The following is a 115,343-nucleotide window of genomic DNA, read 5'->3' on the forward strand; positions in this document are numbered from 1 at the left end:
AGAGGAAACAGGAGAAATAAGCGAAGATCTTTGGTACACCGACCGAGACGGAATGCAAAAAGCGAAACATGCTCTTAAGCGTCCACCTCTGAAAAACATCCTGAAAGAACTACTTTGGACGCGGTTGCGCTTTTTGCATGGAGTCGGGCAGTGAATCCCTCAGCGGGTGGGACAAGAAGCTGAGCGTTTCTCCTGTTTCCTCCCCACCACCACAGCGGGACAAATTTTGCTAGCGATTTCGGTTTTTATACAGCAAGTAGATGAAAAACGGAGCGCCAATGGCAGAGGTAAATACCCCTACAGGCACCTCGATTGGTGAGAATGCCATGCGTCCAATCAAATCGGCAAGTAATACGATAATGGCACCCAAGAAAGCCGAGAGTGTCATGGCACCCCCAAAGGACGGACCAATCAGTTGCTTGGCAATGTGTGGAGCCAGCAAAGCCACAAAGCTGATATCTCCTCCAACAGAGACGGCTGTTCCCGTCAATGCCGCGCAAATCATCAGCAGGAGGAAGCGATCCAATTGCAAGGAACTGCCGAGACTCGTCGCGAGATCATCGCCGAGCTGTTGAATGTTCACACGTCTAGCAAGGAAGCCGGCTACGAGAATCAGTCCGACGACCCACGGCAAAATCATGAATACGTCGTTCCAATCAACGCCGTAGATGCTGCCAGCCAGCCATAGCAATGCCTTATTTTGCAGTAAAAACGGACTGAACATGATCAGCATGGTGACGATGGCACCCGCCGCGATTTTGATTCCAACACCGATCATGACGAGACGAAGCGGCGTGACGCCTTTTTTCCAAGAGAGGGCGTACAGCAGGAATGTCGTCAACGTTGCCCCCAAAAAAGCGCTGGGAGGAAGCCACTTGATGCTCGCTGTTTCAAATAGGATCAAGAAGCCAACTGCAAAAACAGATGCTCCACCCGATACCCCAAGAATATCCGGGGAAGCCAGCGGATTGCGGACAAGACCCTGCATGATGGCACCAGCTACCGCAAGTGCAGCACCTACCAGAATGGCAATGACGATGCGCGGCAGTCGAAATTGCTCTACAATCAAAGCATTCTCTTCTGAACCGATTCCCAACAAAACTTTTACCACATCGAGCGAGGCGATTTTCATTTCACCCATTCCGAGACTGACAACCGCTACTGCGATGACGATCAGCAAGGAGAGGAGCGAAAACAAGATCGTCTTTTTATGTAGCTGAAACGATGAAAAGCGCTTGCCGATGCGAAGAGACAGGTAGTCTTTCATTATTTATCCAGCCCCTTGCGTGCGACATAGATGAAGAACGGAATCCCGATAAGGGCTGTCATTACTCCAATAGGAACTTCAGCAGGCATTGCAATATAGCGAGCGCCGATGTCTGCTAACAGCAGTAGGATGGAACCAAGCAGACCGCTGTACAAAAGTACCCAGCGTGTATCGATTCCGACGAGATAGCGGGCCAGATGCGGAGTGACCAAACCGACAAAACCAATAGGGCCAGCAACAGCAACTGCGCAACCGGATAAGAGAACAATGACGATTCCGACACTGAATTTGATCAATAATGTGCGTTGTCCGAGACCTTTTGCTACGTCATCACCCATCAACAACGTTTGAATCGGACGTGCGAGGACAAAAGCAGCGATCCAGGCGATGATCATATAAGGAAAGACAGTGGCTAAGTATTCCAGCTTTCTGCCTCCGACTGATCCTGCCAGCCAGAAAAGCACCTCGTCTGTAGCCTTTTCATTTAGGACCATCATGCCGTGTCGGATCGAAGAAGCTAAAGCAGTGATAGCTGCCCCTGCTAGGACGAGCTTCACAGGTGAAAGTCCATCTCTGCCGAATGAACCGAGCAAGTAGACGATCAAACCTGCAACAGCGGCTCCTAAAAAGGAAATCCACGTAAATTGGGTTAAGGAGCTGATCCCGACAAAAGTAACGGCGAACACAACAAATAGAGAAGCACCTGCATTAAGACCGAACAGTTCAACGTCTGCAACAGGGTTTCTCGTCAAGGATTGGAGCAGAGTTCCGGCCAAGCCGAGGCAGAAACCGACCGTAAGCGCATTGAGCACACGCGGTACTCGCACTTCTTTAATGACGATGTGTTCATTGGAGCCGTTAAAATTCGTATAGGCATCAATCGCAGTTTGCCAACTCGTGTCAATGATACCAAAGATGAGGCTGGCATAACTCAGGTAAGTCAGGAGGAGAAGGGCGAATACCAGTCCCAGAATTTTACGAAAGTTGCTAGCTAAAAAAGTATTCATGATGACTACATCCTTATTTCTTAGATGGTTTCATAGTTAAGTGTAGAGCTACATAAAGGAAGTGTCAATGATGTTGATAGTCATTATCATTTTATGATTGACTTTTGACAAGCAGGGGAGTAGGATAGACTCTGTCATTGATATGAATTCTCATTATAGAAAAGGGAAAGGGGTCCTTTCATCATGTTTTCTCGTACATATCGGACCGCAGGCGGTAAAGCTTTCTTTGCTGTCTTAATGGCGCTCTTGCTGGTTGTTACCGGTTGTGGTGCTCCGCAAGCAAGCGAACAAAAGCCGGCAGAACAAAAGCCTGCTGATCAAGCAACAGGCAATTCCGAGGGTTCCGGCCAAAGCTACACAGTGAAACACGCGATGGGCGAAACAACCATCAAAGGTAAACCAGAACGCATCGTCATGTTGACTAACCAAGGTACTGAAACTCTGATGGCTCTCGGTGTGAAGCCAGTAGGGGCTGTAGGTGCAGCTAATGATCCAACACAATTCTACGATTTCACCAAGTCTTTCCTTGAAGGTACAAAATCCGTTGGTACAGAAGGACAACCTAACCTGGAAGCAATCGCGGCACTGAAGCCTGACCTGATTCTGGGTATGAAGTTCCGTCATGAAAAAATTTATCAACAATTGACTGCAATTGCTCCAACCGTATTCGTGGAAGAGCCACGCGGCGACTGGAAAGAAAACTTCTCCTTGTTCGCAGAAGCAGTAAACAAAAAGGCTGAGGGTGAAAAAGTCCTCGCTGATTGGAACAAGCGCGTAGAAGACTTTAAAGCAAAAGCTGGCGACAAACTGAGCACAAAGGTATCTGTTGTTCGCTTTATGCCAGGTAAAGTACGCATCTACTACAAAAACACCTTCACTGGCGCGATCTTCAAAGACCTTGGTCTGGCTCGTCCAGCTTCCCAAGACAAAGACGATTTCGCAGCAGAAGTAACCAAAGAGCGCATTCCAGAAATGGACGGCGACATCATGTTCTACTTCACGTACGAAACAGGCAAAGGCGAGGCTTCCAAGCTGGAGCAAGAGTGGACAAACGATCCACTTTGGAAAAACCTGAACGTCGTGAAAGCAGGCAAAGCATTCAAAGTAGATGACACCATCTGGAATACTTCCGGTGGCGTAATTGCAGCGAATAAAGTACTGGATGAGCTGGAAGGCTACATCATCGGTAAATAATGAGAAAAGACGGGACTGATGCTCCCGTCTTTTTTTGTGTGGTTATCCCGCCATATTGTTGAATGTTCCTCGCGGGTAGTAAATGTTTACGTGATCGATGTAGAGGCTGTTCGGATCATCGGTCATGATGCCGGAGAAAATGAATTTTAATTCATAATCAGGGGTTACCTTGTAGGTGTAGATAGTTTGCCCGCCCGTTGTGGTTTTGCTGGCTGGCTCCCCAAGTGTTTCACGCACCTCGGCAAGTGTGATTGCTTGCAGGCGAGGGTCATAGGAACGAATATCAACGATCTGCATTCCTTTGTTAAAGGCGAAGACTAGATTGAGATCTCGGTACGTATTGTACGTGATGCCATTGACGAAGGAGACGACATCCGGTTTGCCCAGCTGTTTTTCTGCGTCATCAAATACATCCTTTTCTAAACGATACTGACTGCCGAAGGCCTGGCCATTTTTGGAAAGGTCTCGCACGCTCTGCAAAATCTCGGCATTGTTCGCGTACAACATTAGATTTTTGTTTCCTTGCGGGTAATACAATTGGCATTCAACCAACGCCAAGTCATCTTGCTTTTGTGTTCCTTTAAAAATCAATTTCACCTGATAGTTGCTTGTTACATCGTACGTGTAAATAACCAGATTGCCAAACTCGCTGATCCGTGCTGGCCTTCCCCAGCTCTTTTCAACAGCAGACATACTGACTTGCATCAAGCGGGGATCTCTCTTGCGAATGTCTACGAGCTGCATCCCTTTGTTGTAACCGAACACGACCTTATGTTTCGGATAGGCGGAGTAGGTCAGACCATTTGCTTCGTAGGTTTTTTCAGGCTTGCCCCACTCCTTTTCTACTTCCTCCAGCATTGTTTTCTCCAGTAAGAAGGGGAGAGAAAGTACTTTGCCTTTTTCAGCATCTGAGCGAATTTGCGCCAACAGCCCATCTGACTGCGGAATAGGCTGTGTCGTTACGCTGTTGTTTGGAACCGGTCCCGGAGAAGCGGTAGGAGAGCCAGGAGCAATAGGCGCAACAGTGTCTGGCAATGTACTCTGTTGTTGGTTCGTAAGGAGTGAGGCTCCCAGCCAGACGGTCGCAGCGAGTACGGAGCAGAGGGCCAACCCCTTGCCAATCATCGCGAAACCACGATAAGAAGCAGTCCCCCCAGATTTGCTCACATTTGTTTGGCGAATAGCAGAAACGATCTCGTGCTTTTTTTCTCCGCTCATTTTCATATCCGGCATCCCTTTCAATTTCTCTAGTAAATCATGGTCTGAATTAGATCGCATCGCCAATCATCTCCTTTTTCTCACGCTCAAGTATTTCTCTGACGGCTTTCATGGCACGGTGCAATGTTACGTTTACTTTGTTTTCGGACCACCCCAGTATTTCAGCGGTCTCCTTGGAGGACAGTCCCTTGACTCCACGCAAAATGAGCACCTCGCGAAAAGCGGGCTTTACGTCACGGATTGCATGGTAAAGTGTTTGCTGCTCCTCATGTACGTGTACAATTTCTTCAGGTGTTTTTTCTTCAGTCTCTACATTCGCCAGCCATTTATCTGGCAGCCAATTACGAAAACGTTGCTTTCGTTTATGATCGATGGCGGTATTCCTCGCGATCGTCAACAGCCATGTTTTCGGTTGAGATCTGCCTTCGAATGCATCCAGAGACCGAAGCGCTTTTAAAAAGACATCCTGAACGAGGTCTTCTACATCGCGGGTTCCTGTATAGTAAATAAGAAATTTGTAAATATCATCGCCATAGCGTAGGAACCATTGCTCCATTAAACCGTTTTTGTCCATAGCTGAACCACCTTTTGTACGTTCTACTTGTAATTTGACGACTCATGGTGCATTTCATTACAAAAACAAAAAAACTGCCGGAAACAAAGGTCCGACAGTGTGTGTATTTAAGAGTGGAGCATGGAATCCCGCGTAAACCATAGCTGATAGCTGAGCATGCTGATCAGAACCGCCGAAATGGCAGCAGAGGAGCTGAAGCTGAGCATAATGAGGATTTGGTAGCGCACGGCCTCGATGGGACTGGCACCCGCGACGATCATTCCGGTCATCATCCCTGGCAATTGGACGAGTCCGATTGTTTTCATCGTGTCAAAGGTAGGAATCATGCTTGCTTTGACGGCCCGCTTCAATACCACATGCACGGCTTGGCGTGTAGTCGCTCCGAGACAAAGCAGTGTCTCGATTTCCCCACGGGAGGCTTCTACTTCTCTGTTCATATGCGTGAGAAAAAGGCTCGTGACAATCATAGAGCTGCCAATAATCATGCCGCTCATCGGGATGAGGTACTGCGGCGTAGGAGAGACAAGCCCGAGTACAACCAACAGTCCCATAGTGATGATCTCTGTTATCGCAAGTGAAAGGGAGATCCGCCAAAAGATCCCTGATAAATGCTTCGCTCTGCTGGCAGCGTTCCACGAAGCGACCAAGATCATCATGAGAATGATCAATAAAATAAACCAGACACTGTCGGCAGCAAAGACAAAATTTAGGACGTAGCCGATCGCGAGCAATTGAACGGTAGAGCGGATAGTGCCTATCAAAATATCTTTTTCCAAACCGAGCTTCTGCCAAACGGAGAGCAGAAGGGCAATGAAAACAAAGGCATAAGCAAAGAATAGCCACATGTATGAACCCGTAAACGTATGCGTCATCGCTGCACCTCACTCAGGGCAGCATGGACATTTCCATCTTGCAAAAATTCACGAGCTTCCACGGATTGGGGTGAGTGGAAAAACGCTTCACATTCAGTGTCTTCTGCGAGCTGGTGGTTGGCCATAAACCAAATGCGCTTGCAAGCGACCCGTGCTTCTTCTAAATCATGTGTGACCCAAATTAAGGTCGTGCCCGTTTGATGGTGCAAATCGACGAGGAGCCGCTCAGCAGCCTGCTTGCTTTTCGTATCGAGTGAAGCGGTGACCTCATCCAGCAGCAGGACAGGTGGCTGAAGTAACAGGCTGCGAACGAGAGCGAGCCGTTGCTTTTCGCCGCCGGAGAGTTGAGCGGCAGGTTTTGACCAATCGATCTCTTCCATATATAACTGCTCCATCAAGTCAGAGGCGAGCTTCTTATCAAAAGGACGCTGATGCAGGGTACTAACTGTCTGCAGGTTGTCTTCCACACTGCCTGGCAGCATAACAGCCTGCTGTGCCACATAACTGATTTTCATTCGCCAAGCTCTCGCGTCCCACAGTGACATTTCCTTTTTCTCCAAGAAAACTGTACCGGCATCAGGCGGCAGAAGACGACCCAAAATACGAAGCAAGGTGCTTTTTCCCTGGCCTGATTTTCCCAGAATTCCAATAATCGTAGGCTCCATAATGCTAGTGTTTACGTCACGGAACAACCATGTACTCGTAGAGGAGTCGATTTGTTTCCCCAAAGCTTCAATCTTGATGGTCATATGTAAAAGCCTCCCCGTTAACGCGGAAAACACCGAAGAGGACAAGTCTTCGGTGTTTCTTTCCTACAGGCTATCTATGTACTTATTTCTTCTCCGACAGCCACTGTGAAACCGCTTGAATTTCTGGTTGTTTCTTCAGCATTCCAGGGGGCATGCCGCCTTTACCTTCTTTGATGATTTTAGCAATGTCGTCAGCGCTAAGCGTTGCTCCAATTTTTGTCAGGTTTGGACCTGCAATGCCTTCGAGATTTTGACCATGACAGGAAGCGCAATTTTGTTTGAATACAGCAGCAGCGTCAATTTGTGCAGTTGGTGCGCCGCCACCATTTGCTTCTTCGCCATGTTTTGGTGGGAAAATAATTGATCCTACAAGTGCAATGAGAAAAACAAGAAACAAGATACCAAACGAAGTAAAAAAGGCCTTCGCGGAATCAATTACATCGTTTTGATTCATGTCTTTTTTGTTGGACCCAGCCATCTGACAAAGACCTCCCAAAGCAAATTATAAAGTTTCATTGTAATTTTACGGCAAAAGTTTGACAATATCAAGGCGACTACCAAACAAGACAAAGAAAGTACACAATTTGCCATTTTTTCGTAAAAACACGGTGTCCTTATTCTACCTTATAAGGGTCAATATTATTTGAGAGAATTTCTCTTATAATGGAAGGGTTAGCGGGTTGCTGTTACCAGACAAGTGTGATAAAGTTGTTGTATTGGTTTTTTCCGCCTTGGAAATACGTTTTGAGGTGAATGAAGATGGCATTGGCTGCGAAAATTTTACTTGTGATCGCAAGTATTGGCTTAATTATCGTCGTGTTGCTGCAATCGGGAAAAAGTGCCGGCCTTTCCGGAGCGATTGGTGGCGGCGCAGAGCAACTGATGGGCAAACAAAAAGCCCGCGGGATTGACGCACTTTTAGGGAAACTGACCGTTGTATTTGCGGTTGGCTTCATGATTTTTGCGATTTTGCTCGGGTATTTCTTGAAAACAGGAGCGTAATAGACGAACGGCCGAAAGACAGCGAGTGCAACTTGCTGTCTTTTTCTCTATTCCGATTGCGATATGCGGGAACGGTGAATACTACATAATAGGATGGTCATGGAGAAACGCGGGAATGCCACGCGAAAAAGGAGGTTTGTGAATGGAAGACCAAGAAAAAATACTCGCGTTTATGCGAGAGCAAGCATACCACCCGATGACGGTGCGGGAACTGGAAGAAGCGTTTGGGATCAAGGATTCTGCCACGTTCAAGGAGCTTGTGAAAACGCTGAATGCACTGGAAGCGAGCGGAGAGGTGATCCGCACCAGAGCGAATCGGTATGGTGTGCCTGAAAAAATGAATCTGGTACGTGGACGTCTGCAAAGTCATCCGAAGGGCTTCGGATTTGTGATCCCGGAAACACAGGGCGCGGAGGACGTATACGTTCATGCGAATGATATGAACGGTGCGTTGCATGGGGATACCGTATTGGTCCGCGTCGAAAAGGAAGCGGGCGGCAATCGTCTGGAAGGGCAAATTATTCGGATCGTCGAGCGGGGAATGAAGCAGGTCGTAGGGACGTTCAAGGACGAGACGTATTACGCGTTTGTCATTCCCGACGAAAAGCGGCTCGGCAAGGATATTTTTATTCCAAAAGAAGCCTATAACGGTGCTGTGGATGGTCACAAGGTAGTCGTGAACATCGTTCGCTACCCAGAGGGGCGAGTGAATCCTGAGGGTGAGGTCGTCGAGATTCTCGGCCATAAGAACGATCCGGGCGTCGATATCCTGTCGATCATCCGCAAGTTCAACTTGCCAGAAGCTTTTCCAGAAGACGTGTTAGCAGAGGCTGAGGCAGCACCAGATGAGATTTCCGAGGAGGAGATCAGCGGTCGTCGTGACTTGCGTGACCGGATGATGGTTACGATCGACGGTGCAGATGCCAAAGACTTGGACGATGCCGTTTCCCTGGAGAGGCTGCCAAATGGAAACCTAAGACTCGGCGTGCATATCGCTGACGTCAGCTACTATGTTCGTGAAAAGTCTCAGCTGGACAATGAGGCGTATCGTCGCGGTACCAGTGTCTACTTAGTTGACCGCGTTATCCCGATGCTGCCACATCGCTTGTCCAACGGCATATGCAGTCTCAATCCGCAGGTAGATCGATTGACGATTTCCTGCGATATGGAGATGGATGCGAACGGAAACACCGTTAAGTACGATATCTTTTTGAGCGTGATTCGTACAGATGAGCGCATGACGTATGCAGATGTACGCAGTATTTTGGAAGACAAGGACGAAGCCTTGACCCAAAAGTACAGCAGACTCGTCCCGATGTTCGAGGATATGAAAGAGCTGGCCTTGAAGCTGCGTAAAAAACGGATGCAGCGCGGCGCTATTGACTTCGACTTCCGTGAAGCGAAAATTTACGTCGATGAAGAGGGGACTCCTACGGAAATCGGCTTCCGTACCAGATCGATTGCAGAGCAGATCATCGAGGAGTTCATGTTGGCTGCCAATGAAACGGTGGCGGAGCATTTCCACTGGATGAAGCAACCGTTCATGTACCGGATTCACGAAGACCCGAACGCTGAAAAGCTCATGGCCTTCATGGAGTTCATCACGAATTTTGGCTACTCAATTCGCGGGAAGGGCAATTCTGTCCATCCACGTGCGTTGCAGCAGTTGCTGGAAGAGGTAAAAGGAACGCCGGAAGAAATTATTATCAGCACCGTCATGCTGCGTTCGATGAAGCAAGCGCGCTACGACGCGGAAAGTCTGGGGCATTACGGCTTGTCTACCGAGTTTTATACCCATTTTACTTCACCGATTCGCCGTTATCCCGACTTAATCGTCCATCGCCGCATTCGCGAATGGATCGAGCTAGGGAATCAAATATCAGAAAAACGTCTGGAGTACTGGGCAGAGCAAATGCCAGTAATCGCGGAGCATGCGTCACAGCGTGAGCGGTTGGCTGTCGATGCCGAGCGTGAAACAGACGATCTGAAAAAAGCAGAGTTCATGCTTGAGCGAGTGGGAGAAGAATTCGAAGGCGTCATCTCCAGCGTCACTTCGTTTGGGATTTTCGTCGAGCTGCCTAATACCATTGAAGGCTTGGTGCACGTCAGCTTTTTAACCGACGACTACTATCATTACCATGAGAAAATGTTTGCGCTGGTCGGTGAGCGTACAGGCAAGCAGTATCGGATCGGGGACGTCGTCGAGGTACGTGTAGCGAATGTCAACGTGGATGAACGCACCATCGACTTCGAAATCGTCGGGATGCCAAAGGCTGGCTTCCGCGGCAGCCGTGAGCGTACGCCTCGCGTAATAGATGGTCGCGGTGGAGATCGTAAGCCGACACGTGGCAAACAAGATCGTTCACGCGCAGGCCGTGCAGATCGTCCTGGCAAACCAGATCGCCAAAAGGATAAAAAGCATCCGGCGGAAATCCGTCAGAAATACAAGGATCGCCGCAAAGCGGAGGGGAACAAACCTCCTCGCCGTGCTGGATCGGGCAAACCATCGAGTGGTGAAGAAGTGCTGCCAATTGGTGCAGGAGAAGGAGATACCTCAGCGAAACGTCAGAAGGGATTCTGGGAGGATCTCGTTAAGTCCAAGAAAAAGAACCGCAAAAATGTAGCCAGTCAGGCGAAACGGAAACGCCGTTAAACAGTTGTTTAAACCCCGAAAAGTACGCGGAACGATCCGTTTCCCTTTTCGGGGTTGGCTATTTACCGGGTAAATGACTTGCCACAATGATCAAAATTTGCTAGACTAACTGGTACGAAACGCAGTACGTACAAGTGAGGTGATCTCCATGTCAAAAGATAAGGCCGGAACCAAGACAATCGCCCAAAACCGAAAAGCGCGCCACGATTACCACATCGAGCAAGTATACGAGGCAGGCATTGAGCTGACCGGTACGGAGATCAAGTCCGTGCGTGCGGCGCGTGTCCAGCTCAAGGACAGCTTCGCTCGTGTGCAGAATGGCGAATTGCTTCTGTACAATGTGCACATCAGTCCGTACGAGCAGGGAAATCGCTTTAACCATGAGCCAGAGCGGACTCGCAAGCTGTTGATGCGCCGCTTGGAAATCCTCAAGCTCAATGGTTTGATTCGCGAAAGAGGGTACTCGCTGATCCCGCTCAGCATTTATTTGAAGGGCGGCTGGGCCAAGGTCGAGCTCGCACTTGTCAAAGGGAAAAAGAACTACGACAAGCGTGAAGACCTCAAGAAAAAAGAGTCTGCGCGAGATATCGAGCGTGCTCTGCGCGAACGCCAAAAAGGTTGATTGGATTGCACTGGCAGGCTTGGCAGCAATCAACGTTGAGTTTTAGTTGTCGCCTGTGCTATATTTAATAAGCACCAACAAGCCAATACACTGTTTAATATAGTCTAGGTGTGGATTTAATGGCTCTTCACCTAGACTTTTTCTCACCTACCTGGGGGCGTTCTGGATTCGACGGGGATGGTAGAGCATGAGAAGCGAGCCGGGGGGCTGCGGACCTCGTCAACAACGCGGAACGCCATTAACTGGCAACAAACAACTTTCTCTCGCTGCTTAATAACCAGTGAGGCGCTACCATTCCATCGCCCATGTGGCATGACTAGCGCTCAACTTTAGTGGGATACGCCGGAGGCTTCCGCCTGGAGCCGAAGGAAGAAGATCAATCAGGCTAGGTAACGGGTCAGCGCGTCACTCCGCGAATCCGGTACCGAAATTTAAATGAGTGACTGCGCTCGGAGATGCTCATGTATCGCTGTTTTCGGACGGGGGTTCGAATCCCCCCGCCTCCACCAAAATACATAAAGTGAAGCCACCTGATGAGGGTGGCTTTTTTACTTTGAAATTAAAACTGCGGTGTTGTGAATGGTCACGGATTAATATTCAATTGCGTAAACTTATTGTAATTAATGACATTTACCGTTGATATCGAAGGATTTTAGAATTTCTTGCGGAAATTTTAAAGTAATTTGGATTAGAATATAAAAATGATAGGTAATTTATAATTTTTACATATATTTAAAATGGATTAAAGGGGGAATTGGAATGGAGAAGACTATAAGGAATACACCAATTGACAATTTGATTAAATTCCTAAATTCGGTAAAATCCTTCAACGATAGAGGAGATGTGAGAAAAAATTTAATTGAGCAGGGGATTAGCGTAGGGGATTCATTTTGTATTGTTCTAAAAATAGAGAAAAAGGAACTTTTCAATACGTTAAGTGGATATTTACAGTTGATCACCTTAATCAAGAGCCAAGTTGAAATGAATTTTAAAAATAACGATAGATATCTTGCTCAACTAGAAGATGTAGAAAAAGCTCTTATCAGTGTAGGATTAGATAATGATATTACAGTGTTTAAAAAATATTTAACAGAAAAAGTAATAACTACACTCGAATTATGTGCTGACGGTCTCGCAGAAAAAGAGGATATAAATATTGTACCAAACGATGTCTTGGATAATATTGAAGATGATATTATTGACATGAAAAAGATTTTAGAACATTCAAAACTACCTAAGTCCGTTATTCTGGTGTTATTACAAAAGTTAGACGAGGTAGAAAATGCTATTAGACAGTACAAACGCTGGGGTATTAACGATTTTGATAGAGTTTATGACTCATTATTAGGTGGACTTTATAAGAATAGAAAGGAAATTAATCTAGAAGAAAACAAGAGCCTAATTGAAAAAATGAATTCTTTCATGCTGTCATTACTAACAACTACTAAAACAAGTAAAGAAATATTAGATACAACAAAACAATTAAGAGATACTGTAATTAGATTTTTGGAATAATATATACGAATCGAAGAGAATTAAGGTGAATTTTGATTGTACTAAATGGCATACGCTGGAGACTTCCACTTGGTGCCAAAGGAAAAAGCCAAAGCGGATTAGGTACTAGGTTAGCGGGTATTATGTCAATCAGATCCAAAATTAAATGAGTGACTGTTGCTCAAATATGGTCATATATCTCTGTGTTACCCCTGTGGGGCTCTTCGGTAGGACGAGGGTGCGAATCCCTGCCTTTACAAAATACATAACATTATACACCACTCGGTAAGAGTGGTATTTTTGCTTGTAAATCATCATGAGTTTTTAGGATTATGGAAAAATAATAATGGTATCCTAGCTTAACTAAATAACCCTTTTTATCCCATTAGTGGTTTTTGTTATAATGTAAATAAAGTATTTACTGGGAGAAGGAGACAAACTTATATGGGAGATACATATAGCAAGTTGGCGCAAAAAAGTGCTTACCAGAAGGAAAAAAGTGATTGTCCTGAAAAGAAACTCACATCAACAGCTTAGAAGTGCTTTATTAAATGCGAAAGCATCTTTAGAGATTGAGAGGCCTTTTTTACTCCCGAGGAATATCGTTTATTGTTATAACGTACGGATGGCAAAATGCATTTGAACGGATAGTAACTGTCAAGCGGTTAAATGTTTTGTATCTGAGAACCTTAAAAGGGAAGTTTGGTAAAAAGTACTTATGTGATATCCATGTGTTAATACTTGGATATATTTACCACTCCGCTATAAAGATGTGGGACGAAGATATCTCCAAAGAGAATTTTCACTTTACTACAGCAAGATTTTACATGGGTAAACCCGATGAGTTGTTAAATAAATTGAAGCAAAAGCGTTTTCTGAAAGAATTATCTTTTGATCATTTTGTCGACAGGCTAACTTACTATCTCATGGAGCTAAACGTCCTTCCATTTCGGGAAAGGAACGGTCGAGTTCCAGAGTGAATTTATTCGGTGCTTGGCTTTACAAGCAGGATATCAGATCAAATGGACAAAAGTTGAAGGTCCAAGATCATTAAAGCAATTATTCTTTCAAATCTGTAAGAAAAGATATTGCGATGTAATTTTTGGAATAGATAACCAATATATTTGTTTGAACATTAAGTCTACAATATTTGACTAACAGAAATATATGTTTTGTTAGATAAGGGAGACTAAGTTATATAGGTCAAACTAATATTAAATAAGTTTGAAAATCAAAACTAAATATTTCCACATAAGGTAAATTCACATGATGAATATATCAGGTACTGATAATAAGATTAGTGTGGAGGTATAATTAATTTGAGAGAAACATTAATAAAAAATGTTAAGACTCTAGGAATATTCTCAGTAATACTTATTCACAATACATGCAGGACTCTTTTAGGAGACGAAGAAGATGAGAACTCGTTATTAGATACTGTAATGAAGGCAGGTGATGGAATACGGATAATATCTGTTTCAATTGGAATAAAGGTAGAATTACGAGATTTTTTAGTTGGGGAATATCAGTTTGATTATAAGAAACCAATTACAACCTTAATTAGTTGTTGCATTTTTAATGACCCGATATCTTCTAAAATTAAAGATATACATGGTTCGTTCATGGCTAATGTCTATACGATTACACAACATGCAGTACTTGCGAATATAGTTCTTCAATTTTTATTAAAAATAAGTGATTCACGAGAAGTTTCTGAGAAACGAAAAGATAAAATTAAATTAGAACGAGAAAATGCTGAGGAATTTATAAACCATTTTATTTTGTTGTTTATTGACCTAAAAGAGCAATTTAAAGTGAATTATCCAGACATGTACAATAACCTTGTGAATTTAGAAGAGTATGTAGAACAAGATAAGGTTTCTAAGTTGGACTATAAAAATATCTATGGAATACTGAATGGATTTATGGAAGGAGTTTATGTTGATCTATCTGAAATATATGAGAGAAAAAAGAGAGCCCAAGCCTTATTAGTAGAATTAAAGAGGTGTAAACCAGGAAAACAGGAATGGATGGATTACGAACGAATTGGGATTCAAATTTTAGAATTTTTATTTTTACCCCGTTTCAAAATTATTATAAAGCAATCAAGAACAGAGAATGGGGATACAAGAAGAGATGCGGTTATTTCTAATAACCAGTCAATGGGATTTTGGGGTATGATAAATTCAGAATTCGATAGTAAGCATATCATATGTGAATTTAAGAACTATGCTACTAATGTTAATGGTGATCAGTTGAATCAACTTAGAATGTATTTATTAAAGCCTACTATAGGAAGATTTGGATTATTATTTTTACGAAACAAACCTACTAAAAGGCTACTACAGGCAAGAAAAAGAATATATGAAGAGTCTAAAATACTTATACTAATTATTGATGATGAACTAGTAGAAAAAATGATAAATTATCGAGTATACACTGAGTATCCAGAGGAAATTTTAGAAGAATTAAAAAATGACTTTGAGTTATCATATTAGTATTGATTTGCCTAAGTACAATTGATTCCTATATATTGCTGAATTATTAAAAATTCGATCTATAAGGGAGTCTTACCAGGTTTCTTACTAGTGTGTCACAGATCGAAAATGGAAATTGTTTAAATGATGGCACTCGGATTTGTGCATATATCGCTGGTTTTGGACGGGGGCTTAATCCCCCGTCTCCACCAAATATATAAAGATGCCACCTTATGAGGGTAGTTTTTTTCGTTTATGGGGGAAGGCTCGCTATACATTGAGGTGTAGGAAGAGCGATATTACAAGCTTTTGCTATCTTACATCAGAAAATATAAGACGATGACTGTGGAGCGAGAAACTGGTTAACGACTTGAATATACAACAGACTCACTAAGTAGAAACCCCATAAATCACAGCGACGACCCTTTCCCCAATTTCTGGATGCATGTTCTTTCCCTTATGCTAAACTAAAAGAATACTCCCAAAACCAAAGGAGCACCACCATGTCTTCCACTCTACGTAACCTACTAACCATGATCCTCCTCGGAGCCGCAGGTGGCATAACGATCTTCTTCCTAGACATAGAACCTACGCCTATGGTATGGATCACCTTTTTCCTGATCGCTTTCGTCATTCTCATCGGCAAAGACCTGTACATTTTTAAATTCAGCAGCAACATGAATACAGTTGAACGCTACGTCAAAAATTCAAAACAACCTTACTATCGTTTCTTGTACGCCTATCTACACGACAACGAAGCGGAAGCCGAGAAGGAACTAGTAAAACTCACATCCGATAAACTTCGCGCCTATATCACCGTAGTGGTAGAACTCCATCGCGACAACTACGATCTGGTAGAAAATGCACTCGGCAAAATTGATTCATCAGAGCATCGACACTATTACTCCGCACATTTAGCACTCCTAAAAAACAACCAAGATGACTACAACCAACACCGCTCCGCGATCAAAAACCGTATCTACCAGTTGTTACTAGATGCTGAAGTGGCCTATCACCAAGGAAACATGGCAGAAGCAGAACAATACGGTCAACTAGCCATTGCTAAATCCAAGGGCGTACAAAAATATTTGCTGATCAAGACACTTGAAAAAAGCAAACGCAGTCAGCATAGGAACTCATACTTCTAGGTTACTTCCTCGTTCTTTTTTTGATTCGGGGAGGGAAAGCTGTGTCTCACGAATATAAAAAGGACTGTCCCGATTCAACGATCGAGACAGTCCTTCTTTGCGCTACCACTCCATCACTCATGTGGCTTGATTAAGCAAGCCTATTTCTTCAATATAGCCGACTCGACAATAACAAAATTAAGAATAAGCCCAGCCCAAATGTTTACATTCAATACCTCTCCAATAACGGTTTCCATACCATGCGGAAGAGAAAAATTGTGAAGAATAAGGTACAAAAGTAGTAATACTGGCACCAACAGACGCGCACTCACAGCAACCAATGTCATTCCAAGGATCATCCATTTTCGGTGTTCCTCATATTGCCTGTTGATGGCGGTACGATACCCTTTCCAGCAAATAAACAGCCAAGCCAAAGATAGGATAAGGAAGCTTGTTGCCTTCATGAAATCTTCTGCATAAAAGATAGTCCCTAAAGAGAGGAGTCCACTAATAAACACACTGTACACATAAACTCTCCCAAGAAAACGATGGATTCTTGGTTTCTTCAGGCGAATTCGGTCGACAAACTGGAAAAAGCCAGTGAGAAGAGCAATGAAAGCAGAAACGATATGAGCAACTAATAAAGGATATTGAAGAGAACCGGAAATAATCGTGATTCGACTGTTTGCAGGATCAAATGTTAAATAGGGAGCCATAAATGGAACGATAACCACTAGGGATACAAGAAATAACGCCCACCAAATTTTAGGAAGTTTCATGCTTTCTTCCCCCTAAATGATGAGCATGTTTTACGGTGGTAAGAGATCCCCAGAAGAGAAACAAGGCAATGACCGGGTGAAGCGCGGAGAGGATTCCTAAGTGAGAGGAATAAATAACGGTAAGGAACTGCGCAACGATCATGAGGTATAATCCGAGACAAATCCAACGAAGATGTACAGTCAGCTTTCCAAGGAAAGAGAATACCAAAGGAGGGGGAAGGGGAACCCTCTCATTCATCACAAGCATGCAACAACCGCTCCCATCTGAATCATTTGTCTTACCCCCATCCTAAACACAAGTTCAAAACAAACCATAAACGATTTCTAAAAAAAGGATAAAATTTGAATGTCATAGCGGCATATGTATGCGTGACATAAAAAAACAAAGACCAACATAGAAAATATCGCCGGTCTTTGACTCATAATCAGTTATTAATTGGGCTCTAACACAAAGTAATACGGTTTGGAGAGAAGATTGTGCAAATGATCACGTACTTCCACGTTAGGCAATCGGTTTAATGTTTCGCTAATTTCTCGTTTCATGTCGGCGTACTGGCTCTCATATTGCTCTTCCGGGTGTTTCTCCTCTTGAATGACTCTGGCTAAACGCTTTGCTATCTCAAATAGCTTTTGATTGGTCTCATCGTAACCAGATTCATTAGCGTTTGCCAAATATCCGCGCATTTCTGCCAAGCGCGACAGGGTATCACGCCAGTTCCATGCTTGTATATTCTTTTCTCTTGTTTGAGAGCATATCTCAACAAACGGATTTTTCGATAACAAATCCTCTAATGTACCCCATGCATCTGGTCGCAAAGATTCTTCGAGTTTTTGCAGACAGTACGCATCAGGGGAGAGTAACTCTACCACTTCGCGAAACGCTGGAATCGAGTTTCGTCGATAGCTTTTGATTCCCCACAAGCTATGTACCTGCAACGCCGTAGCAAATGACTTGCAGTGAGTATCGAGCTCTGCTAATCGTTCCTCATCTAGCTTATGACTAGCAAGAATCCTCGCCTTTACCCCATTATCGGGGATGTTTTCATTAGCTTCGCCTAATTGCATACTTCTTTTGATGTAAGTGCGAACCGTGTCTTTTGGTATGGAGTTATCCTCTTGAGCACCAAGAATTCCGAAGCGATAAGAGATAAATTCCTCGAAACCTTTGCTACTTCCAAATCCATCATCGATGGCATGCAAATCTGGTTGGACTTCCATCATTTCAGCGAGCACCTGCTCCTCAAGTCCGTAAATGCATGCCTCGATATGTGTCCAGTAGCTTCTGCATTCGTCTTCGCTCCCCAGCACACGTTGATAGACGTCATGGAAGAAGAGGATGTGAGCAATTTCGTGGAAGTAATTTTGAAAAGGAAACTTGATGTGAGTTCCCTCCAAATACGTTCCTGCATTTTGATAGATCCGTCCATGCTCTGGTCGGAATAACGTGGGTAGCGTCGAGTGCAAATCTAAGTATAGTCCAATCCCTTCATTGTAACTATGTGCCCAAACAGCTAAATAGGTTGGGCTTAACAACAAAGCGATGGAGTGATTGGTAATTTGAACAGGCAAGTTGAAATAGCCGCCGTTTATTTGAGGCTGTAAGCTTAGCCAGGTCATCCCAACTGCTAGAGCCTGATATAAAGAGAATTCACCTTCCGCAGATGCATCTCTACAATAACGTTGAAATTGACGAGTAGTGCTTACAATTCCATGGTTCTTAAAACCGTAATTACCCTCGAACCGCTCAAGTCCCTCAATGAAATCCTCTGTTGATACCGTTAAAAATACGTTAATTCCATCCACCCAAAGATCGGAACCGATTTCTGATTCTAGCCATGCGTCTGCGTCCTCGGCAAGCTCTCTCAACTGATGATATCTTTCCAACAAATGCGCTTGATTCATAATATGGCACCATCCTGTCATGTTTGCTTACTGCCTCGAAAGCGAGAACTTTATACAAAAAATTCAAGAGCACACGAGGTGCTCTTGAACAATCAATTACATTTTACACACAAGTGTCAAAATTGGATGGAGGAGCAATTTCATTTCTTGAACGTTTTGATTGTTAGAAAGTTGTGCTTTCACTACCTTTTTCATGGGCAATCCCGTCCTTCCTAACTTTTATCATTTTATGGAAATCATGCATGCTTTTTGACTCACTTACAAGCAAACATCAACAACTACGCGCCATTTCAACGATTTCATTTCTTGCACTTGTTTGTTCTTGTTTACTGCTACTTTTACGACTTTTTTCATGAGTTTACACCTCCTTTCCAAAAGAAGATGGAACTTTATGTGGATTCTCTCAACAATAGGTTGTATTGTAATTATAAGGAAAATTGTTAATTGATTTCAAGTTAAGAAAAATAAATATTTTCTGAAATGTTATATAAGTGATGCGAGATTCCCAGGGAAGGTACTTCCAGATGCGATAATAGGGTGCTTGTAGTAAACTGTATCAGGGATGTAAGTTTGGTTTCCGACAACTTGGAGTGTCTTTCTCTTCAGAGAGGTATATTGAACTATCGTGTGTTTGAAAAGAATGTTTATTTGGAGTATAGTATCAGAATGAATAAATGAGAGTTGGATAAGCAGCCGTCTGAATGAACAGTTATGATTGAGAGATAGAGAACAATTAGGAGGATTATTGTGTCACAGAAAGCACCAGTTTCTTTTGTAGTTACTATCGGTTTCATGTTATTTGCTTTGTTTTTTGGAGCGGGTAATTTAATTTTTCCGCCAATGCTTGGCCAATTAGCAGGAACAAATGTATGGATAGCCAATGCAGGTTTTTTGGTTACAGGGGTTGGGTTGCCATTGCTAGCGATCACAGCCTTTGTTTATTCGGGAAAAGACGACTTGCGCTCCTTAGCCAGTCGCGTGCATCCCGTATTCGGAATGGTATTCACGATTGTTCTGTATCTAGCAATTGGCCCGTTTTTTGCGATACCCAGATCCGGCAATGTATCGTTTGATATAGGGGTAAAGCCTTTCCTATCAGAACAGGCAGGTTCGGTACCGCTGATTCTATTTACCATCCTGTTTTTTGCAATTGCCTGCTTCTTATCGCTCAATCCTATGAAAATTATCCATGTAGTCGGAAAAATCTTAACTCCAATTAAATTAACATTTATCGGAATTATTGCGATAACGGCTATTATTTATCCAATTGGAGCCCTTCAAGCCCCGCAAGCAGATTACACATCCCATGTATTTTTCAAGGGTTTTCAAGAAGGGTATTTAACATTGGATGCGCTTGTAGCTTTTGTTTTTGGAATGATCATCGTGAATGCAATTAAAGAAAAAGGAGTTACTGCCAGAAAACAAGTTTTGGCTACATGCGCAAAAGCAACAATGATAGCCGGTTTACTCCTTGCGCTTTTCTATACCGCACTTTCCTTTATGGGTGCCTCTAGCGTAGAAAAGTTGGGCCACTTAGAAAATGGCGCTGAGGTTTTGGCGAAAGTCTCCAATTACTACTTTGGTTCTTATGGTGCCATATTATTGGGATTAATGATTACAGTGGCATGTTTGACTACTAGTGTAGGGCTGATTACAGCCTGCTCTTCCTTTTTTCATGCATTGGTTCCGAAGATCTCTTACAAAAAATTTGCGGTTATTTTGTCTGTTTTCAGTACACTCGTTGCCAATATTGGATTAACGCAACTTATTAAGGTCTCTGTTCCGATCTTAATGACCATGTACCCGATTGCAATCTCGTTACTCTTCTTGACGTTTCTGCACGAAGCATTCAACGGCAGACCAGAAGTGTATCAAGGAAGTTTACTTTTCACTTTTCTGATTAGTCTGTTTGATGGCTTGAAGGCTGCTGGAGTCGAAATTAGTTTTGTCCAGCACTATTTTGCTCAGTACCTTCCACTGTATGACGTAGGCTTGGGCTGGCTCCTGCCTTCTCTAATAGGTGGGGTATGCGGATACACGATCAGTGTATTCCGGAAGAGTATGTACCACGTTCAAAAACAAAAGGAGGCATGAAAATAACTTTCCATATAGACACATGCCACTTAGAAGATGCTTTACGAACCCGTCCCTTGACATGTAGGAGACGGGTTTTGTTTATAATCCAATCTGCATCAAGTAACGGTTGAAAAAAGGTGGCCTTTTATGGCCCCAAGCTAAGGTCGGCTGCTTAAACTTTCTTGTATACTTGAAATGAATATTATCAAGTGTTAGACTATTTTTTATTTATTGCATAATATTTATCATGCAAAATAAAAGGGGGCATCCAATGCCTGTCTTACAAAAAAGAGCAAACCGCCCGAAAAGGATTAGCCTGGTGACACTTTTAACAGGACTAGTCTCTCTATCCGTTATCCTGACTGGCACCATTCTCCTCATCTCATTCTATCAATCCAAAAAACAGGCACTGATTAACACGACTTTGACCTTAAATCACACGAGTGCAATCAAAATGAGTCATACCCTAGATGCTTTGATTAAATCCATGCGCAGTAGCTTACAGTATTCGGCGAGCATCTTTTCCAATCGGAACGAGATGAATGCGGATGAGGTATATTCCAAGCTTGAGTTGATCCGTCGTACAAACAACTATTTTAATTCGCTTACCGTGGTAGATGAAACCGGGCTTGTTCGAAGTGTGTCTCCCGGATCGATTGGTACAGTAGGAAGCTATGTTAAAACGAAAACGGGGAAAATGGCATTGGCTTTAAAAAAGCCGTACATTTCCAAACCTTACGTAACATCAAGTACGAAGCGACTCATTGTATTGATGAGCGAACCCATATTTGATAAAGACGGGATCTACCGGGGGGTTATTGGGGGAACGATTTATCTTCATGAAGATAACATTTTGAATACGATCTTTGGAAGTAATCCAACAGACGAACTAGGTTCCTCTTTTTACATCGTAGGATCTGATGGTCATTTGTTGTTCCACCGTGATACAAACCGGATCGGAGAGGATATCAGTGCCAATCCAGCCGTACGCCAGCTGATCCAAGGGAAAAGTGGCTATGAACAGATTGTCAACTTGAGGGGACAGACGGTATTAGCCGCGTACGTAAAGGTTCCAGCGAATGACTGGGGTGTCGTTGTCGTGTCACCTATCAGTGTTGTGCAAGAACAATTAAATCGTGATATTCAATCCGTTTTGTTGTATATGTTGCCTCCCTTTCTATTATTAATGCTAGTTGTGATCGGGCTTGCGCGCCAAGTAGCAAAGCCTTTCGTATCCCTGGCCAATCTTGTGAGTAAGGCCGGGAGAGAAGAGGTGGAACTCTTAGAGGGTAGCCAGCATTGGAATCGGGAGGCGGAGCTGTTATCCCGTGCTATTCGCTTCGCATTAAGTAATATTAAAAAGCAGACGGAGCAATTGGCACATGATGCTCGAACAGATCCTTTGACAGGGCTAACGAACCGAAGAACGCTCGAGGAAACCATGCAAAAATGGATGGCGGAGCAAATCCCCTTTTCTATGATTATGATGGATCTTGATCGATTTAAAGCCATTAATGACACATATGGCCATCAGGCTGGGGATGAAGTGTTGAGGCATTTTGCGAAAATCATTTCTTCCTCACTTAGGCCCGATGATATCAGCTGTCGCTTTGGCGGTGAGGAATTTGTTGTCCTCGTTTCTCATGCTGGTTTGGAGGAGGCCTATCAGGTGGCCGAACGAATACGTTGTGCCTTAGAAACAAGTATCAACCCAATCGGGCAACCGCTAACCGTGTCACAAGGCATTGCGCACTATCCTACTCATGCTGTTTCACCTGAAGATCTGCTGCATGCAGCTGACGAGGCCATGTACAAGGCGAAGAGAGCAGGTAGGAACCAAACTATGATAGCGGAAGCGGAGTAATCTATGTTAGGAGCTAAGAGGCGAGAGAAAGAGGCGAGAGATCGCCTCTTTCTTCTTGGAAAAAATTCGCGGGTCAGGTGCTAAAAAAGTAAATTTGGAGATATATTATCTCGCTGTTTACATATGCATGTAACAAATGGATAATTAAGGAAATTTTGTTATTCAAAAATGTGGAGCACATGATTCTTGTATCTCACTTTGAAAGAGGGGGATTGACATGGAGAATGTTGTCACATGGGAACAGTATGAGAGGGCACGACGCTTGCATCCCGCGAATTATTACGACGCAGTATTCAATGCTTTTGTCAGGCCGCGGTGGATTAGCGGGAGTCAGTTCTGGTACATCCGTGAAATACGTCTGGAAAAGGGTACTGGGAGGCAATATGTGATCGTGGATGCTGAACAGAATACAAGTCAGCCAGCATTCGATCACGAACGACTAGCTGTCTGTTTGTCAGGGAGTGTAGGCAAAAGGTATGATGCAGAAACATTGCCGCTTGGGGAACTTATGTTTACCGGGGGTGGATCGGCATTCCAGTTTGAGGTTGGCGGTACTGTTTGGAGCTGTGATTTACAGGAATACAACTGCAAGCCCTTACATCATTTTAAAAAGCCGTCGATAGATGAACTGCCGTCTCCAGATGGAAAATGGGTGGCGTTCGTATATGATCACAACTTGTATGTTCGATCACTCGAAACCGGAAGGCGTATCAGGCTAACCCATGACGGCAAGGCTTACTATGATTACGGAACCCAACCTGAATGTAGGCTCTCGACCGTGGCGGAGCGATTGAATGATCGTAAGCTTCCTCCAGTGGCGATTTGGTCACCCGATTCGAAGATGCTGCTGACCCATCGGCTTGACCAAAGAAAGGTGCGCGAAATGCATCTGATCCAATCAGTTCCTAAAGGGGAAGAAGTCAGACCGGTACTGCACTCGTACCGTTATCCACTGGTTGGCGATCAACACGTACCGTTGGCAGAGCTGGTCATCTGTGATCTGGAAAGGCGAACCACAGTCTGGATTGAAAGCGAGCCTTTACTGGCATGTCCTGTCTCACCCCTCACTCCGGGGATGCAAATGGCCGGATGGTCATCCGACAGTAAACAGATCTATATCGCCCGGATGTCCCGTGATGCCCGTTCTGTCGATTTTTCCGTAGCAGATGCTTGCTCCGGTGAGGTTTGCACGCTACTGCGCGAGCAAAGTGATACGTTTTTGAACCAAGATCTGCATAACCTCGGAGCATCGAATCCGAATATTCGATTAATGGCCGATGGTTCGTTCATCTGGCACTCAGAGCGTGATGGATGGAGCCACCTCTACTATTGCGATGGCAAAACGGGTGAGATTCGCAATCCGATCACATCGGGTCCCTGGACAGTACGCAGGCTGATGGCAGTGGACGAGCAGCAGGGATGGGTGTATATCACTGGAGGGGGGCTTGAGGAAGGGCGCGATCCTTATTATCAACACCTGTATCGCGTTCGCCTGGATGGAACCGGTTTGTCGTTGTTGACGCCAGAAGATGCTGAGCATAATGTTGTGTTTTCTCCCAATATGAAGTATTTCGTCGATACGTTTTCGCGCGTTGATTTGCCGCCTGTTTCTGTTCTCCGCTCAGTAGATGGCAGCCTGATTCGCGAATTGGAGTACGCTGATGTGGAAATGCTGCTCGAGATGGGGTACCAATTTCCAGAAAGGATTACTGTCAAAGCACGAGACGGTGTGACCGATCTTTATGGGGTGATGCTGCGTCCATTCCCGTTTGACCCTTCCAGCAAGTATCCGGTCATCGATTACATTTACGGGGGACCACAGATCATCAATACACCGAAAGCTTTCGCGCTCGATCCAGGCCGAAGCCATGACCCGCTGGGTGGTGGACAGTCATTGGCGCAGTTAGGGTTTATCGTATTGATCCTAGATGGAATGGGAACACCTTATCGTTCTAAAGCGTTCCATGACATCTCAAACGGAAAATTGGAGGAAGCAGGAGGTTTGATTGACCATGTGATTGCAATAAAGCAATTGGCAGAGCGCTACCCGTATGTGGATGTTGATCGGGTAGGCATTTGGGGATCGTCAGGGGGAGGCTACGCTTCGACAAGGGCCCTGCTTTCATATCCTGAGTTTTACAAGGCTGCTGTTTCCGCGTCTGGGAATCATGACCAACGGCTGTATATAGCAGCATGGGCAGAACGCTATCAAGGTTTGTATGATCCTGATTTATACAGGGATCAAGACAATGCCCGTCTGGCAGCCAATCTGGCAGGAAAACTCTTACTGGTGAGTGGCGATATGGATGATAATGTGCATCCTTCCCAAACGATTCGGATGGCGAATGCATTGATTAAAGCGGATAAAGATTTTGACATGTTGATTTTGCCCAACCGACATCACGGATTTTCTTTGGAACCGTACTTTATCCGCAGAAAATGGGATTATTTTGTACGGCACTTGATGAGAGCAGAACCTCCATGGGGGAATCAAACAGCCTATAAAAATGCCAGTGATAAAGAGCCGATAGAGAAGTAGCGCGAGAGGAATGAAAACGGAGAAATGCGAAGAGGAGCCCTAAGAAGAGCTCCTCTTTTCATCTACCAGCCTCTTTGAGGAGGGTTCTGGATTTGATTCGTTTCTTGATCGATGGTGCGGGCCATTTCTTTGATTTTAGCCAATCCATCATCAATTTGGCGCTTATTCGCTGCAATGCGATTCGCTAACGCAATTAATTGGGTAGATTGTGGTGGGTAGGGTGCATTTGCCAGTGTAAGCAGCTCTTGTTGAGCGCCGTCCAAGTTAATCGCTGCATTGGCTACCATATCCACTGCAAAGGAAATTTTGTCAGCAAGATGGTCAACCTTATTTGCCACATGATTCGTATGCTGATTGCCCCAACCGTTCGAATTGTTTATGTACGACATTCGATCACCTACTTTTGAACTTTGTCAGTGATGCTATCGATTTCTTTTACTTTTTGTGCAATTTTATCCGTATGTCCGTCGATGGCGTCTGTCAGCTTGTCAACGTCCTTCACGTTCTTTTGAACCTCTGCCAGGTTGTTCAACGTATTTTTCACTTTACCCGTAATACCATCTGCAATGGTACCAACAAGCACCTTGATGTGATCAGGAGCATTTTGACCAACCTGAGCAACGAGACTTTCGATCAGTGGCTGAATTTCACCCAGCGTTGTTTGTGCATTGATCAGCTCACGAGAGCAAGAATTCAATTCGTTGTCAATTTTATCGGAGTCGCGGTCAATTTCTGCCTGGATATCTTTAATATCTCCAAGCACCTTGTCGATTTGATTTCCGAGCTCGCGGACTGTTCCTTTCCCCATAAACATGTACATGCACCCCTCAAGAAATATTATTAGTAACTCTTAAGAAATAAGAGCGATACCCGTAGTGGTGGAGACAGAAAACCTAGTGGAATTCTATACTGAAAATTAACACTTGTCGGAAAAATCCCTCAGAAAAAATGGTTCCCTGTATTACTTTAACATTATATGAAAAGGAGGACTACCCTTCAATTATACATATAAACCACTTTTTTCAATCGTTATTTGGTCCTGTCTACAACTAGGAGTAGAGTCCCTACTTTTTCCATGGAAAAAGCCACCCGATGAAGGTGGCTTCTGTGTTCTGTCGCTATTTTACCTCGCGAAAACTTGCACTGACCTTTTGCAGTTCTTGCTTGAGGGACTCAAACCTTTTCTCTTCTGTCCAAGCCATGATTTGATGAAAATGGGTAGGCGTTTCGACCAATGTCACAATATAAGCGACCTTAATGCCGTCTATTTCGCCTTTAGCATTGAATTGGATGGCCACCTGGTTGTCGACTACAGTGCGAATCTGTTTATCGACGGATACATTCTCTACTGCATCTTGAAGGTTTGCTTCAATCGCTTGCGTATAATCTTGAAGCGTGAATGAACTGTCTAGATCCTCTTTCGATTCTGACAGTACCAATACATACTTTTCGCTAAAACGATTGGAGATTTCTATATCTGCTTCATCGTGAAGGGATGAATCCTTGCCCCAATCGGAAGGGGCTGTTATTTGAATCTTTTTATCCTTGCTATAGAAGGTTTCTTCGGTAGGCGTTCTTGATGCGATATCGATTATCCCAAAAATCATGCCGATGATGGATAAAACGGCTACGATGGAGAAGACAACAGCGAGTACGGTTGTTTGCTTTTTGCTGACGTTGTGCAGATCCTTCACTTTCACGACGTATGTATTCGCAGCCAGATCGCCTAACCGTTGTCTTTTGTCGGAAGCCAACACACTGATACCGGCTGGCAACCCGCCCAGAAGAAATACATTTGCTTCGAATAGACGAATGAGGGAACGGATAAATGATTTCCATAACCCCGGTGGCCGTCCTTCCGCATTGACAGCAATGATGCGGAAGGTAAATTTTCCGATCGTATATCCGGTAAGTCCTTCTAACAGTACATAATAAGAACATAGGATAATTGCGGCTAGGATGAAGAAATAGAGACCGTTGGCGTCTTTATCAATGGAAACCCCAAATGAGAGCAATCCGGTTAGAAAACAAGCGAGCAGAATATGATCAAGAACATGGGCTCCCCATCTCGTAAAAAAAATCGTCGCCCTGTCGTACGATTTCGATAAATCTCCCATGTTTTTTGGTGGCTCCTGCTGGGCAAGAGGAGAAAACTCTGCCGGTACTGTTGATGATGGTGGTTGTTGCTCCAATTTTGTGCACCTCCTGAAGAAATGTAAACATGTTACATTTAACCATTTTGAAAATTGTATTGTCAATTGTAGACGATTAGAATGGAAAAAGATGAGTAAGGCGCGGCTATCCCATTCAGGGGAGAGGAGAATACCATATGGAAATCCACCAAATACCCGAGCAATTGCCATTGATCAAACATTCCAAAGACCTTTGGAGCTCTTTTGCATACAGCAAATGTAAGGATGCATACGGTTATGACAAAAACGGGCTGAAAAGATACGCGCTGATCGTTCAGCTTCAATACGATCAGACTGTGACAGAAGCAGACAAGGAGCTCCTGTACTATTTGATGAGCCAAGAGATTGAGATGCATAAGTCCCATCCGTATCAGGGATTTTATGAATCGATGGACATCGTGGCTTATTTGTTGGCGAAGTGTAAGGATGTTACCCATATTCCACTGTTTGAGCGGGCAAAATTAAGCAATTTTGATACCTACTTTGGCTTTGACACCGAGTATATCGTGTCGGCGGGGATTGAAGAGGCGATCACGTATATCGAAGAGAACGATCTGTGTCGAGTCAGCTCTTTCTTTCAGGATAAGAAAGAGGAGCTGGAAACGATGTATACGGCTGAACATATGGAGCGATGGTTTCAATCCAAGGCTAGGAATTACCCTGCCAATATTGAGGACGAGTCCCTGATAACGTTAATGGACAGAGCAAGCGATTTCGGTAACATGGCAGAAGCCAGAAAAATACTGGAGAAGCTAGAGGAGCAGCTGGGCTCTGACAAAAAGAATTATTCTCTGCTGTATCATCAGGCAAAACAATTGGAAGAGTACGACAAGGCACTTCACTATCTCACGCAAGATCTCCCGGAACAGGAAGACTCGTTTGACAAAGTATTCCTTTGGTTAAAAATGGCCGAAATCCATTTGCTCAAGCAGGATTGGGTCCAGGCTTTTGCGAGCGTCAAGCAGTGCGAACCAGAGCTAAAACTCTTTTCTTCCTGGAGAAGTGCCGGTTTGGGCAGAAGCTTAAGCGAGACTTTGTTGGATATCTGCTTGAAGGCAAAAGATAGTAACGAGGTTTTGGCTAGAGAAGCGTACCTCTGGGCTGATCAGATGTTGAAATCGACAAACAACTACAGCAGTAATGTTTTGAGAAAGGCGCACCAGTGTGCCAAGGTGCTGCAACGCAAACAGGATAAAAGGCTGTACAGTAAAAAAGTCGCGATAGAAGCCAGACGAATCAACAGAATGGTTAGATGACTCAAAGTAAACCCGACATTTGAATGGTCGGGTTTTTCTCTGTTTGGATGCAACGTTCATAAAAAAAATACCCACGCAGGGACCACTTTGCTGTATCTTTAATCTGAGCATTATTTCCTATCTTTATATGAATTTTTTCCCCCGTTAGCCAACCTCATTGGGCTTCAGGTCATCGATAGCAAGGCTACTTTCCATGTTTCCTTCATGAATGTCACTTTACTTCTAGGCAGGAGATGCGTATGGATTTATTAACGTACAGTCCACTTATCGCAACCAAGCTTCATGTTCCGAAGTATGGTTCGGACTTGTTGCTTCGGCATCAAATATTGAAAGAAATCGATGACGCGGGCGCTGCAAGATTGATTCTCGTGTGTGCGCCAGCAGGTTTCGGCAAAACGACAGCAGTCAGTCAATGGACGCAAAATTCCGGCAAGCCGACCGGTTGGATTTCCCTGGATGAATCAGATAATGATCCCGTGCGCTTTTGGAGATATTTTGCCAGAGCAATTGATATGGCACAGGAAGGCTTGGGCAAAGAATCTTCCTCGGTGCTTCACCCACAGTACACGGCTTCTGCTGAGCAGTTGATGTCTGTGCTGCTCGAAGAAATTGCAGGGTTTGAACGTGATTTTTATCTCGTATTGGACGATTATCATCTCATAAAGGAGCCTTCTATTCATGAAGGACTTCAGACGCTGATCCAGCATGCTTCCTTCTATATGCATGTCGTCCTGATTACGCGGGAGGAGCCTCCTTTTGCCCTACACCGTCTACGCGTTCGGAAACAGTTGAAGCAACTGGGCTCAGACACTCTTCGGTTCAATGAGGAGGAGTGCCGGCGCTTATTTCGGGAGCAACTGGGTCTGAGTCTGTCAGAACAAGCCATTGGCTTGCTAAGCAAGCGAACGGAGGGATGGGTGGCCGGCTTGCAATTAGCAGCGTTGTCTATGCAAGGAAAGCCCGAAGCGTCTAAGGTCATACATCAATTTTCCGGTAACGACAAGTATGTCGGGGAATATTTGACGGAAGAAGTATTGAAACGACTTCCAGATAAGGTACAGATGTTTTTGCTGAAAACGTCCATACTGCCGCGTCTGACAGGCGATCTATGCGCAGCTGTTACCGGAGAGCCGGACGCTCACGACATCCTTCGCATGCTGGAGCGAACGAATTCATTTGTCATCGCGCTGGATGGCGTAAATGAGTGGTATCGTTATCACCATTTGTTCGCAGAACTTCTGCTTTCCCATGTAAGGAAAACATATAACGAACTGCTTCCTGCCCTACATATCTCTGCAAGCTGTTGGTTTGAAAGTCATGGGTGGATCATGGAGGCTACTGAGCATGCGTTTCTCGGAAAAGATTGGAACCGGGCGAGCCGTTTGATCGTCGCACATGCGCCGTGGATGTTGAAACAGTACGAAAATATTACGCTGCGCAGATGGATGAGGTACTTTGATAAGTCTTGGTTGGAAAGCAACCCCGAGCTGTGCATTGCTTTTGCCTGGCTGCATGCTGTGTCCAACGAAATTGATCAGGCGGAAATCCTCCTTCAATTGGCTGACGAAGCAACACGGATCAATCATGGGAGCTTTGACGACTGCCGTGTAGAAATATGTGTGCTTCGGGGATATATCGAAGTGATGCGGGGAAATGTAGACCTTTCCCTCAAATATATGGAAGAATCCGTTCACATGAAGCCAAAATTCAGCCGCTACTTCATCGTCGGCATTGAACTGAATTCGGATGAGCCATATGTCCTGCGAAGTCGTGTGGCCTTGAGCGGGTATTTGTCCAACGTGAATGATTACTATCCAAAACTGAGGGCGATTTGGAAGCACAGTGGTCTTGGCATATTGGCCTACGGTTCTATCGTTTTGGGCGAGCTTTATTATGAACAAAATGATTTTGAGCAGTTGAAATATTTCATACCGCGTGCAATTCAGTTAGGCACGATCTCTTTGAACTTCGGTGTATTGGTCCCGGTGTATCTGACTTTGGCTCGATGGAGAAAAGCAGAGCATCGTAGCCAGGAGATGTGGCTAGCCATGGAGGAGATTACTTCGCTATGCCGCCAGCACGATGCACCTCCCCATTGGATGTCTTTCGTAGAAACATTCCGCGTCCGATTGTGGATCGAAGAAAATCGGCGGGAAGAAATAGAAAAATGGGCCGAGCCTTACACCAAAATGAATGTAGATATTGTCGCTTCCCGGCATGAATTTGAGCGAATGACGTTGGCCCGGGTATACCTCTATTTAAAAAACGACAGTGCAGCCATCATGCTGCTAACCAGTCTAAAGCACGAAGCGGAAATAAAGGATCGGCTCGGGAGTCGGATTGAAGCCTTTCTTCTGCTCAGCCAAGCTTACATGATCCAAAAACAGCATCATGAAGCGATGGAGTGTATGCGCATGGCGGTGACGTTAGCCGCGCCAGAAGGCTATGTACGCACTTTTTTGGATGAAGGCCCTGGTGTTGCCAAAATGCTCTATTCACTCTATAAAAGCAAAAACGTGTCCAAGCAAGAGATGGCTTATCTTTCGATGCTGCTCAAAAGCGTAGAGAAGGAATTTCCTACGCTTGATATTCAAATCCGGGTATCGCCTTCCTTGGAAAAATTGACGGAAAGAGAGTCAGAAGTGCTGGCACTGATTGGTGAAGGGCTATCCAATTCCGAAATTGCGGACAAACTGCATCTCACACTGGGGACGGTAAAAGGGCATGTGCATCAAATTTTTAGCAAGCTCCAGGTGAAAAATCGCGCACAAGCAATCGTCAGATTAAGAGAAAGTGAGATCGACCATTAGAATCCCCCGCCTATACAGGGCCACTGAAAACATGCAAAGCGAGCCTCTAGAGTCGATTCTAAGGCTTGTTTTGCATGTTTTAGTGGCCTAAGCCATTTGTTTTCTTTGTATATCCATCTCATGTACACACAACGGTCACATCAGCCATCTATACTCATCTTGTAAAAACAAGGTTGGGTCATAGGAATTGTTACGGCGAGATACGGATTCGTAAATTTCGTGATAAATTGGTAATCTATGCAATAAATGCACAACCACGAGTAAGGAGTGCGCAAATGAAACGGAAAGTGTTACTCGTAGAGGACGACGAGCTCATACGTGAATTTGTATCGGATTATTTTAAAAAAGAAGCTTGGGAAGTGTACGAAGCGCAGCACGGTAAAATGGCGATGGAGCTTTTCGCTCTGCACTCTGTCGATTTAGTTGTGCTAGATATTATGATGCCCGAGATGGATGGCTGGTCGGTGTGCAGAAAAATCCGCCAACAATCCGACATTCCCATCATCATCATCACAGCAAGAGTAGATGACGATGACCAGTTGATGGGTTTCGAGCTTGGCGCAGACGAATATGTCACCAAACCGTTTAGCCCAAAAGTATTAGTGGCCCGTGCCAAAGCTCTGATGAAAAGAGCAGAGGGGAGCATCGGGAGGGGAGATGATATCGCTCAGTTTGGAGCATTGACGGTAAACAAACGAGCTCACACCGTTACGATTGCAGGCGTCCCGATTTCATTGACACCAAAAGAGTATGAGCTGCTTCTGTTCTTCATCAAGAATGAAGGGACAGTCTTGTCCCGAGATAGCATATTGAATGGGGTTTGGGGGATGGACTACTTTGGCGACCATCGCACCGTTGATACCCACGTGAAAAAACTGCGTGCCAAGCTGGATACAGAGCAGCATCTGATTCAGACGATGATCCGTTTTGGATATAAGTTTGAGGCAAAATGATGAAACGACTTCGACTAAACGTTGTGACAAAATTATTTGCCGCCACTTTTGTTTTTGTCTTTTTGCTCTACGCGTTGATATTGATCGGGGAAAAGTTTTTCTTTGAGCGCTTTTATTTAAATGCGAAAGTAAGCGAGCTCTCGCAAGCAATGGCATCTTTCCCAGATGAGTACGCCAAACTCCCTCCCGACAAGCACAAGCTGGATAAGCTGGTGGGTACATTGATGAATCGCACAGATGCCAGCATCGCGATCGTAGATGAGCAGCTCAGGCCATTGAATCTCACCCCCTATTTTCTGGAAATAAAAGCAGCAAATAAAAATCAAGTGATTACCTTACCGCTAAAAGAAATGAAAAGCACTGATCTCCCAGAAGGACTCCGTGTTGGAGACACGATTACCATCGACGGCATCTATATGGATGAGAACAATAGGAACATGAAGCCGATACGGATTGCAAGGCAAAGTCCATCCACAAATGTGTCCGAAAATGGACTAACCCGGGTTACGGCTGTTATTTCTGAACTCATGCTGCCTAGTCAGCGGCGGGCACATAACCCTTTTTATCAGGATTCTCTCGTAGCGGATCAAATCGGACCATGGCTGACGCAGCAATACGACGAGATTACACAGATGAAAAGCGGATCATTCATTCAGCGGAAGTGGACTGATCCGTGGAGTGGTGTAAACTATGCCATCGTGATTCATCGATTCTCCTATCAGGGTGGGGCGAATTACATACTGGCTGTGACGACGTTGCAACCAGTGAGCGATGCGGTAAGTATGCTGACCAGCTATTCCCTATACGCGACGCCAGTCATCCTCGTCATCTTACTGCTGCTCTCCTTTGTCTTTTCGAAGATCATCACAAAACCATTAGTTACGCTGAGTCATTCTGCTTCACGTATGGCTAATCTGGACTTCACAGAACTTGCTTCGATTCATTCTCAGGATGAATTCGGTGAGCTCTCTCGCCATCTGAATACGTTAGCTGGCAAGCTGGATCAGACACTAAAAGAGCTGACGAATGCCAATGTCACTCTTCGCGAGGATCTAGCGCATAAGGAAAAAATGGAGCAGCTTCGCAAAGAATTGATTGCAAACATTTCTCATGAACTCAAGACCCCGCTTGGCATTGTGAAGGGCTTTGCGGAAGGGTTAAAAGATGATGTCGCACATGAAAAGCGGGAGCGATACATGGACGTCATTTTAAGCGAAGTCGACAAGATGAACGAACTCATTATGGATATGCTGGAATTGTCCAAATTCGAAGCCAAAGCCATTTTGCTTCGTAGACAATCGTTTCCCGTATCGGAAATCATAGATCGCGTCGCCGCTTCCTTTCAACTACAGCTGGCAAACAAGCAGGTACGACTATGGCTCTCCTTACCAGAAGAGATCAACAACGTATGGGCAGATCCAAGACGTATCGAGCAAGTGATCGTGAATTTGCTCGGCAATGCAGTCCGGCACGCCAATCCATCAAGTGAGATTCGGATTACGGGGACCCGCGAGCGGGAGTGCATCCGGCTTCGAATCGAAAATGAAGGAGCGCACATCCCAGACGATCAACTAACGCGGATATGGGAGCAATTTTATCGAGTAGATAGCTCTCGCTGGCGGAAATCTGGCGGCACGGGTCTCGGATTGGCGATCTGTAAACATATCCTCGATCTGCATGGCAGTGATTATGGCGCGGAAAATACCGTGAATGGAGTCGCTTTTTTCTTTACGTTGGTTGAAAATGAAAACAAAGGTGGAAATGACAATGGATCTGAAAAAGAATAAAATGAAAAGCTTACTGGCTGTATTGGGCCTATCACTCGTTACTAGTGCTTGTGGCACACCGCTTCCTTCAGAATCGACTGGTCAAGTGCCGCCGCAAGCTCCTCAGGAAAACAAAGAAAGCAAGGAGAAACAACCGGAGAACGTTGGACAAGACATGGCCGCAGAACAGCAGGAAAAAGAAATTCTCGTCGTGGTTGACCAGGAACCGAAACCCATCGAGGGGAATAGCTTCGATTTCTTTATCGAACAGCTACCTGCCGGCTATTCATTAGCTAGCATGCAGTGGAAGTCTGAGAAAACTGACATCGTAAACACGACAGAGCAAGCGATCAAAAACGACACAGAAGGCATCCCTGGTGGGAATGGCTTTTACATCAGCGGCAATGGACAGTTCACCGGTTTCTTTTACAAGGATGAGTTGAAGGGGGAAAAGGGAAAATTGATCTTGGTTTTTCGAAATGAGCAAGGCAATGAAAAGACATGGGAGAAGGAGCTAACCCTTAAATAACGCCCGATCAATTGGAACGGGACTGACCACCGTTAGCAGGACAGGGATCAAAACACCTTACAAAGTTTAAGCAGCCAGTCGTCGGAATTCAACCGGCGACTGGCTGTTTAGTTTCGTTTGAATCGCCTTTTTTTATTGGGAAGAATAACTATCACGAAAAGACATAACTTTAGTTAGTATTTTTTGCAAAAGACTGTTGTTAACATATTTTTGTTTCACCTAGATGCTTTGCTGGGGGAATGTGTCAACAGTAGGGGGAGTTGAAATGAAGAAGAAAGGAGGACAACGTTATTCATGAAAAGAATAATTGCCCGTTTGTTGGTATTTACTTTGCTGTTTGCAATTGTCCGACCTGTGTTTATTCAAGAAAAAGTGAACGCAGCCGAACTTCCAGATGTGATTAGAGTAGAGGCAGACAAGTTCGTGGATGCGTCTGGTGCCTATCCTGACGGCCTGAATTATCAGGGTGTTCAGAACACGTTGATCGTCGGGTATGCGCGAGACAATGCTGGGGATTATGGGGCTGCGAATGCTGCCCTGCGTTTTGACCTGAGCGGCGTGAAAAGTGAGAGGAAAATTGAGTCTGCTGCCCTGAAAATTTATGTGCATAAGGCAGAAGCAACAGGCGGAGATATGCCTTTCATTGATCTATGGGGCTCGTTTGATGACAACTGGAATGATGATTTTACAACTGTGCTGCCTTCGTATCATGAAAGAATCATAACAAATGAGTTTATTCCTGCTAATTTCACAGGGTGGAAATCGTTTGATGTAACCAGCTTTGTCAAGACCAATATTGTAGACAAAAAAGCTACCTTTGTTTTAAGAGGAAGACAAACAGCACCACCTGCTCCTGTTTTGTATCAGCCTCAAATCATTTTCTACGACAAAAGAAATCCTAGCTATGCTTCTCAGCTGGAAATCACTTATGCTCCTAACACTCCACCAACCGATATCCTCTTATCGTCCAATTCGATTCCCGAAAACAATCCAATAGGAGCGGTAGTTGGTACGCTTTTGGCAGTAGACCCTGATCAAGGAGACACTGTTACGTTCAGTATTCAAAGCCCTACGGTTCCATTTACTGTTGAGGGAGATCAACTGAAGGCGACAGAGAAATTTGATTTTGAGACGAAGTCGACCTACGCTGTACCGATAACCGCAACAGACTCGGCTGGCAATATATTCACCAAGGTGATGACTATCCAGGTGACCGATGTAAATGAACCACCTACGACAGCGACGGTTATCATCAATGGCAGTGCTGCCGTTACGAATTCAGCAAATGCGACGCTCACCATGGCCCATGATGATCCCGATGCTGCCAAGCCCGAGTACCGCTTGGCGAATGTAGAAGGTGGTCCTTGGAGCGAGTGGAAGACGTTTGAGACGCCTGTTACCTGGAGCCTCGAGGCAGCAGGAGAAGGGACTAAAACGGTCTTCATGGAGCTTCGTGATGGAACAGGAACTGTCCTGCAAGCGCAGGATAGCATTGTGCTGGATATAACACCACCGACAGGGACCATCGAGATCAATAACGGGAACGTAGCTACTTCATCAGAAAAGGTAGAGCTTACCCTTCAGGGAAGTGATGCAAACGGCCCGGTAGAACTGATGCTGTCGAATGATAACAGCTTTACAGGCAGTTGGATACCTGTCCCAGCCAACAACAAGCTGGAATGGAACTTGGCTAGTGGAGACGGACAAAAAACAGTCTACGCGAAGTTCCGTGATGGTGCAGGGAATTTGTATTATACATCTGGTACCATCGTGTTGGACAAAACGCCACCTGTTGTGACGGGGGTTGCGAATGGCGGCGTTTATAAGTCCGATGTCACGCCTGTTTTCAATGAAGGCACAGCGACATTGAATGGCATTCCCTTTACCAGTGGCACGAAGTTGAGCGCAGAGGATAAATACACGCTGGTAGTAACGGATACGGCAGGTAATACGACTACACTGAATTTTACCCTGGATAAAACGCCACCTGCCGGAAGTCTTTCCATCAATAATGGAGCGTCTCATGCGAATTCTCAGGATGTCACTTTGCAAATCACTGCTATTGATGCAACAAGCACGGTGAAAATGCAGTTTTCCAACGATGACATCACCTGGAGTGCGCTAGAACCTGTTGCTACAAACAAGGCTTGGAGGCTGACGAATGGAGATGGACCGAAAACGGTCTATATGCAGCTGGTCGACGAAGCTGGCAACACGAAGGATATGCAAGCTAACATTACGCTCGACACAGTCGCACCTGCTGTAACCGGTGTAGAGAACAACAAGCTGTACAATCAGAGTGTCAAGATCAACTTCAACGAAGGCACAGCAACCTTGAATGGAAAGGTCATTGCTGATGGAGAAATCGCCAATGATGATGGTGCCTATACGCTGGTTGTCACAGACGAAGCGGGCAATACGACTACGCTTCAGTTTTCCATCGATCAAACAAAGCCGTCAGGCAGTCTCAAGATCAATGGTGACGCAGATTACACAAATACACCTGCAACCACATTACAAATTGCCGTTACCGATTTCAGCAATGAACTACAGATGCGCTTTTCCCATGATACGAGTGATCCAGCCAATTGGACTTCTTGGGAAGCGCTGACTACAACAAAGGCGTGGATCTTGCCGACTGGAGACGGAGCCAAGTCGGTTTACATGGAAGTAAAGGACAAAGCGGGGAATATTGCCAGCTTTACAGATGAGATCACACTCGATATGACCAATCCTACGGGTGCTTTTGAGATCAATCAAGGCCAATCGTATACCAACACGAGCAAGGTGACGTTGAGTGTGGAGTCGTCTGATGCTCATGGTGTGGAAATGCGCTTGTCGAATGACAACCTGACATGGAGCGATTGGAAAACAGCGCCGACCAATGGCGACGTTCCATGGGAGCTGAGCGGTGGTGATGGAATCAAAACGGTCTATCTGGAGCTGAGAGATCCGGCTGGAAACCAAATGGCCCTTCAAAAGCAAATCACGCTGGATTCCGCTGGACCAGTTGTCACAGGAGTCGCCCAGGATGGTGTCTATGCGAGCGACGTAACGATTACCTTCAATGAGGGAACAGCATTACTGAACGGCAATCCGTTTACGAGCGGTTCTGTCGTCACTGCGGAAGGATCGTATGAGTTGGTCGTCACAGATGATGCGCAAAATCGGACGACGATTCGTTTCACGCTGGACAAAACACCACCGACTGGAACGCTCAGCATCGATAACGGAGCCGAATTTGCGAAAACAGAAGACGTTACGTTGCAACTCACTGCGTCAGGAAATACAGATGACATTGAAATGGCGATCTCTAACGCCGATGACAATTCGGGTACGTGGGAGCGTTTCACGGAGTCAAAAGCATGGAAGCTGGCTGATGGCAGTACAAACGGCACCAAAACGGTCTATGTCAAGCTGCGGGACAAAGCTGGGAATATCACAAAGCTAAGCGATACGATTGAACTCGATGTGGTGGCGCCGACTGGATCCATCGCGATCAATAACGGAGACAATTCCACCAAGTCTCGTGATGTTACGCTCGCCATCACAGCGAACGACAGTACGAGTGATGTGCAAATCCGCTTTGCAAATGGTGACAACGACTGGAGCGATTGGGAGGCAGTAACTGCGACCAAAGCATGGCAGCTGAAGTCCGGTGATGGAACCAAGACTGTCGAGATGCAGATCACAGACAGGGCAGGGCACATCACAACCGTGTCCGATACGATCGAGCTGGATGCAGATGCGCCCGTTGTTACTGGAGTCGAGGACAAAGGCATTTACAAAGATGACGTGACAATCACATTCAACGAAGGAACCGCGACGTTGAATAGTGCTCCGTTTGCAAGTGGCGACCGGGTAACAAGTGAAGGCAAGCATGAACTGCGGGTCGTCGATGCTTCTGGAAACGAAACCAAGATCACGTTTACTTTGGATAAAACAGCACCAACGGGAACGTTCGTCATCAACAATGATGATCGTCTAACGTACTCCACCAGTGTGAGACTGCATGTTACTGCTTCGGACAATTTCGGAGATGTCGAGATGCGTATCTCCAATGACCAAGGCAAGTGGAGCAGCTGGGAAAAAGTGACGGGAACAGTACCGTGGAGCTTGACGTATGGCAATGGGATGAAAAAAGTTTTGATCCAGCTTCGCGACCAGGCAGGAAACACCGTCGAACTGGATGATTCCATTGAGCTATACGTGCATAATGTGCCGAATCCGCCAACAGGAGAGCCCGTCACGGGAGTTGAGTTGGAGGAAGAGGAATTAACGCTGCGTGTTGGCGATACAGAAAGCCTTCGAGCTACTGTAAAACCATCGAATGCCACCAACAAACGAGTCAAGTGGGAAAGCAGCGACTCTGAGATCGTCGAGGTAGATGAGGAAGGCAAGATCAAGGCAGTAGCTCCTGGAACTGCGACGATTACAGTAACGACCGTGGACGGGAACAAAACCGATTCGGTGGAAGTAACCGTTAAGGAAATAGCCACGTTCCAGTTGGAAACAAACGAACCGTCCTTCTGGATCAAGCCAAGAGTAACCACGATCTTACGAGTTTATAAGGTAGAAGGCAAAAAACGCAAAGACATCACGCGAGACAAAAATGTTGAGTACGACACGGAAAACGGGTTGGTTACCGTCAAGCAGGGCCGCATTACGGCAGGAAAAGAAGAGGGGGAAGACATCGTTACCGTTCGCTATATGGGCGAGGAACTGGAGATTCCGGTGACGGTTTCTAAGAAAACCATTCATTCGTTGACGACCTCCTTCAAGGATTTGGTGCTGGAGATCGATGAGGAGAAGCAGCTAACGCTGACAGCTGTCTTCAGTGACAAGAACACCGAAGAGGTGACAGAGGGAGCAACTTGGTCCTCTAGCGACGAAGAGGTCATCGAAGTAACAAAAGAAGGAAAAGTGACAGCGCTGGCTGAAGGGAAGGCTGTCATTACTGCGAAATACGGCGGTAAAAAGGTAACCAATCGTGTGCTTGTCGTAGAGGAAAAGAAAGTGAAAGATTTGCGAGTATCGCGCTCTTCGCTGCGCTTGAAGGCAGACAATACTGGAGAGATCGTCCTATATGCGGTCTATGAAAATAGATACGAGGAGATCGTCACCAAAGATGCCGAATGGACAGTGGAAGATCCTGAGATTGCGACTGTAGAAAATGGTGTCGTGACCGCACTGGAATCTGGTAAAACAACGATTACAGTGGAATACGGCGGAGAGACCATTACGATTAACATTACGGTCTAGTAAATGAAAAGGGGCTGTTCGATCTACTGTGGAGGGCAGCCTCTTTTCCATTCTGTTTAAAAGGTGAAGAAATATGGAAAATGCACTCATTGCTTTTGCAAGTAGCATCTTGATTGGGGCAATTTTTTTCGGGATTTTATGGTGGGAAGGCTCGTGGTTCAGTCTTCGGTTTACGAAGTGGTACTTCGGCATTTTATTTTCAGTCTCGATAGTAGTAGGAGGATATACCCTTTTTCAAGGTTAATGGAAAAATAGACATGTTCAGCCTTCTCAGGTATCGATCCATTTCTGCAACAATCTACCCGAGAAGGTAAGCATGTCTATTTTTGTTTTATGATAAACCAATGTTTACGGCGGAGATTCCAGGAATCCGTAACTCATGTGGAAGATGTGGAGACCAATATTGTGATCTTCCGGATTGATCACCCAGTCCATACGTGGCAGACCTTCGTAGAAGCAGCGCAAGCACATGGGCTGCGCATAGCTGAGCTCGGTCACGGCAGAATTCGAGCGGTGACTCATTCTGATATTGAGACAGCGGATATCGACAAGGCGCTAAGCATTGTACGTGAACTGTTGCAGTTCCAAGCTGTGTAGAGCATATATGTTCGATCCCCCTTTATTAGAAGAGGGATTTATTATTAAGGTTTATAAAGGAATATAAAATCATCTGATTTTTTCAAATCTTTTAAAGGGAAAATATTCTCAAATAACAGAAAATTATTTATATTAGAAAGACGGGCCTTGGGATGTATTACCCATTATGGAAAAGGCTTGAAAACACATGGAAGAGGGGGAAATGATTTGAAAAAAGGGAAAGGTTGGTTGAAGCCGTTAGCGTTGCTCTCGTTAACCGGCGCGCTGTTGGTCGGTTGCTCAAGCGGGAACAATGCTTCGCCAGGAACTGCAACACCCGCACCAACAAAAAAACCGGTGGAGCAGGTGGCTCCTCAGGCGACCAGTACGGATGATGAGAAACCAATAGACGGTGGAACCTTCACGCATTCTACGACGTCTGACATTGTCACGATCAATCCGATTTTTGGAAACGACACAGCATCTGGCGACGTGATGGAGTACACCCAGGCTTATTTGTACAATCGGAACCCGTCTTTTGATTTAGCCGTTTACCCTTGGTCTCTTGCAGCTGAGTTGCCGAAAATAAGCGAGGATGGCCTCACCTATACAATCAAGATGAAGAATCATGCGAAATGGTCCGACGGAACGCCAATTACGGCTGACGACTTGATTTATACCATTAATGCCATCAAAAATCCTGAGACTGGATCACCAGAAATTACGAAATACGACAAAGTTAAAGAGATGAAAAAACTGGATGATTACACCGTAGAAATCAAATTGACTCAATTGTACGCTCCGTTTGCTTTTGGATTAATGCAAAAGCTGGCACCAGCCCATGTGCTGAAAGACGTACCATTTAAAGAATTGCAAGCACATTCTTACGGAAAAGATCCAGCCAAGACACCTACTTCCGGACCGTACAAATGGTCAGAGTGGAAACAAAAGGAATTCCATGTCCTAGATGCTAACCCGGATTACTGGGGTGAAAAGAAGCCGCATATCCAAAAGGTTGTGTACAAAATCTATGCGGATCAAAACACACAAGTTCAGGCTCTGATGAAAGGTGACGTTGACTTGGTAGATTCCATTCCTGTCACGCAGCTCGAAGCGGTGAAGGCGAAAGGAAATATCAACATTTCGACGGAGCCAGGTCCTAGCTATGAATACTTTGCCTTCAACTTCGACAAGAAGAACTTCCCGAACAATTACGGGTTGTTTGAAGGTCAAAAAACACGTCAGGCCATCGCTCACGCAATCAATCGTCAAGGTATTATCGACAATATCTTGAAAGGAACCGGAAAAATTATGGATGCACCGTTCCTGCCAGGTACATGGGCGGACCCGGGCGATGCAGCGGTCCATTACGAATATAGTGTAGAGAAAGCAAAACAACTGCTGAAAGAAGACGGATGGGTAGCCGGGGCAGATGGAATCCTTGCCAAAGACGGCAATCGTTTCTCCTTTGAATTCATTTTCAACTCGGGGAACAGTCGTCGTGAGCAGGCAGCAGTTGTTATTCAGCAAAACCTGAAAGAGGTCGGAATTGAAGCGAAGCCAAAAGCATTAGACTTCTCGGCTCTTGTCGATCAGTATGCCAACCCTGGCAAATTCCAGGTTCTGTTACTCGGATGGCAATTGTCTGATCCAGATCCGGATGGCATTTCTACTTTCGGGAAAAAGGCATTCCCGCCTGGCAACAACGCTGGCTGGTACGACAATCCGAAGCTGGATGCGCTCTGGGAAAAAGCTGTATCCACGGTTAAACAAGAGGAGCGTGCAGCGATCTATAAAGAAGTCGGAAAAGAAATCTCGACGAACCTGCCATACGTATTCATGTATCAGTACGGAACGCCACGAGGCATGACTTCTCGCGTCAAGTATAAGGATGAGTTTAAACCAGTATCCATGATTCCGTATGGGGAGACCTTTGGCTTCCTGAACTGGTGGATCGACGATACCAAAAAATAAACTCGGCTGGTAGCGGTTTGCAAAATGAAAAGGGGGAAGGGCAGCCTTATTGCCCCTTCCCCTTTCAAACGAAAGGAGGATGCTGATTGACTGAATATTTAGTACGCCGCGTACTACAAGCCGTGCTTGTTTTATTTTTGATCACAGTGGTTTCGTTCGGACTCATGCATGCAGCACCCGGAGGACCGCTAAAAGTCATGCTCTCACCGGGAATGTCTCCTGAAGCACAGCTCATTCAGATGAAAAATATGGGGTTGGATCAGCCTGTCTATATTCAATACATGAAATGGGTCGGTAATTTGCTGAAAGGAGATTTGGGCAATACCTTTAAAAATAACGTTCCTGTTGGTGATATTTTGTGGCCGACGGTTTGGAATACGTTTGTGCTCATGTCTGTAGCGTGGGGGCTTTCCATGCTGATTGCTATCCCGTGGGGGATCTACAACAGTACAAAGCAATACGGTCTGTCTGACCAGATCGCCTCCATCGTTGCCTATCTCGGATTCGCGATGCCGACCTTCTGGTTTGGGATTATGCTCCAGCAGTATTTTGCGATGCAGCTGAATCTGCTCCCACTATCCGACATGTACACGATGGGGAAAGAGGGTCAAGTAAGCGACCTCATATTGCACTTGATTCTACCTGTTACAGTATTAACACTGGTGAACATTGCGGCCTATGTCAAATATACGCGTGCCAGTATGCTGGAGGTTTTGGAGCAGGACTATATTCGGACGGCACGTGCCAAAGGGATGAAGGAAAGACGCGTGATTTTCCGCCATGCTCTGCGGAACGCATTGATTCCTGTTGTGACGATCATCGGATTGGATTTGCCGACTCTGGTAGCAGGTGCAGCTTTGACAGAGAGTGTATTTAACTGGCCAGGCATGGGCCGTCTGTTTGTGGAAATGGCTGTAGCCCGTGAGTATTCTGTGTTGATGTCGATCACGTTGCTGATTTCACTGATGGTGATTATCGGAAACCTGCTTGCCGATTTAATCTACGCACTGGTTGATCCGCGAGTGCAGCTTGGACGCAAAGGAGGCAGGGCAGCATGAGTCAAGTACAGCTTCAAGATGACACTGTTGTTGAAACGAATCGACCAGGTGGACAGCTTCCGACAAATCCTGTTGGCCAAAAGCCTCCTGGGCTATGGACAACCGCGGGCAAAAAATTTATGCGCAATCCGTATGCCGTTAGTGGATTAATCGTACTCCTGTTTTTTATTGGGATCGCTGTATTTGCCGATTGGGTTGCACCGCATGATCCGGCCAAGGTTGATTTTATGATTACCAACCTGCCTCCTGGAACAGAAGGACATGTGCTCGGAACAGACGAGCTCGGTCGTGATATCTTGTCCCGCCTCATTCATAGCAGTCGGGTGTCTATGCTGGTCGGCTTCAGCGTTGCTTTTGCTGCGGTCGTCATCGGGACGCTGATTGGAGCGATTTCTGGTTATTTCGGCGGCTGGATTGACACCTGCTTCATGCGTCTTGTGGACGTGATGAACTCCATTCCGAGTCTGTTTTTTAACATTCTGGTTCTGGCTCTCTTCGGAGCGGAATTTATCTACATGATCCTGATTTTGTCACTGACGAGCTGGACAAGTGTGGCACGTCTGGTGCGCGGGCAGTTCTTGCAGCTAAGGGAAATGCAGTATGTGGAAGCGGCGAGAGCGATTGGCGTTTCGCACTGGGGCATTATTACGCGTCACCTGGTACGCAATGCAATGGCTCCGATTATTGTGTACGCGACTCTCATGGTTGGTTCGGCTATTCTGTCAGAGTCAGGTCTCTCTTATTTAGGCTTGGGGATTCAACCACCTGAAACAAGCTGGGGGTTAATGTTGAGCAAGGCACAGGAATTCATGCTGGTCGATCCTTTGCAAGCACTTTACCCTGGTCTTTGCATTTTGCTCGTGGTGTTAGCGGTTAACTTCGTCGGAGACGGCATCCGCGATGCATTCGACCCACGGAAGAAAAAGAAGAACCCGAAAAGGAGGCTGAACAAGTGGAACGCAACATCCTCGAAATAAAAAATTTGACCACTTGCTTCTTTACGGATGACGGTACGGTCAAGGCCACGGATCGAGTGAGCATCAGCGTTGGCAAAGGACAGACGGTGTGCTTGGTAGGGGAATCCGGCAGCGGAAAAAGTGTGACGTCACTGGCAGTCATGCGACTGATTGATTATGCGGGCGGATTTATTCAGAGTGGGAACGTCATGTTTCACGGTCAGGATCTGGCGGCAAAGGACCTGGATGAAATGATGCACATTCGCGGGAACAAAATCGCGATGATCTTCCAAGACCCGATGTCGGCTCTCAATCCGGTGTTTACGGTAGGCGATCAGATTGCGGAGAGCTTGATGCTGCATCAAAATATGAGCCAGCAGGATGCGTTCAAAAAAGCGATCGAGATGCTTCGTCTGGTTGGGATCCCGGCCCCGGAAGTACGAGTGAAGCAGTACCCGCACGAAATGTCTGGAGGGATGTGCCAGCGTGTTGTCATCGCGATGGCCTTGGCCTGCAACCCGGAAATGCTGATAGCAGACGAGCCAACGACTGCTCTTGATGTAACGGTTCAGGCGCAAATTTTGGATTTGCTCAGACGGCTGCAAAAGGAATTGGGCATGTCGATTTTGCTGATCACCCATGACATGGGGGTAGCAGCAGAGATGGCGGATCGCATCGCGGTCATGTATGCAGGAACGATCGTGGAGGAGGGAACGGTCGAACGGATCTTTGACGAGCCCCGGCATCCTTACACAATTGGCTTGCTACAGTCCATTCCCGGATTTGAAGGGGAGCGCGGTGGAGAATTGTACACCATCCAAGGCACCATCCCGAGCATCACTCAATTGCCGACGGGCTGCCGTTTTCACCCGCGTTGTCCGCATGCGATTGACAAATGCCGAAAAGAGGAACCTATTTTGCGCGAGGTTGTTACGGGACAACAAGTGGCTTGCTGGTTGAACGAAGATGTCAGCAATCACTTCAGAAACAATCAGCGTGCAAATTCAATCGCTGGAAGCAAAGCAGAGGTGAACCGCCAATGAACCGGGAATATTTGATTGAAGCAAATCATATCAAAAAGTATTTTCCGATTAAGGCCGGCTTGTTGAGCCGTGTCATCGGTCATGTAAAAGCTGTAGATGATGTCTCTTTCGGAATTCGGCCAGGTGAGACATTTGGGCTCGTGGGAGAATCCGGCTGCGGGAAGTCGACGCTGGGGCGTGTCGTGCTGAATTTGCAAAGGGCGACGAGCGGAGAAGTGCTGTTTGACGGAACCAATATCCATCAGGTGAACAGACAAGAGAATTTGAAGCTCAGACGGGATATGCAGATTATATTTCAAGACCCGTTTGGTTCGTTGAATCCACGATTTTTGGTAAGTGATATTATTGGAGAGCCTTTGCGGGTTCATCTGCGCGCATCTGCAAAGGAAATAGATGAGCGGGTAGTCGAGCTGATGAGTCTGGTGGGACTCGATCCTTCGAGACGAAATAGGTATCCGCATGAGTTTTCCGGCGGACAGCGGCAACGGATCGGCATTGCGCGGTCGATTGCACTCTCACCACGGTTTATTGTGGCCGATGAAGCTGTTTCTGCGCTGGATGTGTCCGTACAGTCACAGGTTTTGAACCTGATGATGAAATTACAAAAAGAGATGGGGCTGACCTATCTATTTATCGCGCATGGTCTGAATGTGGTACGCCATATTTCTGATCGGGTAGGCGTGATGTACTTGGGGAAAATGGTGGAGATTGCACGAACGGATGACTTGTTTGCACAGCCACTGCATCCGTATACGGCTGCATTGTTGTCGGCGATTCCGAAGCCTACTCCGCATCGGCGACAAGAGCGGATCGTCCTGCAAGGGGATGTACCATCTCCGGCCAATCCGCCGTCAGGTTGTCGTTTTCATCCTCGTTGTCCGATGGCGCAGGAGAGATGCAGCAAGGAGATTCCCGAGCTCATAGAGGTTGGGCAGGATCGGCAGGTCGCGTGTCATTTCCCTTTAGCATAGAGAGAGAAAGAGCCGCCTATGATGGGCGGCTTCTTTATTTTTACAAATTATCCAAATCAAGATAGACAAAACAAATTTGTTTTGGTACATATAAATCAGTGTCGACGGATGTATATAGATGAAGGAACCGCTGTGTTTTACTTTATTAGGCCATGAAGGGGAGGAATGCATGGTGCAAGATAAAGGGAATTGGATGATCACCATTGTGATGACAGTATGTCTGATTGTGGTTCTTGGCTTTGGCAATCAACAAACAATGGCGACTGCGCCAACAAAAAGACCAGTGATAAACGTTTTTGGCAGCGATCCTGTCAATATCAATTCACACCGAAGCTTTGTCGCCGTTCAAGGAGAGTGGATTTTTTATAACAACAATGGCTTATACAAAATCAAAAAGGATGGAAGCTCTCTTCAAAAGTTGAGCAGTGATTGGGCCCATAATCTGAATGTTGTAGGTGACTGGATTTACTATACGCGCAATAAGCCCTTGAAAGAAATCTATCAGCTTGAGATGCCCAATTACGAGATCAGTTATACGTATGAAGATACGACGGAGCTCTTTAAAATAAAGACAGATGGCAGTTCGAAAACAGTTATCAAGAGCGGTAGTCTTACGGAAGGGGACCCCAATAACGTACATCGATTGTACGTAGTAGGAGATATCATCTACTACGCAGATGGTTATGGTCCTTTGTACAGGATGGACACGAACGGCAAAAATCAAAAGAAGCTGCTTGATCAGTTTGAGGAAGTGTATTTCTATCAAGATTGGATTTTTTACACCAATGAGAGTGGTCAACTATACAAAATGAAGCGGGATGGAACGCAGAAAAAACTCGTAAGAAAAGACAAGGAACTGTCCCTTGTCGGTCTGTCTGGCGATTTCATTTACTATACAAAATTGGTAGACTCCAGTGGAGCCGTCGATGTTTATAAAATAGGATTGAAGGATGGGAAGACTGCTCTAGTCAAGAAAGGGTTGCCACGAGCAGAGAATCCGATCATTATAGCTGGGAAGTATCTATACTACATCTCAGAAAACACGGTATGCCGAATGAATATGACGGACGGCAAGACAACCCCGCTGTATCCATCAGGTATATCGATAAACATCGGGGGAGATTCCATCTTTTTTTCCGACTATCAAGCTTCCGATCATGATAAAAAAGATATATTCAAAGTGAAGATAGGCGAAAACAAAGTGGAAAAGGTAACCCCAAAGGCGAAGTAAGGATAAGAGCCACCCCAAGATGGGTGGCTTTATTGTTATGGGCTACTTCCTCGGGGCATGAAGCTGACTTCTTTTTTTTTGTACATGAGCACAGAGCCAAACATGAATATAGAAGCGATGAGCGCACCTACGGGCAACATGACTACCATTTCGTCCGGAAAGACAAAAGGAAGAAGTGGAAAAGCGTATAGTACCGACTGTCGCCGAAATGGGTTAACACCAGTCCGAGCTTGAAAGCCATCTTGTCGTTGAACATCGGCTTGTGAAGAGATTCATAGACAGCGACGAGAATGGGCGGAATAGCGGCTCACTGTGGGTAACCAGCCCTCCAACATAAACTAATCCATACGAAAGTCAAAATCAAGAACACGAGCATATACTGATACGGTATCTTCACTTTCTTCTGTTATGCCGCTATCACTGAGTTCACCCTGACTAACTCCTTTTCATTTTTTTATCTTTTATTATTGCAGGACTGTGGAAGCTGATTGTGCCAATGGGAGCAACATGGTCTGTAACAAAACCGTCACGAACAGTGGAAAAGCAGCCCCAGAAGAGGGGTCTAAACAAAAACAGAACGGCATAAGGTATGGGGTATTACCAAGACGGATGATGGTCATAATGAGCATTTCGTGTTTGATAGCGGTGAAAAATGGGCAGACCAATAAGGGAGCATTAACGTTACGAATTACACCCAGTATACCGATAGGGGGAACGTGCAATTGTTGAGTTCATTTAAACCACTGAAGAGAATTGAAGAGAACAGCAAGATTGTACAGCAGACGATCCAGTACATAGGTAATCAAAAAGTCAGTACGATAACGATAGAAACGCCTAAAAAACTACCTAAATGTAGGTAGTTTTTTCCTATTTTTAGAATCTGATTATAGTGTTAAAATAATGTAAAACTTTACCAGAAGGAGATGTTTACAGGTGCTAAAGAATCTTGTGCAGAGCCATGTAAAGATTGTTTTTTCTGTTCTTGGCATCTTATTCGTTCTGGTCTCATGGCTCGTATTTGAATTGTTAAAAGGTTTGCTTCCAGATTTGATAGCAGTCATACATAAGTGGATGTTTCAACCGATCGAATGGCTGTTTATCCTAGCACCGCCACATGAGGAAAACAAACTAGCTTCATTAGGCTCTGTTTTAGGCTTGTCCATCTTGTATTCCGCTATTTTGGCAGGAATGATATTCATCGTTTTGTTCATCTGCAACAAGATTAGAGGGAACGACATCGAGTTCCAAATGGAAGTAAAGTATTGTGAGAAAGAATTGGCCAATGCGATTTACAGTTTGGATGGAAGTGGTCAATCATCAGCTATTATTAATGCGAATGCAATCACGTTTATGAAGGCATTTGAAATGGAAGTAAAGACGATTTACGGATTAAAACCGGACGAGCTATGCTGTTATTGGATCGTACCTACGAATAATGACAAGCAGTTTGAAGTGTTTTACTTAACCGAGTTGAAAGATTTTGACACAGTGCGTACGCTACTACTGTCTTCCATGCTTCAAGAGGATTGCAGAATTGCCGATAAACAAGTAAAGGGACGTATTCAAAATACGGATATTGAACAATTTGCGATTGTAAAAAATTTTGGCAAGTTCAGGCTTGGATTTGCGGTCGCTGTTTACAAGAATGACACATTTACTCCCGAAAATATGCAGGAGTTCGAGCGGTTGACTACGTATATGTTATTATTAGGATTTGTTACTAAGTTTGTGAATAAGGTCAAAACCTTAAAGAGAGCTAGTTAGGAGTGGGATACGATGAAATTAGCTGAGTTCTTCGCGAAAAGAGGCAACGAAAATGCTGTTTACTCGAAAAATCTCTCTTCCAAGAAGAAGATTCCCAACAGCAAATTTACTCCTGGCTTCGCTAGCTTAAAACAGATTGTAGATGAGCATAGTCCGAATGAGCGACATGATAATAAAGTGGTTGGAGGAAAATAACACTGCCTGTGAGCAGTGTTATTTTTTGTTTCGGGATACTTAACATAGAGGAAAAGCCACCTGATGAGGGTGGCTTTAGTTTTGGGAGATCTCTATACGGTGTTTGCTCTTTCTGTGGGACCATATCAGGACAGGGACCAGCAACAGCGATAAAGCGCCTCCGGCAAGGGAAAGTGTTGCATAGCTGGCATTGGCGACGACCATACCAGACAGGGCTCCACCGGATGCACCAGCCAAGGCAATCAAGACATCAACCGTTCCCTGCGTTTTCGCACGAGTGGCGGGCTGCGTTGCATCCACGATGAGCGCTGTGCCGCTAATTAATCCAAAATTCCACCCCAGTCCGAGCAGCACAAGAGCGGTGATGAGCAGCGGCATCGAATCGGCTGGCGCAAAAGCAGCAGTCAGGCTGGCTGCAAGCAGTATGACACCAGAGGCATAGGCCATTGTGGAGCGACCGATCTTGTCAACGAGTACACCCGTCAAGAGTGAAGGGAGGTACATCGCACCGATATGAAAACCGATGACGATGCCTACTTCAGAGAGACCATGTCCGTGGTGCTTCATATGTACAGGTGTCATTGTCATAATGGCGACCATGACGATTTGTGTCAAAATCATGACGGTGGCTCCCACGATAATTCCCCGGTTGTTGCTTGCAAGCTGATTCTCATTCAGATAGGATGGCGAGCTCTGATCCACCTGTTGCGCTTCGGCGATTGCTTTTGAAACGATGAACGGGTCCGGGCGAAGCAATACCCAAAATACGAGACCAGCGAGGATGAAGGCAGCGGCGCCCAAAATGAAAGGACCAGCCAGTGCGGGGACACCGATGGATACAGCGAATCGTCCCATGACTTCCACCAGGTTTGGTCCTGCAACGGCCCCGAATGTAGTGGAGACCATGGCAATACTTACGGCAGTCGCGCGCTGTTTAGGCTTTGCCAAGTCTGTGCCTGCATAGCGGGCCTGCAGATTAGTGGCGGTGCCAGCCCCATACAGAATTAAGGAGGCAAACAGCAGGACAATACTGTTTGCGACGGCTGCGATAACCACCCCAATTGCGCCAATACCCCCGGCTAAGAATCCGCTAGCGAGCCCCAAACGGCGTCCAAAGCGTTGAGAGAGTCGACCCACCAGCAATGCAGCGACAGCAGAGCCAAGCGTGAGCAATGCGGAAGGGATGCCCGCGAGACTTTCCGAACCGAGCATATCCTGGGCTAGGAGAGCCCCTACGGTGACACCTGCCGCAAGTCCTGCACCTCCGAAAATTTGTGAGATGACTACAATCCAGAGTGTTCGTTTGTATAGCCTTTGCTGTTTCTCTGGGGAGTCGATGTAGCTTTGTAAATCTTCAGGTTTGAGTGACATCTGATCCACCTTTCTATAGAGCGAAAGCTTTCGTGAAGTTATGAAATTTCAGTCATCCCTTCGTGTGGAAAGGACTGGGGAATTTGCATTCAGTATAGTATTGGCGACGGGTAAACACAAGGAGAATCCAGCTTAGGAAACACTTTGCAACAGCAAAAACACAGCAGTAGGGAAGACCCTTGGGTACACCGAATAGTAGGGGAACAAGCAAATTTCTCTAGGAGAGCAGGGGAGGTCAATATGTCTAATCCGCAACAAAACGTTCGAGTTGCTGTTGTTCAAGCTGCTTCTGTCATCATGGACCTTGAGGCAAGTACGGAAAAGGCTGTTTCACTCACACTGGAAGCAGGAAAAAAGGGAGCGAAAATCGTTGTTTTTCCCGAAGCTTTTATCCCGGCGTATCCGAGAGGCCTTACTTTTGGGACAAAAGTAGGCAGTCGTTCCTATGAGGGGCGTAAAGACTGGTTTCGTTATTGGGACAATTCGATTGTCGTCCCGAGTGAAGAGACAGACAAGCTCGGAGAGGCAGCACGTAAGGCTGGCGTGTATCTCGTCATTGGTGTGATTGAGAGAGACAATGAAAATAGCGGCGGCACCTTATATTGTTCCGTCTTGTTTTTCGGACCAGATGGTGAATTGCTCGGTGTGCATCGCAAGCTGAAGCCGACTGCATCCGAACGATTGATTTGGGGCGAAGGGGACGGAAGTACTTTGCCGGTATTCGATACTCCTTACGGTAAGATCGGGGCACTGATTTGTTGGGAGAATTATATGCCGTTAGCGCGAGCAGCAATGTATGCAAAAGGAGTTCAAATCTACATCGCGCCTACAGCAGACGCGAGGGATGCATGGCAAGCTACCATCCGCCATATCGCCTTGGAAGGCAGATGCTTCGTTTTATCGAGCAATCAGTACGTAACAAAAGATATGTATCCGACTGATTTAGCTTGCTACGACGATCTGGCTTCTTCGCCAGACGAGATGTGCAGGGGTGGAAGTGCGATTGTGGGGCCATTGGGTGACTATATCGTCGAGCCTGTTTTTGGTCGGGAGGAGATTCTCTGCGCTGATCTGGACATTCGCGATATCGCTTATAGCCAATTCGATTTTGATGTCGTTGGACATTACTCGCGACCAGATGTTTTTACGTTGTTGGTGAATGAAGAGAAAAAAGAGAATGTGAAGTGGATGAAGTAAGTCCGTTTGTAAAATGCAGAAGGCCTCCATTGCTTGATAAAAGCGGATTAGTGCTGTGGTGGGGGAAGGAGCTTTGGCAAAGAACTTGGACGTGAATCCAGGGAAGTAAATCGCTCCCATGTTCTAGCGCTCAAAACGCTCTAATAGCTTCTAAGAAACAAAAGCTGTCGAAAGTCCTGTCATATGTTTGGAAGGAGACCGCCCGAACGCAGAGAGGATACAGGCGACTGGAAAACATGTGGCAGGGCTTCCTTGGAAAACGTCGAAAACGATTTTCGCTATGTGGATACCAACGAGGGAAACGTGACGTTTTTTCAAGGATCGTGTACGAGTTACTCTATCATGGCGGATTATTAAAGAAGTAGGAAAAGAGGTGTTGAGCATCAATGAGTGATTTGACGTTACGGTATTTGAAGGTTTTGGTTGTAGCATTATCCGCAGCATTTGGAACATTCATTTTCTTAGGAAATCTGATGGACTACCATTCCAATTATCAATTTGTCCAACATGTTCTGTCCATGGATACCACGTTTGAGGGTAACGCACTTATGTGGCGAGCGATTACTGATCCTACTGCTCACACCATAGCTTATATCGGAATCATCATTGCGGAAGGGTTATTCTCGCTTTTTGGTTGGATCGCTGCAGGAAATATGCTGCGTAATGTAAAGAAGGATGCAAAAACATTCAATAACTCGAAAACATTTGCATACATCGCATACATGGTTGCTTTTTGCATCTGGTTTTTCGGATTTGCCATTGTGGGCGCGGAGTGGTTCGCTATGTGGCAATCACAAGTATGGAATGGTCAGCAGGTAGCGTTTAACATTACAGAGGTGATGATTGGATTCGTTATTTTGGTTTCCTTGCGAGATGGAGAATTAACAGATAGATAATACAAGAGCCACGTTCCTATGAGAGCGTGGCTTTTTTGTTAAATATGCGAGGGAATCACGAACGTAGGGTTATGCTGGTTCAAAATATCTTCCATTCGTTGACGCACAGTTTCTTTATACGAGGGATCTGGCAGAATGTAAAAGCGATTGCTCTTGATCGCCAAAAAGGTGTGATCAGCTACTTCTTTCGGAGAAATTCCTTGCTCGACACCTGAACGAATGAACTGGTCGATGGCGATGGTCATCGGTGAAGGCTCCACGATATCTCCTGGTTTACTGAACTCCGCTGGACGATTGCGATGGGCGTCACATATTTGCGTCTGAACAAAGCCAGGGCATAAAACGGAAACGCCAATTTTGGATTGGATCATTTTTAATTCGTGGTAAAGGGTTTCCGACAGACTGACTAATGCATGCTTGCTGACACGATAAATGCTATTCCCTGGTCCAGACTCTAGACCAGCGAGAGAGGCGGTGTTCACGATGTGGCATTCAGTCCCTTGTTTTAACATCATGGGTACGAAAATTTGTGTAGCGTGAATGGCTCCCCACAAGTTCACATTCATGACCCATTGCCAATCAGCGAGGGTGCTTTGCCAGATTGTCGAGCCTGCGCCAACCCCTGCATTGTTGAACAATAGATGGACAGCACCAAACGATTCTAGCGTTTTCTGTGCGAGCGTCTGGATATCTTTTTCTTTGCTTACATCCGTTACGACGGCGAGGACAGTTGCTCCTGTTGACTGTAACTCCTGCTCTACTCGTTGGAGCGCCGCTACTTCCACATCGGCAAGAACGACCTTCATTTCTCCTCAGCACAGCGCATTGCCAATGCACGACCAATACCGCTGGCCGCTCCGGTAATGACCGCTACTTTGTTTTCAAACTGATTCATGATAGGCCTCCTTCAAAAATGCACAAACACAATGAATAGTTGTTTTGATTATAATAGACAATTTATTAAAATGTCTATTATTAATTTGTGTGAGTGCAATCAGGATACTTCGAGCATGTGGTAATATGAACAGCTTATTGATTGGGTGGCAAATAGGCGTGGGTTAATGGAATGGATAGCAACGCTGAGCTTGCGCTGTGGGAACATGATAGCGGAAAAGCTAAAAAAGCACCCATTGACGGGTGCTTTTACTCTGTATGAGGGGGAATCGTTGTTTCCTTATTGCACTTTATAAGACATCAAAATTTCTTGCGCGATTGGCTTCCACTCTTCCATTTGTGCCTCGGTGCAATTGAAAGTGGTCATCAGCATTTTGCCGTCGAGCTCTGTAAAGAAAATGAGGTTGTAAATTTTCGTATCAGCAGCAGGAGTCAGCAGTTCGAACACACCAACGTTTTTTCCGTTGATTTGGATTACTTCATCGCGATACCAGGTTGCATCTTTGTACATATTGGAAAACGCTTGTTTCATCGGGTCCTTCAGGTCTTTGATGAGGCTGTCCTCCTGAATAGGTGTTTCTGTATGACTAAACGCAATGTTAATGGAACCTTTTTCATCGGTATAAATCAAGGAAGGACGATTTTCCATCGGGTATTTTGTTTTTGCCATCTCTTCGGACATGACAGTAAAGCCTTTTGGAATCAAGATTTCCACTTTGTCATTCAGAACCTTTTTCGCTTCCAGCTTGTCGTTTGTTGTTGCAGTTGGCGCTGGTGCAGCAGAATCAGTTTTTGGAGCTTCAGTTGTTTTAGCAGCTTCTGTGGTTTGTGCTGCATTTTGTTCAGCTGGCTTTGTATCAGCTGGTTTGTTCGAACAAGCAGAAACAGCCAACATGGAGAGCAGCAAAGCTACGGATACTAGTTTTTTCATCTGAATTGATCCACCTTTTTATACATAATTGGAAATGTACGGAATTTCCTTTCCGATTCTAACATGGTGTGTATAATACTGGGAATACGAGAGGTTAATTGCGAATATTCGAATAATAGCTCTTCTCTCTTACATGCCCAAGTAGACTAGGACAAAATACACCCATTTAAAATGTGATAAAATGAGTATAATTACCTATTTTCATATATTGTTTGTCGTAATATAGCGGTCGCGAATCTTCTCTCTCAAATAATTTACCGCAAAACGCAAAAACGCCCCGTTCCACCCCATATAAATACCGAAATTGTTCAGCTGTGCAACATACCCGAGCATGACAAAGCGCTTGAAACGGGCATTCCGACCTTTTGGTGCTTGCAGTCTGCCATTGATGCGCAGCGTACTCCATCCCCACAAATGGGTGAAGCAATAATGCAGGGCCTCAGATGACAGCTCCACATCACAATCGAATGGGTCGCATGGGGATTCGATCAACCCATCTGCCAGGGAAAAGCGAAATGTCTTTTGATAGTCTGACAAATAAAAGGTAACGGGTCTAACGATAAAGAGAAACAGCGAATGATTATTTTTCCGAATCTGTTCCTTGAAGTCCAAGCCAGCCTCGAAGAGCATGTCCAATTCGATTTTGACCGAAGGAAGAAGAGTAGGAGAGGAAGCCATCTTCTCATAGTCGCGTGCGTAGAGGGCAAGCGCCTTCGCAGGATCATGAGCTTCATGTGGCGTCCACGTATCCCCGGGATACAAAATAATTGGTTCGGCATCCGTTTCTTCCCGCAAAAGGCGGTACACACTGTCTACTTTATTGATTGCATCATTCATGTAATAGTTTTCGTCGTGACAAAACCAAGCGAAGCTGGCGAAGGGAATCACGTAGAGAGGTTGAAGGACTTCCACCTGTTTTTTCACCCGGGCGAGCTTTTCCATGGCTCGTTTTTTGCGGAGCAGAAAGTCTTCCTTGTTCCCCGCCCAGCCTGCATACGAGAATTGCGTCCATAATAGATCGATGTCACCGACAAGATTTAGGATATCCTTGGCTTCCTGTGTAGTGCTGACCTCGCAATCGTTCAGGTTCAGAATCGTTATGTCAGCTGTCTTGATGCAAAGCCAGGAATCGCCGACAGGAAACGGCCGACACAAAACAGAGACATCGTCGGACAAGGAGTACCATTTGTCCGGAGAGAGCTCAATGACTTGCTGAAAGCCAAAGGTACGGCACCATTCGATCACTTTTTTATCGGTTGACTGCTGGTAGAGGATCGTGATTCGCTTGCGATACTCCTCGGGTATGGTTCGGAGGCTCTGTGGATGAAAATGATCCGGATGCTCATGAGAAAACCATATATGCGTAATCTCGGCAAAATCCTCAGAGGCGAAGCGGGTCTTGGCTAACAAGCCCCAGCCGTAATCAAAGGCAGTTCCCGTAAGCCAAGGATCGGTCATTAATTTGATAGAATCATGTTTCCATAAAAATGAAGCGTGGTTGACCATTTGAAATTTCATGTGATTTGTCTCCCTATGTATACTAGCGATTTGCTAAAAGGGATGATCCTGCCGGGGAGAAAAACGTGACAGGAATTTGAAAAAAATATTTTTTCAGGGATGTGTGTCACAAGCTGTGCATGAGGAGGATCGTAACAAGTGAACAGCAATCAACGAGTCGAAAGGATGAACCGACATGAAAAAGCAAGCACTTGTTACCGTTAGCATGGCAGCACTCCTTCTCTCAGCCGTATCCCCATTCGGGATCGCACAGGCACAAACCAACATGGTAGTCGCTGCGAATAAAGCTCAAGTGATCACTTTTGATCAGCTCGTCAAAGAAATGGATAAAAAACAACCCGTCTCCATGTACATCGAATCGACGCACACATCGAAAGCGAAGCAGGGCACCCAGACCCAAAAGGCTAAAACTTGGGATAACACGGTCAAAGGGGAATGGAGAGAGGAAATCTCGGACGGGAAAAGGGTTCAGCATGCCGTAGGGAAAGCAGGACAGGTGGCAGCGTATCAAGAAGGTGGCCGAGGATTTGTCCACTCCGCAACGATTGGCACATACGATAATGAAATCAACAAGACGAAGCGAGAGCTACAGCGCTTGAAAGTGGCGTTGCCAGATTCGAAGGTGGCGATAACCGTGAAGGAAGCACAACTGTTGAATCGAGCTGTGTATCATGTCGCGAAAAAAGAAGAGGCGAAAATCGATGGCAAGCTGCACCATTACCAGGATGAACTGTGGATCGATAAAGAGACAGGACTGCTGCTCAAGCGCACCTTCACCCACAATCAAGCACAAGTATTTTCGTACACCGTAGACAAGGTGAATTTCCAACCCGTATTTGATGAGAAAACGTTCGAAGTGGGCATTCCAGCGGGTGTGGAGCAAGGCAAGTTTTCCCCTGAGGTGGAAAAGGTAGTAGCCGAGGTTACGAAGATTTTCCCAGACACTGCACAGTTTTCCGATTATGATGATTACGGCAACGAAGGTAACTGGCAACTCCTGAAAATGCTTGAAGCGCAAAAACGGGTGTACAGTCCGACCCCTCGAGCAGAAGCTCTCGTTATCATGGATACCCGGACAAACGAATTGAGCAAAGTAATGATCCAAAATCCAGATTGGGTGTCGAAAAAGCTCCCTGCCGAGAAGGTGGCAAAAGAGAAAGCAGCCGCTTTCCTGAAGCAGCTTGTTGGCGATCAAGCAAGCCAATATAAAGTAGAGGCAAAGGTCGAGCGGGGCGGTGGCGGTGCCATTTTTGAAGACTACGACTATGGGTTTGTAACAGCAGACGTGACGTTCCGTCCAGCCACAGGCAAGGGAATCACGATCTCCGTCGATGAAGCGGGTCGTATCGTAGGTTTTCGGTATACGGATGAGTAAGAAAGAGATAGGGAAAACAGTCGCTTGCATTTGCTGGCGACTGTTTTTTATGTGGAGCCAATCGTTGGTTTTATCCGATAAAACGAATAATTTCTTCCTTCGCTTGTCTGGTTTTCGCACGGGGCTCATTTTTCCGATAACCAAAGGCCACCATGCAAGCGACGCCAAAGCGGTCTCTGTCGAGGAGCCCCTCCGACGCAAGGATATCCTCGACCTTTTCTTTTGAAAAGCCTTCAATGGGGCAGGAATCAATGCCGATCATAGCAGCAGACGTCATCATATTGCCAAGTGCGATGTAGGTCTGTCTGGATGCCCATTCGAACATGACTCGCTCGTCTTCAAACAGGGCGAAATCGTTTTTCAGGAAGTGATCGTAAGCGGCGCCTTTTTGTTGTACGACGTTTTCAGGTAAGTCCTGCGTTTCTTTCATCATATGCTGGATATATTCGGAATCAGCGGCCATTTCCTGTTTGGTCCGCGCCAGTACGATGACGAAATGGCTTGCGGTCGGCAGTTGCTTTTGCGCACCCCATGTGACCGGTAACAGCTTCTCTCTAAGAGCTGGATTTTGCACCACGAGGAAATTCCATGGCTCAAAACCAAAAGAGCTGGGGGACAGACGAGCCGTCTCCATAATAAAGTCAAAGTCTTCCGTCGTAATTTTTTTAGCTGCATCAAACTCTTTGCAGGCATGTCTGAATTGATAAGCTTCTATGATTTGATCTTTACGCATGATCTCAACCTACTTTCGAATAAGTTTATGATACCGTTGATAGAAAATGGGCGATTTCCTCGATGAGGGTCTCTCCCTGATTTCACGAGATGACGAGTATTGGAGCTGTGATGCTACTCAGCAATCGACGAATATGGATGCGACTCTCCAGCTCGAATCTTTCACGGGAGTGGGACCGTTTTCCTCCACTGCGTAAGCGATGTCGACTGGGTCTACCCTATTTGCTTTTCTATAAGCTCCCTCCTTTAAAAGTGTTTTACAAAACTGAGCATACCGAATACACTGAAGAAAAGTAAGTACGCACTTTTTCGGTTAATACTTACGAAAAGGGAAGTGAGTGGGATGAAGAAGAAACCAGCGATGAGGTACCTGTTAAATGGCAAAGAATATCCTTGCCCGATCGAGCTTGCCGTCTCGGTTTTTGCGGGACGATGGAAGGTATCAATCATTTGTCAGCTGTTCAAAGGGAAAAAAAGATACGGAGAATTAAAGAAAAATATAATCGGTGTGAATCATAAAATGTTGGCAGAGCAATTACGAGAATTGGAGGAAGCAGGAATCATCAAGCGTGAAGTATATCCGGTCGTTCCGCCAAAAGTAGAGTACGAGTTAACCGAGCTAGGGCAAGGCTTGGGACCTGTTATTGAGTATTTGCGAGAATGGGGAGAACATTTTCAAACAGAGGCACCAGAAGAGTCTCTATCTACTGCTCATGGGTCATGAAAACCGCCACCTGAAAGGGTGGTTTTTTCTTTTTTGTAACCTCCCTGGAGTTTTTCCGACTATTACATAGGACAAAAAACAAACACAAAAATTCCTTGGGAGGGAACAACTGTGAAACATACAAAGAAATTGGCAAGCACGTTACTAATGGCAAGCCTGTTGGCGACAGCTCCGCTATGGCTGCAACACCCGACGTTGACCGTACAAGCCGCGGACAATCAAGGGCAGGAAGTAAAGCTCTCACCAGCAGCAGAAAAAACACTCCAGACGCTCTACACCATCCAGCCTGAATTGAAAAATATGGACAAAAAGATGAACGGACCGAAAAACGGTATATACGAGCTGCGCTTTGATAAAGAAATTGCCCCAGGCAAGATGGAGCTGTACGCCATGGTGGGCCTGGATGCAACGACTGGTGCTTTGCATAGCTACGAAAATGATCAGGAAATGCAGAAGCAAAACAACCAGCCATCGGAAGCGGTCGCCAAACAAAAATCAGCGGCTTTTTTGCAAGAGCTCTTGGGCGATGATTTCAAAAAGTACAAAGCCACTCAGACAACAAAAGGCGAATGGGATGCTGTCACCTACACGCGCCATGAGCATGGTGTACCTGTTTTCACTGATCGTTATGTCGTTGGCGTCAACAGTACGAGTGTCATGTACGTGAACACGTTTGAAGGCGCTCCGCTCCGAGCTGCCTCCTCCTTGTTTGCCAAGCCTGGTAAGGTAATGTCCAAAGAAGAAGTGACGAGGAAAGTCGCTTCGCTCATGGAGCTCACGTATTCCGCGCATAAAAAGGAGACAGGAAAGCCGGCTTTGAAATACTCGCTGGAGTCGACCGGATACTTGGATGCTGTGACAGGAGAAGAAATCGAGGGTGCCTTTTCCCTTAAAAGCCGTTACTCGGAGGCCATACCTGTTAATCCAGGCGGCAAAAAGCTCACGGCCAGCAATGCCGAAGAAGCTATGAGAGTGCTGGCAGAAGAATTTCAAATCAAGATGGATGGAATCACGTTAGAGACGGATACACATACCCCAGCGGAAATGAAAGGAGAAGGGGAAACGATTTACAGATCCAAGGGAAGAGACGGCAGAATCACGGTCTATACGAACAACAACGAAGTGACTGGCTTCCAAGTCCGCGGGAAAGTCGAGATGGCCAATGCCATACAACATGAAAACAAACCGGCAAATGCCCAGCTTTCGTACGAGCAAGCCAAGGAAAAAGCGGTGCAGTTTTTACAGCCGTACCTCGACTCTAGTGTAAAAGAGCTGAAGATCGATCAAAAAGAGATCAGGATGCCATCTGCAACGTCATACAGCTTCAGCTTCTACGCGCTGCATGACGGCGTGATTGTTACGGATCAGAATTACCTCGTCAACGTAGACGGACAGACTGGGGAAATCGTGAATTACATGAACTCCTTTACGAAGCCATCTGCTCCGTTCCCGGACAAAAAGACCGCCATTTCCAAAGAAGCAGCCGCCAAGCACTTTTTGAAAGACCGTCCTGCTGTGCTCGGGTACATGTTCCCTGTTCAGAACGAGAAGGTGCAAGCAAAGCCAAGTCTGGTTTATTCCATCGACACGGTTTCTTACTTCTTGCTTGATGCGGTAACAGGAAAGTCATTCAAATAATCGGATTCGATCCCGCTTCTCATCATGAGGGGCGGGATTTTTGTTGGTAAATAGCAATCGATAAGAAGCACGCATTCTATGAATCCCCTAGAATAACAGTAATTCACTGTCCGATAAGGAGGAATTCCGAATGACGAATGAACACGTCAATCATACTTCACAAGAGGTGCTCAAGCCTGATCCGGCTCTTTCTCATCTGAACGTTTTTGTAGGGAAATGGATGATAGAAGGACTGATTACGGAAAGTCCGTCAGAGCCAGCCGTGAAGTTGAAAGCAATAGATACATACGAATGGCTACCCGGGGGATTTTTCCTTATTCACCATGTAGATGGTTTGATAGGGGATAAAGAAGTCAAAACCATTGAGATCATCGGCTATGATGCGTCTAATCAGGTGTACTTCACGCACGCTTATGACAATCATGGAAGTATGGCTTCCTACTATGCGAATCTTTTGGGCAGAGATTGGAAGATAACAGGGAATACCGAACGTTTTTCCGGTAAGTTTAGTGTTGATGGCAACACACTCATTGGCACTTGGGAGTTGTTGGGCAATGATGAGAAATGGACACATTGGATGGATATTCGATTAACGAAGGTGGAGTGAGTAAAAAAGTGGAGGATCAGTGAGGAAGCATCAGGTGAGGATGCTCCTTTTTTGTTGTTTGCTGAATAGGGCGTTTTTCTAAAAAAAGTAGCTGTAGTGGGGGAAGAAGCGGTTTTTGTGTACTATCTTAAAAACAGACTTACGGAGATAAATATAATAATATCCCCTACTAAAGTGGTTGAGACAACAAAAAAACAGTCCCCGCAGATGTACTCCGCAAAAACTGTCTTCAAAATCATGCTTATTTCATAAATTTCGCTACCCCGTTAAAAATCCAATCCGCACCATTACCAGCGGAGCGTTCAAGCAATTGCTCAGACCCATGCATTTCTGCATACTGCTGTTCCTCTGCGGTAATCGGAATCATCCATAACAGATTCACAGGATCGCCCACCATGAGCGGAAGAGGAATGGTTGGTGCATCTTCAGATTTTGCAAGCAGCATGGAGGTGAAGCGGCTGTTGATCTGACTGATTTCCTGGCATGGAATGGTGTGACCTTGTGCGAGGAAGGTCATATACGACCACGGCAGAGAGGTTTGGCCGCTGACATAGGCCAGCAATTGCTGTTCGTTTTGGGCGAGCCATTTGGTTTCGCAGGCAAAGGCCAGCTCGAATCGGCGTAATTGCTCTGGCTCTTCTGTATACTGCTCGACTTTTGGCTGACGCAAAATAGACACGCCGAGGGTCAGCGCATAGGTGACGTCGCCTTGTTCGATGGTCACCAATGCTTTCGGAGGCCAGTGTCCGCCGTCGATGCCGTAATATTGTTTAACTGGGCCGAGAGTCGAGGTAATCGCGTCCATGAACTGGTGCTGGATGTCAGGCCAAGGGTTGCCATCCCAGCTCGCCCAAAAATGCTGGGCAGCTTCGATGCGGGCAAACATGGCGTTCGTCTCTGGTGTTCCCAGCGGAAAGCATAAATCAGATTCTCCGGTACAATCTCGCGCATACGAAGGATAGTGCGAGCCGTCCGGGGAAGGGCCAGCCCAGCCGGGAATCACACACAGCACCTCATCCTCATACAAAAGTGCTGCTGCATCGCCTTCCTCCAGCCAAACGATCGAGAGCTGCTCTGGGTTCAGCCGGTCTGCTCCATCCGGATGAGCGCAGCAATCGCGTGGAAGCATGGGAGCTTGACCATCCTCCATGGCAGCGAAATCGATCGAGTCCGGTGCAGGTCCGTAATTTCTTACCCAACAAGAGCGAATGCTGGCATGCTCCTCACCGGGATAATCCCACAAATAAAAAAAGACGCCGTTCTCATCCTCTTCGACAAAAGCTTGAATCGGACAAATGGGGGAAAACTCCTCTAATAGGATGTTTTTCATAGGTTTCACCTTCAATCGTCGTGATAGATTCGCCGATAACTATTAAGATTTGTGCTTGATTAAACAGGGTTAGGATACCATAATTGACTATTGATTACAAAATTCAGCACCTTGGGAATGTTTGCCCAGCAAAGGAGGTTGCCAGATGAATCAATGCACCATCTATGTCTCCATCCAACAATGCGAGAAAGTCGTCGCTGCCATTGTCGAGGCTTTTCGTGATCAATTGGTAGAGGTATCCGCAGACGAGCGGGCCGTGACCGTGACAGATAAAAAATGGTTTAGCAAAAGCAAGATCACCTTCAATCTTATGCGCGAGGATGATGACCAAGAAGCGTTTCTCCAAATGAAAAAAGGGATGTACGGCTACTTCGCACAGATTGAAACGGCTCATGAGAAGGTCCAGCAAAAGCTGTTGTACCAAATAACAGCGCTCAATGTGGCGGTAGGAATCGTGGCGAGCAAGGAAATCGATGAGAAGACGTTTGCGTCCATAATGGCGATTGCCGAAGAAGTGCACGGGATCGTCTTTCTCCCTACCGGAGATATGCTCGATAAACAAGGAAGGCTGATTCTCAATACGGCAGGAGAGTCCGAAGTGGATGATTTTCTGGTGACGGTCAGCGTAGACCTGATCGATGGCCATATTCAGCCCTCCCAGTCAGGAGAAGCACGCAAGGAGCGGAGCATCAAGCTATTGCAGGAGCAAGGCATTCCGTACATCCCGCATCTTCCTGTCATCGTAGGGGATGAGGACGCTGTCATCAGGAGCAAGGATGAGATTGTTCAGCGAGCGATTGCCCTGTGCTTGATTGCGGTATATGCCGGCGGGATTGCCGAAAACGGACAAATCAAGGAAGAGCGGGAGTTCATCGAAGGAATTATTGAGCAGTTTGGCGCTTATGAATTCTTTACGGAAAAAGAGAGAGACTTCTTGAATGACCCACAGCCAGATCGAACTGATATGATTCAGATGGTGTGGATGTACGAATGCTACTGGGTACTGCTGTGGGCACTTGGCTATGTGGAAGAGCTCCATTTCCCAGATGAGATTTGTGATGTGAACACTGCGATTGACGCTCTCAGAAGCGCAGGTGACTATGACACCTTCTACAGCAATGCGGTTGTGAGGAGCAAACAAGAGATTCTCGACCAGGCAGATTTAATCTACCGCTATGACTGGGCGTGCGTGGATGCGCGCATCAACAATCGTGTGGTTGCAGGCGGTTTGAATGACGAAGTAGTTGTGGAAAGACACAGAGCATTGAATTGGCTGGTATGTTACATGGAGGACGACTGGGATCATGTGTCGACGGATACATAGGCTGTATTTGCGAAAAAGTGGTGCACCTAGTGTGATCTTTCTAGCAGGTATGGGCGACAGCGGTGAGACATGGAAGATCGTTCAAGACCGCATCTCGCAGGAAGCGTCTACCTTATCCTATGATCGGGCAGGGATTGGCAGGAGTCCAGCGCCAGTAGTCGTACCCCGGACTTGCCGTGATTTGGTCGAGGAGCTGTATGACTTGCTGCAAGAGATAGAGGTGGAGACGCCTTGTATTTTGGTCGGACATTCTTTTGGCGGTTTGGTTGCTAGACTCTTTGCTAGTCTATATCCGCAACTTGTTTCGGGGCTGGTTTTGGTTGACGCTGCTCCTGAATATAAGGAGCTCGCCTATGAAAAGGTTTTGCCTGACAACCTGATCGCAGCCAATCGAGAATATTACGAGAATCCGATGCGAAACAGCGAGAATATCGATAAGATACGGAGCTATCAAGAGATTGTTGACTCTTTTCGGCAAAGCGACATCCCTGTCTCGATTATCACCAGAGGCTTGCCGGACGTGTGGGATGAGGAATGGCCGAACGAGGAAATCACAGCAATCGAACAACGTCTGCAAGCCGATTTCACTAGGCTTTCAACCTCAAGCAAACAAAGAATGGCTACTCGCAGCGGGCATTATATTCATCACGATGAACCGGATGTTGTGATTGAGGAAATTTTGATCATGTTGAGGGGGATGAACACGTGAGCGATACAAGAACCTAGCTGATGCTGGATCTCCAAAGATTGGAGCAAGAACAATACCAGCTGCGTGAAGGGGAACAACTGGAGGATTTCGTAGGACGATTGTTGCAATACATTGGGGACCCTGACCCGGAATTGCGGGATAATCTCATCTACCCGGCATTTTATTATTGGATTCTTGATGAGAAACATTTGACGGAGGCGCAATTGCGCAGCCTCCTGCGAGAACTGACCGACGAAAAGCATTTGTTCTACCAGATTGGCAACGATGGTGACCCATCCGTATTTACGAGGACATTCTCTTCATTGCCGATCGCATTGATTTTGCGCCGCCACAGACAGAAGCCCTTTTTGGAACGAGCTGATTTCCAGCACGTGAAAGATGCCATGCTCCGCTATTTTCAAGAGGAAAAGGATTTGCGCGGCTATTTGTCCTTAGGGAGGCTGGGCTCACAGTACAGCTCACGGTGCAGACGTATTCGTAGAGCTGGTGCAGTGCCCAGAAAGCGATGATGCCGTACAGCGAGACGTTCTTCAAGCAATCCAGGGCGTGCTGCATAACGGAAAGCACATTTTCAATGAGGAAGAGGACGAAAGACTCGCAAGCATCGTAGATACCATGATAGAGAAAGACTTGCTCCCAGAGCAGGAACTCACTGACTGGATCAATGGTTTGGCAAGCTGTGCAGAACTGCCGAAAAGTCGTAATCAGACAATCGCTCGGGTGAACAGCAAGAACTTTTTACGCTGTCTTTATTTCAGAAGGGGCAGAGATAGCCAAGAAAATAAGCTGACGGCTACTATGCTTGCTGCTGTAACGAAATGTAACAGATTTGCGATCAGTTAATGGATGAAGGTTGATACCGTGACAGACGGTCTCAACCTTTTCTTTTTTATGTGAAGTTTTAAAAGTAGCGATTGAACCAACAAAGCTGGCAAGAAGAAAAAGCGCAGGGCTCGCAGACCTTGACAACGCCTACCCAGTCGGAATTTCAAAAAGGGGACCACGCTTGTCGAACACTTCATCCTCGAGAACCTTCCGCCCGTAGGGTGGCTTTGGCTCGACGGTCCCCTTTTTGAAGTGTAGACGGACAGTACTTCCCCCCGCTGGCGTGTCAGAGTCGAAGAGAACTGCGCTTTTTCTTCTCCTCCACTCAACCGGAAATATGGGACGAGGAAATCTTGACTATTTTGCATAACCCCCAAAAATAAAAAGAACCGTATAGAAATGATTTCTACACGATTCCAAGAAACCTCTATCTCTACGAGATTGGCGAGAAAGTCTCGACAGTCTTAGCGCTCTATCGAATGGACGAGCGCTGGCGTGAGTATTAGCTGTGGTTTTGTATGGTGCCCGCTACCGGATAGTCTGGGCCGCTGGTAATGTGTAACTTAAACTGGCAGTTGGATGGCATTGGTACATCAAGCTCAATACTACCGCCGCTTTTTGGGATATAGTAAGCATCACTATATGTGGTCTCAGCACCTGAGCAAGATTTGGAATAGAAGCCCCAGCCACCGCCGGATGAATTAAATTTTACTTTGCCCATTTGACCTTGACCACTAATTGTCCCCGATGAAGCGTCGTAACCTCCGCCACGGGCGTAAGCAGTGCTTGACTGGTTAGCAGCAAATACAGTGGTTGCTGTCATAACCGAGATAAGTACAGCAAGTCCAGATATACGAAATACTTTTCTCATAAAAAAACCTCCTCTATCTATTGGTAAAATATGGTAATAGATTACGTTTACTGTAAATATATGTAAATAGGTCTAAGTATCTGTTTTAGGGGTAGTATCAGGAAACGCGAAAAAACCACGTTAACGATTGTGTTGCGTAAGCTCTCTGAAAAGAGCAAAATTCAACCTTTTCTTTTTTACTAAGTTTTAAAAGGTAGGGTGAACCAACAAAGCTGGCAAGAAGAAAAAGCGCAGGGCTCGCAGACCTTGACAACGCCTACCCAGTCGGAACTTCAAAAAGGGGACCACGCTTGTCGAACACTTCTTCCTCGAGAACCTTCCGCCCGTGGGTGGCTTTGGCTCGACGGTCCCCTTTTTGAAGTGTAGACGGACAGTCAATCTCCCTTGTGGGCGTGTCAGAGTCGAAGAGAACTGCGCTTTTTCTTCTCCTCCAATGATTGACAATCACCGAATAGTACTATATAGTCCTAATTATGAAACGAACCTCAAACCGTGATCATGTCATCGCCACTGCATCCGATTTGTTTTTGCAAAAAGGACTCATGAATACCAGCATGGATGACGTTGTAGCACATAGCAGAGTCTCCAAGTCCAACATTTACTACCACTTCAAAAGCAAGGAGGAGCTCGTTGTAGCTGTGCTCAGCTACAGAATCAACGTCCTGAGAGGAGCAATGGAAGCCATCCTGCAACGGACAGACCTGTCTGTTACCACACGAGTAGGGCTGATTTTTACTACCATTGCAGAGGAACTGGAAGGACGCTCCTGCGTAGGAGGCTGTCCGATCCTTTCCTTACTGTCAGCACAAATACCAGAAGTCAAAGCGCGAATCAACGAGTTCCTAATCGAATGGCAGAACCTGGCGGAAAAGCTGCTCGTGGAGGGAATCGCCCGTGGAGAATTCAAGGAAAATATCTCGATTCCGCAAACCGCAGTTTTGTTCGTGACCATTGTGGAAGGAGCGATGCTCATGGCTGAATCGCAGGGTCATGCACAAGTACTCGTAGGCGCTGGTCAGACACTTCTACACTTGATTCAAGTGTAGGATTTTTTTGAAGTCAATTAGTACTGATTAGTACTAAAAATAAAGGAGGCAAAAACAATGGCTGTCGTTTTTATAACAGGTGCGACTGGATTTATCGGCAAGGAGGTAACAAATCAGCTGGCCCGGTCCGGTCATACCGTACTGGCGCTGGTTCGTTCGCCCGAGAAGTGGGATGAATTGCTGATGCAGATGACACCAACAGAGAGGTCCAATTGCAATGCCGTGCGGGGTGATTTGCGAAAGGAGGGCTTGGGATTATCAACGAGCGATTACGAGCAGGTATTGCGCGCAACTATTATCATCCATGCAGGTGCCCCGATGGATATTTCGCTGGATGAAACGGTGGCGAGGGAATTGATTTTACAAGGAGCAAGTCACCTTGCAGCACTAGCGAACGAATTGCATAAACAACAGCGTCTGCAAAAGCTGATTCATATCGTTGGCTACATGAGTCCGTTTGACGATGAGAGTGGAAAGCTGGCGACAGATGTTTTTGCGCCAACCGATTTTTATCGAGAGGCAGGGGGCTACGAGAAATACAAGTTTCTGGCAGATCTATACCTCAGACAAGAGGCGTATCAAAAAGGAATGCCGCTGGTCGTGGTAAATCCGTGTACGATCATAGGCCCGCGAAGCACCGGGAACACAGAACAAACAGATGGATTCGGGCTCGTGATCAGCTCCATGCGGCGTGGTAAGATCCCTGTTCTTCCCGGTGGTAAGGAGTGGTGGCTGCCCTTGCTTTCCGTCGACGATTTTGCCCAGGTCATTGTGGGGATTGTAGAGACAAATCACATCGAGCATCAAACGTATTACGCCTTAAATGAGCGGAGTGCCACGCCAGCTTTTTCAGAGCTGATTTCGTTGATGGCTAAAGAATTACGGATGAAGCCACCAACCATTCCTTTCCCGGTATCGGTCTTGAAAAAAATTCTCCATAACGGCGGCAGCCGCTTGCTCGGGGTACCTGCCAATTCGATGGATTTTCTCGTAAAGAAAGACTTCCCGCTCGCTCCCTTTCAGCAAATGAAAGCGAAAAAAAGCATCGATGCATACGACGTAGCGGCGTATCTTCCCAGTGTGATTGCCGATCTCGACTACCGTTTGTCGGTCAAGGATCAGAAAGTACCTCCTTGCTTTCACCGAGAGCAAATCGCAGGCATGGCCGCGTACAAGAAAGAAGGCTCGGGTACTCCGTGGCTGCTCGTGCACGGGCTTTTCAGTGAGATGAGCGATTTACTCCCGCTCGCTGAACAGCTGGGTGAACAGGAAGTATGGTTACTGGATTTGCCCGGGTTTGGCAGATCGCCCTATCACCATCACGAAAAACCGATCGAGGGCTTTATCGAGGCAGTGGCCGAGGCATTGCGACAGCTGCCATCTCCGGTTCATCTTGCAGGACATTCATTTGGCGGGTTTTTGGCATGGGAGGCAGCAAAGCGAGTACCGGAAAAAATCGAGAAGCTATACCTTTTGCAGCCACCCCTGCATGCCCCGAAGTATTCTCGGCTGCAGGCGGGATTGGGGAAGAGTCCAGCCCTCCTTCAGCTTTTTTTGCAAAAGCAGTTAACGTCAGCCAAATTGGAAAAAGCAATGCTTGAGCAAGGGGTATTTCAGTCTACGTATGAAATGCCAAAAGGCTATGTAGAAAAGGCAGGGAAGCTCCTGCAATCCCCGCGCATCAGCAAGACGCATACAGACGTGCTGCGCTACTTCATGAACGAATTCCGGCAAATGGCGGTAGCGACACAGCCTCTCCCTTTTCCAGCCCAGATCGTATGGGGAACTCAGGATAAAACGTATCAGCTGACAAAAGGGGCAGAGGATGCATTCAGGAAAGTGAATGTAGAGATTGAAAGGCTCTCTGTTGCTCATCATTTTCCCCTCAGTCATCCACAGCTAACGGCAAACGTATTGCTACAGATGAGGCACGGCAAGGAATGACGACGGAGTGATTCTTCAGAAGGGGCATGGTAGAAAGGGACCATGCTCTTTTTGAATGGGGCAAGAAAAAACGAGTTGAACTTTCTGTGAATTTAGAATAGACTATTTTTAATTAATAACGACACTATAACGACAAATGTCGTTAGTGAAGAAAAAGGAGGAGAGCAAAGTGCAGGAACGCAACAGGAAGAAGCTAGTTTACACTGTTTCTCACATCTGGGTGAAGACTTCATGAAGCAATATATAGTGAAGCGCTTATTGTCAGGTATCGTTGTCCTGTTTGGGCTCTCCGTTTTTACGTTTCTGCTCATTCATCTCATCCCTGGAGACCCTGTGCGGATCATGCTGGGGCAGCGGGCGACCGTCGAACAAATCGAGTCGCTTCGAGGAGAGCTGGGCTTGAACAAACCTTTGGTCGTTCAGTATCTCGACTATGCTTCTGGCGTTTTAAAAGGGGATCTCGGCACTTCCCTGAAAACGGGTCGACCTGTGAGCACAGAAATTGCTGATCGTTTTCCCGCGACAGCAAAAATGGCACTAGCCAGCCTCGTGGTGGCAGTTGTGATCGGTATCGGGCTGGGTGTCCTAGCGGCGAAATACAAGGATACACCCATCGACGGAGCGATTATGACCTTTTCCACCTTTGGGATGTCCATACCCGGCTTTTGGTTGGGTTTACTCGTCATCCTTGTATTCTCCGTCCATTTGGGCTGGTTTCCGATTGCGGGAGGGACGGGGCTAAAAGACATGGTTCTTCCAGCGTTTACTTTGGGGACCTTGCTAGCGACGGCACTCAGCCGACTCACTCGCGCTGGCATGGTAGAGGTTTTGTCCAATGATTATATCCGAACAGCACGTGCGAAAGGGATGAATGAACGAATTGTGCTGCTGCGGCACGCTTTTCGCAATGTGATGATTCCGATTGTGGCTGTCATTGGTCTGGAACTGGCTGGCTTGCTGGGTGGGGCTGTGATCGTCGAGCAGGTTTTTGGCTGGCCGGGAGTGGGGACTTTGGCTATTCAAGCGATTAGCTCTCGGGATTTTCCGATGATTCAAGGAACGACGCTGTTTATTGGGGCTGTGTATGTCCTTGTTGTCATTTTGATTGATGTCCTGTACGCGCTTCTCGATCCCCGCATTGATTACACAACGAAGGAGGGGGTGTAGCGTGTTTTGGAGCAGGCAATGGTCCGTGCCTCGTTTGGAATTATGGGAGAAGATCATGCAGCAAAAGAAAGCGAAATACAGCTTCCTGATGATGCTCTGCATTGTTTTGCTGGGAATCATCGGGCCGTGGATTGCTCCGCATGATCCTACGAAAACGTACTATGAAGCATTTATGCAAGGGCCTTCGAAAGACTTTTGGCTAGGGACAGATGCGATTGGCCGCGATATTTTATCCCGGATGCTGTACGGAACAAGAGTGACACTGACCGTAGCTTTGCTGGCGTCTGTCATGACGTTTGTAGCAGGAACGCTAATCGGTGTGACATGCGCTTACCTTGGAGGAATTGTTGATAATCTGATCATGAGAATCATGGACATCATGCTGGCGTTGCCCGGCATTGTACTGGCTCTCGCCATTGTAGCTGTACTCGGACCGAGTCAGGAAAATGCGATGATCGCAATCGGAATATCATCGATTCCAGCCTTTTCGATTCTGATCCGTGGTGCGGCACTCTCGATCAAGCAATCCGGCTATGTGGAAGCAAGTCGCTCCATCGGCAGCTCGAATTGGTGGATCATTACGCGTCAGTTCATTCCGAATATCTCGAACGTGCTGATCGTCTATACGACCATGTTTATAGGCAGTGCCATTTTGGGAACCTCGGCACTGGGCTTTATCGGTTTGGGTGCCCAGCCTCCTACACCGGAGTGGGGAACGATGCTGAACGAAGGGAAAAATTACTTGCGAGAAGCTTGGTGGCTCGCTACTTTTCCCGGTCTTGCGATTACGGCAGTCGTTTTTACGGTTTATCTGCTAGGGGATGCTTTGCGCGATATCTTTGATCCCAAATCATAGTTTGCGAGCTTCCGTTCCCGATAAAGGAGTGAGTAACATGACGAACGTGTTGGAAGTGACGGGATTGACTACCACGTTTTCAAAAAATGAAAAGGCTTTCAAGGTGGTAGACAATCTTTGCTTGCAGGTCAAACGAGGTGAATCGGTCGGGATCGTCGGAGAATCAGGGTGTGGAAAAAGCGTTGCCTCTCTATCCATGATGCGCTTGCTCAGTAAAAACGGAAGCATTGCAGGCCGTATTCAACTGAACGGAGCCGATCTCTTGCGCTATAGCGAAAAAGAGATGCAGAAGATCAGAGGGAAAGAGATCGCCATGATTTTTCAAGAGCCGATGACTTCGCTGAATCCTGTACTGACCATCGGCAAGCAATTGAGCGAAGGACTGGAAAAGCACGAGGGCATGAACCGAGTCCAATCGAGACAAAGAGTGCTCGAGCTGTTGACGCAGGTAGGCATTTCACGTGCCAATGAAATCTATCATGAGTACCCGCATCGACTGTCAGGGGGGATGCGACAGCGCGTGATGATCGCGATGGCGATTGCCTGTCATCCAAAGCTGTTGATAGCGGACGAACCGACGACGGCACTAGACGTAACGATCCAGGCGCAAATATTGGATGTCATGAAAAAAATTCAAAGAGAGCTGGGCATGTCGCTCATCATGATCACGCATGATTTGGGCGTCGTCGCCGAGACATGTGACCGGGTACTGGTGATGTATGCCGGGCAGGTCATTGAAGCGGCCGATGTTCGCACACTGCTGCGCAGCCCCAAGCATCCGTACACCGTGGGCTTGATCAAATCGACACCACATAATGCCAAAGGCCAGAAGAGATTGCACAGTATCGCGGGAAGTGTGCCGACCCCCGATCATTATCCGAAGGGATGCCGTTTTGCTCCGCGATGTGAGAAGGTGATGGCTGTCTGTTTGGAACAAAATCCCCCGTTGCTGGATGTGGATCAACAGTCGGAGTGCCGCTGTTGGCTATATCGAGAGAACAGGGAAAGCACGGCGGTGAATGGATGAAGACGCCTCTTTTGCAAGTGAAAAACCTGAATAAGAAGTTCCTTACCCGCAAAGGGTGGTTTCAGCCGCCGAGTTACGTGCATGCCGTCCATGGAGTGAACGTGACTGTCAACGCAGGGGAAACGTTGGGAATCGTGGGGGAGTCAGGCTGTGGCAAGTCGACACTGGGCAGGTGCATTTTGCGCTTGATCGAGCCGACAGACGGCGAGATCGTGTTCGAGGGTCAAAATATCCGCAGCTTACAGAAGGCAGACATGCAGAAGCTGCGGCGTGATATGCAAATGGTGTTTCAAAATCCATTTGATACCCTCAACCCAAAGCTGACGATCCAGCACATTTTGTCAGAGCCGTTGATTGCCCATGGTATCCCAAAGCGCGAGCGAGCAGCCATGATGGAAGAGACGATGGAAATCGTCGGTTTGAACAAAAATCACTTGTCGCGATACGCACATGAGTTTTCCGGAGGACAAAGGCAAAGAATCGGGATCGCTCGCGCCTTGATGCTCAGGCCAAAGCTCATCATAGCTGACGAGCCTGTGTCTGCTCTCGATGTATCGATCCAATCGCAAATTCTCAATTTGCTTCAGGACTTGCAGGAGCAGTTTTCGCTCACGTATCTTTTTATCTCGCATGACTTGAGTGTTGTCGAGCATATCGCCGATCGAGTAGCGGTGATGTACTTGGGAGAAGTGATTGAGCTGGCGAAAAAAGAAGAGCTGTTTCAACGTCCGATGCATCCCTACACACAGTCGCTTCTCTCCGCGATTCCCATCACGGACCCTGACGAGAAAAAAGAACGGATCATTTTAACGGGGGATTTGCCGTCTCCATCCAATCCGCCGCAGGGCTGCAAGTTTCACCCGCGCTGTTGGGCGTGCATGGACGTGTGCAAGACAGAAGCCCCTCCATTTACAGAAACAGACGGCAGACTGGTTGCGTGTCATCTCTATGAAAAATAAGGGAGCAGGAGTGATAGATAGATGTTGGACCCACGTCTTACGAAGCTGGCGAATGTGCTGGTGAATTACTCGACGAATGTGCAGCCGGGAGATAACGTGCTGATCGATGCGATGGAGGTGGACGCTGCTCTGATTAAGGAGCTAATCAAAGCAGTTTCGCAAGCAGGCGGGCATTCCTTTGTGAATCTGCGTGAATCCTCGATTAGCCGTCAGTTATTGCTAGCGGGAACAGAGGAGCAATTCCGTTTAGGGACAGAGATGGACAAAGAACGAATGGAAAAAATGCAAGCGTGCATCATCATCGAGGGTGGGCTTAACATCAATGAAGCTTCTGATGTCCCTGATGAGCAGATGAAGCTGGCTACGTCCTTTTTCAAAGAAGTAAGTATCGTCCGCCTCAAAAAGAAATGGGTCTATCTCCGTTATCCGACGCCTTCCATGGCGCAACTGGCGAATAAAAGCACAGAAGCATTTGAACAGTTCTACTTCGATGTCTGCACGATGGATTACGCCAAAATGGCAGAAGCCATGCAGCCGCTCAAGGAACTGATGGAGCGAACTGACCGTGTGAAAATCACGGGACCTGGCACAGAGCTGACCTTCTCCATCAAAGGCATTCCAGCGATTCCGTGTCCAGGGCACTATAACATACCAGACGGTGAAGTATTTACGGCCCCTGTTCGCGATTCGGTGAACGGTGTCATATCGTTTAACACGCCCTCGCCTTATCAAGGCTTTACCTTTGAAAAGGTACGGCTGGAGTTTGTGGACGGGAAGATTGTTAACGCCACAGCCAATGACACGAAGCGCTTGAACAACATTCTGGATACAGATGAAGGTGCCCGGTACATTGGGGAGTTTGCTTTAGGGGTCCACCCGTTCATTCGGGAGCCCATGCAGGATATTTTATTCGATGAAAAAATCGACGGCAGCTTCCACTTTACCCCGGGACGATGCTATGACGAGGCATCCAACGGTAACAAGTCGAACATCCATTGGGACATGGTCATGATTCAGCGCCCGGAGTACGGTGGCGGTGAGATTTGGTTCGATGACCACTTGGTTCGCAGAGACGGACGCTTTCTTTTGCCGGAGCTTGCACCACTTAACCCGGAAAACCTGAAATAACAGGAGGAGTATGAGGCATGACACATGGAATTGACGCGCATTTTGACCTTTTGCTGGATGTTGCCATTCAACGGGAGCATGGCAGGCGAAAAGTTATTGAAACGGATTACTTGCCCGATTTCGTGGCAGGCGGGGTGCAGACGGTTGTCGCAGCGATTTATATCGACAACAAATTCCTGCCAGAGATGGGCTTGAGAAAAGCACTGCAACAAATCAGCGCGTTGCACGCAGAGGCAGATGAATCACCTGATAAAATCATGGTTTGCAAAAGTGTGAGCGACATCGAGACCGCGAAGCGATTGGGGAAGATTGGTTTTGTGCTCTCTCTGGAAGGCGCAGAACCGTTATATAATGATCTGAGTATGCTCCGTGTTTTTTACGAGCTGGGCGTACGCCTCTTGGGTCTCGTGTGGAGCAGGCGGAATTTCGTTGGAGATGGCAGTTATTTTAGTCCGGTACGGGAAGGGCGCAAGGGCGGGCTCACCGAGTTCGGAATCCGTGTCGTCGAAGAGGCAGAAGCAATGGGCATCATCATTGATGTCAGCCATCTGAATGACGAAGGATTCTGGGATCTGATCGAGGTAGCGCGTAAGCCCATCATCGCTTCTCATTCCAATTGCCGGACATTAGCGAGCTCCATGCGCAATCTGACGGATGAGCAAATCAGGGCGATCGCATTCACCAACGGCGTAATCGGCATCAATGGCGTCAATGTGTTCGTAGCGGACACAGACGACCAGGCTGATATCGAGCACATGATCAATCACGTCGATCACATCGTGAAGCTGGTTGGTGTTGAGCACGTCGGATTTGGTCTGGACATCATCGAGCCATTTATGAAATACGATTCTCCCGATGTGTTTATCCAAGCAGGGCGCAAAGATTTTGATGTCGTAAAAGGACATACCAAGGTTCCGGAGCTTGTGCGTGCCCTTGCCAAAAGAGGGTACAAGGATGAAGCGATTGAGCTTATTTTGGGCAAAAACTTCATCCGCGTGTTCAAGGACGTGTGGAAATCATAGAGAGATGAGGGAGTGGAACATTGACCATTACGATAGCGGTAATCTCTTCGGAAGAATTTTTGCCAAGAATCTTGAAGCATACCCAATCCATTGATTACATTCAACTGACCTCGTATACATACCAGAACCCAAAAGAGAGCGCTTCGTTGCTTGATCAAATCCATGACTGCGACGTGCTGCTTTTTGCTGGACCACTTCCTTATTTTTTTTCCAAGGAAAAGGTAGAGCAAAAGAAGCTGCCTGCGGTGTATATCCCGCTCGATGAATATACCATTTCCCTCTCTTTGTTTCATACCTTGCTGAACGTTCCAGGAGGACTGGACCGTATCTCGATTGATCTGCCAAAAGCGGAGTATATTGAGAAGGTTGCTGAAGAATTGGGCATAACTTCTACGCCTTGGTATGTAAAAGACTACAGTGAGATTATTGAAGAAGGCGGGACGAAATTTGACGTAGAGGAGATTATTCAGTTCCACAAGGAGCGCTGGGAACAGAAACAGAGCCATTTTGCTTTGACTGGCGTTGATTACGTATATCGTCAATTGCGTGAGATGAACATTCCTTCCGCATCGATGGTTAGTCCCGATAAAAATATTCGCGATGCCGTCAATCAAGCCATTGCTTATGGTCAATTGAAAATTAGCCAAAATTCACAGATTGCGGTGGGAATTGCAGCGATCCAGCAAAATGATGGTCCGCCAGTAGAAACACAATGGCAGGATGCGACGATTATTTTGCTGCAAGAGCTGCTGGAGCTCGTCAAAGAGACGGACGCTTCCATTCAAAAGTTGGGAATGGATCAATTCATCATCTATGGCACGAGAGGCAGCATCGAGCAAATGATTGAATACGGGAAGATCATGCAAGTATTGGGCAATGTCGATCTGCTTGCCAAAGTGAGGGTTGCCATCGGATTTGGTTTTGGCCTAACCGCGAAAGAGGCCGAAGCCAACGCACGCATTGCGATTTATCATGCCCAGAAAACAAAGGAAAGCAGTGCGTACTTAGTAACAGATGAAAAAGAAGTGATTGGTCCGTTGAATACCGAATCGAAGGCGTTCCATTTAAAAAGCGAGAACAAGGAAGTGCTGGAGATCGCGGAAAAGACTGGCGCAAGTGTCGCTACCATCACGAAAATCATGCAGTATGTCAAGCTTCGCCGCGATAACCGCTTCACCGCTTCCGATTTAGCCGAGTACCTCCAGATCAGTCGCCGCAGCTCGGAAAGAACCTTGAAAAAGCTGATCGAGCATCAGGTTGTAGAGGTCGTCGGAGAAGAGCAGCCATATCAGCAAGGACGCCCACGGGCTGTGTATCGCCTTAATCATCCATGAATCTCCTCATGTAACATCAACCTGTCCCGGTTTTCCCTTGGCAAAAGAAATCCGGGACTCCCACATCCCTCCTCTTAGAAGCAATTCAATCTAATTAGCGACTATATACCGACGCAAGTAGGCTTCGAATGGAAAAGACTCGAAAAATGGAGGTCGCGACATGCTATCAGAACGGTTAAAGAGCCAAATTCGCATCGTTTTACTCATGGGTGTACTCGTCTTTTCCATCGTTGGCTGTAGCTCTGCTCCCACTCCGCCTACAGACGAGAAGCAAGCAAGTCAACCAGCAGAAAACTCCCAGCCCAAAAAGGGAGGGACGATCACCATGGGCTACCAGATGGAGCCAGATACGCTGGACCCGCAAAAGACGTCGTTGCCAGCGGGAAATTTTGTTGGGGGCATGTTGGGGGGAGCTTTGCTGATCCTCGATCCTTTTACTTTTGAGTTGAAGCCGCATTTGGCTGAATCGTACACGATCTCGGAAGACGGCAAGACCATGACGTTCAAGATACGCCCTGGCGTGAAGTTCCATGATGGAACACCGCTCACCGCGAAAGTTTTTAAGCAAAGCTATGAACGTGCACTCGATCCGAAAACAGCCTCACCGGTTACGGGACCGGACGTATCTTCGATCAAATCCATTTCAGCTCCTGATGATTCCACATTGATCTTTCATTTGGATGAGCCCTCCGCTTCGTTACTTTCTAACTTATCTTATGGCGGCTACCAGCAACCCATTTCCATAGAGGCACGGAACAAATACGGTAATGAGCTGGGACGCAATCCTGTCGGGGTAGGTCCATGGAAATTCGAAAGCTGGAAAACAGGCGAATCGATCACACTGGTACGAAACGACGAGTATAAGTGGGCAGCTCCTTTTGCTGAAAATCAAGGACCAGTGAGACCCGACAAGTTCGTTCTGAAATTTATTCAAGACAATCAGACCATGATGGCTGCTCTCGACAGTGGGGCAATTGATATTGCCACTGTACCCCCGAAAGACGCGAAGAAATACAAGGATCACAAAGATTTTACGGTGTTGGAAGGGATGCAGCCTGCCGAGAACTTTATTGGGATGAATATGGAAAATGAAATCTTGCAAGATGTCCGCGTGAGAAAGGCACTGAACCTGGCGATCAACAAAGACGCAATGATCATAGCGGATTTGCAAGGAGAGGGGGTGCCTGTCTATGGACCGATCCCGCCTACGATGATCGGATACGATGCGGCAGTAGAGCAGTATGGCTACAAGTACGATGCTGAGCAAGCCAGACAATTGCTGGATGAAGCAGGATGGAAGCCAAACGCGCAAGGGATAAGGGAAAAGAATGGGAAAACGCTCAGCCTGACGATGCTCATCGAAGATACAAACCCCGGACATCAGCTGGTGCAAAGTATGTTTAAAGAGATTGGTGTCGAATTGCATATCCAAAAGTATGAATCAGCGACAGCTCTTGAACAGGCACTGAAGGGCGAGTTCGATTTGTTCTCAACGAGTCATGGCAGCGTCGATCCAGATATTTTGCACTTGTTACTGCATTCGAGTCAGATCGGGGGCTTGAATTTCTTTCGCCTCAGTGATCAACAGCTCGATAGCCTGCTAGATAAAGGACGAACGACAACAGATCAAGTATTGCGACAGCAGGTTTTTGCAGACATTCAAAAAAGAATCGTGGAACAGGCCTATTGGATTCCGCTCTATTCCGCAAAAACATTCGTGGTCGTCAGTAACCGGATTCAAGGCGTCAAGCCAAATCCATTAGCATCCTTGATTATTCAGGACATGTGGGTGAACGAGTAGGGCATGGTATGACAACATTCGAAAGAGGTGGAAAAAATGAGACAGCAAGGCTGGTTAGTAGAATGGGAACAACTGGTTGAAAAAGAAATGAAGGAAGGCAGAGTTCCGGGCTTCGTCATGGGTGTGAATCTGAATGGGCAGAGCCTGTTTCGCAAAAGCTTTGGCTACCGGGATCGTGAAAAGGAACTCGAAATCACTCCTGATACCGTGATGGGATTGGCTTCCGTTACGAAGTCCTTTACATGTATGGCGATCATGCAGCTACAGGAAGCGAAGAAGCTCTCTGTTCATGATCCGGTGATCAAATACCTCCCTGAGTTCCGTACCCCGGATCGTCAAAAAACGGAGCAGATGACGATCCACCATTTTATGACGCATACGACGGGTATACCGCCGCTGCCCATTGATAATCTGGCGATTCGCAACTCCATGCTCGAAGACATGGCTGACGAGGATAACCCGCTTCACCGTTATTTGAAAAAGGAGTACCAGAAACCGATCCATACGTTCGAAGAGCTGATGGAAACCCTTGCCCTGGCGGAATATGAGCTGGTGGGCTCTCCAGGACAATTGTTCAGCTATTCGAATGATTGTTATTCTCTCCTGGGAGCGGTCATAGCCAGAGTGAGTGGGAAATCGTATGACGTTTATGTCAAAGAGCATATTTTGGAACCAGCATACATGAAGAGCAGCACCTTTCTTCTGAGCGATCTGCCACACCTACCGGATGTAACGACCATCTATCATTCAAAAGAGAGCAATGGCGTATCTGAGATTTACCCTGATCCAAATTGGGAGGATGGGTTACTTGTAGCGGCATCAGGGCATTTGAATTCAACAGTGCATGACATGTTGAACTACGCTGAAATTTTCCGTACGGGCGGATGTGTGGGCAAGGAACGGATTTTATCCGAGGAGAGCGTCAAACAAATGATCCATCCGCATGTCGAGAACAGCTACCGCAGGTATTACGGGTATGGCTTATCCATTCAACCCGATTACTATGGGGGTACCTTGATCAAGCACGGTGGAGCGATCAAAGGTGTCGCCGCCCATTTAGCGATTGTTCCGGAGCGGGGCATTACATCCATGGCTTTAGCCAATTTGATCGGAAGCCCAGTCGAAAAAGCCACACTGACAGCACTCCATGCCATAGAAGGTCGTCCATTGAATACGCCGCAGTACCAATTCGAGACATACAGCGTCCCTACTGCCCAATTAGGAGAGTATGTCGGTCGATACGTGAGTGGGGAAGGAATGGATTTCATCGTATATGTGGTAGAGGATGTCCTGATGATGATAGATAAGACGTCGAATGCGTTTGGTGGAAAACAACTGAACTATCTATTGCGATCCATTGGAGAGCATCAATTTCTCATCGATAGAGAGGGGAGCGAGTTTACAGTTAGGTTTGTGAAAGACGAAGACGGCTCTGTAACAGCCATGTCCCTTTTTTATCGAATCATACCACGAGTAGCAGCTGCGGAGGGTAGTCGAGTATGAAAATAAAGTCTGTATGGGTTCATGCCATAAGGTTGCCGCTAAAACGCCCATTTATTATCGCGTACGCCTCTTATGCGGATATGCCGTCCATTATTGTAAAAGTGGAGACAGACAATGGCTTGGTCGGACTAGGAGAAGCGGTACCGGATCAAAATGTCACCGGAGAGACGTGGGAGTCTACTTATACGATGCTCGTTCAAAACCTGGCGCCTGTTGTGATCGGTGAGAATCCGTTTGATATCGAGAGAATTCACGAGAAGATGAACCAGGCTGTTTGGGGAGCCCCTGCAGCAAAAGCCGCCATCGATATCGCTTGCTATGATTTGATGGGCAAGGCGGCTTGTCAACCTGTTTATCATTTCTTGGGCGGCAAATATCACACGACTCTTTCCTTCCCGTATGTGTTAAGCATTTTAGAGCCAGAGGTCATGGCAGCTGAAGCCAGGCAAGCAGTGGCAGCCGGGTATGACTCGATCAAAATAAAGGTGGGAGCTGATCTTCGGACAGATATCCAGCGAATCCGGGCTGTTCGGCAGGCAGTTGGCCCTGACGTAGGGCTGCGGGTGGACGCCAACCAAGGTTGGGAGAACCGTGCGAACTCCTTGCTTGTTTTGCAACAGATCGAGGATTGTCACATTGATTGGATGGAACAGCCTGTCTTAGCTGATGATCTTGATGCTCTGGCAGATATTCGCAGGCATACAACGATTCCAATTATGGTAGACGAGGGACTGCACGGGACGAAGGAAATGCGAGAAGTCATCGCGAAGAAAGCTGCAGATAAAGTAAACATCAAACTGATGAAAAGTGGAGGGATATATCCTGCTCTCAAATTGGTGAATCAGGCGGAAATGGCCGGGATGGAGTGTCAGATCGGTTCGATGCTGGAGTCCTCGATTGGCAGTGCAGCTGGTGCACATTTGTCACTGGCGAAAAAAAACATCATTTCCAACGAGCTGGCAGGACCTGCAATCATTTCGCGGGATGTGGCTCAGCTTGCGATTCACGGTAGTCAGATTGTCGTGTCAGATCAGCCAGGCTTAGGTGTAGAGCTAGACGAAGCGGTGCTTGCCGACATAACGGTTCAGTCAGAGCAGGTCATCGGAGCGAAGCGGCAACCCGTATAGGGAGAGGACTGAATGCAAAATACGCGCATAGAAATTGTCGAGGCATTGACAGAGAGCCAGCTTCAGATGATCAAAGAAATGGAGCAGGAGGCCTTTGGCCCACATGGAGCAATTGATGAATGGGTGCTCGTACCACTCGCGAGACATGGCTGTGTCGCACTTTTCATGGAAGCAGAGGAGGCGTATCCTGTCGGGGTATGCCAGCTCTTGAGGGATTTTCGTCAGCCGGACAAGTGCTACATGTATGGGTATTACATCCGGGCAGATCGGAAAGGGATGGGGTATGGGTTCTCTTTCTTGAACCGATTGCTGGAGCAGCTGCGTGAGGATGGATTCCGTCAGATTTGTTTAACCGTAAGCCCTGATAATACTGGAGCAGTCGGACTCTATCAAAAAGCAGGCTTTGCGGTTATCGAGACACGGATAGCGGAATATGGTAGTGGAAATGATCGCTATTATATGGTGAAAACACTATAGAAGGGGAGTCGCTACAAACATAAGCGTAGACATTTCACTCTATTGTTTGTTGGAGATTCATTGGCCCTGTACTCGTTGTAACCCGACCAAATTAGGCACCGGACATGTTCCGGTGTTTTTTTGTTTGCTTGACAATTAAAGGACGATGGATCATTATGTTTATTAAATAACAAACAAAATGACTTTTCGTTTACTAAATCAATCTTTAAAAGTGAGGGAGAAACGATGGATCGAGAAGAACTGAAACAACTGTATAAAGAATCGGAAACGCAGGCAGGGGTGTATCAGATCAAAAACACCCAAAACCAAAAAGTCTGGATCAGCGCCACCCGCAACCTCAAGACGATGAATGGAAAGCTGTTCACTCTCAAAATGGGTTCGCATATAAACAAGCAGCTTCAACAGGAATGGAATGAGTACGGAGAAGGGGCATTCGTCTTTGAAGTGTTGGAGGTTTTGAAAAAGAAGGAAGACGGATTCTTTGATGAAAAGGATGCTCTGAAGAAACTGGAACAAAAATGGCTCGACCGGCTCCAGCCTTACGGAGAGCGCGGATACCATCAGGAAAAAAAGAAAGAACAATAATCAAACGAAAAGAGGGAATGAAAATGAAAATACCTACGAACTTGAACCATAAGCCTGTTGTCGTGTCGGATAACTATGAGCGTGTTGATGGCCGATTCGCCAGGAACACAGATGCGAAAGCACTTTCTCTGGGAGTGGTAGAGGGCAACTCCAGAAGAAAGGTCGATCTATCGGCCAAGGTATGGAGAAACGCGGGAGAAGAATGGTCAAAACAATCGGAGGAACTGCCTCTCCATCGTGTGCTTGATATGTCCATATTGATTTGTCGGTCTTTGGCCCATTTTCGCGACGCATACAGATATGAGCATTATTATGACCCGCAAGAGCCCGTCATCGACCGGGTTGCCCTGCAAGGGGATGCAATGAACGTGGCGATATGCACGGACAATGAGAGTCTTCATGAAGACATTAAGCTGTTCAGCCAAGCGCTGAGCAATGACGATGAGATGATCAGCGAGCGTCTGCGCACATTATCAAAACTATTAAAGGATATGGGGTATTGAAATGTTTTCCAATGTTTATGTTCGAACGATTGTCCTCTCCCGTGTGCTGCTGCATTTGGGGATTTGGATCCGGAATTATGCCGTCCTTCTTTTCGTGAGCGAGTTGACGAATAATAATCCGGTTTATGTATCACTGATTTCGGTTGCGGAATTCGCACCCATTTTTCTGTTCGGCCTAATTGGCGGAACCTTTGCTGACCGCTGGCGACCGAAGCGGACAATGGTTTGGAGTGATCTACTGTCTGCCGTGTCTGTCGGGGCTGTGCTTCTTGCACTCATGAATGGGGGATGGATGGCACTTCTCATCGGAACATTTATTTCCGCCAGCTTGTCTCAGTTTTCTCAACCATCAGCCATGAAACTGTACAAGCGTCATGTTCCAGCTGAACAACTGCAGGGCGCGATGGCTATGTCCCAAACGCTTGTCGCTGTCTTTACGGTTTTAGGTCCGGTCATCGGCACGTTTATTTTCATCCAGTTTGGAATTACAGTTTCTCTGATTTTGACAGCCGTTCTGTTCCTGGGGTCTTCCCTTATCTTAGCGACGCTTCCCCGTGACGCGGAGGAACCGAAGTCTGACGATGCTGGCGGCTTCATCAAGGAATTGAAGGCAGGACTGCGCTATATCGGGTCCAATCAATCCTTACGAACTCTCTGTCTGACTTTCTGCGCTGTCGGATTGGCGTCAGGTCTGACACAGCCGCTTCAGATCTTTCTTGTCATCGAGAATTTGGGACAGGACAAACAATTTTTGCAGTGGTTGGTTATGGCCAACGGGTTAGCCATGTTGGCAGGAGGAGCAGTCATCATCGGGATAGCCAAAAAGGCGAGGCCACAGATGTTGCTCATGGTAGGCTTGCTTGTCTCTGCTGCTTGTACGATGGTAGTAGGGGCTACCACAACGATTTGGTTGATGATTGTTCTATTAGTAATCAGCGGTTTCTTTTTCCCTTGTATTCAAAGCGGAATCCAGACGCTACTTGTGCGGAACACAGAAGGGGCGTTTATTGGCCGGGTGTCTGGTACGATCACGCCTGTTTTTATGGGGATGATGGTGATTGGCATGTTTCTGTCCGGCTATTTAAAGGAGACGTTCTCGCTGGTTGCGGTATATGTGGTGAGCGGGGTTTTGATTATGATTGGTGCGGCTTTGCTGCTGCCTCTTCTTGTTGCGAAAAAGAGCAAAGATGTGAAGAATCCAGCACTATGAGTGGAGGAGAAATGTGATGGCTGAAAATGAAAAATATCATTTGTCACCCGAAAGACAGCTGACGGATGCAGAAAAAAAGCTTATTTGGAAAAAGCCTACCACTCATCAGGTCAGTGAAGAAGAACGGCGCATTAGTAATGAAATCAAACGCAACTGGAATCGCGGGGAAATGAAAATCGCCAATATATTGTTAGAGGGTGACGCTGGTTCCGGGAAAACACAACTAGCCAAGGCATTATCGGCTAATTTCGGACTGCCGTATACGAAAGTGACTTGTTTTGCTGATATGGATAAATCGGATATTATTGGCGCTATTTTGCCGGTCATTTCATCTGAACGTCTAGAGAAAATGGATCCTGCCGAGCAAACGGTATGGAAAGCATTATATGAAAGCGATGGGTTTCAAAGCATATCCGAAATTTTATTGGATGCACTGGGGATTTCACAGGAACAGGCTGCCTTAAAGATGAAGCAATTACTGAAGCGTGCAGCGGAAAACACCGATGGCGAAGCGATTGAGTACCGATTTTACCCTTCCGAAATCGTCAGAGCCTATCAAAAGGGATATCTTCTGGAAATCCAAGAGCCAAACGTGATTCGTGATGCTGCGGTGTTACTGGCATTAAACTCTGCCTTGGAGCTGGATGGGAGCATCAATCTTCCCACAGAGATCATACGCAGGCACCCAGACTTCATCGCAGTTATTACAACAAACCGCAGTTATGCGGGAACCAGACCGTTAAACGAAGCGCTGCGCGACAGGGTTCAGCATACGGAAAAGATGGACCTGCCGACCAAAGAAATCATGATCGAACGTGTAATGGCCAAAACCGGTTTTCAAGATGGAAAGATGTTGGGTATTTTAGCGGACATGATTATGGTTTTAGACAGAACAGCGCGGGCCAATGCGATCAAGGGCGTGGCTGGAATGCGTTCTTTTTTCTACTGGGCGGATGCGATTGCCGGAGGAGCCTCCGCAAAAGAATCCCTTTATCATAAGGTCATCTACAAGATCACAACCGATTCGGAAGAAATAAAGCTTCTGGAAGAAGCACTGAAAAATCATGGTTTGTTTGCTAGCTTGGAAGAAGCCGAGATTGAACTAAAAAAAAACGAAAATCTGACGACGCCGTAGAGATCAGGACATGGGGAGATATAGACGACACTGATTTTGGCAAAGACAATCATCGAGAGGAAAAAGGAATCGCATTGAAAAAATCTGCCGATAGCAGCTCTTCCCGTGTCTCAGATGATTCTATCCATATGGAACGCTCAGGTTTGGGGGAAGATGGTACTCCCAAATATCATCAGGCAAATCCTGAATCCATGTCAGAGGAAGCGAAACAAAAGGAACGAGATTTCCGTAAAAAGCTGAATCGAGATGCAAGAGAGGTCATTTCCGATTCGATTCATAAAAAAGTAAAGCTCATTGTTCACCGTCCAGACTACGATGAGGAAAACCAACAGGAATATGTTCGTTTTTGTCAGGGACTCATGCCGATCGTGCAGGAGATTGCGAGAAAGACACTTCCCTATCTGGAACATGATGTATCTTCCGACTTTGCGAGGAATCGTTACTATGGCAGCAAATTTCAAGCAGACAGCGTTGCTTACAGGGATTACAAGTATTTTGCCAAGAAACGTCCTCCAACTGAATCCCCTTCTCTTGTGGTTGGTCTTAGGGTTGATGAATCTGCATCGATGTCGGCTTACGGTAGATTAGAAGCAGCAAAACGAGCAGTAATCGCGGTATATGAATATTGTCAGCTTTGTCATATCCCCATTTTGATCTACGGCGATACGGCGGATGTTTCCAGATTGGAGCAAATGTCGATCTTAGCCTATGCCGACTTTGATAAAGCGGATGTCAATGATCGCTTCAGATTAATGAGGATTCATGCCAGAAGCAATAATCGCGATGGCATGGCTCTTAGAATAATGGCGGAACGGTTAGCCGCTTCCCCCCAAAAGACAAGACTGTTGATTAGCATAAGTGACGGACAACCGAAAGCAATGGATGACTATACCGGAAGCTACGCTGTTACAGATATGAAACAGACCATCCAGGAATATGAGCGAAAAGGAGTTACCTTTCTTGCAGCCGCAATCGGTCAAGACAAGGATGTGATAAGTGAAATCTATGGGAATGAAAGGTTTTTGGATATTACCAATTTACATGAGTTCCCTGTAAAATTAGTTCGGATAATTGCTCGGTATTTATGATGGAAGCGCGGGCATCTCTCTCTATCTGTTTCGCATAGAGAGGATGCCCGCGCTCTGTTATTTTTCAATATACGCGTATTTAAAGTAGGAACCGCCGAGAGGGAAGATCACAAAGTCCTTCACCTTGTCGTTTTTCACATAAGCATTGCCACGGAAGTGCAGCGGTGCCAGCGGCATTTCTTCCATAAGAATTTTTTCGGCGTCAAACATCAGCTGCTTGCGCTTTTGCTCGTCGGTCTCATAGTAGCTCTTATTCAGCAGATCACGATACTCCTTGTTGTCGAAGCGAACGACGTTGTTGCCACCCAAGTCCTTGTACATTTCAAGGAAATTGATCGGATCGTTGAAATCCGCTCCCCATAGCCAGATACCGAAGTCGTACTTGCCATTTTGGACATCCTCGTTGAACACCTTCCATTCCGCGGTGCGGATGTCAATGTCGACTCCCAATGTTTTCTTCCACTCGCCCTGGAGTGCTTGAGCCAGCTTCTTGTCCGTTTCTCCGGTGTCGTAGTAGTACGTGACCTTGGGGAATTGAGTCAGTCCGAGCTCTTTCATGCCTTCTGCCAAAAGCTGCTTCGCCTTCGCCACATCCTCTTTAAAGTAACCGTCCGGATTCAATCCCATGGAAACGGGAACCCAGCCATAAGCAGGAGGAACACCAGTCTGTAGGATGTTATCTACCAATTGCTGTCGGTTGATTGAATACGAAAACGCCTGACGAATTTTTTTGTTCGTAAAAGGGGGCTTCTCTGTATTGAAGATGACGGCTTTGGTCCCGGGGTTATCCGCGACAAGCAGCTTGCCCTCTTCCTTGATCTGACCGACTGCATCTGGCGACAAGCCAAAGGAAGGGTAGCCTCCCCAATCCAGGTCGCCATTTTCAAACATGGACAGGGCGGTGTTGTTATCCTCGATGATGACAATATGGATCTGGTCTAGCTTGACGTTGGCGGTGTCCCAATAAGTAGGGCTTTTACTGAAGGTAAGCTTGGATTTGTGCTCCCACGTATCCATCACAAACGGGCCATTGCCGACAATCGTTTTCGCTTCTGCTGCCCACTGAGGGTTGCTCTCGATGGTCTTTTTATGAAGAGGATAGTAGGTAGTGAAAGAGGTTAATTCGCGGAAGAATGGTGTTGGTGAGCGCAAGGTGAAATCGAGTGTGTAGTCGTCCTTTGCCTTTACCCCGACGTCTTCTTGCTTGCCTTTTCCGGAGTAAAAGTCCTCGCCCCCTTTGATATAGAAGAGCTGATACGCATAGCCGGAAGCAGTTTTGGGGTCGAGATTGCGCTTGATGGCGTACTCAAAATCGTGGGCGGTAACAGGATCGCCATTGCTCCATTTGGCGTCCTTTCGAATGGTAAAAGTAAAATGAGTGAAGTCAGGAGTATGCGTATAGCTCTCCGCGATGGCGTTGATCATCTGGCCTTGACGGTCGACGCTGGTCAGTCCTTCGAAGGTGAGATTGATCATGTCCATTGAGGTCGAATCTGTTGCAATGCCGGCATCCATCGTAGACGGCTCCCCGGTGATGCTCCATTGCAAGACCATTGGCTCTGAGGTAGTAGGCTTTGCTGTCGTTTCCGCTGGGGGGGATTGGAGATTGTCGGCGGGCTTCGAGCTACAGCCGACTGAGAGACTAAAAAACAAAACAGCAGTAGAAATGCCTAGTAGCCACTTGTTCATACTGTCCTCCTGTTAAATTATTTGAAAAGTAAGAAAATTATAGTTCCTCAAAAGAATAATGCACAGCAATCAGACAGTCATTCAACATAATGTATAAATGTTCATCGAAAATCACGGGTACATGTTGGAATAAATTCATACAATTTGTCCGTTTCATCAGTAACGATTGAGCTGAAGGAACAACAAAAGCCACCCGCAAAAAGGTGGCTTTGTCATTCGAGAGGAAAGAAAGGATTTACTTGTTTATCGGCAAAACACCATCGCGCGATTTCCTCGTCCAAGGTGTTCCGAGATAAGAAAGCGCCCAACGATCAAGACCATACCAGCCCGCAACCTTCCAAGCCAGAACGAGCCAAGTGGCAAAAACAAAAAGGAGTGGATTGGTGCTGACCGTTCCTGCGAACAGAAAGCTGACGTTCATCAAGCCGCCGAAAAACGCTGCGATCCCTGTCAGGCAGCCGAGGATCAAGCCGAGTCCGACGAGTACCTCACCATAAGCGACGAAGAAGCCGAATACCTTAGCATTTGGCAATACGACGTTTTCCAGGAACCAGGCGTACCACCCGGTTACGTCCTTTCCTTCGGCTGCTTTTGCCAAGGAGCCTTTTACGAACCCTTGAATCGCCCCGCCAGCCGCATCTCCGGTCCAGCTATCGGACTGGACTTTTTTCCATCCCGCAGTAATCCATGCATAGCCGACATACAGTCTGATAATCAACCAGATCGCAGCGGATTTCGTACTGGTGAACAGGAAGTGTGAAACAGGGTTTTCAGGAATAATAATTTCGTTTTGACGATTTTGCATGTGGGTGTCCTCCTACATACGTTTTGCACATCTTTGTTCGAGCCGATTTTAACATAACAAATGGCGGTACAGTGCGGTTTTGGGCATAAGTTCATACGGTGTTCATTGACACTATAAGCACGGTGTTAATGGTAAATCTTAGTGTATATAGGTGCTTACCCCTATCGAAATAATTCCTGGAAACGCAATCGACAAAGTGCGATGATCATCTTATTTCAAATCGGTTCCTCGACTTTATTTGAGTTGGGAATTGGAGCTAAACAGGATGCCTGGTTAACGGTGTTGACAGGCATGGCTGTCAGTTTTCTACTATTGATGTTATTTTTAGGCATCCAGAGACGAGAACCGAATAAAAGCCTTGTTCAAATTCTCGTGCAATATTTAGGCTTCTTTGGAAAGATAGCCGCTTTTTCCTATGTTTTGTTTTTTGCTTACGAATCGATGCGAAATGTACGGGATTTTGGAGATCTTACTATCATGTCATTCCTTTCTCGAACCCCTATTTCCCTGATTATGTTGATCACGGTGCTTCTGTCGAGCTATACTATTAGCAAAAGAAAAAATATCCGATTTAAGCGGATTTAACTAAGGTTCCAATTAGAAAGGTGCTATTTACAGTCCGGGAATATTCTCCTTTGTTTCGATCTGTAGGAAAGGGTATTTTTGACTATTGAAATCGTAATTCGCAGACAATAGAATGAGGATGCGAACAAAATACCGCAGGATTGTTACTGCTAAGCAGGCAAGACCTGAAACGTGAGATGGGCGAAGTATGGCTATCGCTATACAGTCCCTTACGCGTTTTAGGTCTTTTTTGTGTCCTGTCAATGGAGAAGAGCAGAGTTTTTAATCTCTCAATATTCCCATAATAGGTAACTTTGCTGCAATTCATGATGTAAAGGGAGGATTTAAGAAAATGAGAAAATCCAACAAACCTAAGTTTAGGAATCTAGCTTTATCCACAGCGATCGCTGCCAATTTTCTTGCAGCCATCCCAGCATTAGCAGCCGAAGTCAGTGATGATCACACTTCGATTTGGTCGCGCCAGCAAGCGGAAAAGGTTGCTCTCACGAAAGAGACAACCGCTCCGCCGGTCGATTTGGACTTCAAGCTCGTCGCACCGGACCAATGGGTTTGGGACACATGGCCCCTGCAAAACAGAGACGGTTCCCTTGCCACTGTAAAAGGTTACAGAATCGCGTTCGCACTGGTCGCTCCGCGCTCTCTGGGTTGGGGCGAACGTCATACGCAAGCAAGCATCGGAATGTTCTACTCGAAAAACGGCAAAGACTGGACCTACGCCGGGATTCCCTATAACAAAGACAAAGCGTTAGGTCATATGCAATGGGCCGGAACAGCCATGCTGGATGAGAAAGGCAAAGTGCATCTCTTCTACACGGCAACCGGGGATAAAAACAATTGGGACGAATCCAGATGGGCTCAAACGGCTGAGCAGCGCATCGCAAAGACGACATTCGATATCGGCGCCGACAAAGATGGCGTGCATCTCACGAACGAAGGTGAACACCAGATTATTCTGGAAGCGGACGGCAATTATTACGAAACGATTGAACAGTTCAAAGGCAATATCATCACGGCGTTCCGTGATCCGTTCTTCTTCCAAGACCCGAACACCGGCAAAGAGTACATCATTTTCGAAGGCCAGGCCGGCGGTGACTATTCATTGAAGCCGGAAAACATCGGTGACGAAGAATACCGCAAAACCCATTCGGTTCCGGCAGGGGCGGAATTGTACAACGGCAATATCGGCATCGCGGAAGTGCTTGACCACGACATCACCAAATTAAAACTGCTGCCGCCGCTGCTCGAATCAGTTGGGGCCAACCATCAGATGGAACGTCCGCACGTCGTGGTAAATGGCGATGATTATTACCTGTTCACGATCAGCCATACCTTCACCTACGCGCCTGGCTTGACAGGTCCGGACGGTGTATACGGTTTTGTCGGGAAGGGTCTGCGTAGTGATTACAAACCGATGAACGGAAGCGGCTTGGTTATCGGCAACCCGGCGGAAAACGGGTACCAAGCGTATTCCTGGATGGTGCTTCCGAACCAACAGGTGATCAGCTTCATTAACGAACCAAAAGATGAGAACGGTGAAGTGAAATTCGGCGGTACCTTCTCTTCAACGTTGAAGGTAAACCTGGAAGGTGACAAATCGGAAATTACCAAAGAGGGAAAACAAGGTGAAATCAAGCCGTTCGGCCCGAATCGCTAAGCACGCATAGCCATAAAGGAAAGGGGCGGTAACATGATCCGCAAAAACAAGAAAGCATTGACCGCGCTGGCGTTGGCAACAAGCGTAGTCGCTTCCGGCCTCACTGCGCTCTCGGCGTATGCCGAGGGCGGTGAGCAAACGGTCAACTGGACGCGCGAGCAGGCATCGAAAATCGAGCTGAATCAAGACAATACCTTGCCGTACACCGACATCAGCAAATTGGAAAAATTGGCGCCGGGCTATCACATGTGGGATACGTGGGCACTGACAGACCGTGACGGGAATGTAGCCTCGATCAAAGGCTGGAAAGTGATATTCGCGCTTACCGCACCGAGTGATGTGTTGCCGGGCAAAGTGCACGACATTGCCACGATCCGTTACTTTTATTCGAAAAACGGAAAAGATTGGACGCTGGGTGGCGAGCTGTTCCCGAGCGGATCCGCGCTCGGTTCCCGCCAGTGGGCTGGATCGGCTATGATGGATAACGGCAAAATCCATGCGTTCTACACCGCAACCGGACACAAAGGCGAAGAGCGTTTGACCTATGAACAACGTTTGGCCATGGCTACCGGCGATATCGTCGCGGACAACAGCGGAGTCCGATTCGAAAATTGGGGCGATCACCGCATCATTTTGGAGCCGGACGGAAAACACTATCAGACCAAAGAACAAGCACAGCAGGGTGAAGGCGGTGGTTACGCTTTCCGCGATCCGATGTGGTTTAAAGATCCGCAAACGAAAAAAGAATACCTGCTGTTTGAAGGGAATTCCGGAGGCTCTGCTGCCGACCGCAAGTTGAAACCGGAATATGTCGGCAGTCCTGAATTTGCCGGGCAGCAAAACGTGCCTCCAGGTGCTGTACACGCTAATGGCAACATCGGCATCGCTGAGGTGGAGGGCGGCGATTTTTCCAAAATCAAAATGCTTCCTCCGCTTGTAGAAGCCAACTACGTAAATGAAGAACTGGAGCGCCCGCATATTGTGGTGAAGGATAAAAAGTATTATCTGTTTACCGACAGCCACATCAATAAATATGCGGATGGACTCACCGGACCGGACGGACTGTACGGATTCGTTTCAGACAAGCTGATCGGCGGATATAAGCCGCTGAACGGAAGCGGTTTGGTCTTGGCCAATCCGGCTGATAATCCATACCAAGCATATTCCTGGTTGGTGCTTCCGAACTTGAACGTGGTCGGTTTCGCCCATTTTGGCGATCTGGGCAACATGTCCATCGGCGATGTCGGCAATCAGACTCCGGAATTCCAATTCAGCCACTTTGGCGGAACATTGGCTCCGACGGTGAAGCTGTCGATCAAAGACGATCGCACAAAATTGGAACAAGAGTACGAGCCAGGTTGGATCAAGCAATAAATAAGAATGGTCAACCGAAAGTTGTCGGTTGACCTTCTATTCTTTTCTAAAAACAAGTGACGGTAGGAGGCTGCATACACATGTTTTGGAACACAAAAAATGCCGGGAAAATGCTATCAGCAGCAGTTATCGGTTTTTCGGCTATTCTAGCCCCGGTTATCAGTTCAAGCGTCTTCGCCCAAGAAACCGCAGCTACATTCGATTGGACGCGCGAAGATGTCAGCAAAATAAAGATGAATGAAGAGAATACAGCACCTGTCATCAACAAGGAGGAGCTTGAGGAACTTTCAGAGGACTTTCTGGTATGGGATACATGGCCGCTGCAAGACCGGAATGGCCATCCAGCAGTTGTCAATGGCCATAAGGTTATTTTTGCTCTGACGGTGCCAAGTGACGTGATTCCTGGCAAACGCCACGATACGGCGGAAATCCGCTATTTCTACGCAAAGGACGGAAAGAGCTGGCAGTTGGGCGGACGTTTGTTTGATGACGGAAAAGCATTGGGTTCAAGGCAATGGGCAGGCTCTGCCATGATTGACAAAGATGGAAAAGTCCATATCTTTTATACAGCGACCGGACGTAAAAATGAAAAAAAACTAACATACGAACAGCGTTTGGCTACGGCTACCGCTGATATCATAACAACCAATGCCTCTGTGGCATTTAAAAATTAGTCTGAACACAAAATCATCTTGGAACCGGATGGAGAATACTATCAAACAGAAAGTCAGTCCAACCAAGGTGAATCTTCTTACGCCTTCCGTGATCCTTACTTCTTCCAAGACCCAAAGAGCGGACAAGAATATATTCTATTTGAGGCCAACTCCGCAGGAACCTTGTCAGAGCGGGCTTGTCAGCCTGACAGTTCAAAACCTTATAATGCGAGTATCGGCATCGCCAAAGCGTCTTCTGACAGTCTGACGGAATTTGAGGCTCTTCCCCCTTTACTGGAAGCCAACTGTGTAAATGACGAGCTGGAGCGTCCGAGCATTATTGTAAAAGGCAATCAATACTATCTTTTTGCAAAAACCCACCATGAAAAGTTCGCGCCAGGTCTCGATGCGCCGGAAGGATTATACGGTTTTGTGTCCGGGTCCTTATTTGGCGGGTATAAACCCCTGAATGGAAGCGGACTAGTGATTTCCAATCCAAAAGACAATCCGTATCAAGCATACTCTTGGATGGTCATGCCAAACGGTACGGTGATTAGCTTTGTCAACTATGTCCATGTAGAGGGAAAAGACATCCAGCAAATTGGCGAACAAACACCAGACTATCAAAAGGATCATTTCGGTGGAATGCTGGCACCATCTCTAAAAATCTCCATGGCGGATGACAAGACTAGGATTCTTCATGAGAAAAAGCAAGGCGTGTTCCGTTAAAAAACAAGAGACGTTGGCAATAGAAAGTTTTTGGCGTTCAGTAGTTGCTGAGCGTCTTTATTCTTGTGGACATCCATTCATGATTCTTTCGTTTTCATGGAATGATAAGCGGGACGTAGTCTATTCCCTTATTTATACAAAAGAGGAGGAACAGACGATAACAAAGCTGATGCAATCAAAAGAGTTTGTTCAAGAGTTGTTGCCTCTGGTAGGGGGTGAGGAAAATATTGCTGACGCTACCCACTGTGCTTCTCGATTACGCTTGCTTCTTCGAAATGAAGAAAAGGCGGATATATCAGCCATCGAAAAAATGGATGGCGTAGAAGGGGTATTTTCCAGGCGCGGACAATTCCAAATTATCTTAGGGACCGGCAGAGTAAACAGAGTGTACAAGGCACTTGTCGAGGCGATCGAGATCGCACAGACAAATCCATCCAAAGAGCGGATGGAGAAGGCGCCAAAGATGAATCCATTCACTCATTTTGTAAAGACACTATCCAACATCTTTTTACCGATTATTCCCGCTATCGTAGTGAGCGGTTTGCTCATGGGGCTGCTTGGTATGGTGAAGGCTTTTGGTTGGATCACGATGGATAGCGCATGGATGAAGATGCTCACCATGTTTTCCAGCTCATCGTTCATTATTCTTCCGATATTAATTGGCTTTAGCGCAGCCAAGGAATTTGGCAGCAATCCCATTTTAGGTGCAGTGATTGGGGGGATATTAACCCACCCGTCATTATTAAACCCTGCAGAGCTGGGGAACAGCACCCCGGAATATATGGATTTGTTTGGGCTTGAAATCGCGTTGATCGGGTATCAGGGTACGGTGATTCCTATCTTGTTGTCGGTATACGTAATGAGCAGGTTTGAAAAAGTCCTGCGAAAATTCATACCCCAGTCATTAGATTTATTGCTCATCCCCTTTATCACCATTACGTTTACCGGGATTGTCTCCCTCGTAGCGATTGGCCCTTTGGGCATGATGATCGGGGAGATGATTTCTGGTAGCTTGGAATATGTCTATCAGTATGCTGGACTGGTGGCAGGGTTCCTGTTTGGCGGATTATATGCGCTATTCGTCGTTACTGGATTGCATCATAGTTTGCACGCCATTGAGGTGGGGTTGCTAGCCGATCCGAAGGTTGGTGTCAATTTTTTGCTGCCGATCTGGTCCATGGCTAACGTGGCCCAAGGTGGAGCTGCTTTAGCCGTTTTTTTCAAATCGAAAAATGACAAACTGAAGAAGATTGCGATACCTGCTGCTCTTTCGTCCTTTTTTGGCATTATTGAACCCGTGATGTTTGGCATCAATTTGAGGTTAATCACCCCATTTATAGGAGCGGCCATTGGAGGGGGGCTAGGCGGGGCATATGTCGTAGGTGCCCACGTAGTTGCCAACGCCTATGGCTTAACTGGAATCCCCATGCTTGCGATTGTGACACCATTAGGAATATCAAACGCAGTCCATTATCTTATTGGTCTAGCTATCGCGGTTACTGCCGCTTTCACCTTGACATGGATACTTAGATTTACCGAAGAGGAATAAATCATTCTGATGACCTGGGAGAAGGTTTTCCTGGTCCAAATTGGATGCGTTCTATGGGTGATGGTTACGGTAAAATGAAAGGTAATGGAGCTCCTCGCAGATGTAATTTTTCTCATCATGGTTCACCTAGTAAATGGGGAAGGTGACGGGAGGATAGACAGGAGGGATACCATGAAAATTAAAAAAATCTTAAATAACAACGCGGTCGTTGTCCAGGATCAGGGAGAAGAAAAGATCGTTATGGGCTTAGGGATCGCTTTCCAGAAAAAAAAGAATGATCTGGTAGACATTTCAAAGATAGAAAAAGTATTTGTCATGAATGAATGGCAAGAGTACGGAAAGTTCGAAGAGATATTAATAACACTTCCTGAAGAACATATCCAAGTGGCTGAGGAAATTATCTCCCATACGGAAAAAGAACTAGGGATAACCTTGCATGACCATATTCATATCGCTTTGACCGACCACTTGTCCTTCGCCCTAGAAAGATTAATGAAGGGAATGGTCATTAAAAATACCTTGCTGAACGAAATCAAAATTTTGTATGCAAAAGAATTTCAGATCGGTTGCTGGGCGAAAGCATTGATAAAAGAGAAGCTAGGGATAGAAATTCCCGAAGATGAGGTCGGTTATATTGCATTGCATATCCACACCGCCAGGATAAACGCGGGAGATATGGCAAAAACAATGGATATGACCACTATGATACGGGATATGATCGATCTGATCGAAAGCAGTTTGAAAATCAAGATTGAGGAGAAAACGGTTTCCTATGAGCGATTAGTCACACATTTGCGCTTTGCAGTACAACGGGCGGAGTTTGGCGAATCGTTTCATGATATAGAACCGGAAATGTCCCAGATTATAAAAGAACAGTACGAGGAATCTTATTTATGCGCACAAAAAGTAGGTGAATTTGCGCAAGAAGAATATGATTTTGAGTTCCCCGAGATGGAATTGGTCTACATCACGATGCAGATTCAAAGGATTTATAGTAGAGTGTTGAGTGGTTAACCCATACGAATGCGACTCGCTTGCCCTAAGGAAGCGAGTTTTTTTTCAAGTACCCATGAACATCATTGCGTTCGAACAAGGCATAAAATGGAACAATGAGCACTTGACTGAAAAATGGCTACACGATGTGTAAACTCTCAACCTCTAAACTACAATTAGTATTAGAAAGGTTGGGAGATTTTTTTATGATGTCAAAAGAGCAGATCAAGCAGTGGATCAAAGAGAAAAACATGCAGTCTGTGGACGACGTACAGTCAGCATTAAAGGATTTGTTTGCTGAAACGATCCAAGAAATGCTCGAAGTTGAGATGGAGTCCTCTCTTGGATATGCAAAGCATGACATGAAAAACAAGCGGACAACCAATAGCCGTATTGGATACAGTAAAAAAAGTTCCGAGCATGGCGAGGAGGACATGTAAGTCCCACGTGATCGAGAGGGTGAATTTGAGCCTGCCATTGTAAAGAAACACCAGTAAATGTAACAGGGATCGAAGATCAAATCCTCGCTTTGTATGCAAAAGGCGTATCCACACGTGATATTCAAGACCATCCCATCTGCAGTAGCTCTACGGCATCGAAGTCTCACATCGACAACTTCGAAAAGTAACGAAGGGAAAAGCCGTCTTTCCCACAGACGATGCTCTTCTCAAAATGATATATCTCGTAACCATGGATGTCTTACGGAAATGGACGGGACGAGTCCACAATTGGGGACAAATTCTCATGCAGCTATCTGTTTTCTTTGAGGACCGCGTACGACCACACACCCGTTAACAATAAAAGAAAGGCTTCATCCCAGAAGGGATTGTCTTTTTCTACACCAACGCGTCAAGGGTTTAATTTACGCCCTTAACTCTGTTTGCTCCGAAAAAGATATCCTAATTAGCGGGATGAAACCTTTTCATATATCGGTTGATTGAGTTTACACAAAAATTCTTGACAGACCCGGGAGATCGGTAAGCAGATCATCCTCTTTCTATGTTTAAATAGACTCCTCCACCCAACTGTCATGAAGCCATTTTTCCGTATTTCATACCCGAGATGGTCACCGATTCATGCTTATCCCCTTTAGTCACATCGATTGTTTCGTCATGATTGTCAATCCACAAGTTCTCCAATTTTTTGAACAAACCCGGTTGAGCTTTACTTAAAAATCTTTTAGCTAAAGCCTTGGTTTCCTCTTTACTTGGAAGTTCACCAGCTACCAGACGTTGATCCATCCAGTGACACCAAGGATTTTATAAGTGTTTTTCTCAACAACAAAGGAAAAATGTTCACCGCCAAGCCCGTTGTTGTCCCTGGAAATTTTTTCGTACCGGAATACCCAAACTACATCCTGATTCTGCTTGTGCTCCTGAGCACTCTTTAATTGATATCCTTCGGGAACCTGCAGCAGTTGCAACGCTGCTTGTAACGCTTTGCTGTAATCCTGCTCTTTCACTTTTTTTCATCCTTATCCCTCACCAACGATTCGTTTCTGCACGAGAAAGGAGCACAAAAAAGCGGTACTCAATAAAGCGGCCAGTCCTTCAAACGTCAAAATATAGCTGCCTGTTTTCAGCAATAGCAGTGATACAATCGGCCCCAACGTTGCCCCCAAGAACAAGATAAACGTATAGAGCGACACGGCTGCTCCACGAAATTGTCCTGCGAGGGTGCCAATCAATGAGATTAAAACGGGAACGGTGATGGAAATGCCAGCTACAAACAGAACACTAGTCAGAACAAGAATCGGCAGGGCAGAACTGATCCCCAAAATTCCAAGACCAAGCATGGCTAAAAGCAAGCCCGCTTTCAGCACGTTCATGATTCCAAATCTAGCTACCAAACTTCCAGCAAACGGGGAAAGGAGCATACCTACGATCCCTGCAGCCCGTATCAGTAGAATTTGATTGCTGTGTAATAAAAATGGAGCTTGACTTAGATAACTTCCAAGCGTGGTGTACATACCGACGAACGTAAGGAGTAGTGTGAATGCAATGAGAAAACAGAATAACAGGGATTTGTGAAACAGCAACGTTCCCATCTGCTTAAATGGATCTAGGACATTGATATTTTGATGCTGTGTTCCCCCTTTTGGAATCGATCCCCCTAACAAGCCGACGGACAGTAGATAGATTCCACCGAGGAAATAAAAGACGAAAGGCCAACCGAAGTTCTGGCTTACGATATCGCTTAAAACCTGTCCTGCAATCCCTGCCAGTAAGAAGCCGGTACTAACGAATCCAATTGCTGTCACTCGATTCTCCGCCGGATACATCTCCACTATGTAGGAAAGTGCTGCCGGAGCAAACGTCGCTGCGGCAATGCCTTGAATGGTTCGAAGTGCAATGAACAAAGGAAAACTGCTTGCTATTCCGAGAAGCGGAGTGATCACGCTAAGAGCAACCAGTCCCCAAAACATTACCTGTTTTCGTCCATACCGATCCGATAAAGACGCAAAGAGCAAAAAGCTGATTGCATAGGCAAGCGAAAAAGCGCTGCCGCTCCATGCTGCTTGAGCCGGACTGACTTGAAACTCTCGGACGAAAGCTGTAACCATTGGTATGGTTACATACATGCTAGATACCACAGCTAAACCGCACCATGAAAGAATTGCGGTCATCACAAAATACTTTCCTTCCGCAATGAATGTGGGTCGTCGCGCCATTTCCGACAAGTTGTTCCCTTCTTTCAGATCAGGTTCAAAATTATTCAGTCAGACGGCTTTTTGCCAGAAAGTCCGGATCGCTAGCAACTACCCCGGCTTGCCCCCAATTAGCCAACCGGGTTTCCCGTAGGATCACCAGCACTTTATCCGGAGGAATATTAAATAAATTGACCGTGGCGTTGGTCAGCTCCTTGATCCACTGCTCCTTTTGCTCTGCATTAAAACCTTCCCAGCAATCCACATTAATGATTGGCATAACCATTCTCCTATTCGTAATAAATTTTCATAACTTGCGTAAGTTACGCATTGATTGTAACAAATCTACAATTAAAGTCAACAATTAACCTTGTGTTGTAAATATTGTGCCTATCGCGTAAAATATTTGCTAATAGGAAATAGCAAGAGGTGATAAGATGAACCACGATAATCATGCAGATAATCCTCTTATGGATTTTGATTTATTGCGCAAGCTGGTCGTTGGAATTGGCGAAGTATCTGATATAACTGGTGTTCCTCAAAGACAGATTCGCTATTGGGAAGAAAAAGGAATTATTCAGTCGTATAAGGAAGGCGAGGGCACCACTAGGAAGTACGATTACCTAAGCATCAAAAAAATTCTCTTGGTAAAAGAGTTGCTTGACGATGGATTCACGTTGGATGCTGCTGCAAAAAAAGTAGAGGAACGGATGAGAATGATTAACGAGGTGTTTCAAAAACTCTCCGATCGATAGAAACCAGCAAGATTTAGCTCCATTTAACAGTATTTTGAACAGGAAAAAGGGGCTGTCCACAAAGCAGATCAAAATCTGCCAAGGATGTAATCCCCCCACTCAGCAGAGTATTTATCTTTGATGGAATTATAGAAAGTAAGGGCAATCGTTAGTTTTTCTTCTTTGTTAAGTATGGAGATATTTACGAAAAGAACGGAAGAAGCGGCTGAGACCGCGCAGGATGTCAGCTCGCGAGCAACAGCTTTGCGGGAACATGCATTGGCTGCGGATATTATGACGACAGAGCTCTATATGAATGTAAAGGCGCAAACGGAAATGGCGATCACTGACTCGAAGGAATCGATGGAAAAAATCAACCTGTTGACAGAGGCGATACTCACGATCTCTGAGCAAACGAATCTGTTAGCATTGAATGCCGCGATTGAAGTTGCACGTGCAGGAGACAGCGGTAGAGGTTTCTCTGTCGTAGCCGATGAGATACGCAGATTGGCGACTCATTCGTCTAGCGTATTGGACTTCATTGATACGCAGGTCAGTCCTGACTATGACAGCATGATGGAAACATCAGAGAAGTACAATTTGGATGCACACCGTTTCCATACGTTGCTGGCAGAATTCAATGCGTCTTTTGAAGAGTTGAATTCTACAATCAGCAGTGTGGTTTCTGTCGTGGAGCAAGTGACGAACTCGATGGAGAAAAGTGCACACAGTGTAGAGGCGATCACAGAGCAATCTCGGAGCGAAATGTCGGCTTGACGCAGACGATGGAAGAGATCGTGCATCGGTTCAAAATCTAAGAGAGTCCCCCTTTTCTGGTAAAACGGAAAGGGGGTTTTGTTGTAATATATTTGCAGGAAGGATGTAGGGCGGAAAATAAAAAGTTTCCACGGAGGGTATGAATGAAAACCTTTATTTACATGGTCAGGCACGGAGAATCACCAAAAACCGAGGGGGACGAAAGAACACGAGGACTGACTGAAAAAGGCAGGTCAGATGCCCGTATCATTACTCAATTGTTGAAAGACGAGCGGATCGATGCGTTCATTTCAAGTCCGTATAAAAGGGCAATGGCAACAATAGAAGAATTAGCTCAGTCCGCAGGGAAAGAGATCGTCGTTTTAGAAGAGCTGAGAGAACTCGTTTTTATCGGAAACAATCAAATCATGGCCGATAGAGAATTGTATCCATTAGTAAAGAAGATGTTTAATGAGCCAGACTTTTCTTTACCTGGAGGAGAGTCCATCGCAATTTGTCGGAATCGTGTGGTAAGAACGTTCCGAAACATTTTACAACAATACAGAGGGCAGAAAGTTGCAATCGGAACACATGGTGCCGTTATGACATTGATGATGGGGTACTTTGACAGCCAGTACGACTTGGATTTTTTATTGACGACGTCCAAGCCTGATATTTACAAAATGGAATTTCAGGATGAAGTACTTGTGGAAACGAAACGATTATGGAGGAACTGACTTCCTATAGGGAAAAGGAGGCTTAACAAATGGATAGAAAAGAGTATATCAAGAATGGTTTTGAAGCTTACTACGAGCGATATAACCAAGTGACAGAAGAAGGTTTTTGCAGATGGATGCGGCCAGACGTCCCTGATGCCATGAAGGTAGCGGATGTCGATGAAGAATGGTCCAGATGGAAGCTGGTTCCTTCTACCGTGAGTCAGGAGGATGTGGCTGCGCTCGAGGAAGAATTTGGGCTGAAATTTCCGGAATGGTATAAAGCCTTCATTTCTACTTGCCATCATTATTTCGACGTCATTCCTGAACAAGGGATCGATGAGCCATTTGATCGTATTAAGGATATGTACAACCCATTGCTTTGCAAGTTAGGCTACCTTCCTTTTTCATGGGATACAGAGTACGGAAAACTACGATGTATCGATTTACAAGAAAGCCCGGATGAAGAGAAGTGTGGAATCTATGAAATTGACCATGAAGTTTTGTTTGAAATGGATGAAGAAAATACAGAACGCAACGAATTGAAAGAAGCACTGATCTTTTTGTATCCGAATTTCAAAACTTATTTTGACCACACTTTTTTAGTACGCGAATGAAGCCAAACAAAACCCTCCTTCCCTTGAATTCAAATTAGAGGATCGTAGAGGGAGAACAAGAAAAAAAGAGGGGACAGTGGGACATATGGAACACAAAAAATTAATCGGCGAATTCAAGAAAGAGATAAATAAAATAAAAAAAGAAACGATTAGTGAAGAACATATTAGTGAATGGTACAACTTAATAAAAGAAAGTATTCAAAATGATCTTAAAGACGGATACAAAGATACTATAGCTAGAAATCTATCTCTTGGAATAGGTGTACATGCCGGGGAATACCCAAAATATTTAATTTTAAATGGTGATAGAGAAGGATGGAAATATATCACTCGGTTTCTTTTGTGGGAAGAACATATTTTACAGAAACTTTTTGATTATAAAGAAGTTGCTCCTAGAACGATAGGATGTATTATAGGCTTATCGCTGCTGTGGGAAATGACTGATTTATCAAAACTCTCCAGAGAATATTTCCAATTATTATTTGAAAGTAATAAAGATAAATACGCTCAAAAAGAAACCCATCATTTGTTTATGGCACTATTACACGATCTATACAATACTGAAAAAATAAATCAGGAACTGTATGCAGTATTACCGGAGCAAAATGTGTATAGAAAACTTCTTGACAATTGGTATACCACAGATAAAGAACTATTGGGAAATTTGCTTTTTGAAATTTGCGATTATCATATACATAGTTCGTTAGATCTAAAAAATAAATTTTCAGAAATCCTAACAATGAATTATATACCTTATGATATTCGGCTTATCGAAAAAATTAGACAAGACCAAGGATTAACAACCATTCAAATAGAACATCCTTTGCTAGAAACCGAACTCGCTAATATTCCTGAAGGTATATATGAATGGGATTTGTCAAAAGATGAAGTATATCAGTATTTATTAAGAAGAGAATAAGGCTTGCTAATATCTTTGAAATGATATTCAGCTAACGGGGTCAATAGTTCAATAAAAACAGCGGTGAGTTTAAGACTGTATTAGGTCTTAAGTCGCCGCTGTTTCATGTATTAGGCTTAGTCTAAAAATTAATTTTCAACGAACACCTAAACGAGGGTTTTGTTTGTGAGATTCTTGTGTGAATTCTTTTGCTACGCTTCGAGCCGACTACGGCTCTATGAATCTTAATTTATCAGGATTTCTGACAAAATAGAGGTTACGAATAACTCCGTGTTCGATATGCAAAAACACAACGGTGTCAATTCTGCCGTCCTGTCTGATCACAAACCCGGTCTGATCGTTTACAGGTGCGAGCTCTACAGAAAAATCTGATCGCTTCGAGAAGCTGCGCATCAAGCCGAGCAAGAAGGAAGCCACGCGTTCGCCAGATAAGATCGGATGCAGGGCTGCGGTGACCTTGCCGCCGCCGTCGGAGAGCAAAACCGCATCTGTGGCAAGCAGAGTGAGCAATTTCTCGACATTTCCGTGCTCCAGCGCAGCCAGAAAACGGTTGATCCATTCCTCGCCGAGCTCTTTGTCTGGGGTGAGATGAGGTTCCGCTGAGTCAATCCCCATTTTCTTTTTAGCTCGACTAACGATTTTGCGGCAATTCGCTTCAGTTTTTCCAACCAGCTCGGCAATCTCGTCATATTGGAAGTCAAAGGCTTCTCGTAGGACGAACACCGCTCTTTCTGAGGGAGACAGCCGCTCCAACAGGACGAGCATGGCGTAGGAGAGCAAGTCTTTGGTAATGACAGAATCATAGCTGTCTGCACTAGGGGTAGAGATGGGCTCTGGCAGCCATGGACCAGTATACAGCTCCCGTTTTTTGCGGGCCGATTTTAACAAATCGAGGCAGCGGTTTGTGGTCATTTTACACAGGTAGGCCTTCGGTTCGGCCATCTGTTCCAGCGAGACATCATGGGCCTTCACGAATACGTCTTGCACGATATCCTCCGCATCCGTGGCCGAGCCGAGCATCTGATAGGCGAGGCGGAACATGAGCCCCTTATATTGTTTGTACAGAGCTTCCATGGCTGTGTCACTTCCTCTAGTCTTCTTACGTCCTTATTTTTTCCTATTTTATCATGCTGGCAATATTCCAGGTGAACTGGCGAAGCTTCCACCCTAATTTCCCTGTCATAATGATATCGAGTCCCCATTTTCTCGTCCAAACCATTCCGCGTTCGGGGCCGAGTCCGATGCAGTAAAAGTCCATGTAGCTTTTGTGTGCGGGGGCAGGGGTGCCGTCCAAATCGGCTAGCACAATTTTGCCCAAACGTATCGCCTGTCCAGAGGCTTCCTTGCAGGTCATCGTGTCCGCTTGCCCGCTTGCTGGATCTACGATGCGTGCACAATCGCCAATACTGTACACCCCCGGTGTACCCGCTACACGATAGGATTCATCGACGACCACCTGTCCGTGTGTGGTCAGTGGCAGGCCCATGCTGCGCAATGCGGGATTGGGCAGGAGTCCGAGCGACCAGACGCACAGCCCGACAGCAAGTGTGCGACCACTGGCTAGCGTCAGCATTCCGTCCCACTCATGAAGGGCCTTTTGACCATGCAGAATGGTTACGCCGCCATCCGTGAGTGCACTCTCCAGCTTGCGCCCCATTTTGGCAGAACCTTCTATAAACAAACGATTTTGTGCGTTGATGAGATAGACCCGGACTTCTTCAGGATGAATGCCGAGGTTCTTCGCTTCCGCTCGCATGGCAAAAGCCAGCTCCGCAGCGGTCTCGATCCCGCTGATGCCCGCTCCCGCAACGGCGATCGTCAACAATCGCTCTCGTTCGGATGGCTGCTTTTCATGGACAGCTTGGCGCATGTTGGCAAGCCACTTATCGCGAACAGCCTCAGCCGCCTCGACGCCCGTCAAAGCGATGCCGCCTTGCTCTGGTTCCGGTTGGCGAATGACGCTTCCTACTGCCAGGATGAGAATGTCGTAGGGCAACGGTTGTTCTTGGCCGTTTTTGTTCCGGAATAAGAGGGTTTTCTCCTTCCCTTTGATCGACGTGACTGTACCTTGTACGAATTCAACGTCCTCTGGAAACAGATTCTTTAGCGGAATCGAGATGTCTGTTTTGGCAGCTGCCGGTTTGAACAACAGGACTTTGCGCAGGTGATAAGGCTCTTTATCGATTAAAATGAAGCGGATCGGATGTCCTTTGCACGTCTCGCGAACGGCTTTTAGTGCGTGGATACCTGCGTACCCGCCTCCGACAATCACACATGTTTGTTCTTTCATGCCAATCAGCTCCTCGTTTGGTTTGCCCCTATAACGAGAGAGGGAGCGATAGTGTGACACACCGCAAGAGGAAAATGTCGAAGAAAATCGAATAGGGAATAAGTGGAGAGATAGACATCTGTGTTCGTAGGAGGATTCCAAGCATGTCATACAACATCTACACTTTCGCACAAAGATCAGATCTAAACGATCAGGCTGATGAACTAATCGAAGCAAGCTGGTCTGCCTTCATGCTGAATGATGAAGTTGCTAACGAATATTACGGTCATCTGTATGACTGGTTCCCTTCTTATCAGTTCATGCTGACGGACGAGACCGACAAGGTGATGGCTGTAGGAAATGCGATTCCATTTTATTGGGATGGCACTGCGGAAGGGTTGCCAAAAGGCTGGGATGATGTCTTTCTGCAAGGGATTGAAGACTACCGCCAAGAAAAACAGCCAAACGCGTTATCGGCACTCTCCATCTCCATCGATCCCCAATATCGTGGACTTGGTCTGAGCAAGCAGCTGGTTACGGCGATGAAGGGTATCGCCAAGGAAAATGGCTTGGTGCACTTGGTGGCACCTGTACGTCCATCGCTCAAGCACAAGTACCCGCTCACGCCAATGGACAAGTATGTTCAGTGGAAAACGACCGATGACGCTCCGTTTGATCCGTGGGTGCGCACGCATTGGAAGCTGGGAGCGAAAATCATGCAGGTGGCGCCGGAATCCATGCTGATCAGAGGAAGTCTGACGGATTGGGAAGGCTGGACAGGCATGAAATTTCCCGAGTCTGGATCGTACATTGTTCCAGACGCATTAGTTCCGGTGCAGGTTGACGTGGAAAAGGACGAAGTGGTATATATCGAGCCGAATATTTGGATGCAGCATGTCTTATAAAGCAATCAGGAATACGTTCTCCTGCTGACCCTCGCATCCGAGCGGCATCGTTTTCATCAGTGGAACTGAAGCATTGCACGAAGAACAAACAGCGAAGTAGCCGTTGTGGAAGCCACAGCGGTTTCTTTTTGCTTTTTCTGTCACCTTTTTGCCGTGAGACGGATCATACCTAATAGCAAGCAATCAACGGATGAGGTGAACGGGTTGAACGAAGCAGAAATAATGCCAGCGAGTCTGGAGGTTACACGGGAAGCCAGACTGAAATGGCTAATGCAGCAATACGGGGAGAAGATTTTTCATCTGGTAAGCCTCACGGTAAAAAATCATGCCTTGGCGGACGATATTACCCAAAACGTGTTTATCCAAGCATATCGACATCTTGATCAGTTCCGCGGGGACGGAGAGATCAAGCATTGGCTCTACAAGATCGCGATAAATGAGAGCAAAAAGCATTTTCGGTCTTGGTCGTTCCGCAACATTTTTCCGACGATGGATGATCATTTGGGTAACCTGATGGATCGGCAGGCAAACAATCAGGTAGAGGAAGAGATATTGAACCGGGTGAAGAGGGAAGAGATCGTCACATACATTCAATCGCTTGCACCGAAATACAGGCAGGTTATCCTCTTGCACTATTACGAAGACCTGTCGATTGCGGAAGTAGCGGACATTCTCTCGGTTTCGCAGGAGGTCGTCCGTACGCGTTTGCATCGAGCCAGAAAGCAATTGAAGGAGACCATGTCTAAGGAGGTAAAAGGATGAGCGACGATCGCATGTGGAGGGAATGGAGTCAATCAGCAAAGCAATCCGTTCGTGAGAAATATCCGTTTCATTTGGAAAAATTCGAGCAGGAAGTACTCACAAAAATTCAGCGTGAGAAGCGTCGACGTCGCTGGCAAGTAACTTCTTGGGCAGCCGGAGTGGCAGTTGCTGCTACCCTTTTCTTCCAGATTGCTCAGCCCTTTGATGGAAGCTTGTGGGGACTGACTGGTGCAGAGCGAGGCCAGGAAGTATTTGAATGGATCACGGCAGATGAAGGTTTCACGCATGCTTTGAAGAACGGTTATCCGATTCTGCCAGAGGTGAAATTGGAGAAGGATGGTTTTGTTTATCAGATCAGGGATGCCATGGTGGATCACAGACGGATTACGTTTACGCTGTTAATCTCCGGTGAAAAAATAGAGGAGATTGCACGGATTCCGGATGAATCGAAAAGAAGCGATATGATCTATGGGGGTCTTCGTGTAGAGTTGGGGAAGCTGTCAGAAAGAGGTCATGCTCAGGAAGATTTTCAATTAATCGATGGTGTGCATTATCTTATCATCACATCGAATTACCGAATTGATGAGAAAAAAATGCGAGAGTTCATGAATCAGACCAAGCCCGTTCTGCCTGTGCAAATTGTAGATATGCGCAAGAAAGAAGCTCATGAAGTGGTAGCCGAGCTGTTGCTGCCCCTGCCAAGGTCCGTCACTGTAGCAGAAAAAGTAATCGAACCGGACGCAGAAGTAGAGGCTGTGCTAGAAACAGACAGCCTGTTGACGAGGCTTAAAGTAAACCAGATAGTAGCTTCTCCGACTGTGATGGAAGCGGAGCTAGAAGCTGCTTTGCAGGATGGATTCGAGCTGTATCGCTTGGAAAATGTGAAGCTGGTAGATGGGAAGGGAAAGGAATATCCGGTAATAGATGACCGAATCAATAAGAATCTGGAACGGGTTCGAGGTGGCGATGCTACCAGGGTTCAAGGCACCGACAAGTATACCATGCAGTTTTTTCCATCTCTCTTCTTTGAAGAAGTACCGGAAAAACTCGAGCTTCAATTCGACGAGGTATCTGCGAATAAGTCCATTAGAGAAAACATCGTGCTGGATCTGAATGCCAACTATCCGCAAAGTATCCCGTTTGGCAAAAAGAAAAAGCTGAACATCGAAAAGGTGTATTACGACAAAGGCAAGCTGTTCATTGTCATTCCGAACAAGGGACCGGAAGCGATTAACTTGCGCGTAGAAGGCCAGTCCTACAAGGATTTTATTGTGGCACAGGATCAGGAGACTGTTTCGATTGTCTTCGAGGTACCCAAACAGGAAACGTACAAGGTAGAGATGAGCGGACTGGAGTTTGAAAGATTCCTTTTGGATGGCGTGATTCCTATTACCAAATAACGGTGCTGAAATAACGAAAAGACCACGGAATGTGGTCTTTTCTGTGCTTTTTCGACTTGTTACACTCTCTCCACCGGGCTTGTCAGGCAAGTAGGGCCACCTGTTCCCTTGTAAGAAATCTCCTCTCCCTCATACTCGTACACAGTCGCACCTGCGTCGAGGAGGCGTTGCTTGGTAATCGGGTTGCCTGCCACGACCATGCACACACGCGGCGCGAGGGCGAGAACATTGCTGCCGAGATTCTCGTACTCATGATCCGGTACCTCGATTAACTGAATGCCTCTGTCGATAAGTAGTTGACGGAAAAATACAGGCATCAGCTTGGAGTAGACGACTGCCAAATCATGATCGACCATGCTGATAATCGACATCAGATGCAGACATTCCGCAGGACCGCGATCATACGGGAGCTGTACCACGATGATTTTATCCGTGAAATCCTTGACCATTTCCGTAATTTGAGCGATAGCGGCTTTGTTCGTGCGGAAGCCAAGGCCGATCGCGAGCGTTTTGTCATCCAGCCAGACGAGATCGCCGCCATCTGACAAGGCATCTCCTGTGAGCTGTCCCAGGATCGGAATATTGTTTTCTTCTAAAAAGGCTTTGTATACTTCGGCTTCTCCCTGACGGAGCTCCTTGCCAGATTTGAGGATGATTGCCCCTTTAGAAGTAAATTTCACCGGGTCATGGGCGTAAATAGAATCCAGTCCGGTTTTATCGGATTGTGGCAAGTGCAGGACGTTTTCTACATGCTCGCGCAAGATCGATTCGAATTTGGCGTATTCATGCAGAGCGCGGTTCCAGTCAGGGCGGTCTGTATAGTTGAAGGTCTTCCACGATTGATCGAGATGTTCTTGACTGATAAATGCTTGATGGGGATGCTTGATGATGACGGTTTTCATCTTTTTGACCATGGATTGGCTGCCTTGGAACATAGTTGCCTCCCTTTTTCCACATTGCAGAATATTATTCATATTTCGAAATGTTCATCATTAGTTTACACATTCTGTTTTCTGACTGTCAATCTGTGATTACTCACTGGAGTTTTTTTGCGATTCACAAAATTAAAGCAAATGGTTTAACATAGTTTCATATGAGAAGATAGATAAAAAGGGGGGATGACCGTGATTCAATCGTTTGATCGAGCGATGGCGATTGCAACGGCACTTTCGTCGGATGAACATAGAAAATGGTGGACGATCAATGATTTAGCGAAGGAATGCCAGCTCCCGGTCAGCACCATTTACCGGCTGTTGTACACGTTGATGAAGCATGGACTGGTAGAGCAGGATGCTGCGACCAAGCAATATACGTTGGGGATTAAATGGATGGAGTTCGGCTTGCGGGTGCTCGATCGGATCGATTATCGGAAGGTGATCAAGCCGATGATCGAGGAGCTCGCCAGAGAAGTGAACGAAAGTGTTTATTTCAGTCAGCCTAGCGGACTCGAATCAATTGTCGTTGAACGTGTAGACAGTCAGCACAATATCCGCATCTACGACCAGTTGGGCTTGCGGATTCCAATGCATATCGGTGCGGCCAATAAAGTCGTGCTGGCCCACATGCCTCTGGAAGAAGCGAGACAAACGGTAGTTCAGCTCGTGGCTGAAGAGCAGGTGTCTGCTTTTATGGAGAAGCTCCAGGAGATCAGAGCTGCTGGTCATGCGGTCAGCTTTGCGGAGCGGACGGAAAACACGGCCTCTGTCGCAGCGCCGGTGATAGACTACAATCAAAAGGTAATCGGGGCGTTAAGCATTGGAATTGTCACGTATGATTTGAAGGAGGAGCGACTCCAGTATTTGATTGAACGGGTAAAGGATGTCGCTTCCAAAACCTCGCAACGGCTAGGCGGCCTGTCAAAGGCTTGACTGGCCTTTTTTTATTTTGATTTCCTTGTAACATTTCCCTTTTGCTTTCGACTATTGGGCTATGAACGTAAAAAAAGAGGAAGCCAGGAGGAAATTCAAAATGAAACCATACGCAACCAAAAAGCTGATGATCACAGTAGGAGCTGCTGCTTTGCTCTTCTCAAGCCCATTGTGGGTTGCGCAACCACAAGTAACTGTACAAGCCGCGGCAGTCAAATCGACACAGCCCCAATTGAGCAAATTAGCCCAAAAAACCGTAGACAGGCTGAACAAACACTACCCGGAATTAAAAAATGCGGAAAAAACCATTTCGCGTAACAATCAGGAGCGAGATGTTTTCCACATCCAATTCCGCATCTTCAGCAACAAGGAGCGGACGGAAGTATCCCTGTATGCGGATGCCAAAATCGATGCAAACAACGGTATGCTGTTATTCTTCTCTGCACACGACATTCCCAAAAAGAAACCGACTGCAAGTCCTACGGAAGCGATGGGAAAAGAAAAAGCGCCGAGTATTCTGAAGGATTTCATCGGTGACGCCATCAAGCAATACCAAATAGACGAGGTAACAGTTGATGGTGAGGGTGCAGAGGCCGTGGCAAATGTGCGTTTCGTTCGGGTTGTGAATCAGATTCCGGTAAAAGACGATCTTTACGTAGTAGGGATCAATGGAGTAGGCGAGCTAGACTATATAAACGCAGGAAACACAACAGGATTGCAGATGGACGCAAGTAAATTCGCCGCTCCGTCAGGGGTTAAGAATCCAGACGAATTCGGCAAACAATTAGAAGACATGCTTCACCTTAGCTATGAGCAAAAAGCAAGAGACATAAGCGCTGGCTTCCGCCCAGTCTACAGCCTGAATTTTTCCGGATATCTGGATGCACGATCAGGAGCCGAGGTAGAGTCCGGATGGACCAAGAAAAATAAGTACGGGAAACCAATCCCGATAACGCCTGGCAACCAGCGGGTCTTCGCCAAAACAAATGAGGAGATAGCCACCTCACTCTCCACTTTTATTCCATTGCCTAAAGGAATTGAGTTTAAAATAACCAAAGGTTCGCCAGTTCTCGAAGGGGAAAAGGAGTATGATGCCGTGGTTGGCAACAAAAAGTTCTCAGTGAGGACAGTGAATGATCAGATTGCGTACTTCCATGTACTTGAAAACCCACCAAAGCAGAAAGTGATTACAGAGGCAGCTGCCGAGGAAAAAGCAGTGGCGTTTCTGCAACCATTTGTAGACGCAGAGGTAACGGAGCTGGTACCACAAATGGAGCTGGTACCACAAATGATTAACAGAGAAGCAGGCAAGCAAACGTTTCTATTTTCCCCTGTACACCAAGGGATTATGGTTGAGGGACAGGGCTATTCAGTAAAAGTTGACATGCATACGGGAGACATTGTATCCGCCAGTTTACCAGTAACTACTGGTAAATTATTCTATGATGATGCCTCAAATGTCGTAGGGCCCGAGCAAGCCGTACAAGCATTGTTGAAAGCTAATCCGCTTACACTGCGCTACGTGTTTCCTTCCCTTAACGGACGGTACCAGGGAACACCTGTCCTTGTTTATGAGCCGAAAGAAAGAAACGGAAAGGTTGACGCGGTTACAGGTCAATCTATCAAGTAGGGAGCAGGGAGAGGAAATCCAGTGCAGGACACAGTCGATTACGAAGCGCGGATTAAAGCGATCTATCGCGAGCATTACCGTGATGTCTATCAATACCTCTACTACTTTACGGGGAAGCGTGAGCATGCGGAGGATTTGACACAGGAAGTGTTTATCCGGGTCTTGGACGCTTTGGCCAGATATGAAGAACGTTCCAGTGTGAAGACATGGATTTTGCATATTGCCAAGCATGTCGCCATCGATGATTACCGGAAGAGGCGGGTGCAAACGCTTTTTGGCATGGATTTGTTAAAAGGGCTGCCTTCTCTTCTGGGAAGGCCGGAAGCGGAGCTGGCTTCCAAGGAAGAACAGCTGGAAATTGAGCAGGCGATGCAGAAAATGAAGCCGCATCATCGGAATGTACTGATTTTGCGTGGCATCAAGGCCTACAGTATTCGGGAAACGGCAGAAATCCTCGGGACAAGCGAAGCCAAGGTCCGCGTAGATTTTCATCGGGCAACAAAAGAACTCAAAAAAGTTTTGCATGTCGATTGGATAGGAGGGTTGGCCAATGAATACTCCAAATGACGAGCAATTCTTCGCGGCTCTTCCTCGGTCAAAGGATGCGGAGCCAAGGAGCGAATTCGTAGAAGCGCTGGAAGCAAAGCTGGTGCAACGGGCGCGCACCAAAACGAATCGTCCGAAAAGAATCGTCCTCAAGCTGGCGACATGGACAGTTTCCGCTGCAACAGTGGCAGCAGCAGTATGGATGATGGGGGTAACCCCGGAGATATTCAAGCAATCTCGGTTTGAATCACAAGCGTATCTGGTACCCCGCTCCTTCTCATCGACAGAAATAAAAGAAAGCGAGCTAAGCCAGGCGGCGATTAGGACGTTGGAAAAGCTGTACGAGAAATATCCTCCTTTTCGGGAAGCGGAAAAGAGGGTCTACGTAGCCAAAGCTCCTCGCGAGGTGTACAACATAGATTTTCGCACGTTCAGCAACAAAGATCGAACAGAAGTGTCGCTATATGCCAGAGCGAAATTGGACGCCAAAAGCGGACTCTTGCTCGGGTTCGACCTGGAAAAGATTCCAGGGCAAGAGAAAGTCGAAGGAGCGCCTTCCAAGGAGAGAATAGAGCGACAGGCGAAGGCATTTATGGAACCGTTTCTGGGCAAAAATCTGGAACAGTATCGGATCGAACGAGTAGATGGGCAAGAGGGAGCAGATACCGTTTCGCATGAAGCTGTGCGATTGCAACGCTACGTGAATGACGTGCAGGTAGAAGGAGACAATTATGTGATCGGCATGAGCGATGCCGGGCATATTCGCTACATCAATTCAGGGGATTCAACGGGAATGAACCTGGACATTGGGCGGTTTCCTCCAATAGCTGAGCTGCCTTCACCGAAGAAAGCGGAGAGCGGACTTGCGGAAGTCATGCAACTGACGTATCAGAGAGTCGGGAAGAAGGATGTGGACTACGTTCTTCGTTATAGGGAAAACTTCTTCGGGTATCTTGACGCTCGTACTGGCAAGGAAGTGAAAACGACCTTGTGGCGCGGGGAGTCGTTTCGCGACAGTATTGCCGTCAAGCCCGGAGGCAAGAAGACAATGGTTACATCGGAAAAAGAGGCTGCGGCCGCCATGGAGTTCTTCGGTCAGAAGGTGGAGGGCTTCACATTTACCGGGAGTAATGTGCCCGATTATATGATGGGAGACAACGAACGGGAATACCAGGCCAAAAAAAGCGAGCGATTCATGCAGTTGACTACTGTCAACAATCGGGCAGCAGCGTTCAAGATATCTTATCCGGAGCTGCGAGAAGGTGATCCGACACTTGCCGTCGCAGAATTGCAGGAGCGAGCGATCTTGTTTTTGGAGCCGTATTTGGATTCACGGGTGAAGACTGTTCGGATGCAGGAGCAAATTTATGTGATGGGCAGACAGGTTGAATTGAACTTTGTCCGAGAAGTAAACGGCGTAATGGTGCCGGATCAGTTTTACAAGATCACGCTTGACGGGCAGACAGGAGAAATTATCGGGGCCACTTTGACATTCCCTCATGAGCAGGAGACCTTCCCGGATGCGTCCAAGGTGATTTCAGCGGAAGCGGCGGCGCGGGTTTATCTCCAACATAAATCGTTTAGTCCCCGTTATGTATTCCCGCTTGAAAACAATAGGATTCAAGAGAAACCGGTCTTGGTCTATTCGGCAGAGATATTGAAAAGCAACGGGGATGTAGATGCCATTACAGGAGAATGGCTGCCATACGAATAAAGAGAGACACCAGGGGGAGACTCCTGGTGTTTCGTTTTGCATAACGCCTTCCCAGAAATGCATAGTAAAACTTGAGGGCAAGGGTAACCCACCGTCATTTGCATCATTAGCGATCGAATGGAAAAAGGCACAGTCCCTCTGCAAAACCTGCATGCAGCTACTGTGCCTTATACGGGAGCATAATGGTGAACTTGGTTCCTACTCGTGGTTTGCTTGATACATTGACCGTTCCGCCAATCGCATGGATGACATGATAGGAATACGTCAATCCAAGACCGGTCCCAGTTGTTTTCGTAGAAAAGTAAATCGTTCCGAGACGGCTGATCTGTCCTGCATCCATGCCGACACCGTTATCCTTGATGACTAACAGGGCTTTGTTTCGCTCGATGAGCAAGTCCAGAGAGACTTTTCCGTCCGAAATATCTGAACACGCCTCGATGGCATTTTTGATGAAATTCACAAGTACTTGCTTGAACTCGTCTGGATTGGCCTTGATCGTCACAGGTCTCTCAAAGTCTTGCAGTGTAAGCTCCACGTTATGCATATTCGCAAAGGGGAGCATCACTTCGCGGATAGCATGCAGATGCTCGCTCACATTGATAATCTCATGCCGTTCCTTGAGCGGCTTGGAAATCGCAAGGTACTCGGTCAAAATGGCTTCTGTCCGTTGAATTTCATCGAGACTGATGCGAATGTATTGATCGACTTTTACCAAATTTTCCGGGCATTCCTGTATTAATTTCAAGAAGCCTTTGACTGCCGTCAGCGGATTGCGAACCTCATGTGCGAGCGATGCAGCAACATGGCTCATCGTCTGGATTTTTTCGTTTTGCGCGTGGCGGATAAACAGCTCCTTATCCGAAACGCATTTGCTGAAAAGCGACATTAATAACCAGAGGCCGAAAAAGTTTTGAATAGGAATCGCTATGGTGTAGTAAACGAGGTGTTGAGTTACATAGGTGGGAAAAAAGTAATAAGTAGTCCCTAAAGCAACCGTAGAAAAAATCGCACTCGTCATAAAAA

At 46.4% G+C, this 115,343-nt stretch carries 97 protein-coding genes, 1 other RNA gene and 4 pseudogenes (1 of these 102 running past the window's edge); 72 read left to right on the top strand and 30 right to left on the bottom strand.

All coding sequences use genetic code 11. The annotated features are described in order from the left end of the window. Nucleotides 1–229: 229 nt before the first annotated feature. Nucleotides 230–1,267, bottom strand: a complete 1,038-nt coding sequence (locus C7R91_RS20070; protein ID WP_047069680.1) for a FecCD family ABC transporter permease — start codon at nt 1,265–1,267, stop codon at nt 230–232. Further along, the gene (locus C7R91_RS20075) at nt 1,267–2,274 is read right to left on the bottom strand and encodes a FecCD family ABC transporter permease (RefSeq protein WP_047069679.1); all 1,008 of its coding nucleotides are present in this window, start codon (nt 2,272–2,274) and stop codon (nt 1,267–1,269) included. Before C7R91_RS20075 ends, C7R91_RS20070 begins: the two co-directional genes overlap by 1 nt. Before the next feature lie 183 nt (nt 2,275–2,457). On the opposite strand from C7R91_RS20075, the gene C7R91_RS20080 reads away from it, so the two are divergent. Further along, nucleotides 2,458–3,468 carry an ABC transporter substrate-binding protein gene (locus C7R91_RS20080; protein ID WP_047069678.1) on the top strand — a complete coding sequence of 337 codons (1,011 nt, stop codon included), beginning with the start codon at nt 2,458–2,460 and terminating at the stop codon, nt 3,466–3,468. A gap of 42 nt (nt 3,469–3,510) precedes the next feature. Here the strand turns inward: C7R91_RS20080 and C7R91_RS20085 are convergent, their stop codons facing one another. The 5 genes from C7R91_RS20085 to C7R91_RS20105 all read right to left on the bottom strand — a co-directional run bounded on the left by C7R91_RS20085 (nt 3,511) and on the right by C7R91_RS20105 (nt 7,359). Then, nucleotides 3,511–4,746, bottom strand: coding sequence for a YjgB family protein (locus C7R91_RS20085; RefSeq protein ID WP_047069677.1), 1,236 nt, complete (start codon nt 4,744–4,746; stop codon nt 3,511–3,513). After that, nucleotides 4,736–5,260: an RNA polymerase sigma factor gene (locus C7R91_RS20090; RefSeq protein WP_047069676.1), complete on the bottom strand. Its 525-nt coding sequence runs from the start codon at nt 5,258–5,260 to the stop codon at nt 4,736–4,738. The genes C7R91_RS20085 and C7R91_RS20090 overlap by 11 nt, the downstream gene beginning before the upstream one ends. 107 nt (nt 5,261–5,367) lie before the next feature. Continuing rightward, entirely contained in the window at nt 5,368–6,132 is a 765-nt protein-coding gene (locus C7R91_RS20095; protein WP_047069675.1) for an ABC transporter permease, read from the bottom strand. After that, the gene (locus C7R91_RS20100; protein WP_047069674.1) at nt 6,129–6,881 is read right to left on the bottom strand and encodes an ABC transporter ATP-binding protein; all 753 of its coding nucleotides are present in this window, start codon (nt 6,879–6,881) and stop codon (nt 6,129–6,131) included. The genes C7R91_RS20095 and C7R91_RS20100 overlap by 4 nt, the downstream gene beginning before the upstream one ends. A gap of 82 nt (nt 6,882–6,963) precedes the next feature. Further along, nucleotides 6,964–7,359, bottom strand: coding sequence for a YqzM family protein (locus C7R91_RS20105; protein ID WP_047069673.1), 396 nt, complete (start codon nt 7,357–7,359; stop codon nt 6,964–6,966). 281 nt (nt 7,360–7,640) lie between these two features. On the opposite strand from C7R91_RS20105, the gene secG reads away from it, so the two are divergent. The 7 genes from secG to C7R91_RS20145 all read left to right on the top strand — a co-directional run bounded on the left by secG (nt 7,641) and on the right by C7R91_RS20145 (nt 16,277). Continuing rightward, entirely contained in the window at nt 7,641–7,883 is a 243-nt protein-coding gene (gene secG, locus C7R91_RS20110) for a preprotein translocase subunit SecG (RefSeq protein WP_047069672.1), read from the top strand. 142 nt (nt 7,884–8,025) lie between these two features. After that, nucleotides 8,026–10,536, top strand: coding sequence for a ribonuclease R (gene rnr / locus C7R91_RS20115; protein WP_047069671.1), 2,511 nt, complete (start codon nt 8,026–8,028; stop codon nt 10,534–10,536). Between the two features lie 148 nt (nt 10,537–10,684). Further along, nucleotides 10,685–11,158, top strand: a complete 474-nt coding sequence (gene smpB / locus C7R91_RS20120; RefSeq protein WP_047069670.1) for an SsrA-binding protein SmpB — start codon at nt 10,685–10,687, stop codon at nt 11,156–11,158. A 153-nt stretch (nt 11,159–11,311) separates the two neighbouring features. Next, nucleotides 11,312–11,667, top strand: a transfer-messenger RNA (tmRNA) gene (gene ssrA, locus C7R91_RS20125). 250 nt (nt 11,668–11,917) lie between these two features. Continuing rightward, nucleotides 11,918–12,673 carry a hypothetical protein gene (locus tag C7R91_RS20130; RefSeq protein ID WP_047069669.1) on the top strand — a complete coding sequence of 252 codons (756 nt, stop codon included), beginning with the start codon at nt 11,918–11,920 and terminating at the stop codon, nt 12,671–12,673. 1,298 nt (nt 12,674–13,971) lie between these two features. Continuing rightward, a complete protein-coding gene (locus tag C7R91_RS20140; RefSeq protein ID WP_047069668.1) occupies nt 13,972–15,150 on the top strand; it encodes a hypothetical protein in 1,179 nt (392 codons plus the stop codon). A gap of 482 nt (nt 15,151–15,632) precedes the next feature. Continuing rightward, nucleotides 15,633–16,277, top strand: coding sequence for a hypothetical protein (locus C7R91_RS20145; RefSeq protein WP_047069667.1), 645 nt, complete (start codon nt 15,633–15,635; stop codon nt 16,275–16,277). A 140-nt stretch (nt 16,278–16,417) separates the two neighbouring features. Here C7R91_RS20145 and C7R91_RS20150 read toward each other — a convergent pair whose 3' ends face one another. Both C7R91_RS20150 and C7R91_RS20160 read right to left on the bottom strand, forming a co-directional pair. Beyond that, a complete protein-coding gene (locus tag C7R91_RS20150; protein ID WP_047069666.1) occupies nt 16,418–17,035 on the bottom strand; it encodes a DUF2306 domain-containing protein in 618 nt (205 codons plus the stop codon). A 432-nt stretch (nt 17,036–17,467) separates the two neighbouring features. Further along, complete coding sequence (locus tag C7R91_RS20160) at nt 17,468–18,937, bottom strand: hypothetical protein (protein ID WP_047069665.1); 1,470 nt, start codon at nt 18,935–18,937, stop codon at nt 17,468–17,470. A 747-nt stretch (nt 18,938–19,684) separates the two neighbouring features. Between C7R91_RS20160 and brnQ the strand changes: the two genes are divergently transcribed. The 3 genes from brnQ (at nt 19,685) to C7R91_RS20175 (ending at nt 25,416) form a co-directional block, all read left to right on the top strand. Continuing rightward, nucleotides 19,685–21,031, top strand: coding sequence for a branched-chain amino acid transport system II carrier protein (brnQ, locus tag C7R91_RS20165; protein ID WP_047069664.1), 1,347 nt, complete (start codon nt 19,685–19,687; stop codon nt 21,029–21,031). A 253-nt stretch (nt 21,032–21,284) separates the two neighbouring features. Beyond that, entirely contained in the window at nt 21,285–22,877 is a 1,593-nt protein-coding gene (locus C7R91_RS20170; RefSeq protein ID WP_047069663.1) for a sensor domain-containing diguanylate cyclase, read from the top strand. A gap of 217 nt (nt 22,878–23,094) precedes the next feature. Beyond that, nucleotides 23,095–25,416 (top strand): S9 family peptidase, encoded by a 2,322-nt coding sequence (locus C7R91_RS20175; protein ID WP_047069662.1) that lies wholly within the window; start codon nt 23,095–23,097, stop codon nt 25,414–25,416. Between the two features lie 62 nt (nt 25,417–25,478). Here the strand turns inward: C7R91_RS20175 and C7R91_RS20180 are convergent, their stop codons facing one another. The 3 genes from C7R91_RS20180 to C7R91_RS20190 form a co-directional block, all read right to left on the bottom strand. Continuing rightward, complete coding sequence (locus tag C7R91_RS20180) at nt 25,479–25,805, bottom strand: hypothetical protein (RefSeq protein WP_047069661.1); 327 nt, start codon at nt 25,803–25,805, stop codon at nt 25,479–25,481. 8 nt (nt 25,806–25,813) lie between these two features. Next, on the bottom strand, nt 25,814–26,230 hold the full coding sequence (locus tag C7R91_RS20185) for a hypothetical protein (protein WP_233220522.1): 417 nt from the start codon (nt 26,228–26,230) through the stop codon (nt 25,814–25,816). Nucleotides 26,231–26,534: 304 nt separating this feature from the next. Beyond that, nucleotides 26,535–27,608: an RDD family protein gene (locus C7R91_RS20190; RefSeq protein WP_047069659.1), complete on the bottom strand. Its 1,074-nt coding sequence runs from the start codon at nt 27,606–27,608 to the stop codon at nt 26,535–26,537. 137 nt (nt 27,609–27,745) lie between these two features. Here C7R91_RS20190 and C7R91_RS20195 point away from each other — a divergent pair, with 137 nt between their 5' ends. The 13 genes from C7R91_RS20195 (at nt 27,746) to C7R91_RS20255 (ending at nt 47,993) form a co-directional block, all read left to right on the top strand. Then, nucleotides 27,746–28,864: a hypothetical protein gene (locus tag C7R91_RS20195; RefSeq protein WP_047069658.1), complete on the top strand. Its 1,119-nt coding sequence runs from the start codon at nt 27,746–27,748 to the stop codon at nt 28,862–28,864. A gap of 239 nt (nt 28,865–29,103) precedes the next feature. Next, nucleotides 29,104–31,674 carry a winged helix-turn-helix domain-containing protein gene (locus tag C7R91_RS29910; protein ID WP_047069657.1) on the top strand — a complete coding sequence of 857 codons (2,571 nt, stop codon included), beginning with the start codon at nt 29,104–29,106 and terminating at the stop codon, nt 31,672–31,674. Between the two features lie 275 nt (nt 31,675–31,949). Beyond that, nucleotides 31,950–32,627 (top strand): response regulator transcription factor, encoded by a 678-nt coding sequence (locus C7R91_RS20205; protein WP_047069656.1) that lies wholly within the window; start codon nt 31,950–31,952, stop codon nt 32,625–32,627. Then, complete coding sequence (locus tag C7R91_RS20210; RefSeq protein WP_047069655.1) at nt 32,627–34,414, top strand: sensor histidine kinase; 1,788 nt, start codon at nt 32,627–32,629, stop codon at nt 34,412–34,414. Before C7R91_RS20205 ends, C7R91_RS20210 begins: the two co-directional genes overlap by 1 nt. Further along, nucleotides 34,395–34,922 carry a hypothetical protein gene (locus C7R91_RS20215; protein WP_047069654.1) on the top strand — a complete coding sequence of 176 codons (528 nt, stop codon included), beginning with the start codon at nt 34,395–34,397 and terminating at the stop codon, nt 34,920–34,922. Before C7R91_RS20210 ends, C7R91_RS20215 begins: the two co-directional genes overlap by 20 nt. A 294-nt stretch (nt 34,923–35,216) precedes the next feature. After that, a complete protein-coding gene (locus C7R91_RS20220) occupies nt 35,217–40,184 on the top strand; it encodes an Ig-like domain-containing protein (RefSeq protein ID WP_047069653.1) in 4,968 nt (1,655 codons plus the stop codon). A gap of 405 nt (nt 40,185–40,589) precedes the next feature. Next, nucleotides 40,590–40,781 carry a hypothetical protein gene (locus tag C7R91_RS20225; RefSeq protein WP_236697859.1) on the top strand — a complete coding sequence of 64 codons (192 nt, stop codon included), beginning with the start codon at nt 40,590–40,592 and terminating at the stop codon, nt 40,779–40,781. 207 nt (nt 40,782–40,988) lie between these two features. Further along, the gene (locus tag C7R91_RS20230; protein ID WP_047069651.1) at nt 40,989–42,734 is read left to right on the top strand and encodes a peptide-binding protein; all 1,746 of its coding nucleotides are present in this window, start codon (nt 40,989–40,991) and stop codon (nt 42,732–42,734) included. An 86-nt stretch (nt 42,735–42,820) separates the two neighbouring features. After that, nucleotides 42,821–43,792, top strand: coding sequence for an ABC transporter permease (locus C7R91_RS20235; RefSeq protein ID WP_047069650.1), 972 nt, complete (start codon nt 42,821–42,823; stop codon nt 43,790–43,792). After that, entirely contained in the window at nt 43,789–44,769 is a 981-nt protein-coding gene (locus tag C7R91_RS20240) for an ABC transporter permease (protein WP_047069649.1), read from the top strand. Before C7R91_RS20235 ends, C7R91_RS20240 begins: the two co-directional genes overlap by 4 nt. Then, a complete protein-coding gene (locus C7R91_RS20245; protein ID WP_047069648.1) occupies nt 44,745–45,791 on the top strand; it encodes an ABC transporter ATP-binding protein in 1,047 nt (348 codons plus the stop codon). Before C7R91_RS20240 ends, C7R91_RS20245 begins: the two co-directional genes overlap by 25 nt. Further along, entirely contained in the window at nt 45,788–46,762 is a 975-nt protein-coding gene (locus C7R91_RS20250; protein ID WP_047069647.1) for an ABC transporter ATP-binding protein, read from the top strand. Before C7R91_RS20245 ends, C7R91_RS20250 begins: the two co-directional genes overlap by 4 nt. A 169-nt stretch (nt 46,763–46,931) precedes the next feature. Continuing rightward, entirely contained in the window at nt 46,932–47,993 is a 1,062-nt protein-coding gene (locus C7R91_RS20255; protein WP_047069646.1) for a DUF5050 domain-containing protein, read from the top strand. A gap of 35 nt (nt 47,994–48,028) precedes the next feature. Here C7R91_RS20255 and C7R91_RS29765 read toward each other — a convergent pair. Beyond that, nucleotides 48,029–48,399: pseudogene (locus C7R91_RS29765) on the bottom strand (hypothetical protein); the annotation flags it as partial. 527 nt (nt 48,400–48,926) lie between these two features. On the opposite strand from C7R91_RS29765, the gene C7R91_RS20265 reads away from it, so the two are divergent. Both C7R91_RS20265 and C7R91_RS20270 read left to right on the top strand, forming a co-directional pair. Continuing rightward, nucleotides 48,927–49,757, top strand: coding sequence for a hypothetical protein (locus C7R91_RS20265; RefSeq protein WP_047069645.1), 831 nt, complete (start codon nt 48,927–48,929; stop codon nt 49,755–49,757). A gap of 12 nt (nt 49,758–49,769) precedes the next feature. Then, the gene (locus C7R91_RS20270) at nt 49,770–49,952 is read left to right on the top strand and encodes a hypothetical protein (RefSeq protein WP_047069644.1); all 183 of its coding nucleotides are present in this window, start codon (nt 49,770–49,772) and stop codon (nt 49,950–49,952) included. A gap of 75 nt (nt 49,953–50,027) precedes the next feature. Here C7R91_RS20270 and C7R91_RS20275 read toward each other — a convergent pair whose 3' ends face one another. Then, complete coding sequence (locus tag C7R91_RS20275; RefSeq protein WP_047069643.1) at nt 50,028–51,323, bottom strand: MFS transporter; 1,296 nt, start codon at nt 51,321–51,323, stop codon at nt 50,028–50,030. Nucleotides 51,324–51,563: 240 nt separating this feature from the next. Here C7R91_RS20275 and C7R91_RS20280 point away from each other — a divergent pair, with 240 nt between their 5' ends. Beyond that, nucleotides 51,564–52,520: a carbon-nitrogen hydrolase family protein gene (locus tag C7R91_RS20280; protein ID WP_047069642.1), complete on the top strand. Its 957-nt coding sequence runs from the start codon at nt 51,564–51,566 to the stop codon at nt 52,518–52,520. A gap of 386 nt (nt 52,521–52,906) precedes the next feature. Next, entirely contained in the window at nt 52,907–53,416 is a 510-nt protein-coding gene (locus C7R91_RS20285) for a DUF2165 family protein (protein ID WP_047069641.1), read from the top strand. A gap of 38 nt (nt 53,417–53,454) precedes the next feature. Here C7R91_RS20285 and C7R91_RS20290 read toward each other — a convergent pair whose 3' ends face one another. The 3 genes from C7R91_RS20290 to C7R91_RS20300 all read right to left on the bottom strand — a co-directional run bounded on the left by C7R91_RS20290 (nt 53,455) and on the right by C7R91_RS20300 (nt 56,759). After that, a complete protein-coding gene (locus C7R91_RS20290; protein ID WP_236697858.1) occupies nt 53,455–54,222 on the bottom strand; it encodes an SDR family NAD(P)-dependent oxidoreductase in 768 nt (255 codons plus the stop codon). A gap of 368 nt (nt 54,223–54,590) precedes the next feature. After that, nucleotides 54,591–55,241: a hypothetical protein gene (locus C7R91_RS20295; RefSeq protein WP_047069640.1), complete on the bottom strand. Its 651-nt coding sequence runs from the start codon at nt 55,239–55,241 to the stop codon at nt 54,591–54,593. Between the two features lie 201 nt (nt 55,242–55,442). Further along, entirely contained in the window at nt 55,443–56,759 is a 1,317-nt protein-coding gene (locus tag C7R91_RS20300) for an MBL fold metallo-hydrolase (protein WP_047069639.1), read from the bottom strand. Nucleotides 56,760–56,934: 175 nt separating this feature from the next. On the opposite strand from C7R91_RS20300, the gene C7R91_RS20305 reads away from it, so the two are divergent. Next, complete coding sequence (locus C7R91_RS20305; RefSeq protein ID WP_052773390.1) at nt 56,935–58,134, top strand: hypothetical protein; 1,200 nt, start codon at nt 56,935–56,937, stop codon at nt 58,132–58,134. A 70-nt stretch (nt 58,135–58,204) separates the two neighbouring features. On the opposite strand, the gene C7R91_RS20310 is transcribed toward C7R91_RS20305, so the two are convergent. Continuing rightward, nucleotides 58,205–58,867 carry an NAD(P)H-dependent oxidoreductase gene (locus C7R91_RS20310; RefSeq protein WP_047069638.1) on the bottom strand — a complete coding sequence of 221 codons (663 nt, stop codon included), beginning with the start codon at nt 58,865–58,867 and terminating at the stop codon, nt 58,205–58,207. A gap of 342 nt (nt 58,868–59,209) precedes the next feature. Between C7R91_RS20310 and C7R91_RS20315 the strand changes: the two genes are divergently transcribed. From C7R91_RS20315 to C7R91_RS20325, 3 genes are all read left to right on the top strand, one after another. Beyond that, nucleotides 59,210–59,590 (top strand): winged helix-turn-helix transcriptional regulator, encoded by a 381-nt coding sequence (locus C7R91_RS20315; protein WP_047069637.1) that lies wholly within the window; start codon nt 59,210–59,212, stop codon nt 59,588–59,590. Between the two features lie 111 nt (nt 59,591–59,701). Then, entirely contained in the window at nt 59,702–61,228 is a 1,527-nt protein-coding gene (locus C7R91_RS20320; RefSeq protein WP_047069636.1) for a YcdB/YcdC domain-containing protein, read from the top strand. A gap of 130 nt (nt 61,229–61,358) precedes the next feature. Beyond that, complete coding sequence (locus C7R91_RS20325) at nt 61,359–61,835, top strand: DUF1579 family protein (protein ID WP_047069635.1); 477 nt, start codon at nt 61,359–61,361, stop codon at nt 61,833–61,835. Nucleotides 61,836–62,076: 241 nt separating this feature from the next. Here C7R91_RS20325 and C7R91_RS20330 read toward each other — a convergent pair whose 3' ends face one another. Then, nucleotides 62,077–63,165 carry a suppressor of fused domain protein gene (locus C7R91_RS20330; RefSeq protein WP_047069634.1) on the bottom strand — a complete coding sequence of 363 codons (1,089 nt, stop codon included), beginning with the start codon at nt 63,163–63,165 and terminating at the stop codon, nt 62,077–62,079. A 145-nt stretch (nt 63,166–63,310) separates the two neighbouring features. Here C7R91_RS20330 and C7R91_RS20335 point away from each other — a divergent pair, with 145 nt between their 5' ends. From C7R91_RS20335 to C7R91_RS20345, 3 genes and pseudogenes are all read left to right on the top strand, one after another. After that, the gene (locus tag C7R91_RS20335) at nt 63,311–64,489 is read left to right on the top strand and encodes a DUF4272 domain-containing protein (RefSeq protein WP_047069633.1); all 1,179 of its coding nucleotides are present in this window, start codon (nt 63,311–63,313) and stop codon (nt 64,487–64,489) included. Beyond that, nucleotides 64,470–65,198, top strand: coding sequence for an alpha/beta fold hydrolase (locus tag C7R91_RS20340; RefSeq protein WP_083995064.1), 729 nt, complete (start codon nt 64,470–64,472; stop codon nt 65,196–65,198). The genes C7R91_RS20335 and C7R91_RS20340 overlap by 20 nt, the downstream gene beginning before the upstream one ends. A 20-nt stretch (nt 65,199–65,218) precedes the next feature. Beyond that, nucleotides 65,219–66,041, top strand: a pseudogene (locus C7R91_RS20345) (DUF2785 domain-containing protein). 484 nt (nt 66,042–66,525) lie between these two features. Here C7R91_RS20345 and C7R91_RS20355 read toward each other — a convergent pair. After that, nucleotides 66,526–66,894, bottom strand: a complete 369-nt coding sequence (locus C7R91_RS20355) for a hypothetical protein (RefSeq protein WP_047069632.1) — start codon at nt 66,892–66,894, stop codon at nt 66,526–66,528. A gap of 473 nt (nt 66,895–67,367) precedes the next feature. Here C7R91_RS20355 and C7R91_RS20365 point away from each other — a divergent pair, with 473 nt between their 5' ends. The 18 genes from C7R91_RS20365 (at nt 67,368) to C7R91_RS20450 (ending at nt 86,806) form a co-directional block, all read left to right on the top strand. Next, nucleotides 67,368–67,940 carry a TetR/AcrR family transcriptional regulator gene (locus tag C7R91_RS20365; protein WP_047069631.1) on the top strand — a complete coding sequence of 191 codons (573 nt, stop codon included), beginning with the start codon at nt 67,368–67,370 and terminating at the stop codon, nt 67,938–67,940. Nucleotides 67,941–67,997: 57 nt separating this feature from the next. Then, nucleotides 67,998–69,884 (top strand): alpha/beta fold hydrolase, encoded by a 1,887-nt coding sequence (locus tag C7R91_RS20370; RefSeq protein ID WP_047069630.1) that lies wholly within the window; start codon nt 67,998–68,000, stop codon nt 69,882–69,884. Between the two features lie 231 nt (nt 69,885–70,115). Beyond that, entirely contained in the window at nt 70,116–71,051 is a 936-nt protein-coding gene (gene nikB / locus C7R91_RS20375; protein ID WP_047069629.1) for a nickel ABC transporter permease, read from the top strand. 1 nt (nt 71,052) lies between these two features. After that, a complete protein-coding gene (locus C7R91_RS20380; protein WP_047069628.1) occupies nt 71,053–71,907 on the top strand; it encodes an ABC transporter permease in 855 nt (284 codons plus the stop codon). A gap of 37 nt (nt 71,908–71,944) precedes the next feature. Next, the gene (locus C7R91_RS20385) at nt 71,945–72,934 is read left to right on the top strand and encodes an ABC transporter ATP-binding protein (RefSeq protein ID WP_047069627.1); all 990 of its coding nucleotides are present in this window, start codon (nt 71,945–71,947) and stop codon (nt 72,932–72,934) included. Further along, nucleotides 72,931–73,893 (top strand): ABC transporter ATP-binding protein, encoded by a 963-nt coding sequence (locus C7R91_RS20390; RefSeq protein ID WP_047069626.1) that lies wholly within the window; start codon nt 72,931–72,933, stop codon nt 73,891–73,893. The genes C7R91_RS20385 and C7R91_RS20390 overlap by 4 nt, the downstream gene beginning before the upstream one ends. 21 nt (nt 73,894–73,914) lie before the next feature. Beyond that, on the top strand, nt 73,915–75,021 hold the full coding sequence (locus C7R91_RS20395; RefSeq protein WP_047069625.1) for an aminopeptidase: 1,107 nt from the start codon (nt 73,915–73,917) through the stop codon (nt 75,019–75,021). Between the two features lie 17 nt (nt 75,022–75,038). Next, nucleotides 75,039–76,043, top strand: a complete 1,005-nt coding sequence (locus C7R91_RS20400; protein ID WP_047069624.1) for a dipeptidase — start codon at nt 75,039–75,041, stop codon at nt 76,041–76,043. 20 nt (nt 76,044–76,063) lie between these two features. Continuing rightward, a complete protein-coding gene (locus C7R91_RS20405; RefSeq protein ID WP_047069623.1) occupies nt 76,064–77,377 on the top strand; it encodes a helix-turn-helix domain-containing protein in 1,314 nt (437 codons plus the stop codon). A 160-nt stretch (nt 77,378–77,537) separates the two neighbouring features. Next, a complete protein-coding gene (locus C7R91_RS20410; RefSeq protein ID WP_047069622.1) occupies nt 77,538–79,178 on the top strand; it encodes an ABC transporter substrate-binding protein in 1,641 nt (546 codons plus the stop codon). Nucleotides 79,179–79,214: 36 nt separating this feature from the next. Continuing rightward, complete coding sequence (locus C7R91_RS20415) at nt 79,215–80,681, top strand: serine hydrolase domain-containing protein (protein ID WP_047069621.1); 1,467 nt, start codon at nt 79,215–79,217, stop codon at nt 80,679–80,681. Continuing rightward, complete coding sequence (locus C7R91_RS20420; RefSeq protein ID WP_047069620.1) at nt 80,678–81,808, top strand: mandelate racemase/muconate lactonizing enzyme family protein; 1,131 nt, start codon at nt 80,678–80,680, stop codon at nt 81,806–81,808. The genes C7R91_RS20415 and C7R91_RS20420 overlap by 4 nt, the downstream gene beginning before the upstream one ends. Nucleotides 81,809–81,820: 12 nt before the next feature. Next, nucleotides 81,821–82,285: a GNAT family N-acetyltransferase gene (locus C7R91_RS20425; protein WP_047069619.1), complete on the top strand. Its 465-nt coding sequence runs from the start codon at nt 81,821–81,823 to the stop codon at nt 82,283–82,285. Between the two features lie 225 nt (nt 82,286–82,510). Continuing rightward, on the top strand, nt 82,511–82,870 hold the full coding sequence (locus tag C7R91_RS20430; RefSeq protein WP_047069618.1) for a GIY-YIG nuclease family protein: 360 nt from the start codon (nt 82,511–82,513) through the stop codon (nt 82,868–82,870). Nucleotides 82,871–82,893: 23 nt separating this feature from the next. Further along, a complete protein-coding gene (locus tag C7R91_RS20435) occupies nt 82,894–83,373 on the top strand; it encodes a DUF6530 family protein (RefSeq protein WP_047069617.1) in 480 nt (159 codons plus the stop codon). Nucleotide 83,374: 1 nt separating this feature from the next. Beyond that, a complete protein-coding gene (locus tag C7R91_RS20440) occupies nt 83,375–84,583 on the top strand; it encodes an MFS transporter (protein ID WP_047069616.1) in 1,209 nt (402 codons plus the stop codon). 16 nt (nt 84,584–84,599) lie between these two features. Continuing rightward, nucleotides 84,600–85,718, top strand: coding sequence for an AAA family ATPase (locus tag C7R91_RS20445; RefSeq protein WP_047069615.1), 1,119 nt, complete (start codon nt 84,600–84,602; stop codon nt 85,716–85,718). A gap of 74 nt (nt 85,719–85,792) precedes the next feature. Next, nucleotides 85,793–86,806 (top strand): vWA domain-containing protein, encoded by a 1,014-nt coding sequence (locus C7R91_RS20450; RefSeq protein ID WP_047069614.1) that lies wholly within the window; start codon nt 85,793–85,795, stop codon nt 86,804–86,806. Nucleotides 86,807–86,863: 57 nt separating this feature from the next. Here C7R91_RS20450 and C7R91_RS20455 read toward each other — a convergent pair whose 3' ends face one another. Continuing rightward, nucleotides 86,864–88,495 carry a peptide ABC transporter substrate-binding protein gene (locus tag C7R91_RS20455; protein ID WP_047069613.1) on the bottom strand — a complete coding sequence of 544 codons (1,632 nt, stop codon included), beginning with the start codon at nt 88,493–88,495 and terminating at the stop codon, nt 86,864–86,866. A 235-nt stretch (nt 88,496–88,730) separates the two neighbouring features. Further along, nucleotides 88,731–89,300, bottom strand: a complete 570-nt coding sequence (locus C7R91_RS20460) for a DoxX family protein (RefSeq protein ID WP_047069612.1) — start codon at nt 89,298–89,300, stop codon at nt 88,731–88,733. Between the two features lie 201 nt (nt 89,301–89,501). On the opposite strand from C7R91_RS20460, the gene C7R91_RS20465 reads away from it, so the two are divergent. The 7 genes and pseudogenes from C7R91_RS20465 to C7R91_RS20500 all read left to right on the top strand — a co-directional run bounded on the left by C7R91_RS20465 (nt 89,502) and on the right by C7R91_RS20500 (nt 97,632). Beyond that, the gene (locus C7R91_RS20465; RefSeq protein WP_052773389.1) at nt 89,502–89,885 is read left to right on the top strand and encodes a GerAB/ArcD/ProY family transporter; all 384 of its coding nucleotides are present in this window, start codon (nt 89,502–89,504) and stop codon (nt 89,883–89,885) included. A gap of 331 nt (nt 89,886–90,216) precedes the next feature. After that, nucleotides 90,217–91,539 (top strand): glycoside hydrolase family 68 protein, encoded by a 1,323-nt coding sequence (locus C7R91_RS20470; RefSeq protein ID WP_052773388.1) that lies wholly within the window; start codon nt 90,217–90,219, stop codon nt 91,537–91,539. A 33-nt stretch (nt 91,540–91,572) separates the two neighbouring features. After that, a complete protein-coding gene (locus tag C7R91_RS20475; RefSeq protein ID WP_083995063.1) occupies nt 91,573–92,913 on the top strand; it encodes a glycoside hydrolase family 68 protein in 1,341 nt (446 codons plus the stop codon). A 233-nt stretch (nt 92,914–93,146) separates the two neighbouring features. Continuing rightward, nucleotides 93,147–94,295: pseudogene (locus tag C7R91_RS29770) on the top strand (glycoside hydrolase family 68 protein). Nucleotides 94,296–94,464: 169 nt separating this feature from the next. Then, complete coding sequence (locus C7R91_RS20490; protein ID WP_047070313.1) at nt 94,465–95,844, top strand: sucrose-specific PTS transporter subunit IIBC; 1,380 nt, start codon at nt 94,465–94,467, stop codon at nt 95,842–95,844. A gap of 171 nt (nt 95,845–96,015) precedes the next feature. Further along, nucleotides 96,016–96,858 carry a PRD domain-containing protein gene (locus tag C7R91_RS20495; RefSeq protein ID WP_047069611.1) on the top strand — a complete coding sequence of 281 codons (843 nt, stop codon included), beginning with the start codon at nt 96,016–96,018 and terminating at the stop codon, nt 96,856–96,858. A 185-nt stretch (nt 96,859–97,043) separates the two neighbouring features. Then, nucleotides 97,044–97,632 (top strand): annotated as a pseudogene (locus tag C7R91_RS20500) (transposase). 233 nt (nt 97,633–97,865) lie between these two features. Here the strand turns inward: C7R91_RS20500 and C7R91_RS20505 are convergent. The 4 genes from C7R91_RS20505 to C7R91_RS20520 form a co-directional block, all read right to left on the bottom strand. Continuing rightward, a complete protein-coding gene (locus C7R91_RS20505; RefSeq protein WP_052773387.1) occupies nt 97,866–98,078 on the bottom strand; it encodes a hypothetical protein in 213 nt (70 codons plus the stop codon). Then, nucleotides 98,060–98,299 carry a hypothetical protein gene (locus C7R91_RS20510; RefSeq protein WP_047069610.1) on the bottom strand — a complete coding sequence of 80 codons (240 nt, stop codon included), beginning with the start codon at nt 98,297–98,299 and terminating at the stop codon, nt 98,060–98,062. Before C7R91_RS20510 ends, C7R91_RS20505 begins: the two co-directional genes overlap by 19 nt. A gap of 12 nt (nt 98,300–98,311) precedes the next feature. After that, nucleotides 98,312–99,463 (bottom strand): MFS transporter, encoded by a 1,152-nt coding sequence (locus tag C7R91_RS20515; protein WP_083995092.1) that lies wholly within the window; start codon nt 99,461–99,463, stop codon nt 98,312–98,314. An 85-nt stretch (nt 99,464–99,548) separates the two neighbouring features. Next, nucleotides 99,549–99,764: a tautomerase family protein gene (locus tag C7R91_RS20520; RefSeq protein ID WP_047069609.1), complete on the bottom strand. Its 216-nt coding sequence runs from the start codon at nt 99,762–99,764 to the stop codon at nt 99,549–99,551. A gap of 157 nt (nt 99,765–99,921) precedes the next feature. Here C7R91_RS20520 and C7R91_RS20525 point away from each other — a divergent pair, with 157 nt between their 5' ends. The 5 genes from C7R91_RS20525 to C7R91_RS20545 all read left to right on the top strand — a co-directional run bounded on the left by C7R91_RS20525 (nt 99,922) and on the right by C7R91_RS20545 (nt 103,226). Further along, nucleotides 99,922–100,239: a MerR family transcriptional regulator gene (locus tag C7R91_RS20525; protein WP_047069608.1), complete on the top strand. Its 318-nt coding sequence runs from the start codon at nt 99,922–99,924 to the stop codon at nt 100,237–100,239. A 171-nt stretch (nt 100,240–100,410) separates the two neighbouring features. After that, nucleotides 100,411–100,995, top strand: coding sequence for a methyl-accepting chemotaxis protein (locus C7R91_RS20530; RefSeq protein ID WP_047069607.1), 585 nt, complete (start codon nt 100,411–100,413; stop codon nt 100,993–100,995). A 143-nt stretch (nt 100,996–101,138) separates the two neighbouring features. Continuing rightward, complete coding sequence (locus C7R91_RS20535) at nt 101,139–101,711, top strand: histidine phosphatase family protein (protein WP_047069606.1); 573 nt, start codon at nt 101,139–101,141, stop codon at nt 101,709–101,711. Nucleotides 101,712–101,740: 29 nt separating this feature from the next. After that, entirely contained in the window at nt 101,741–102,307 is a 567-nt protein-coding gene (locus tag C7R91_RS20540) for an SMI1/KNR4 family protein (RefSeq protein ID WP_047069605.1), read from the top strand. An 85-nt stretch (nt 102,308–102,392) separates the two neighbouring features. Then, on the top strand, nt 102,393–103,226 hold the full coding sequence (locus tag C7R91_RS20545) for a hypothetical protein (RefSeq protein WP_047069604.1): 834 nt from the start codon (nt 102,393–102,395) through the stop codon (nt 103,224–103,226). Between the two features lie 207 nt (nt 103,227–103,433). Here C7R91_RS20545 and C7R91_RS20550 read toward each other — a convergent pair whose 3' ends face one another. Next, nucleotides 103,434–104,300, bottom strand: a complete 867-nt coding sequence (locus tag C7R91_RS20550; RefSeq protein WP_047069603.1) for an RNA polymerase sigma-70 factor — start codon at nt 104,298–104,300, stop codon at nt 103,434–103,436. Nucleotides 104,301–104,343: 43 nt separating this feature from the next. Then, nucleotides 104,344–105,516: an NAD(P)/FAD-dependent oxidoreductase gene (locus C7R91_RS20555; protein ID WP_047069602.1), complete on the bottom strand. Its 1,173-nt coding sequence runs from the start codon at nt 105,514–105,516 to the stop codon at nt 104,344–104,346. 143 nt (nt 105,517–105,659) lie between these two features. Here C7R91_RS20555 and C7R91_RS20560 point away from each other — a divergent pair, with 143 nt between their 5' ends. From C7R91_RS20560 to C7R91_RS20570, 3 genes are all read left to right on the top strand, one after another. Continuing rightward, nucleotides 105,660–106,400, top strand: a complete 741-nt coding sequence (locus C7R91_RS20560) for a GNAT family N-acetyltransferase (protein ID WP_047069601.1) — start codon at nt 105,660–105,662, stop codon at nt 106,398–106,400. 204 nt (nt 106,401–106,604) lie between these two features. Next, nucleotides 106,605–107,162 (top strand): sigma-70 family RNA polymerase sigma factor, encoded by a 558-nt coding sequence (locus C7R91_RS20565; protein WP_052773386.1) that lies wholly within the window; start codon nt 106,605–106,607, stop codon nt 107,160–107,162. Then, nucleotides 107,159–108,562: a hypothetical protein gene (locus tag C7R91_RS20570; protein WP_047069600.1), complete on the top strand. Its 1,404-nt coding sequence runs from the start codon at nt 107,159–107,161 to the stop codon at nt 108,560–108,562. Before C7R91_RS20565 ends, C7R91_RS20570 begins: the two co-directional genes overlap by 4 nt. Before the next feature lie 59 nt (nt 108,563–108,621). Here C7R91_RS20570 and C7R91_RS20575 read toward each other — a convergent pair whose 3' ends face one another. After that, entirely contained in the window at nt 108,622–109,497 is an 876-nt protein-coding gene (locus C7R91_RS20575) for a dimethylarginine dimethylaminohydrolase family protein (RefSeq protein ID WP_047069599.1), read from the bottom strand. A 189-nt stretch (nt 109,498–109,686) separates the two neighbouring features. Here C7R91_RS20575 and C7R91_RS20580 point away from each other — a divergent pair, with 189 nt between their 5' ends. The 4 genes from C7R91_RS20580 to C7R91_RS20595 all read left to right on the top strand — a co-directional run bounded on the left by C7R91_RS20580 (nt 109,687) and on the right by C7R91_RS20595 (nt 114,320). Further along, complete coding sequence (locus tag C7R91_RS20580) at nt 109,687–110,430, top strand: IclR family transcriptional regulator (protein WP_047069598.1); 744 nt, start codon at nt 109,687–109,689, stop codon at nt 110,428–110,430. A 100-nt stretch (nt 110,431–110,530) separates the two neighbouring features. After that, nucleotides 110,531–112,060 (top strand): hypothetical protein, encoded by a 1,530-nt coding sequence (locus tag C7R91_RS20585; protein WP_047069597.1) that lies wholly within the window; start codon nt 110,531–110,533, stop codon nt 112,058–112,060. A gap of 21 nt (nt 112,061–112,081) precedes the next feature. Continuing rightward, on the top strand, nt 112,082–112,627 hold the full coding sequence (locus C7R91_RS20590; RefSeq protein WP_047069596.1) for an RNA polymerase sigma factor: 546 nt from the start codon (nt 112,082–112,084) through the stop codon (nt 112,625–112,627). Then, nucleotides 112,611–114,320 (top strand): hypothetical protein, encoded by a 1,710-nt coding sequence (locus C7R91_RS20595; protein WP_047069595.1) that lies wholly within the window; start codon nt 112,611–112,613, stop codon nt 114,318–114,320. The genes C7R91_RS20590 and C7R91_RS20595 overlap by 17 nt, the downstream gene beginning before the upstream one ends. A gap of 157 nt (nt 114,321–114,477) precedes the next feature. On the opposite strand, the gene C7R91_RS20600 is transcribed toward C7R91_RS20595, so the two are convergent. Further along, nucleotides 114,478–115,343 carry the 3' portion of a sensor histidine kinase gene (locus C7R91_RS20600; protein ID WP_047069594.1) on the bottom strand. 388 nt of this gene lie beyond the right edge of the window, so only the last 866 of its 1,254 coding nucleotides appear in the window; its start codon lies off the right edge, out of view; its stop codon occupies nt 114,478–114,480.

Origin of the sequence: Brevibacillus formosus (genome assembly GCF_003013405.1) — a bacterium.
GTDB lineage: Bacteria > Bacillota > Bacilli > Brevibacillales > Brevibacillaceae > Brevibacillus > Brevibacillus formosus.

Coding starts and splice junctions, on each gene's coding strand:
- C7R91_RS20070 (WP_047069680.1), bottom strand. CDS start 1,267: ATGAAAGACTACCTGTCTCTTCGCATCGGCAAGCGCTTTTCATCGTTT.
- C7R91_RS20075 (WP_047069679.1), bottom strand. CDS start 2,274: ATGAATACTTTTTTAGCTAGCAACTTTCGTAAAATTCTGGGACTGGTA.
- C7R91_RS20080 (WP_047069678.1), top strand. CDS start 2,458: ATGTTTTCTCGTACATATCGGACCGCAGGCGGTAAAGCTTTCTTTGCT.
- C7R91_RS20085 (WP_047069677.1), bottom strand. CDS start 4,746: ATGCGATCTAATTCAGACCATGATTTACTAGAGAAATTGAAAGGGATG.
- C7R91_RS20090 (WP_047069676.1), bottom strand. CDS start 5,260: ATGGACAAAAACGGTTTAATGGAGCAATGGTTCCTACGCTATGGCGAT.
- C7R91_RS20095 (WP_047069675.1), bottom strand. CDS start 6,132: ATGACGCATACGTTTACGGGTTCATACATGTGGCTATTCTTTGCTTAT.
- C7R91_RS20100 (WP_047069674.1), bottom strand. CDS start 6,881: ATGACCATCAAGATTGAAGCTTTGGGGAAACAAATCGACTCCTCTACG.
- C7R91_RS20105 (WP_047069673.1), bottom strand. CDS start 7,359: ATGGCTGGGTCCAACAAAAAAGACATGAATCAAAACGATGTAATTGAT.
- secG (WP_047069672.1), top strand. CDS start 7,641: ATGGCATTGGCTGCGAAAATTTTACTTGTGATCGCAAGTATTGGCTTA.
- rnr (WP_047069671.1), top strand. CDS start 8,026: ATGGAAGACCAAGAAAAAATACTCGCGTTTATGCGAGAGCAAGCATAC.
- smpB (WP_047069670.1), top strand. CDS start 10,685: ATGTCAAAAGATAAGGCCGGAACCAAGACAATCGCCCAAAACCGAAAA.
- C7R91_RS20130 (WP_047069669.1), top strand. CDS start 11,918: ATGGAGAAGACTATAAGGAATACACCAATTGACAATTTGATTAAATTC.
- C7R91_RS20145 (WP_047069667.1), top strand. CDS start 15,633: ATGTCTTCCACTCTACGTAACCTACTAACCATGATCCTCCTCGGAGCC.
- C7R91_RS20150 (WP_047069666.1), bottom strand. CDS start 17,035: ATGAAACTTCCTAAAATTTGGTGGGCGTTATTTCTTGTATCCCTAGTG.
- C7R91_RS20160 (WP_047069665.1), bottom strand. CDS start 18,937: ATGAATCAAGCGCATTTGTTGGAAAGATATCATCAGTTGAGAGAGCTT.
- C7R91_RS20170 (WP_047069663.1), top strand. CDS start 21,285: ATGCCTGTCTTACAAAAAAGAGCAAACCGCCCGAAAAGGATTAGCCTG.
- C7R91_RS20175 (WP_047069662.1), top strand. CDS start 23,095: ATGGAGAATGTTGTCACATGGGAACAGTATGAGAGGGCACGACGCTTG.
- C7R91_RS20180 (WP_047069661.1), bottom strand. CDS start 25,805: ATGTCGTACATAAACAATTCGAACGGTTGGGGCAATCAGCATACGAAT.
- C7R91_RS20185 (WP_233220522.1), bottom strand. CDS start 26,230: ATGTTTATGGGGAAAGGAACAGTCCGCGAGCTCGGAAATCAAATCGAC.
- C7R91_RS20195 (WP_047069658.1), top strand. CDS start 27,746: ATGGAAATCCACCAAATACCCGAGCAATTGCCATTGATCAAACATTCC.
- C7R91_RS29910 (WP_047069657.1), top strand. CDS start 29,104: ATGGATTTATTAACGTACAGTCCACTTATCGCAACCAAGCTTCATGTT.
- C7R91_RS20205 (WP_047069656.1), top strand. CDS start 31,950: ATGAAACGGAAAGTGTTACTCGTAGAGGACGACGAGCTCATACGTGAA.
- C7R91_RS20210 (WP_047069655.1), top strand. CDS start 32,627: ATGAAACGACTTCGACTAAACGTTGTGACAAAATTATTTGCCGCCACT.
- C7R91_RS20215 (WP_047069654.1), top strand. CDS start 34,395: ATGGATCTGAAAAAGAATAAAATGAAAAGCTTACTGGCTGTATTGGGC.
- C7R91_RS20220 (WP_047069653.1), top strand. CDS start 35,217: ATGAAAAGAATAATTGCCCGTTTGTTGGTATTTACTTTGCTGTTTGCA.
- C7R91_RS20240 (WP_047069649.1), top strand. CDS start 43,789: ATGAGTCAAGTACAGCTTCAAGATGACACTGTTGTTGAAACGAATCGA.
- C7R91_RS20250 (WP_047069647.1), top strand. CDS start 45,788: ATGAACCGGGAATATTTGATTGAAGCAAATCATATCAAAAAGTATTTT.
- C7R91_RS20255 (WP_047069646.1), top strand. CDS start 46,932: ATGGTGCAAGATAAAGGGAATTGGATGATCACCATTGTGATGACAGTA.
- C7R91_RS20270 (WP_047069644.1), top strand. CDS start 49,770: ATGAAATTAGCTGAGTTCTTCGCGAAAAGAGGCAACGAAAATGCTGTT.
- C7R91_RS20275 (WP_047069643.1), bottom strand. CDS start 51,323: ATGTCACTCAAACCTGAAGATTTACAAAGCTACATCGACTCCCCAGAG.
- C7R91_RS20280 (WP_047069642.1), top strand. CDS start 51,564: ATGTCTAATCCGCAACAAAACGTTCGAGTTGCTGTTGTTCAAGCTGCT.
- C7R91_RS20285 (WP_047069641.1), top strand. CDS start 52,907: ATGAGTGATTTGACGTTACGGTATTTGAAGGTTTTGGTTGTAGCATTA.
- C7R91_RS20290 (WP_236697858.1), bottom strand. CDS start 54,222: ATGAAGGTCGTTCTTGCCGATGTGGAAGTAGCGGCGCTCCAACGAGTA.
- C7R91_RS20295 (WP_047069640.1), bottom strand. CDS start 55,241: ATGAAAAAACTAGTATCCGTAGCTTTGCTGCTCTCCATGTTGGCTGTT.
- C7R91_RS20300 (WP_047069639.1), bottom strand. CDS start 56,759: ATGAAATTTCAAATGGTCAACCACGCTTCATTTTTATGGAAACATGAT.
- C7R91_RS20305 (WP_052773390.1), top strand. CDS start 56,935: ATGAAAAAGCAAGCACTTGTTACCGTTAGCATGGCAGCACTCCTTCTC.
- C7R91_RS20310 (WP_047069638.1), bottom strand. CDS start 58,867: ATGCGTAAAGATCAAATCATAGAAGCTTATCAATTCAGACATGCCTGC.
- C7R91_RS20315 (WP_047069637.1), top strand. CDS start 59,210: ATGAAGAAGAAACCAGCGATGAGGTACCTGTTAAATGGCAAAGAATAT.
- C7R91_RS20325 (WP_047069635.1), top strand. CDS start 61,359: ATGACGAATGAACACGTCAATCATACTTCACAAGAGGTGCTCAAGCCT.
- C7R91_RS20330 (WP_047069634.1), bottom strand. CDS start 63,165: ATGAAAAACATCCTATTAGAGGAGTTTTCCCCCATTTGTCCGATTCAA.
- C7R91_RS20335 (WP_047069633.1), top strand. CDS start 63,311: ATGAATCAATGCACCATCTATGTCTCCATCCAACAATGCGAGAAAGTC.
- C7R91_RS20340 (WP_083995064.1), top strand. CDS start 64,470: ATGTGTCGACGGATACATAGGCTGTATTTGCGAAAAAGTGGTGCACCT.
- C7R91_RS20355 (WP_047069632.1), bottom strand. CDS start 66,894: ATGAGAAAAGTATTTCGTATATCTGGACTTGCTGTACTTATCTCGGTT.
- C7R91_RS20365 (WP_047069631.1), top strand. CDS start 67,368: ATGAAACGAACCTCAAACCGTGATCATGTCATCGCCACTGCATCCGAT.
- C7R91_RS20370 (WP_047069630.1), top strand. CDS start 67,998: ATGGCTGTCGTTTTTATAACAGGTGCGACTGGATTTATCGGCAAGGAG.
- nikB (WP_047069629.1), top strand. CDS start 70,116: ATGAAGCAATATATAGTGAAGCGCTTATTGTCAGGTATCGTTGTCCTG.
- C7R91_RS20385 (WP_047069627.1), top strand. CDS start 71,945: ATGACGAACGTGTTGGAAGTGACGGGATTGACTACCACGTTTTCAAAA.
- C7R91_RS20390 (WP_047069626.1), top strand. CDS start 72,931: ATGAAGACGCCTCTTTTGCAAGTGAAAAACCTGAATAAGAAGTTCCTT.
- C7R91_RS20395 (WP_047069625.1), top strand. CDS start 73,915: ATGTTGGACCCACGTCTTACGAAGCTGGCGAATGTGCTGGTGAATTAC.
- C7R91_RS20400 (WP_047069624.1), top strand. CDS start 75,039: ATGACACATGGAATTGACGCGCATTTTGACCTTTTGCTGGATGTTGCC.
- C7R91_RS20410 (WP_047069622.1), top strand. CDS start 77,538: ATGCTATCAGAACGGTTAAAGAGCCAAATTCGCATCGTTTTACTCATG.
- C7R91_RS20415 (WP_047069621.1), top strand. CDS start 79,215: ATGAGACAGCAAGGCTGGTTAGTAGAATGGGAACAACTGGTTGAAAAA.
- C7R91_RS20420 (WP_047069620.1), top strand. CDS start 80,678: ATGAAAATAAAGTCTGTATGGGTTCATGCCATAAGGTTGCCGCTAAAA.
- C7R91_RS20425 (WP_047069619.1), top strand. CDS start 81,821: ATGCAAAATACGCGCATAGAAATTGTCGAGGCATTGACAGAGAGCCAG.
- C7R91_RS20430 (WP_047069618.1), top strand. CDS start 82,511: ATGGATCGAGAAGAACTGAAACAACTGTATAAAGAATCGGAAACGCAG.
- C7R91_RS20435 (WP_047069617.1), top strand. CDS start 82,894: ATGAAAATACCTACGAACTTGAACCATAAGCCTGTTGTCGTGTCGGAT.
- C7R91_RS20440 (WP_047069616.1), top strand. CDS start 83,375: ATGTTTTCCAATGTTTATGTTCGAACGATTGTCCTCTCCCGTGTGCTG.
- C7R91_RS20445 (WP_047069615.1), top strand. CDS start 84,600: ATGGCTGAAAATGAAAAATATCATTTGTCACCCGAAAGACAGCTGACG.
- C7R91_RS20455 (WP_047069613.1), bottom strand. CDS start 88,495: ATGAACAAGTGGCTACTAGGCATTTCTACTGCTGTTTTGTTTTTTAGT.
- C7R91_RS20460 (WP_047069612.1), bottom strand. CDS start 89,300: ATGCAAAATCGTCAAAACGAAATTATTATTCCTGAAAACCCTGTTTCA.
- C7R91_RS20465 (WP_052773389.1), top strand. CDS start 89,502: ATGATCATCTTATTTCAAATCGGTTCCTCGACTTTATTTGAGTTGGGA.
- C7R91_RS20470 (WP_052773388.1), top strand. CDS start 90,217: ATGAGAAAATCCAACAAACCTAAGTTTAGGAATCTAGCTTTATCCACA.
- C7R91_RS20475 (WP_083995063.1), top strand. CDS start 91,573: ATGATCCGCAAAAACAAGAAAGCATTGACCGCGCTGGCGTTGGCAACA.
- C7R91_RS20490 (WP_047070313.1), top strand. CDS start 94,465: ATGCAATCAAAAGAGTTTGTTCAAGAGTTGTTGCCTCTGGTAGGGGGT.
- C7R91_RS20495 (WP_047069611.1), top strand. CDS start 96,016: ATGAAAATTAAAAAAATCTTAAATAACAACGCGGTCGTTGTCCAGGAT.
- C7R91_RS20505 (WP_052773387.1), bottom strand. CDS start 98,078: ATGGATCAACGTCTGGTAGCTGGTGAACTTCCAAGTAAAGAGGAAACC.
- C7R91_RS20515 (WP_083995092.1), bottom strand. CDS start 99,463: ATGACCGCAATTCTTTCATGGTGCGGTTTAGCTGTGGTATCTAGCATG.
- C7R91_RS20520 (WP_047069609.1), bottom strand. CDS start 99,764: ATGCCAATCATTAATGTGGATTGCTGGGAAGGTTTTAATGCAGAGCAA.
- C7R91_RS20525 (WP_047069608.1), top strand. CDS start 99,922: ATGAACCACGATAATCATGCAGATAATCCTCTTATGGATTTTGATTTA.
- C7R91_RS20530 (WP_047069607.1), top strand. CDS start 100,411: ATGGAGATATTTACGAAAAGAACGGAAGAAGCGGCTGAGACCGCGCAG.
- C7R91_RS20535 (WP_047069606.1), top strand. CDS start 101,139: ATGAAAACCTTTATTTACATGGTCAGGCACGGAGAATCACCAAAAACC.
- C7R91_RS20540 (WP_047069605.1), top strand. CDS start 101,741: ATGGATAGAAAAGAGTATATCAAGAATGGTTTTGAAGCTTACTACGAG.
- C7R91_RS20545 (WP_047069604.1), top strand. CDS start 102,393: ATGGAACACAAAAAATTAATCGGCGAATTCAAGAAAGAGATAAATAAA.
- C7R91_RS20550 (WP_047069603.1), bottom strand. CDS start 104,300: ATGGAAGCTCTGTACAAACAATATAAGGGGCTCATGTTCCGCCTCGCC.
- C7R91_RS20555 (WP_047069602.1), bottom strand. CDS start 105,516: ATGAAAGAACAAACATGTGTGATTGTCGGAGGCGGGTACGCAGGTATC.
- C7R91_RS20560 (WP_047069601.1), top strand. CDS start 105,660: ATGTCATACAACATCTACACTTTCGCACAAAGATCAGATCTAAACGAT.
- C7R91_RS20570 (WP_047069600.1), top strand. CDS start 107,159: ATGAGCGACGATCGCATGTGGAGGGAATGGAGTCAATCAGCAAAGCAA.
- C7R91_RS20575 (WP_047069599.1), bottom strand. CDS start 109,497: ATGTTCCAAGGCAGCCAATCCATGGTCAAAAAGATGAAAACCGTCATC.
- C7R91_RS20585 (WP_047069597.1), top strand. CDS start 110,531: ATGAAACCATACGCAACCAAAAAGCTGATGATCACAGTAGGAGCTGCT.
- C7R91_RS20595 (WP_047069595.1), top strand. CDS start 112,611: ATGAATACTCCAAATGACGAGCAATTCTTCGCGGCTCTTCCTCGGTCA.